The 108909-nt window shown below is 42.1% G+C and carries 110 protein-coding genes and 2 pseudogenes; 12 read left to right on the top strand and 100 right to left on the bottom strand.

Annotation, left to right across the window (positions count from 1 at the left end):
* Nucleotides 1-34: 34 nt before the first annotated feature.
* Complete coding sequence (locus tag O3646_RS08075) at nucleotides 35-673, bottom strand: hypothetical protein (protein WP_129299565.1); 639 nt, start codon at nucleotides 671-673, stop codon at nucleotides 35-37.
* Between the two features lie 101 nt (nucleotides 674-774).
* Between O3646_RS08075 and O3646_RS08070 the strand changes: the two are divergent.
* Nucleotides 775-867 (top strand): annotated as a pseudogene (locus O3646_RS08070) (VOC family protein); the annotation flags it as partial.
* Between the two features lie 205 nt (nucleotides 868-1072).
* Here the strand turns inward: O3646_RS08070 and O3646_RS08065 are convergent.
* The 35 genes and pseudogenes from O3646_RS08065 to O3646_RS07895 all read right to left on the bottom strand — a co-directional run bounded on the left by O3646_RS08065 (nucleotide 1073) and on the right by O3646_RS07895 (nucleotide 26701).
* Complete coding sequence (locus O3646_RS08065; protein WP_155167866.1) at nucleotides 1073-3040, bottom strand: peptide ABC transporter substrate-binding protein; 1968 nt, start codon at nucleotides 3038-3040, stop codon at nucleotides 1073-1075.
* Nucleotides 3041-3305: 265 nt separating this feature from the next.
* On the bottom strand, nucleotides 3306-3929 hold the full coding sequence (nth, locus tag O3646_RS08060) for an endonuclease III (RefSeq protein ID WP_003006251.1): 624 nt from the start codon (nucleotides 3927-3929) through the stop codon (nucleotides 3306-3308).
* Nucleotides 3930-4033: 104 nt separating this feature from the next.
* The gene (locus O3646_RS08055; protein ID WP_155167868.1) at nucleotides 4034-4342 is read right to left on the bottom strand and encodes a hypothetical protein; all 309 of its coding nucleotides are present in this window, start codon (nucleotides 4340-4342) and stop codon (nucleotides 4034-4036) included.
* A 23-nt stretch (nucleotides 4343-4365) separates the two neighbouring features.
* Nucleotides 4366-5058, bottom strand: a complete 693-nt coding sequence (locus O3646_RS08050) for a 5'-methylthioadenosine/adenosylhomocysteine nucleosidase (RefSeq protein ID WP_021152843.1) — start codon at nucleotides 5056-5058, stop codon at nucleotides 4366-4368.
* Nucleotides 5059-5082: 24 nt separating this feature from the next.
* On the bottom strand, nucleotides 5083-5418 hold the full coding sequence (macP, locus tag O3646_RS08045; RefSeq protein WP_021152842.1) for a cell wall synthase accessory phosphoprotein MacP: 336 nt from the start codon (nucleotides 5416-5418) through the stop codon (nucleotides 5083-5085).
* Nucleotides 5419-5429: 11 nt separating this feature from the next.
* On the bottom strand, nucleotides 5430-5975 hold the full coding sequence (locus O3646_RS08040; RefSeq protein ID WP_070589513.1) for an NUDIX hydrolase: 546 nt from the start codon (nucleotides 5973-5975) through the stop codon (nucleotides 5430-5432).
* Nucleotides 5976-5984: 9 nt separating this feature from the next.
* Nucleotides 5985-7364, bottom strand: coding sequence for a bifunctional UDP-N-acetylglucosamine diphosphorylase/glucosamine-1-phosphate N-acetyltransferase GlmU (gene glmU, locus O3646_RS08035; protein WP_214259743.1), 1380 nt, complete (start codon nucleotides 7362-7364; stop codon nucleotides 5985-5987).
* Between the two features lie 250 nt (nucleotides 7365-7614).
* Nucleotides 7615-8055, bottom strand: coding sequence for an ASCH domain-containing protein (locus O3646_RS08030; protein ID WP_371610759.1), 441 nt, complete (start codon nucleotides 8053-8055; stop codon nucleotides 7615-7617).
* The gene (locus O3646_RS08025; protein WP_371610758.1) at nucleotides 8000-8899 is read right to left on the bottom strand and encodes a putative PEP-binding protein; all 900 of its coding nucleotides are present in this window, start codon (nucleotides 8897-8899) and stop codon (nucleotides 8000-8002) included. Before O3646_RS08025 ends, O3646_RS08030 begins: the two co-directional genes overlap by 56 nt.
* A gap of 41 nt (nucleotides 8900-8940) precedes the next feature.
* A complete protein-coding gene (locus O3646_RS08020) occupies nucleotides 8941-9669 on the bottom strand; it encodes a GNAT family N-acetyltransferase (protein WP_037599263.1) in 729 nt (242 codons plus the stop codon).
* A gap of 7 nt (nucleotides 9670-9676) precedes the next feature.
* A complete protein-coding gene (locus O3646_RS08015) occupies nucleotides 9677-10156 on the bottom strand; it encodes an NUDIX hydrolase (protein WP_371610757.1) in 480 nt (159 codons plus the stop codon).
* Between the two features lie 40 nt (nucleotides 10157-10196).
* Nucleotides 10197-10802, bottom strand: coding sequence for a DUF6707 family protein (locus tag O3646_RS08010; protein ID WP_371610756.1), 606 nt, complete (start codon nucleotides 10800-10802; stop codon nucleotides 10197-10199).
* Nucleotides 10803-10867: 65 nt separating this feature from the next.
* Nucleotides 10868-11236 (bottom strand): hypothetical protein, encoded by a 369-nt coding sequence (locus tag O3646_RS08005; RefSeq protein ID WP_261674161.1) that lies wholly within the window; start codon nucleotides 11234-11236, stop codon nucleotides 10868-10870.
* 5 nt (nucleotides 11237-11241) lie between these two features.
* The gene (locus tag O3646_RS08000; protein ID WP_254727883.1) at nucleotides 11242-11421 is read right to left on the bottom strand and encodes a DUF4304 domain-containing protein; all 180 of its coding nucleotides are present in this window, start codon (nucleotides 11419-11421) and stop codon (nucleotides 11242-11244) included.
* 133 nt (nucleotides 11422-11554) lie between these two features.
* A complete protein-coding gene (locus O3646_RS07995) occupies nucleotides 11555-12001 on the bottom strand; it encodes a hypothetical protein (protein WP_371610755.1) in 447 nt (148 codons plus the stop codon).
* A gap of 36 nt (nucleotides 12002-12037) precedes the next feature.
* On the bottom strand, nucleotides 12038-12559 hold the full coding sequence (locus tag O3646_RS07990; RefSeq protein WP_371610754.1) for a hypothetical protein: 522 nt from the start codon (nucleotides 12557-12559) through the stop codon (nucleotides 12038-12040).
* A 332-nt stretch (nucleotides 12560-12891) separates the two neighbouring features.
* Complete coding sequence (locus tag O3646_RS07985; protein WP_003006202.1) at nucleotides 12892-13281, bottom strand: Imm50 family immunity protein; 390 nt, start codon at nucleotides 13279-13281, stop codon at nucleotides 12892-12894.
* Between the two features lie 98 nt (nucleotides 13282-13379).
* Nucleotides 13380-14006, bottom strand: a complete 627-nt coding sequence (locus O3646_RS07980) for a hypothetical protein (protein ID WP_371610753.1) — start codon at nucleotides 14004-14006, stop codon at nucleotides 13380-13382.
* 245 nt (nucleotides 14007-14251) lie between these two features.
* On the bottom strand, nucleotides 14252-14812 hold the full coding sequence (locus tag O3646_RS07975; RefSeq protein ID WP_371610752.1) for an SUKH-4 family immunity protein: 561 nt from the start codon (nucleotides 14810-14812) through the stop codon (nucleotides 14252-14254).
* A 72-nt stretch (nucleotides 14813-14884) separates the two neighbouring features.
* Complete coding sequence (locus tag O3646_RS07970) at nucleotides 14885-15694, bottom strand: pentapeptide repeat-containing protein (RefSeq protein WP_371610751.1); 810 nt, start codon at nucleotides 15692-15694, stop codon at nucleotides 14885-14887.
* Between the two features lie 334 nt (nucleotides 15695-16028).
* A complete protein-coding gene (locus O3646_RS07965) occupies nucleotides 16029-16739 on the bottom strand; it encodes a hypothetical protein (protein WP_371610750.1) in 711 nt (236 codons plus the stop codon).
* Between the two features lie 107 nt (nucleotides 16740-16846).
* Nucleotides 16847-17437, bottom strand: coding sequence for a hypothetical protein (locus tag O3646_RS07960; protein WP_371610749.1), 591 nt, complete (start codon nucleotides 17435-17437; stop codon nucleotides 16847-16849).
* Between the two features lie 43 nt (nucleotides 17438-17480).
* Nucleotides 17481-17867: a hypothetical protein gene (locus O3646_RS07955; protein WP_129824358.1), complete on the bottom strand. Its 387-nt coding sequence runs from the start codon at nucleotides 17865-17867 to the stop codon at nucleotides 17481-17483.
* Nucleotides 17868-17912: 45 nt separating this feature from the next.
* The gene (locus O3646_RS07950) at nucleotides 17913-18251 is read right to left on the bottom strand and encodes a hypothetical protein (protein WP_070673803.1); all 339 of its coding nucleotides are present in this window, start codon (nucleotides 18249-18251) and stop codon (nucleotides 17913-17915) included.
* Nucleotides 18252-18269: 18 nt separating this feature from the next.
* Nucleotides 18270-18689 (bottom strand): SMI1/KNR4 family protein, encoded by a 420-nt coding sequence (locus O3646_RS07945; RefSeq protein ID WP_371610748.1) that lies wholly within the window; start codon nucleotides 18687-18689, stop codon nucleotides 18270-18272.
* A gap of 202 nt (nucleotides 18690-18891) precedes the next feature.
* Nucleotides 18892-20250 carry a sensor histidine kinase gene (locus tag O3646_RS07940; protein ID WP_371610747.1) on the bottom strand — a complete coding sequence of 453 codons (1359 nt, stop codon included), beginning with the start codon at nucleotides 20248-20250 and terminating at the stop codon, nucleotides 18892-18894.
* Entirely contained in the window at nucleotides 20222-20896 is a 675-nt protein-coding gene (locus O3646_RS07935) for a response regulator transcription factor (RefSeq protein ID WP_003006182.1), read from the bottom strand. The genes O3646_RS07940 and O3646_RS07935 overlap by 29 nt, the downstream gene beginning before the upstream one ends.
* An 89-nt stretch (nucleotides 20897-20985) precedes the next feature.
* Nucleotides 20986-21555 carry a PepSY domain-containing protein gene (locus tag O3646_RS07930; RefSeq protein WP_006596735.1) on the bottom strand — a complete coding sequence of 190 codons (570 nt, stop codon included), beginning with the start codon at nucleotides 21553-21555 and terminating at the stop codon, nucleotides 20986-20988.
* A 177-nt stretch (nucleotides 21556-21732) separates the two neighbouring features.
* A pseudogene (locus O3646_RS07925) lies at nucleotides 21733-22062 on the bottom strand (hypothetical protein); the annotation flags it as partial.
* Nucleotides 22063-22092: 30 nt separating this feature from the next.
* The gene (locus O3646_RS07920; RefSeq protein WP_371610746.1) at nucleotides 22093-22791 is read right to left on the bottom strand and encodes a 3-oxoacyl-ACP reductase; all 699 of its coding nucleotides are present in this window, start codon (nucleotides 22789-22791) and stop codon (nucleotides 22093-22095) included.
* Nucleotides 22784-23020, bottom strand: a complete 237-nt coding sequence (locus O3646_RS07915) for a DUF2829 domain-containing protein (protein ID WP_000141913.1) — start codon at nucleotides 23018-23020, stop codon at nucleotides 22784-22786. The genes O3646_RS07920 and O3646_RS07915 overlap by 8 nt, the downstream gene beginning before the upstream one ends.
* Before the next feature lie 104 nt (nucleotides 23021-23124).
* A complete protein-coding gene (locus O3646_RS07910) occupies nucleotides 23125-24516 on the bottom strand; it encodes an APC family permease (RefSeq protein WP_371610745.1) in 1392 nt (463 codons plus the stop codon).
* Nucleotides 24517-24750: 234 nt separating this feature from the next.
* Nucleotides 24751-25581, bottom strand: a complete 831-nt coding sequence (locus O3646_RS07905) for a hypothetical protein (protein ID WP_371610744.1) — start codon at nucleotides 25579-25581, stop codon at nucleotides 24751-24753.
* Nucleotides 25578-26378 (bottom strand): hypothetical protein, encoded by an 801-nt coding sequence (locus tag O3646_RS07900; RefSeq protein WP_371610743.1) that lies wholly within the window; start codon nucleotides 26376-26378, stop codon nucleotides 25578-25580. Before O3646_RS07900 ends, O3646_RS07905 begins: the two co-directional genes overlap by 4 nt.
* The gene (locus O3646_RS07895; RefSeq protein ID WP_371610742.1) at nucleotides 26372-26701 is read right to left on the bottom strand and encodes a PadR family transcriptional regulator; all 330 of its coding nucleotides are present in this window, start codon (nucleotides 26699-26701) and stop codon (nucleotides 26372-26374) included. The genes O3646_RS07900 and O3646_RS07895 overlap by 7 nt, the downstream gene beginning before the upstream one ends.
* A 262-nt stretch (nucleotides 26702-26963) precedes the next feature.
* On the opposite strand from O3646_RS07895, the gene O3646_RS07890 reads away from it, so the two are divergent.
* Complete coding sequence (locus tag O3646_RS07890) at nucleotides 26964-28928, top strand: peptide ABC transporter substrate-binding protein (RefSeq protein WP_371610741.1); 1965 nt, start codon at nucleotides 26964-26966, stop codon at nucleotides 28926-28928.
* Between the two features lie 99 nt (nucleotides 28929-29027).
* Here the strand turns inward: O3646_RS07890 and O3646_RS07885 are convergent, their stop codons facing one another.
* From O3646_RS07885 to O3646_RS07860, 6 genes are all read right to left on the bottom strand, one after another.
* Nucleotides 29028-31031 carry an FtsX-like permease family protein gene (locus tag O3646_RS07885; RefSeq protein ID WP_371610740.1) on the bottom strand — a complete coding sequence of 668 codons (2004 nt, stop codon included), beginning with the start codon at nucleotides 31029-31031 and terminating at the stop codon, nucleotides 29028-29030.
* Nucleotides 31024-31791, bottom strand: coding sequence for an ABC transporter ATP-binding protein (locus tag O3646_RS07880; RefSeq protein WP_371610739.1), 768 nt, complete (start codon nucleotides 31789-31791; stop codon nucleotides 31024-31026). Before O3646_RS07880 ends, O3646_RS07885 begins: the two co-directional genes overlap by 8 nt.
* 176 nt (nucleotides 31792-31967) lie before the next feature.
* The gene (locus O3646_RS07875; protein ID WP_021152825.1) at nucleotides 31968-32531 is read right to left on the bottom strand and encodes a hypothetical protein; all 564 of its coding nucleotides are present in this window, start codon (nucleotides 32529-32531) and stop codon (nucleotides 31968-31970) included.
* Between the two features lie 213 nt (nucleotides 32532-32744).
* Nucleotides 32745-33863, bottom strand: coding sequence for a DUF4767 domain-containing protein (locus tag O3646_RS07870; RefSeq protein WP_371610738.1), 1119 nt, complete (start codon nucleotides 33861-33863; stop codon nucleotides 32745-32747).
* 83 nt (nucleotides 33864-33946) lie between these two features.
* On the bottom strand, nucleotides 33947-34804 hold the full coding sequence (locus O3646_RS07865; RefSeq protein WP_371610737.1) for an alpha/beta hydrolase: 858 nt from the start codon (nucleotides 34802-34804) through the stop codon (nucleotides 33947-33949).
* Entirely contained in the window at nucleotides 34791-36083 is a 1293-nt protein-coding gene (locus tag O3646_RS07860) for a PTS transporter subunit EIIC (protein ID WP_371610736.1), read from the bottom strand. Before O3646_RS07860 ends, O3646_RS07865 begins: the two co-directional genes overlap by 14 nt.
* A gap of 321 nt (nucleotides 36084-36404) precedes the next feature.
* Between O3646_RS07860 and O3646_RS07855 the strand changes: the two genes are divergently transcribed.
* Together O3646_RS07855 and O3646_RS07850 are read left to right on the top strand one after the other, a co-directional pair.
* A complete protein-coding gene (locus tag O3646_RS07855) occupies nucleotides 36405-37799 on the top strand; it encodes an MFS transporter (protein WP_347102231.1) in 1395 nt (464 codons plus the stop codon).
* 275 nt (nucleotides 37800-38074) lie between these two features.
* Nucleotides 38075-38770 (top strand): VIT family protein, encoded by a 696-nt coding sequence (locus tag O3646_RS07850; RefSeq protein ID WP_371610735.1) that lies wholly within the window; start codon nucleotides 38075-38077, stop codon nucleotides 38768-38770.
* A gap of 30 nt (nucleotides 38771-38800) precedes the next feature.
* On the opposite strand, the gene O3646_RS07845 is transcribed toward O3646_RS07850, so the two are convergent.
* The 14 genes from O3646_RS07845 to O3646_RS07780 form a co-directional block, all read right to left on the bottom strand.
* The gene (locus tag O3646_RS07845) at nucleotides 38801-39340 is read right to left on the bottom strand and encodes an NADPH-dependent FMN reductase (RefSeq protein WP_049489037.1); all 540 of its coding nucleotides are present in this window, start codon (nucleotides 39338-39340) and stop codon (nucleotides 38801-38803) included.
* Between the two features lie 314 nt (nucleotides 39341-39654).
* Nucleotides 39655-40671: an Rpn family recombination-promoting nuclease/putative transposase gene (locus O3646_RS07840; protein ID WP_371610734.1), complete on the bottom strand. Its 1017-nt coding sequence runs from the start codon at nucleotides 40669-40671 to the stop codon at nucleotides 39655-39657.
* Nucleotides 40672-40961: 290 nt separating this feature from the next.
* Entirely contained in the window at nucleotides 40962-41885 is a 924-nt protein-coding gene (locus tag O3646_RS07835) for an L-lactate dehydrogenase (RefSeq protein ID WP_156671534.1), read from the bottom strand.
* 152 nt (nucleotides 41886-42037) lie between these two features.
* Nucleotides 42038-42925 carry an Rpn family recombination-promoting nuclease/putative transposase gene (locus tag O3646_RS07830; protein ID WP_371610733.1) on the bottom strand — a complete coding sequence of 296 codons (888 nt, stop codon included), beginning with the start codon at nucleotides 42923-42925 and terminating at the stop codon, nucleotides 42038-42040.
* Nucleotides 42926-43040: 115 nt separating this feature from the next.
* Nucleotides 43041-44642: a type I restriction-modification system subunit M gene (locus tag O3646_RS07825; protein ID WP_371610732.1), complete on the bottom strand. Its 1602-nt coding sequence runs from the start codon at nucleotides 44640-44642 to the stop codon at nucleotides 43041-43043.
* Between the two features lie 21 nt (nucleotides 44643-44663).
* Nucleotides 44664-44957: a helix-turn-helix domain-containing protein gene (locus tag O3646_RS07820; protein ID WP_021144391.1), complete on the bottom strand. Its 294-nt coding sequence runs from the start codon at nucleotides 44955-44957 to the stop codon at nucleotides 44664-44666.
* Complete coding sequence (locus O3646_RS07815) at nucleotides 44947-45312, bottom strand: type II toxin-antitoxin system RelE/ParE family toxin (protein ID WP_371610731.1); 366 nt, start codon at nucleotides 45310-45312, stop codon at nucleotides 44947-44949. Before O3646_RS07815 ends, O3646_RS07820 begins: the two co-directional genes overlap by 11 nt.
* Nucleotides 45313-45476: 164 nt before the next feature.
* The gene (locus tag O3646_RS07810) at nucleotides 45477-46697 is read right to left on the bottom strand and encodes a restriction endonuclease subunit S (protein WP_371610730.1); all 1221 of its coding nucleotides are present in this window, start codon (nucleotides 46695-46697) and stop codon (nucleotides 45477-45479) included.
* Nucleotides 46698-46704: 7 nt separating this feature from the next.
* On the bottom strand, nucleotides 46705-49182 hold the full coding sequence (locus O3646_RS07805; RefSeq protein ID WP_371610729.1) for a DEAD/DEAH box helicase: 2478 nt from the start codon (nucleotides 49180-49182) through the stop codon (nucleotides 46705-46707).
* Nucleotides 49124-49975, bottom strand: coding sequence for a Hachiman antiphage defense system protein HamA (locus O3646_RS07800; protein WP_371610728.1), 852 nt, complete (start codon nucleotides 49973-49975; stop codon nucleotides 49124-49126). The genes O3646_RS07805 and O3646_RS07800 overlap by 59 nt, the downstream gene beginning before the upstream one ends.
* A gap of 9 nt (nucleotides 49976-49984) precedes the next feature.
* Entirely contained in the window at nucleotides 49985-52978 is a 2994-nt protein-coding gene (locus O3646_RS07795) for a type I restriction endonuclease subunit R (RefSeq protein ID WP_371610727.1), read from the bottom strand.
* Nucleotides 52979-53104: 126 nt separating this feature from the next.
* Entirely contained in the window at nucleotides 53105-53470 is a 366-nt protein-coding gene (locus tag O3646_RS07790) for a TIGR02328 family protein (protein WP_371605281.1), read from the bottom strand.
* Complete coding sequence (locus tag O3646_RS07785) at nucleotides 53471-53848, bottom strand: YbgA family protein (protein WP_049483405.1); 378 nt, start codon at nucleotides 53846-53848, stop codon at nucleotides 53471-53473.
* 259 nt (nucleotides 53849-54107) lie between these two features.
* The gene (locus O3646_RS07780; RefSeq protein WP_003006102.1) at nucleotides 54108-54365 is read right to left on the bottom strand and encodes a SemiSWEET family transporter; all 258 of its coding nucleotides are present in this window, start codon (nucleotides 54363-54365) and stop codon (nucleotides 54108-54110) included.
* A 288-nt stretch (nucleotides 54366-54653) separates the two neighbouring features.
* On the opposite strand from O3646_RS07780, the gene O3646_RS07775 reads away from it, so the two are divergent.
* A complete protein-coding gene (locus O3646_RS07775) occupies nucleotides 54654-54917 on the top strand; it encodes a SemiSWEET family transporter (RefSeq protein WP_003012241.1) in 264 nt (87 codons plus the stop codon).
* A 367-nt stretch (nucleotides 54918-55284) separates the two neighbouring features.
* On the opposite strand, the gene O3646_RS07770 is transcribed toward O3646_RS07775, so the two are convergent.
* From O3646_RS07770 to O3646_RS07750, 5 genes are all read right to left on the bottom strand, one after another.
* Nucleotides 55285-57270 (bottom strand): FtsX-like permease family protein, encoded by a 1986-nt coding sequence (locus tag O3646_RS07770; protein WP_049486586.1) that lies wholly within the window; start codon nucleotides 57268-57270, stop codon nucleotides 55285-55287.
* A complete protein-coding gene (locus O3646_RS07765; protein WP_049486585.1) occupies nucleotides 57271-58029 on the bottom strand; it encodes an ABC transporter ATP-binding protein in 759 nt (252 codons plus the stop codon). It abuts the gene before it with no gap.
* A gap of 15 nt (nucleotides 58030-58044) precedes the next feature.
* A complete protein-coding gene (locus O3646_RS07760) occupies nucleotides 58045-58173 on the bottom strand; it encodes a hypothetical protein (protein ID WP_256263012.1) in 129 nt (42 codons plus the stop codon).
* A gap of 115 nt (nucleotides 58174-58288) precedes the next feature.
* Nucleotides 58289-59263, bottom strand: coding sequence for a sensor histidine kinase (locus O3646_RS07755; protein WP_371610726.1), 975 nt, complete (start codon nucleotides 59261-59263; stop codon nucleotides 58289-58291).
* Nucleotides 59256-59933, bottom strand: a complete 678-nt coding sequence (locus O3646_RS07750; protein WP_024056182.1) for a response regulator transcription factor — start codon at nucleotides 59931-59933, stop codon at nucleotides 59256-59258. The genes O3646_RS07755 and O3646_RS07750 overlap by 8 nt, the downstream gene beginning before the upstream one ends.
* A 168-nt stretch (nucleotides 59934-60101) precedes the next feature.
* Between O3646_RS07750 and O3646_RS07745 the strand changes: the two genes are divergently transcribed.
* Nucleotides 60102-61286, top strand: a complete 1185-nt coding sequence (locus O3646_RS07745; protein ID WP_371610725.1) for a DUF2974 domain-containing protein — start codon at nucleotides 60102-60104, stop codon at nucleotides 61284-61286.
* An 88-nt stretch (nucleotides 61287-61374) separates the two neighbouring features.
* On the opposite strand, the gene O3646_RS07740 is transcribed toward O3646_RS07745, so the two are convergent.
* The 3 genes from O3646_RS07740 to O3646_RS07730 all read right to left on the bottom strand — a co-directional run bounded on the left by O3646_RS07740 (nucleotide 61375) and on the right by O3646_RS07730 (nucleotide 66997).
* Nucleotides 61375-64599 (bottom strand): pneumococcal-type histidine triad protein, encoded by a 3225-nt coding sequence (locus O3646_RS07740; protein WP_371610724.1) that lies wholly within the window; start codon nucleotides 64597-64599, stop codon nucleotides 61375-61377.
* Nucleotides 64600-64606: 7 nt separating this feature from the next.
* Nucleotides 64607-65539 carry a metal ABC transporter solute-binding protein, Zn/Mn family gene (locus tag O3646_RS07735; RefSeq protein ID WP_155168850.1) on the bottom strand — a complete coding sequence of 311 codons (933 nt, stop codon included), beginning with the start codon at nucleotides 65537-65539 and terminating at the stop codon, nucleotides 64607-64609.
* 195 nt (nucleotides 65540-65734) lie between these two features.
* Nucleotides 65735-66997, bottom strand: coding sequence for a DUF6287 domain-containing protein (locus O3646_RS07730; RefSeq protein ID WP_303470585.1), 1263 nt, complete (start codon nucleotides 66995-66997; stop codon nucleotides 65735-65737).
* Nucleotides 66998-67245: 248 nt separating this feature from the next.
* On the opposite strand from O3646_RS07730, the gene O3646_RS07725 reads away from it, so the two are divergent.
* Both O3646_RS07725 and O3646_RS07720 read left to right on the top strand, forming a co-directional pair.
* Nucleotides 67246-67767: a DUF2975 domain-containing protein gene (locus O3646_RS07725; protein ID WP_155168846.1), complete on the top strand. Its 522-nt coding sequence runs from the start codon at nucleotides 67246-67248 to the stop codon at nucleotides 67765-67767.
* Nucleotides 67768-67777: 10 nt separating this feature from the next.
* A complete protein-coding gene (locus O3646_RS07720) occupies nucleotides 67778-67984 on the top strand; it encodes a helix-turn-helix transcriptional regulator (RefSeq protein WP_003006064.1) in 207 nt (68 codons plus the stop codon).
* A 505-nt stretch (nucleotides 67985-68489) separates the two neighbouring features.
* Here O3646_RS07720 and metG read toward each other — a convergent pair.
* From metG to O3646_RS07610, 22 genes are all read right to left on the bottom strand, one after another.
* The gene (gene metG, locus O3646_RS07715; protein WP_195326860.1) at nucleotides 68490-70481 is read right to left on the bottom strand and encodes a methionine--tRNA ligase; all 1992 of its coding nucleotides are present in this window, start codon (nucleotides 70479-70481) and stop codon (nucleotides 68490-68492) included.
* 161 nt (nucleotides 70482-70642) lie between these two features.
* Nucleotides 70643-71335: a phosphoglycerate mutase gene (locus tag O3646_RS07710; protein WP_003012031.1), complete on the bottom strand. Its 693-nt coding sequence runs from the start codon at nucleotides 71333-71335 to the stop codon at nucleotides 70643-70645.
* Nucleotides 71336-71479: 144 nt separating this feature from the next.
* Nucleotides 71480-71926, bottom strand: a complete 447-nt coding sequence (locus O3646_RS07705) for a Fur family transcriptional regulator (protein WP_003006041.1) — start codon at nucleotides 71924-71926, stop codon at nucleotides 71480-71482.
* A 603-nt stretch (nucleotides 71927-72529) separates the two neighbouring features.
* A complete protein-coding gene (locus O3646_RS07700) occupies nucleotides 72530-72805 on the bottom strand; it encodes an HU family DNA-binding protein (RefSeq protein ID WP_003006038.1) in 276 nt (91 codons plus the stop codon).
* A gap of 110 nt (nucleotides 72806-72915) precedes the next feature.
* Nucleotides 72916-73749, bottom strand: coding sequence for a DegV family protein (locus O3646_RS07695; RefSeq protein WP_371610723.1), 834 nt, complete (start codon nucleotides 73747-73749; stop codon nucleotides 72916-72918).
* An 89-nt stretch (nucleotides 73750-73838) separates the two neighbouring features.
* Nucleotides 73839-74567 (bottom strand): metallophosphoesterase, encoded by a 729-nt coding sequence (locus tag O3646_RS07690; protein ID WP_257738539.1) that lies wholly within the window; start codon nucleotides 74565-74567, stop codon nucleotides 73839-73841.
* A 20-nt stretch (nucleotides 74568-74587) separates the two neighbouring features.
* The gene (recN, locus tag O3646_RS07685; RefSeq protein ID WP_371610722.1) at nucleotides 74588-76246 is read right to left on the bottom strand and encodes a DNA repair protein RecN; all 1659 of its coding nucleotides are present in this window, start codon (nucleotides 76244-76246) and stop codon (nucleotides 74588-74590) included.
* A 6-nt stretch (nucleotides 76247-76252) separates the two neighbouring features.
* Nucleotides 76253-76687: an arginine repressor gene (locus O3646_RS07680; protein WP_003006022.1), complete on the bottom strand. Its 435-nt coding sequence runs from the start codon at nucleotides 76685-76687 to the stop codon at nucleotides 76253-76255.
* Nucleotides 76677-77495, bottom strand: a complete 819-nt coding sequence (locus O3646_RS07675; protein ID WP_195424454.1) for a TlyA family RNA methyltransferase — start codon at nucleotides 77493-77495, stop codon at nucleotides 76677-76679. Before O3646_RS07675 ends, O3646_RS07680 begins: the two co-directional genes overlap by 11 nt.
* Nucleotides 77488-78363 carry a polyprenyl synthetase family protein gene (locus O3646_RS07670; protein WP_349977263.1) on the bottom strand — a complete coding sequence of 292 codons (876 nt, stop codon included), beginning with the start codon at nucleotides 78361-78363 and terminating at the stop codon, nucleotides 77488-77490. Before O3646_RS07670 ends, O3646_RS07675 begins: the two co-directional genes overlap by 8 nt.
* On the bottom strand, nucleotides 78360-78572 hold the full coding sequence (locus tag O3646_RS07665; protein WP_003006013.1) for an exodeoxyribonuclease VII small subunit: 213 nt from the start codon (nucleotides 78570-78572) through the stop codon (nucleotides 78360-78362). The genes O3646_RS07670 and O3646_RS07665 overlap by 4 nt, the downstream gene beginning before the upstream one ends.
* Entirely contained in the window at nucleotides 78550-79890 is a 1341-nt protein-coding gene (gene xseA / locus O3646_RS07660) for an exodeoxyribonuclease VII large subunit (RefSeq protein WP_371610721.1), read from the bottom strand. The genes O3646_RS07665 and xseA overlap by 23 nt, the downstream gene beginning before the upstream one ends.
* A 152-nt stretch (nucleotides 79891-80042) precedes the next feature.
* Nucleotides 80043-80240, bottom strand: coding sequence for a hypothetical protein (locus O3646_RS07655; protein WP_049486562.1), 198 nt, complete (start codon nucleotides 80238-80240; stop codon nucleotides 80043-80045).
* A gap of 74 nt (nucleotides 80241-80314) precedes the next feature.
* Entirely contained in the window at nucleotides 80315-81769 is a 1455-nt protein-coding gene (locus O3646_RS07650) for a glycoside hydrolase family 32 protein (protein ID WP_070845312.1), read from the bottom strand.
* 9 nt (nucleotides 81770-81778) lie between these two features.
* Nucleotides 81779-82624 (bottom strand): carbohydrate ABC transporter permease, encoded by an 846-nt coding sequence (locus tag O3646_RS07645; RefSeq protein WP_176745622.1) that lies wholly within the window; start codon nucleotides 82622-82624, stop codon nucleotides 81779-81781.
* A gap of 1 nt (nucleotide 82625) precedes the next feature.
* The gene (locus O3646_RS07640) at nucleotides 82626-83528 is read right to left on the bottom strand and encodes a carbohydrate ABC transporter permease (protein ID WP_014712989.1); all 903 of its coding nucleotides are present in this window, start codon (nucleotides 83526-83528) and stop codon (nucleotides 82626-82628) included.
* A gap of 85 nt (nucleotides 83529-83613) precedes the next feature.
* Nucleotides 83614-84927: a sugar ABC transporter substrate-binding protein gene (locus O3646_RS07635; protein ID WP_041826251.1), complete on the bottom strand. Its 1314-nt coding sequence runs from the start codon at nucleotides 84925-84927 to the stop codon at nucleotides 83614-83616.
* Between the two features lie 132 nt (nucleotides 84928-85059).
* Complete coding sequence (locus O3646_RS07630) at nucleotides 85060-86055, bottom strand: LacI family DNA-binding transcriptional regulator (RefSeq protein WP_070845308.1); 996 nt, start codon at nucleotides 86053-86055, stop codon at nucleotides 85060-85062.
* A 26-nt stretch (nucleotides 86056-86081) separates the two neighbouring features.
* Nucleotides 86082-86960, bottom strand: coding sequence for an NAD(P)H-hydrate dehydratase (locus O3646_RS07625; RefSeq protein ID WP_070845306.1), 879 nt, complete (start codon nucleotides 86958-86960; stop codon nucleotides 86082-86084).
* 52 nt (nucleotides 86961-87012) lie between these two features.
* Entirely contained in the window at nucleotides 87013-87786 is a 774-nt protein-coding gene (locus O3646_RS07620) for an HAD-IIB family hydrolase (RefSeq protein ID WP_371610720.1), read from the bottom strand.
* A 13-nt stretch (nucleotides 87787-87799) separates the two neighbouring features.
* The gene (locus O3646_RS07615) at nucleotides 87800-88654 is read right to left on the bottom strand and encodes a bifunctional methylenetetrahydrofolate dehydrogenase/methenyltetrahydrofolate cyclohydrolase (protein ID WP_368385233.1); all 855 of its coding nucleotides are present in this window, start codon (nucleotides 88652-88654) and stop codon (nucleotides 87800-87802) included.
* Nucleotides 88655-88819: 165 nt separating this feature from the next.
* Nucleotides 88820-89050, bottom strand: a complete 231-nt coding sequence (locus O3646_RS07610; protein WP_003005989.1) for a DUF1797 family protein — start codon at nucleotides 89048-89050, stop codon at nucleotides 88820-88822.
* 248 nt (nucleotides 89051-89298) lie between these two features.
* Here O3646_RS07610 and O3646_RS07605 point away from each other — a divergent pair, with 248 nt between their 5' ends.
* The 3 genes from O3646_RS07605 to O3646_RS07595 all read left to right on the top strand — a co-directional run bounded on the left by O3646_RS07605 (nucleotide 89299) and on the right by O3646_RS07595 (nucleotide 92487).
* Nucleotides 89299-91557: an ATP-dependent Clp protease ATP-binding subunit gene (locus tag O3646_RS07605; protein ID WP_272107294.1), complete on the top strand. Its 2259-nt coding sequence runs from the start codon at nucleotides 89299-89301 to the stop codon at nucleotides 91555-91557.
* A 110-nt stretch (nucleotides 91558-91667) separates the two neighbouring features.
* Entirely contained in the window at nucleotides 91668-92117 is a 450-nt protein-coding gene (locus tag O3646_RS07600) for an NUDIX hydrolase (RefSeq protein WP_155168827.1), read from the top strand.
* Nucleotides 92118-92184: 67 nt separating this feature from the next.
* Nucleotides 92185-92487, top strand: coding sequence for a DUF1827 family protein (locus O3646_RS07595; RefSeq protein WP_155168825.1), 303 nt, complete (start codon nucleotides 92185-92187; stop codon nucleotides 92485-92487).
* A gap of 80 nt (nucleotides 92488-92567) precedes the next feature.
* Here the strand turns inward: O3646_RS07595 and O3646_RS07590 are convergent, their stop codons facing one another.
* From O3646_RS07590 to typA, 14 genes are all read right to left on the bottom strand, one after another.
* Entirely contained in the window at nucleotides 92568-93002 is a 435-nt protein-coding gene (locus tag O3646_RS07590) for a GNAT family N-acetyltransferase (RefSeq protein WP_155168823.1), read from the bottom strand.
* A 60-nt stretch (nucleotides 93003-93062) separates the two neighbouring features.
* Complete coding sequence (gene ileS / locus O3646_RS07585; protein ID WP_371610719.1) at nucleotides 93063-95855, bottom strand: isoleucine--tRNA ligase; 2793 nt, start codon at nucleotides 95853-95855, stop codon at nucleotides 93063-93065.
* 254 nt (nucleotides 95856-96109) lie between these two features.
* Nucleotides 96110-96937 carry a DivIVA domain-containing protein gene (locus O3646_RS07580; RefSeq protein ID WP_070589611.1) on the bottom strand — a complete coding sequence of 276 codons (828 nt, stop codon included), beginning with the start codon at nucleotides 96935-96937 and terminating at the stop codon, nucleotides 96110-96112.
* A 9-nt stretch (nucleotides 96938-96946) separates the two neighbouring features.
* Nucleotides 96947-97738 carry an RNA-binding protein gene (locus O3646_RS07575; protein ID WP_324737837.1) on the bottom strand — a complete coding sequence of 264 codons (792 nt, stop codon included), beginning with the start codon at nucleotides 97736-97738 and terminating at the stop codon, nucleotides 96947-96949.
* Between the two features lie 6 nt (nucleotides 97739-97744).
* Complete coding sequence (locus O3646_RS07570; RefSeq protein ID WP_324737838.1) at nucleotides 97745-98008, bottom strand: YggT family protein; 264 nt, start codon at nucleotides 98006-98008, stop codon at nucleotides 97745-97747.
* Between the two features lies 1 nt (nucleotide 98009).
* The gene (locus tag O3646_RS07565; RefSeq protein WP_155168817.1) at nucleotides 98010-98645 is read right to left on the bottom strand and encodes a cell division protein SepF; all 636 of its coding nucleotides are present in this window, start codon (nucleotides 98643-98645) and stop codon (nucleotides 98010-98012) included.
* 9 nt (nucleotides 98646-98654) lie between these two features.
* The gene (locus O3646_RS07560; RefSeq protein ID WP_155168815.1) at nucleotides 98655-99323 is read right to left on the bottom strand and encodes a YggS family pyridoxal phosphate-dependent enzyme; all 669 of its coding nucleotides are present in this window, start codon (nucleotides 99321-99323) and stop codon (nucleotides 98655-98657) included.
* 2 nt (nucleotides 99324-99325) lie between these two features.
* Nucleotides 99326-100591: a cell division protein FtsZ gene (gene ftsZ, locus O3646_RS07555; protein WP_003005955.1), complete on the bottom strand. Its 1266-nt coding sequence runs from the start codon at nucleotides 100589-100591 to the stop codon at nucleotides 99326-99328.
* 15 nt (nucleotides 100592-100606) lie between these two features.
* Nucleotides 100607-101995, bottom strand: coding sequence for a cell division protein FtsA (gene ftsA / locus O3646_RS07550; RefSeq protein WP_003005953.1), 1389 nt, complete (start codon nucleotides 101993-101995; stop codon nucleotides 100607-100609).
* A 142-nt stretch (nucleotides 101996-102137) separates the two neighbouring features.
* The gene (locus O3646_RS07545) at nucleotides 102138-103361 is read right to left on the bottom strand and encodes a cell division protein FtsQ/DivIB (protein WP_125826170.1); all 1224 of its coding nucleotides are present in this window, start codon (nucleotides 103359-103361) and stop codon (nucleotides 102138-102140) included.
* Nucleotides 103345-104427, bottom strand: a complete 1083-nt coding sequence (locus tag O3646_RS07540; protein WP_070465413.1) for a UDP-N-acetylglucosamine--N-acetylmuramyl-(pentapeptide) pyrophosphoryl-undecaprenol N-acetylglucosamine transferase — start codon at nucleotides 104425-104427, stop codon at nucleotides 103345-103347. Before O3646_RS07540 ends, O3646_RS07545 begins: the two co-directional genes overlap by 17 nt.
* Before the next feature lies 1 nt (nucleotide 104428).
* On the bottom strand, nucleotides 104429-105778 hold the full coding sequence (murD, locus tag O3646_RS07535; RefSeq protein ID WP_155168812.1) for a UDP-N-acetylmuramoyl-L-alanine--D-glutamate ligase: 1350 nt from the start codon (nucleotides 105776-105778) through the stop codon (nucleotides 104429-104431).
* A 90-nt stretch (nucleotides 105779-105868) separates the two neighbouring features.
* Nucleotides 105869-106117 (bottom strand): DUF3165 family protein, encoded by a 249-nt coding sequence (locus tag O3646_RS07530; protein ID WP_004219693.1) that lies wholly within the window; start codon nucleotides 106115-106117, stop codon nucleotides 105869-105871.
* Nucleotides 106118-106140: 23 nt separating this feature from the next.
* On the bottom strand, nucleotides 106141-107988 hold the full coding sequence (typA, locus tag O3646_RS07525) for a translational GTPase TypA (RefSeq protein ID WP_155168810.1): 1848 nt from the start codon (nucleotides 107986-107988) through the stop codon (nucleotides 106141-106143).
* Nucleotides 107989-108165: 177 nt separating this feature from the next.
* On the opposite strand from typA, the gene O3646_RS07520 reads away from it, so the two are divergent.
* The gene (locus O3646_RS07520; RefSeq protein ID WP_031575919.1) at nucleotides 108166-108891 is read left to right on the top strand and encodes a 16S rRNA pseudouridine(516) synthase; all 726 of its coding nucleotides are present in this window, start codon (nucleotides 108166-108168) and stop codon (nucleotides 108889-108891) included.
* The last annotated feature ends 18 nt before the right edge of the window (nucleotides 108892-108909 follow it).

Raw genomic sequence — 108909 nt, 5'->3', positions numbered from 1 at the left:
ATTTCTGTCCCACTCTCTTTTAGTCTTTTGGGGATTATTTCCCAGGAATATTTGGATCTAAGCCCCAAGATTGCTCGAGAACAGGTCTTAAGGCTTTAATCATATCTTCTGAACCTACGATTGTGATATTGTATACTTTATCGCCTTTTTGGAATACCCATTCGTACAAAATGTTCCCATTTTTAAATGTTACTTTTATTAAGAAAGCGTCCTCACTGGCAAAAATAGCTTTTACACCTTCTAAACTAGTTTGATTTTTGGCTTTTCCCCAGAAGCTATATAAACGGTCCGCAAGTAACTGTGCGTCAAAGGTTTCGTTGGGGCCAAGTTCAACAGTATCTTTAGTGTTTGATTCCATTAACAACATATTGTGTTTGTCTGGTGATGAATATTTGAGCGTTTTGCTACTTTGAGTTTTGCTACTTTGAGCTTTGAAATTATATACGACCCAATCTTTAGGGATATTGATATAACCAAAATTTTCATTTCCGATACGTTGAGTATCTGCAAGGGATATTTCTTTTGCCCTAGAAGAAGACCCAGGAGTTGTTGTTTGAGCTTTTGTCGTTGATGCAGTCGTAGTTTCTGTTGCTTTCTTCTCTCCGTTTCCGCATGCTGCTAGTATAAATGCAGATAGAAGCGTTACAGAGCTTAATATTATTTTGTTTTTCATCAGGATTGTTCTCCTTAAAGTGGTTGACTTACAAATATTTTATCATTTTTTAGAGTTTATTTAAATAGGAAACGTTTTCGCTAAAAAGCATAGGGTACAACAAAAGAGAATTTCTTGTTGGCGACCATTATATCTATCCTCATGAATTTGCAGTTTTAGATCCAGATGGCTATTTTTTAAGATTTAGTGAATAGAATGATGATCACCCGTCTATAGTTAAGAGGCTGGGCCAAAAGTCCTAGCCTCTTAACTGTTTTTGGATTGCCGAGCAAGATGCAGTGGTTGATCTATCTTTCATCTAAAAGAACGAGATGGACTAACATTCGATACCTAAAAAACCGGAACCCTCACATGAAGGTTCCGACTTTTTTTATCCTCATTGATGGAACAATGATTGATTTATTTTTTCTTTTCGATGTGATCTTTGAGATCTTCTTGAGCTTTTTTATTGGATTCTGCTTTTTTCTTCAACCATTCTTCTTTGGCCTTGTTAAAGTCTTTTGTGGTGACAACATCTTTGGACATTTCAAGGTATTTGTAGAAGGTTCCTGTTCCTTTTGTACCAACCCATGAAGCAGCACGGCTGTATGGTACGGTCCGTTGAAGCATTGGAGCACCACCATTTGAAACAGTTGGAAGCGTAATCGAGCTATCTGTCAACCATGCTTGCGCTGCTGCATATTTTTCATAGCGTTTTGCTTGATCCAACAATTCAGCATCGGCATCTTTCAACATGTTAGCGTATTGATCCAAACCAACTGTTGCAATGGCTGGATTATTTGAACCTGCATCAATACCAAGATAGTAGAAGACAGAACCATTTACTGGGCTGATACTTTCGAGGTAAGTCGATGGGTCTTGGTAGTCAGGAGCCCAACCACCGCCTGAGATATCGTAATCTCTCGCAGCCGCTGTATCGCTGAAGTAGGTGATATTTTGGAAATCATCATCCGATACCTTTTGAAGGTCCACAACGACATTGTCTGCACCAAGCGCTGACTCTACAGATTGTTTGAAGGAGCTAGCTTGTTGGACCATGCTGTTGTCCACTTGGCTAACAATGTAGTCCAAATGAATTGGGAATTGAACGCCTTGTTTTTGCAATTCAGCTTTGGCTTTCGCAAAGGAAGCTTTGGCTTTTTCTGGGCTGTAAAGGCTCGTTTGACCATCGTCCAGGCTCACACCCTTCCATTGATCCCCATAGGTAACCAATTGTTTTTCAACGACCTTACCAAAATCTTCTCCATTGACTTGGACATAAGTTGGTGGCACCAAAGTGCTACGAAGGGTATTTTCAGCCGCATCAGATCCAGATACTTGTGCCGCATATGATTTGCGGTCAAAACCAAAGTTCACCGCTTGACGGAAGTCCTTGTTCAGGATTGCTTTCTTGGTAGAAGCTTTTTGTTCATCCGTTGTTTTGGCTGTGTGGTCATACTTTTGACGGTCCAAGTTGAATCCAAGATAGTAGGATGTTCCCAATTGCAAACCGTAGACAATGTTGTCACCAAAGTTTTTCTTGACACTCTTGTAAGTCGAGCTGTTTGGCATAACAGATGCAAAGGAATATTGACCTTTTTCAAAGTTCTTAATGATAGAATCTGGGTTTGATCCATCGTTAAAGGTCAATTTGACATTGTCGATATGAACATTTTTCGCATCGTAATAGTCTTTGTTCTTGACCAATTCAATCTCAGATTTCGAAGTCAAAGATTTCAAGTAATATGGACCATTGTATAAGATGCTGCTAGGTTTCAACGAACCAAAATCTTTCCCTTGAGATTTCAAGAAATCCGCATTGACTGGGAAAAGAACACCTGAGGTTGTTTTTGAGTTCCAGAAGCTTTCTGGACGAACCAAAGTATATTGGATGGTGTGGTCGTCTAAGGCTTTGACTCCAACTGTGTTAAAGTCTTTGGTTTCCCCTTTTACGTAGGCATCCAAACCTTTGATCGAATTTTGAATCAAGAAGAGACCTTCTGATTTAGACTCAACCGCGTGTTTGATCCCTGTAACAAAGTCTTGAGCCGTTACAGCACCATATTCTTCTCCTTCACTCGTATACCATTTGGCATCCTTACGAAGTTTGTAAGTATAGGTTAATCCATCTTCAGAGACAGTCCAATCTTCTGCTAGACTTGGCACAAAGTTTCCGTATCGGTCGTTTTCAAGAAGACCATCTACAAGGTTACTTGTGACATCTGAAGTCGTTGTACGAGTTGCAGCGATGTAATCCAAGGTATTTGGATCTGCTGAATAGACGAATGAGTATGTTGCTTGATTGCTACTACCACCGCCACATGCTGCTAAAAGAAAGGCACCTGCAACAGAAACTCCTGCAAGAGCTAACAGTTTTTTTGCTTTCATCACTATCTCCTTATGTTAGATTTTCTACCATTATACACTATTTCTTAAAAAAAACCAAATTTATTTTAAAAAAGTTCGTTTTTTCTGAATGAATATAATAAGATATAAAGAAAAAGCATCTTGAAATCGATCTCAAAGAAGCTGAATAGGCGAGTCTAGACACCTAGTACCACAACTTTGCAAAAGTTCACTTTTCAATCCTTTTAATAAATATACGTTCAGCCTAAAAAAGAACCTCTGCTCTTTCGAGCAGAGGAACTGATTCCTAATCAAAATGATAGAGTTGTGGGTACTGATCGCATTCAGGATTTTTGGGATGGCAGATGGCCCGTCCAAAATAAATCATGGCTTGATGGGCCGCTAGCCATTCGCTCTTTGGCAGAACATCCATGACCCGCTTTTCAACTTCCAATGGCGTAGCTGATTTCTTGACAATATCATGGTGCTTACAGATCCGCTCCACATGGGTATCGACAGCAAAAGCTGGAATACCAAAACCTACACTCATGACAACATTTGCTGTCTTGCGCCCTACTCCTGCTAGGCTTTCTAACTCTTCACGAGTCTGAGGCACTTGCCCATCAAAGTTGTCTAGCAATTGTTGGGCACATTTTTTGAGAAATTTGGCCTTATTTCGATAGAGGCCTAATTTAGAAATATGCTTGGCAATATCAGCTTCACTGGCTGCTGCCATGGCTTGCGGGGTTGGAAAAGCCGCAAACAAACCTGGTGTCGCTTTGTTAACAGCCGCATCAGTCGTCTGAGCCGAGAGCATAACCGCTACTAACAATTCAAAATGATTACGAAAATCCAGACTTGGCTTGGCATCTGGAAAAAGGGCGATAATTTCTTCGATCACATGACGTGCCCGTTTCTTTGATAAAACCATATTCTCTCCTTTACATTACTAGTCTTTATTATAGCATGAAAGTTCCCTATTTCTGAAAGAATCGGCTTCAAAAAAGGACTAGTCCGTAGACGAGTCCTTTTCAATTAGTCTATAAAATGAGTATGCTTGGTAATCCATTGAGTGACCTTGATATTTAACCAGAACACATAGATCCCAAATGTAATGATGGTAAAGAACCACCATTTGATCCAATTTCCAAATAACTGCATAGCCGTGCCGTCAAAATACTGACGACGACCATCAATCACGGTATGCTTGACCTTCCAGTTATACATAATGCACATGCCCCAAGGAGCACAAATCCCAAAAGTAAATACTGTAATGAAGGTTGCTAATAAAACATGGCCAATATATGAAAATAGGCCTCCATCAAAATACGATTCACGATACATGTTCAATTTCCCTATATTTTTTTCTACACCAATCTCTTCAAGAAAGTAATCAGGGTTTGAGCAGAGCGTTCGCCAGCCTCTACGATAAATTCATCAAAAGAGATATTAGCTGCGTGATCTGCCGTATCACTCATAGCTCGAATGACCATGAAAGGACGTCCAGCTGCATGAGCGGCTTGGGCGATAGCTGCCCCTTCCATCTCTACTGCCAAGACTTCTGGGAAATGCTCTCGAATTGCTGCGACTTTTTCTTCACTCGCGATAAAGCTATCTCCTGTTGTAATCAAGCCCACATGCGTGGTTGCAGCTTCTTCTTCCAGAACTTTTTTCATTTCTGATACAAAATAGCGACTGGATTCAAAGTAAAGCGGTTGGCCTGCCATTTGACCGTACTTGTAGCCAAAGGCTGTTACATCCACATCATGATAGGCCAATTTGTCGGCAAGAACGATATCTCCAACAGCCATCCCTGGGGCAACGGCACCTGCAGAACCCGTGTTGATAATGGCTTCCACCTTAAAATCATTGGCCAAGACTGCTACACTCATAGCAGACATGACTTTTCCGATGCCACTTTCAACCAAAACGACCTCATGGCGTCCAATCGATCCTGTATAGTAGACTTTTCCAAGACGCAGATGCTTTTCCCCATTTTCAAGGGCTTCAACCAAGATCTTCAACTCCTGGGGCATGGCTGCGATAATTCCAATTTTCATGTCATTTCTCTCCTTGTGACGACCTTATAGACGCCAAATAGCAATGATCAAGGCAATGAGGAGCACAATGATCCAGAACAAAATCTTATTGAGTTTGGATTGGACCACACTTTGTTTGCGCTCTTCAATACGACGACTCTTGGTCACTGTGGGCTCCACTTGGATCTGCACAGTATCCTGAGAATAACGCTCTTGCGGACGCTCCATACGACTCTCTCTCATAGGACGTTCATAGCCAAATCCCCTGTGGTCTGTCCGAATAATTTTCGTCTCTTCAGCATCGACCATTTTAGGACTCGAAATGTCCTCACCTCGCCTCGCTCGTTCAATCATTTCATCGGTTAATAAAGGTTTTCCCATCGGATCCTCCTCTATTTATTGATTAAGTCCCAGTATTGGATCGCCATGATGGTCTTGGCATCACAGATTTCACCAGCTTGGATCAAATCTTTGGCTTCCTTCAAGGTTACTTCTAATAACTCTAAGGTCTCATCCGCATCTTGTGGACGTGGATTTTCCACCTTTTTCAAGTTGGTCGCACCATAAAGTTTGATCCGCTCATTACAAAATCCAATGGCAGAATAAAAATCATACAACAACTCTAGATCCGCTGTGTAGCCAATTTCTTCTTCCAATTCGCGCAGAGCAGCCGCTTTAGGATCTGCATTTTCTCCCTTTTCTAACTTCCCTGCTGGGATCTCTACAGAAGTCCTCTCGATCGCCTTGCGGTACTGCTTGACCAAGATCGTCTTTCCATCTTCTGTGATCGGCAAAACCGCTACTGCTCCGTTGTGGAAGATTAAATCACGCTGCGCTTGGCCTTTTCCAGCGGGTAGTTCTACTTGATCAGTGACCACTTGGAAAATCGGTCCCTGATAAATCTCCTTGCGCTCAATGGTTTTTTCTTCAAATTGCATGAGAATCTCCTATTTATTTTTAGGATGGTGTGGCAAGCGAAGAGCATACTCTTCTTTATTTACTTGACGGCCACGACCAATCGCAATCGCATCAGCTGGTACATCCTTGGTGATGGTTGATCCAGCACCGACTAAGGAATTGTCGCCTAATTCAACTGGCGCAATGATCGTCGAATTAGATCCGACAAAGACATTATTTCCAATCGTTGTTTTAAACTTGTGTTGGCCATCATAATTCACTGTGATGGTTCCTGCACCAAAGTTGACGTTGCTGCCAACTTGGCAGTTGCCAATGTAAGTCAAATGACCAGCTTTGGTATTTTCGCCAATAGACGAACCTTTGACTTCGACAAAGTTTCCAATATGGACATCTTTAGCGAGGCTAGAACCTGGGCGAATATGAGCATATGGTCCTACCGTTACGCCATCGGCTACCGTGCTCTCTTCAATCATAGAGTTGGTGATGACAGCACCTGCACCAATTTCACTGTCCACGATATAGGTGCCATTGGTTAAAACGGTCTCAGCCCCAATTTTTGTGTGCCCTTTGAGGGTAACATTGGCCTCGATTTGCACTTCTGGTGCGATCTCAACATCGACATCGATATAGGCCGCATCTGGATTGACAAAGCTCACCCCATTGACCATGTGGGCTTGGTTAATGCGACGACGCATGATGCCTTCTGCTGTTGCAAGGGCCACGCGGTCGTTAACCCCGAGACTTTCATCAAAATCTTTGAGCGTATAGGCCCCGACTTTTTCACCAGCCTCACGGAAAATACCGATGACATCCGTGATATAGTATTCACCTTGGGCATTGTTAGTGTTGATATTTTTCAAAGCTTCAAAGAGGCGCGCATTGTCAAAGACATAAGTCCCTGTATTGATTTCTTTAATTTGTTTTTCAAAATCTGTCGCATCTTTTTGCTCAACAATTCGAAGCACTTCCGCATTATCATTGCGGACAATCCGACCATAGCCAAATGGATTGGCTGCTTCTGCTGTCAGAATCGTTGCCACATTCTTGTGGTTGATATGGAAGTCGATCAAGTGTTTGAGGCTTTCACCCGTAATCAAAGGAGTATCTCCTGCAATGACAAGGGTGTGCCCTTCAAGGCCTTCCAAGACTGGCTCTGCCATCATGACCGCATGACCAGTTCCCAATTGCTCGGTTTGTTTGACAAACTCTGTTTGACCTTCTAATACCTTTTCTACCAATTCCGCCTTGTGCCCCACAACCGTTACGGTCTTTTCAGGTGAGATGGCTCCAACACTACGGAAGACATGCTCCAACATAGAAATCCCTGCAACCTTGTGGAGAACCTTAGGCAGATCTGATTTCATACGGGTACCTTTCCCCGCTGCTAAAATAATGGCATAATTTGGCATAACATTTCTCTTTTCTGTACAATATCGTACTTATTATACCATTTTTCACCCCTTTTGGAAAATAAGACCCAAATCAAAGGGAGTGGGAAAGAACTTCGACTAATTAAAAAGAGTTCGTTTTCCCACCCCCGCACAGTTGATTAGGTCATCTTTGGAGCTAAATAGCGAACAAAGATGCCAATCAACCACTGCGTCATACAGTTATTCCTATTAAACATCGAAGGCTGGACAGTTTTTGCCCAGCCTCGTTCTATAATGGATAAACCTTGCGAAATTCTTCTAAAACCACCTTGCTGTCAGGTGTAAAAGTCAGTCCTGCTTCTCCTAAGCAATCTTTGAAAAAGTCTTCATGAACCTGACGCCAATAAGCCAGAGATTTGTCTCCTTCGCCTTCTTTATAGGCATGGTCGGCTGACACTTGATGGAAAGGCTGAACAGAAACTTTTGTAACTTCGATGATGCAGACAGCTTGATCTTGGCTATCTAAAATGATATCAAAGGTTCCTTCTTGGGGAAGGGGTTCGTCCTCTACTGTGTAAAGATCGTAAGCTGAGGCAGTTGCTGTTTTTTCGCCTCTTAGAACCAAGTCAGCCAAGAGATCTGCCTCTACTCCAAAAGCCCAGGCGTCTATCTCATCACCGATAGAGGGATTGATTTGCTTGTAGGCATTCCACATTTCTTGCGGTGTCATGGATTCTCCTTTGTAATTTTTTACTTTCTTCTTTTATATGTTTAAGATGGTCTGGATGGTCAATTTCTAAATCAAAAATCTCTGGAATAGAGCTGTAATGGAGAATACATTCGATACCCATCTGATTCATTTTTTTTATGAAAAAAGTATTCAGATAGCCTGCTACAGCAAAATCAATCTTGTTCTTCCTTGCTTTATCCTGCATCTGTTTCAACATATCTAACATAATTGGACTTTCCATATCATGCCATTGACTGTTTCTCACAGTCGCAAAAATAAAAGAAGTTAAATCATTCATTCCAACTACAATCTTTGAAATACCAGTTTCCAGTATCCTGTCCAAGTCGAAATAAGCTGATGGTAATTCAATCATCGTGCCAACTTTCCCGGTAAAACCATACTGACGCAATACTGTAATAGCTTGTTTTAATTGTTCGGCATCATTGACAAAAGGAAAAATAACAGACAGATTGGGATTGGTTTGAAAAACTTCGGTAACAACATTTATCTCAGCCTGAAATTCATCTGGACACGCCAACAAACGCCTGATACCTCTGTATCCAAATAAGGGGTGGCGTTCGTCAAAATACTCTTTAGTCCCGTCTAGAATATTTGCTTCTGCATTTGTTAACTCTGAAAAGCGATACCAGACTTCTTCATCTGAGTACAAATGACAAATAGTGTCTAGATAATCTTTCACAAATTGCTGACAATTTGGTAATAGTATGTTTTGGTTTAGTTCTCTCAACAAGTATTCCCCACGGATCAAGCCGACGTGGTGCAATAAATGGGGATAAACTTTTTCAACAATTTTTTCGCCACTAAGACCTAGTTGATTTTGCATGTTCATTCACCTCGTCTTAAAAGATACAATATCAGATATCATTATATGATACTTTCCTCTAGTTCAAAAGCTTCATAAGGTTCAACTAACTCGTATCCTAAAAATTCTGCTACTTTTTTGGAAGCCTCGTTATGAGCATCCCAAAGTGGAAACATATCTCTATTTAAACTTTCTAGAATCATTGCAGCACCAAGCTTTTTAGCAAATCCATTTCCTTGTTCGTTTGGTCTAGTTGCAACTTCCACTTCAACTGCTCCATGGTAAACTAAACCTGAGGAAATCCCAGCAATCAGTTCATTATTTTTAAGAATAACAAAGCCAAATCCACCTTTTAAAGTAAAATCCTGGTAGGACTCAAAATCCCCCTGTAAATCTTGTGACCATTCTTCCTCAGAAAGATAGTTATAAATACGATTATCAATAGGTACAATATTGTAACCTTCCTCTAAATGAGTAACTATATCATTTAGAAATTCAACTTGAAAATTTGCCTTATCCTTAAAAGAATAGCGAGTAAAAGAAATTAACCCCACTTGCTGATGCAGAAAATCTTGCCACTTAGTGTCTTCTGAAATAATAATCTTATAATCTAAACCATATTGCCTAACAAAGTCTTCCCAAAATCTAGAATTTAATTTCCCTGCTAGATATAGAAAATTCCCAATATCATAAAAGCTCGTTGTCCTATCACTGTTTCGATAAACAGTTCCAATTTGAGATTTAAGACCATAGAGAACCATATATTTCTTCCATGTTTTAAATAGTTCCATTCTCCCTCTATTTTACCTTCCAATTTCTGTAGCTTGTCAGTTCTAATTCTGGAAATCCTCGTAACTCCGCCTTTACCTTCAATACTAAAGGAGAAGCATTGTCTGCAGTAATTTCTTCCACATTCAACCAAACTGCATTTGCTGAATCATTGCTTCCATCAAGAACCTCCTGAGGAAGGGATTGTTGAGAGCTCTCGAAATCGAGTACGATATCATAAAAGGCCATGATATGATGTACAGCAAAATCTTTCCCCTCTTCTTGAACCAGCACGTCATACATCCTAGGATTAGCGTATCTGCTAATCGTATAGCCCGTCTCTTCCAGAACTTCTCGCTTGAGGGTTTCAGTCAGCCCTTCTCCTAGTTCCTGGCTACCACCCGGTAGATCAAAACGATGCTGATAAGGGCCTCTTGTTTTTTCAATGCAGAGCAGTTTCCCCTCTTGAAGACAGACTCCATAGACGCCAAAGTGATTTTTGATTTCCATATTCTACTCTTTTCTAAAAGTCAAAGATTGTCAGCTCATCTTATCCCTTAAAAGGAAAGAGGCTATAGATTTCATGTTCCTTGATATACTTCTTCAGTATCTCCATATTCTCTTCAATTTTTGCCTGGATATCTGTCTCTTTACAAGTTGACTCAGTAATAAAGAGGTGAATCTTCAATAAATCTGTCAGATACAGCAGACGGCGTTCCATTTCCGATTCAGGACTTGAAGCTTGCTCGATTTTTACAAGCTTTTGCTCCAAGCTATCACCATTCAAAAATCTCTGATGAACTCTCCTTCTTATGTTTTGAGTGGATTCCTCTCCTTGTTCTAATGGGGATAAAAGGAGTTTTTTATAGACAAATACCTGATTTTCTGCCTCTCTTTCCAGATAGGCCAATAAAACCAGAGAGCTAGCAACAAAGGTCCAAGTGTTATAATTCCCTTCAAATGGAACTTGTATGATCCTATCTAATAATTTCTTAGCCATTTCCTCTTGACCATCCAGATAAAGTAAATAGGCCAGATGATTCAGCGATTCGAGATAGCTAGCTTGGGTTTTCTTATTCTTTTTGGGAACCTGGTTTAAATACGAGACGAACTCAGCATCATTTTCAATCTCTTCGATTAGTTCTTTCACTTTCATTTCTTTTCTCCTACCGGTTTCTTTCGTCAGGATATTGACCAGTAAATCCGCACTTTCACTCCGCCCTAATAAGTCGTTTTGACTATTTCTCCCGAACAAATATAGGTTTTAAAGAAGTTTTTAGGAATAGAGGCAATCTTAGGTGTAATGGATAAGCCATAGTTTGCAAAATCTAAAGCCAGCTTTTTAGAATCGATCGAATCATAATACTCAACATACAATCTGCATAAGTTCACTTTGGTGATAGAGAATTGTTCTAACAACCAATCCTTATCAAGATCCTTCTCGGGATCTATGCTCGAAAATACGGTAGGATACGACGCATACTGAGCAGTAAAATCGATGGCCTCTTGGACAGCTTTTTCCAATTCAGCTTGATCCGGCCCATTTTTATGATTGATAGAACCTAATCGAGTCCGTAAAGCACAATCCACTTCTTCTAACAGTCCCGACTCCAGAAAGAGGGGATGAAGGCAACATTCACAAAATAGGCACTACCATCTGATTTTCGTTGAAAATAGATGACTGTGTAAAAATCATGATCGACTTTATAATAGTTATGGGTTCGCTTTAGTCGCGAAAAGCCATTTTTTACGAAGAGTTCTTTGGCCTCTTTCATTTCTTTACCTCTCTTCTAACAGGATGTGGAGAGTTCCTCATTGCACTTTACTAGGAATCTAAATGGATATAGGTTATCCCTACAACTTCCCCGTTCTCAATCGCATATTGCTTAACAGAATGAATGGAACTGATCAAACCTTCCTTTTCTTAGCCTTATTCTCCAAGACTCTCACTTCTACTTTATCCTCCGCTAAATGGAGATCCAGTACTTTTTCATGATTTCGAAAGAAAAGCGTCAGGTCCTTAGTAGAAAATTCACTAAAATAAGAGGGCAAAAAGTCATCCAGAGACTCCATTTGAAACAAGACGTAAACTGGTGAAAACTCCCAAAAAACTAGGATAAACTGACTACTATTGCCAACCAGACTTTGAATTGACCTACTTAGACCTTTAGTCGCAAGGTCAACAGGAACCTCATAAAGGCAAGGAAGCGGAGAGTCTATAGGATTCAACTCCCCAGCATACCATATAATTTCTTTAGGTTTATCGGTCAGAAAATGGACATCCTTTATTCCCATCAACTGATTGATTCGTTTTTCTACTTTTAATAAAGATAATCTCTTTTTTAAGCCACTCATTGTTTGTGCTCCACCATTCTGAAACAGAAATTTTGCTCACAACCTCATTCTCTTTATCCAACAGATATAGGAAGTTACCTTTTGCTTCCAGTTTACCAAGCTTAGCCCCATAGTCCATCTCATGAGCAGAGCAGGGTAGGATTGAATCAACTGACGGATGCTCTTATCCTTTTGCTCTATCTTCCAAAACAAATCCACCTTATCCAGCTGATGCTCCACTTGAATGGAAAAGATCGTGGATTGGATCTTCTTCCTTTTCCACTCCCAGCTATTTTCATAATCGTTTTTCTCTATTTCATTGACTACATCCTCTATCAAGGAGTATGGAATAGAGAGCTCCTGAAACACGCGCTTTACCCCTTTTAGCAAGGCCCCTAAGAGCATCTTTTTCTGTTCCAATGGACTCGAGCTTTCATAGCTAGAAAAATCAAATAAGACCTGAACAGTATAGACACCAAGTAGATTCATGATAGCTGGATTGCCAATCGTATCTACACATTCTACGATGATTTTCCAACAATCCTGGGTTATAACTGGTTTGAAAAGCCGTTCTACCATAGAGGTCATACATTTGGATTCATATGTGAACACTCTTCGCAGACCTTTCCAATTCTGTCGGTAGTCCTCAATTCTAGCTTCCTCGTAAGTTAACGCAGCTGAGTCCATCAGCTCCTCAATCCTCTGTTGATTTTCTACATAGGGCTTATCTAATTCAAAATACTGTAACTTCATATTCGTGGTCTCGCAGTGTTTTTCTTGTATAAAGGTTTAGGTCAAAGTCTAATGTTTGTGCTCTTCCTTCACTTTTTTCCATAGTCGTGGTGTACCTCCTAATAATGGAGGATTGTTTGATCATCCTGAATCTCCGCAAATAAGCTAGGAATACATCTTTAAGTATCAATCTTCACAGGAGCAATCTCAGCAATTCTAACAAAATCAGAAGATCCCGATAACATCACATCATTTTGGTTTATAAAATTGAAATCAACCTTATTCTCTAAAAAGAGCAGCTCCAGTTGTCCATTCACCTTATGAATCCCCTTAGAATAAAAATGGATTTCATCTAAATTAAAAAACTCTAAATTAATTTTTATGGCATTGAATGCACTTTTCTGCCACTTTTCAGGAAAATTAGTTGGGAAATCAAATACATAAAGGACAAGATCTAATTTGTAATCGTAACATAATACAGTATCAAGAAATACATTATTCAATTCCAATTCACCATCAAACAAATGAATAATCTTTTCCTTCCCCACTGCTTTTTCAAACCATTTCACAAGATGAACTCCTTTTTAAAAAATGAATAAAAGACTTATTTTTAAGAGTTATATTATCGCTCTTTAAGGAAGTGACAGCTTCTCTCTTTAAGTAGGTTTTAGAATAGACTAACTCTTCTGCCGTCCTTTCCTTTTGTAACATCATTGATTAAGTCCTTGACGATAGATATATCGAACTGACGAGAAAAGTCAACAATTTTCTGGCGATTCTCTTCTGGATATAAATAAGATGCAGCTAAAATAAATAAAAATGGATTTATGACTTGACCAATATGCTCAAGATTTTTAGGCTGAGTCACATAAGACATAATTTTGTTAAAATCGTCATCTTTCAGCACAATCTTTCTCTGATATATCGCTGCACAGGCACCTGCAGCTTGAGATGAGTTATTCGATTCTAAGGACTCATAAACAAAAGACAAGTTCTCTGTTTCTAAATTTTCTAGATAAGCAATCGCTACTGCTAGAGAGCGATAGGTTACAGGTGTTGGGATGTCTCTCAGCAGTAATGACTTGAGATAGGGAATTTCTTCTGCGCAATCCGTTGCAGCCATGGCGTAGAGCAAATACATTTGTGATTCCCACGATCTAGGTTTTTCCATTTCCCCTTCCAAGGCTTGATGCAAAAATGGTCCATATCCTTTTAGTGTACCCTTTAAAATTTTTTTCGCTGCCTTTTTTACCAAGGGCGTACGTCCTGAAGTCAACTCATCTACATAGTCCATCTCAAACTCCTTTTTTTCCTCTGCTTGCCAGTTCTTCTTCCAGTATTCTGTTATAAACTATACTTCCGACACAGGCTTCCCAGTCTAGGTCGTCAACTTCTTCCCTAGAAAAAATCTTAGGTTCTGTCCTACCATCTATCCAGACCTTCCCAAAGTGAGGACCATTTGGATCTCCCCATTTAAAGGCTAAATCCTTAAAAGGGCTTGGATCAAAATCCTCTTGGTGACCAATTATCTGCCAAGACTTACTGACCTCTATTCACCAGATGAAAGAGATCATCTCTTAGAACAATTCCATCATCTTCTATCAAATAAGCCATATGCTCCCAGAAGGGCCATTCTTGTTCAGGAGCTTCTTCCAAGGCAAGTATTTGATCCTTCAAGTTTGCTGCAATTTCTTCGACTTCATCTTGCTCAATCTCATAAAACTTTGCTTTCAAAAGAAAGATGCTTGATAGAAAGAGCGAATAAGAAGAAATAAAAGCTTGCAAGGAAGAATTGACAAAAACTCTTTCTTCTTGAAAAACTTCCCTACCTTCTTGATTGCAAAGTAAGAAGACTTGCTCCTCTTCTCCTATTACAAAGGCACCTAAAAAACACTGACCAAAAAGTCTATAGCTCTCTTGCTCTTTCCTTAGTTTTACTAGATCAGTAGCTACTTTGACAAAAGAAAATCCCATTTTAGAATAATCCTCTAAATATGCCAAAAGGTTAAAACGGACCTCATCCAGACAAAATGGTTTCTCCTCTGTAGATACCACACAAAAACCTTGCTCCTTCACTAATTCATTGATATTGACTGTCATTTCTCTATCCGATCTCCCTTTTCTTGCTTACCTATTTGCAACTATCTCAGTCATTTTTCAAACAAGAGCTAGTTACTTCCATTCAAGTCCCAAACACCTAGACACATCCTCAAAATAATCATCCCAGGCCCATTTGTAATCTTTGCGACTCATCAAGTAATCCACATACTTTTCATTCATCCAACTTTCTGTATAAATAGAAAGGGCCTGCCTTTTTCTATCATCTTGGATTGTCGCAATTTTTTCCTGAGCCTTCTTTGACCGTTCACTCAGATTTTTTATATAGAGAATATCTGGATCCGAGGGACAAATGGTCTCTGTCAAATCACACCTTGTAAACTCGACAAAACTGAGATGAGCCTCTGATAGATCTGCATATAACTTTTCTACTTTCTTTGTTTTCGACCCAAAGGTACATTCAAACAGTTTTCCAACAATTTTATTCTGCTGAAATTCTGGTAGAGGAAAGAAAATATCGTTCATCCTACACTTTTTAAAGAGACAATCTCTCATCTCGCTGACATTCTCTAAAAGAGGACGCTTCAACTGACAAGAAAGGAAGGTAGACGATATTATGTGACTGTCATAAAATAATGTTCCTTTTAAATTGCAGCTTTTGAAAGTACAGTTTCGAATAACTGTACGATTTTTAAAGCCGATATCCCTTAAATCGCAGTTTTCAAAAACGACATTCTCAAAGATACAGTTTTCAAATATGACTCGTGAACTCTCTAGTATACTGATGCTTGTATCCTTAAAGTGCTGATTACTAATGAAACGAATCCTACTCGCTTCCTCTATTAGATTTTCAATCGATAGCTTCTCACCACTGTTTAGGATGACCTGGCCATCCTTTATGATAATCCCATCTTTCTCAACCATATCCTGCTCCATCTTCTAGTGCTTCTCTTGTCATCGACTACACCTAATAGTATGCCACTTCGCCTATACCATATTCTAAAATTTCAAAACTATTGAGGGAGAATTTAAGTCCTCTACCATGCTCCGAATCCTCTCTCAGTCCAAATTCCAAGCCGAAAATTAAGTCAACGTCACTTTGTTCAGACAAGATAAAAATGGAAAGGATTCTTGCATGTGATAGATCTGTAAATTCCTCCTGAATTTTTTCCAAAGCTTTTGGATACCATACTGATGATTGATCCAGTAGATGATCGAGAATATCATAAAATAGAAAAAACTGTTCTTATTGAATTCCTCATGTAGCATAATATTCAAACTCCTCAAACAACTCAAGCATATTTATTTTATCTATTGTTCGATACTTCTTCAGAATTTTTTTACAGTTTGTCTCAAACCATTCAAAATAAGCATTTTTCCATCTAGTAAACTGTTCCATTGCAACACGGCCTTTAGCCTTTTCTGGCACTTCCATTGCCCAAGACACATAGAGATCAAGATAAGCTGGTATTGTCATTCTATCTGGTTGCCAATCACTCAATCCTGCCTCATCTTCAAAAGCGATTTCAATGTATTCAAGCAAAGCTTCAAAATATACATCGATTGCTAGTGCAATATAGATTTTTCTTTCTGGGAAATCTAAATAGGCTAGCTGTTTAAAACCTATCTCATAACCCTTCGGAGTATTTCTAAAAAAGAAATACTTCAAAATAACATCTAAAGTTTTTGCAAGTATTTCTGACTGAATAGTATGACCATCAACATAGTTTCTTAATAGTTCTTGCCACTCATCATTCATTTCTTGCGTAAATTTATGTTGCTCTGTGGGGAAACGTGCTAAATCAATAGCCAGAATAAACATATGTCCCAACATCTCTTCCTCTAGCAGATTTGTTAGAGCCAATTCTTCCATTTGTTTACTTATGGTTTTCAATGCTCTTGAGTAAATACAATTATGAGCAAAAGTTGCACTATCATTATCAAAAGGGGATATTCCGTATTTTGCCATTTTTATTTTCCTTGAATTTCAGCTAAGACTTCTCAATAGTCTTAATACTTCTATACTTCTTTTCTATTGAATTGATTTCCACAATCAGATTATCATTACAATAGAAATCAATCATCCAAACGTGTTTTGACATTTGCCTCCATCCAATCTAATACTCTAGGATCGGACTCTTTATATTTTTTTCCATAGATAAGAGCAAAAACTTCTAGCGAATCATAAACTGGCTGTAAAGGATATTCCTCCTTATACTTCTTGCTTGGCATTTGTCTGCAATTCTCATCTCGATACATTAGGTTATAGTTTCCAACATTTCGAAGTAATAGCTGATCCTCCTCCTCAAGGATAGACCTATTCCCTAATTTTTTCCATAATCCCCATTTCATAAAATAAGTACTTGAATAAATCGCTTTTTTGGTGTCAAATTCAATACTATCTATATCTATATCTTCAAGATTTACTACTTCCTTTGATAACACATAAGCGCACAATCCTTTAGTTTCGTAACTTAAATAGATTAAATGACAAGCAAAACATGGATCCGATTGATAAGGAGGTGTTAATAGGAAAACCTCTCCTTCAGTTAATTTGATTCTTTCTTTCATCAAAGGCTCCTCTCTCGGATTTTCAATCGATAGCTTCTCACCGCTGTTTAGGCTAATCTGGCCATCCTTTATGACAATCCCATCTTTCCCAACCATATCCTGCTCCATCTTCTAGTGCTTCTCTTGTTATCGACTAGACCTAGTAGTAAGTGACTTCCCCTAAACCATATTCTAAAATTTCAAAACTATCGAGGGAGAATTTAAGTCCTCTACCATGCTCCGAGTCCTCTCTTAGTCCAAATTCCAAACCAAAAATCAGGTCTATGTCCGTCTGTTCAGACAAGATAAAAATGGATAGGAGTCTGGTGTGCGCTAGTTCTGGAAATTTCTCCTGAATTTTTTCCAAAGCTTTTGGATACCATACTGATGATTGATCCAGTAGATGATCGAGTTTTGCTTTATAAGACGGAGTCAACTCATCATTGATAACCTCTAAAGAATCACTTAAAGCAAGGCAGACTTTTTCCTTTTCCTCTGGAATTGCTACATACATCTCGTTATGGATATCAAATTTATATTCTCTCATCACTATCTTTCCTCCTTTTGTATACCATTTCTCTAATCGGCCTAGCTAATCATCAAAAGGCATAAAACTATCATGCTGCTGATAATAATTCAAAGCCTCGACCAAGTCTTGGAGACTTGCATTTGGTTTTTCTTCAAGTGCGACTGCAAGAACATCAATCAACTGCTCTCCATAGTAGACTAGTTGCAGATCTTGCTCCGTCACTTCTGTCGGGTAGATATCACGGTCTTCCACGACATCCGGATAATCGGACACCCAATAGAGCCTAGCTAGTGCCAGTTCTCCATCCTCCTTGCCATAGAGGCAAAAATCATCTGATACTAATTGATCTACGCGCACCTGCTCAATTATCTGCTCTAGTGAAAGTTCTTGGTGTTTTCGCATCCCTTCTCCTTTTTCGTCTCACTCTTCAACAAAAGAGTTCAAAAATTCCTCAAAAGAAGCCCATTGACCGTAGATCTCAGCTGTTTCTTCTAGAACATAGAAGTACACCTTGCCATAATCTTCTGCCCTTAAAGAAAGAGCATAGTTACCCGATCCAGGATCATAGGCAAAATGGAGAAGGTCTGTAGCCTTAAATCCAGCGGGCACAGCCTCATCGTCAAACCATTTCATAGACTTCCTCATCTCTTCAAGTGAATCAAAGGAATTGAAAGGAAAGAGATGATAATCATCGTGAACACCCCTTACTTGGGGCTGGCCACCGTTGTACTGGAGATAAAAATCCTTCATGGCTTCCGGCAATTTCTTTCCAAGAAACTCCTCAAATTGTAAAAGATCTTCTCTTGAAATAGCTGGATCTGTGTCTATCAATACGAGCATCCCGTCTCCTTTTTGAGTCTCTCTTTCCATAGTTTGACCTCCATATTACAGGTCCCTTTTAGGCTATCATACCATAAGATTCCCTTTCCATAAAGCTAAAACAGAAAATGAGCCTAGCGGTTTTACTAGACTCATTTTATCCTTATTATTTCACTTTATTATTTTCCCTTTTCAACCCATACTGATCGCTCAATCAACCGTCTTAGACAGAAGTCTTGTCCTGGATCTGTGGGAAAGTCACACGAAAGAGACTTCCTTTTCCTTCTTCAGAGATGATTTTCACCTCTGCTCGATGGAGGTCTGCAATGTCCTTAATAAAGGACAACCCAAGTCCGATACCACTATTGAGGCCCTTGTTCCGAGAATCCTCCACCTGATAGAAGCGATCCCAAATCTTGCTCAAATGGTCTGGCGCTATCCCAATACCATCATCCGCTACCTTGAGAACAGCACCAGCTGGACTAGCCACCAAGTGGATGGCAACCTTGGTCTTGGTAAATTTCACTGCATTACTCAATAGATTATCCAGCATCCGAGTGACCAAAACAGCATCCCCCTGAATCCAGAGGTCCGGCTGAATGCTCACTTCAAAGGCTATGGGGCTTTCGCCCCACTTTCTTTCCTGTCCCTGACAATAATCTGACACCAGGGTTGATAGACAAACGGGTTTTAAATCCGACCACTGCAGGTGTTGGGTCTTGGATATTTCCAAGATCTGCTCGGTCATCGATTTCATTAATTTAGCCTGCCGATGAATGACCGTCAAAGATTCCTTGGTCTCCTCTAGGTTATCTGCATATTTGGAGCCAAACTCACTCTCCGAAACGATGACTGACAGAGGGGTCCGCAACTCATGGGATACATTTTGGTTGAAATGCTTTTCTTTCTCAAAAGTCGACTGAACAGAAGAAATCAAATTATTAAAGACCTTGGTAAGACGAGACGTTTCTACATAATCCTTCTGATGCTCGGTCGACACGCGCTTACTGTAGTCTCCGCTCTCTGCAATTTCCTCTGCCATTTGGGTCACCTCTCTGATCGGCAGAAAGGCCTTACGAAGGATCCGACGTCCACCCCAGGCCATCCCAAGGATGGACAGAGGAGCTAGAATGGCCAAGGAAAGAAGAAAGATACTTAATTCTCTTCCTAGACCAGAAGCAAGGCGCACGCCCCGTATCCATTTGCCCTCACTTTCATTATAGACATCAAAATAATAATAGGTTGCTTGGGAAGAGGTATACGTCGACAATTTCCCAGACTCAAAGCCAGCATTGATATCAAAGCCACTTGGCAGAGCACCCTGCTCCAACTTCATGTTTTGATTGTAGAGTGCAAAATAATTGCCGTCATCAAAGGGCTCAAATTCCTCAAGGTCTGAAGCTACTTCCATGGTCTTCTGCTCCAGTTCCCCACGTGAGCTATAGCTGGACCAGGCTCCGGAAATGATAAAAGAAGCACAAAACATAAGAACAAAGAGAAAAGAAACAAAGAGGGTATACCACAATGTCACCTTAGAAACGATGGAGGGAGACTTAGAGTCCTTCTTCATTTTTGAAAACATAGCCCATCCCCCTTTTTGTCTGAATAATCGATGGATTACCTAATTTTTTGCGGATATTCTTGACTAAAACATCAATGATATTAGACTCTCCAACATAATCAAAATCCCAAATATGCTCACGAATCTGTTCCCGACTTAAAACCACATTGGGATGGCGCACCAGACACTCTAGTAACTCATACTCCTTGGAAGTCAGGTCAACCAAAACACCCTTGTGTTGGATGGTCTTTTTTGCCAGGTCTAAGGAATAGTCACCAAATTGGACCAGGTTGGTCAAGTTTTCTCGATTATTTCGTCTCAGCATGACGCGAATCCGAGCCAGTAATTCATCAAATTCAAAGGGTTTGACCAAGTAGTCGTCTGCACCAGCATCCAGTCCTGTTACCTTGTCTTCTAGGCTATCTTTAGCCGTTAGCATCAGAACTGGGGTCTTAATCTGATGATTTCTCAAGTAGCTCAATACCCCCAAACCATCTAGCTGCGGCATCATAATATCTGAAATAATCACGTCATACTGGGACACACGAATGTAGTCCAAGGCCTCCTGACCATCATAGGCCGCATCAACACTATACTGCTGGGTTTTCAGTAATTTAACGATGCTACGATTCAAATCTACTTCGTCTTCAATCACTAATACTTTCATAGCCACTTACTCCAAATTTCTTCCCTTATTATACCATGCTTCCATAAAAAATCTCGGCTAGGAAAAGCCTAGTCGAGATCTTACTCTAGTTAATCGTGATCCAGCTCCACATCTTCTTCCAATACGGTACCTGTATTGGCATCTAACTCTAACTCAATTTTTTGATTGCCTTCTCGCAAGCTAACGCTATAGACAAGTTTACCATCTTCTACATCTAACTCTACTTTTTCGATACTAGCATTCGAGTATTTTGATTTCAGCTGGCTCTCTACCTTAGCCAAGTCCAACTGAACACTTGCTCCGATTAATTGCTGATCTTCACGATCCTGACTCAGATCCTTAGTTTTTGACTTCAAGATAGCACCAGACTGGCCATCGATCTTATATTCTTTTTCATTTTTTCCATCCAAGATGGTCACTTCATACACTGCTTTTCCATGTTTTTCTTCTTGCTCGTAGCCAATCACTTTTCCACCCTTAGCTTCTTTCAGAGCTTTTTCTTGAGCTTGTGCAAGGGTGACAGATGCAGTCACTGTTGAAGAAGTAGTCTTTTTACTTGTTCCAGTATCGGCAAAGGCTACTACAGAGCCTAGAGCGGCAGTTGATAGAGAGAAGATTGCGAGACTTGCAACGGCTTTTTGTTTAATTGATTTTTTCATGTTAGTTACCAACTTTCTTTTTTTCTTATCAAGTTCTTCTTGATGATTCTATTTTATCTAAGAAAGATGAATCCAAAATGAATGAGAAAAGATTTTTTAAAAAATTTTTTAAAAAAGACTGAGTAAATCGACGAGCTTTTTGCAGCTATCTTTCTCAGTCCCCTTTCTATTTCTATCTTACTCCTCCTGCAAGATCTGATTAATAAAGTCTGTAATTGATTCAGCTACCTTTTGCATTTCGAGAGAACCTAGCGCACCTAGATCATTTTCATAAATGCTATCGTCCCCATTCTTTTTGAGGAAATAGGCCAGATCCCCATCTTGACCGATCATAAAGAAATCTGGTTCATCCTCATCAATCTGGTAGGTTTGATTGCGTTCGGTAAGATCTTCTTTAGCATAGAGACAAATACCTGTCTCACCAATGTCATAACCTGGCTGATCCCCTAAGTCATCAAGAAATACCTGATATCCTTTCGGTAAGGAAAAACCAAAATCATATTCGTGCGTGCTTTAACCTCCTGCTTTCTCAGTTCTCTATTTCAAACTCCAACCACCATCAATGGTCAGGATTTGTCCCTGCATGGCAGAGGCCTTCCCACTGGCCAAAAAGAGACTGATTTCTGCCACTTCCTCTGGCTCAATCCAGCGTTTGATAGGTGTTTCACTGGCTACCCAATCTGCCAGACCACCTGGTTCAAAGTCAGCAGCGGTCATACCAGTCTTAACTGCACCAGGAGCAATGCCAAAGACCTGAATCCCAGCTTCAGCATAGTCTAGAGCTAATTGCTTGGTAAATCCTGCTAAGGCATGTTTAGAAGAGGTATAGGCGTGCCCACCTCCGCCTGCAAGGCTAGAAGCAATGGAGCACATATTGATGATGATCCCTTGCTTCTTCTCCAACATTTGAGTCAGATAATGTCGTGTCAGCTCTACCGGAGTAACATAGTTGATCTCAAAAATCTCCTGAATCTCCTGAGCGTTTTGCTCAAGAAGCGGTTTGTAATCGTCCAATACTCCCGCTGTATTGCACAAGACATCTACCTCAGGACACCAGTCGAAGATTGGTGTCAAATCCAAGGTTAAGTCTCGCTGTAAGAAGTGAAAATCGCCTGGCAACTGAGGATCTGCTCCTTGGTCCACTCCATAAACCTGATAGCCCTTTTCTAAAAACAAACGAGCTTGCGCCAGACCAATCCCGGTGCTCACGCCTGTAATCAAGACCCGTTTAGTCATGTACTTCCACCCAATCTGTCGCTAGAACATCACAGGGAGTTGGACTCCACATGGAAAAGCCTTCGCCTTCACCAGACACGTTAATGAGGAAATAAGGTGTCACTTCCAGAGCCACTCCATTTTGCTCGATGGTATCAAACAATTGGACATAGTTTTCTGCCCCACCCCATCCTGTTCGTACATATTTTTTCTTGGCTTTTAATCCTGGTAAAATCTCTTCAAATGTCATGGTGTTCTCCTTTGTTATCTATTTAACTTTCTCCCTTTATTATACCAAAAAAAGAGCTTTCCCTATACAAAAAGCCAGAGTTCTTCTACTCTAGCTTTCATCTTTTATTTATGTTCTTCTGAATGGCGATACCCATAGCCAAAATAAATTCCACCCCCAATCAGGAGAGCAACTCCAAAGGCCAGCCAGGTCGATAGAGAATACTGGGTCATAAAGGACACACAGACCACAATCGATAGGATTGGCAAGACCGGAACCAAAGGTGTTTTAAATTCACCAGGTCCAGGAGCCCCGTGTTCCTTGCGCAATTTCAAGAGAGCGAAGGCTAACATAACCAGGTAAGCCAAGGTACAGATATTTAAAAAGGAAGCGATACTAGCTAGCGGAAAAACTCCACCAGCAATGGTAGCCATCAATCCAGCGACCAGGGTCGAATTTTTTGGGATTCTGGTTTTAGGATCGAGCTGTTTCATAGCTTTTGGCAAAAGGCCATCTCGCGCCAAACTGTAAATCATCCGTGAGAGGGCAAAGGTCATCGAAATGCAGACGGTAATCAGGGTCAAAATAGCGACCAGGGATACATAATTCCCTGCCCAGCCGGCTCCTACCTGACGAAGGGCAAAGGCAACCGCATCATCTACATTTAAGTTCTTAAAAGGAACCATGCCGGTCAAAACCAGGGTAACCAAGATATAAAGAACCGTTGTGATCAAAAGACTAAGGACAATGCCGCGAGGAACGTTCTTTTGTGGTTCCTTGATTTCATCGACCGCCATTGAAATGGACTCAAAACCAAGAAAGGCAAAGAACATGAGCGAAGCGCCAGCCATAATTCCTGTTTGACCACCATAAATTTCGCCAAAGCCATAAGGGGCAAAGTTTCCCCAGTTGCCAGGATTTAGGTGAAAAATCCCGACAAGAATAAACAAGGTAAGAGCTGAGAACTTGAGTAAGACCAGCAAGGAATTGAAGCGTAAAACGGCTTTTGCATTCATAAGGACCAAGGCTGTGACTAGGACCATGACCAAAATAGGTAAGAGATCCACATAAGTTCCCGCAGCTGGATCAAAAGTCCCATTTAAAGCCGTCGGCAGACGCCAGCCAAGATTGGCCAACAACCCCTTGAAATAAGCAGCCCAACCTGAGGCTACACCTGATACGGCTGTCATGAATTCCATCACGGTCAACCAACCTGCAATCCAGGCTGGAAACTCTCCAAAAATGGCATAGAGGTAACTATAGGCTCCACCAGTTGAAGGGATGCGAGAGGCAAATTCTGCAAAAAAGAGGGCAGATAAGCCGACGCAAAACGCCGCAATCACAATCGAAAGGATGAGGGCTGGACCAGCTAAATTCGCCGTTGCAGTCCCCGTAATCGTGAAGATCCCTGTTCCCACCATGGCACCGATTCCTAAAATAATCAAATCCCACAACCGTAAATGGCGGTTTAACCCTGGGTGAACCTGTCCCAAAGCCTTTTTTCGAAATAGATTCATGTATATTCTCCCATCTATTGAGTTTATTCTATCATACTTGGATAAGAAAGAGAGTGAGACAGAAATCGGTAATTCGTTAGAATTCGATTTCGTCGTCCCACTTCCGCACAGTTGAGTAGGGCTGTAAAAGCTGATGAAATCAGCCTAGTAGAGCCCACTCAACCACTGCGTCTTGCTCGACAATTCAAAAACAATTGAGAGGCTAGGACTTTTGTCCAAGCCCTCCTTTTCTTTCTATTTATCACTTTCCGTCCTATTCTTTTTCAAAGAACGAATCGTAAACCAATAATAAATAACCAGCCCAAAGATGATGATCACTGTGGGCAGAAGAACTGTCATACCAAGATTCTGAACTCCTTGTGCCAAGGTCCAGCGATGTAAGAATCCAACCACTAAAAAGGCGACGATAGGAAAGATGAAGGCTCTGCCAAGCTCTTCTTTCCATTGCCAAAGAATGAGAGCGCCACTAGCTCCTGTCATAAGGAGAGTATCCCATGGATTCGGCACTGTCAACCAAGCAAGTGCTGGTAAGAAGCGAACTCCCACTATTTCACTGATAAAATAGACTCCTAAAACCAAAACAATTGCCACATGGATTGCTTTTTTTGACTTCTCTTCTGCAAAAATGAGGCGACGAAGGAGATAGAAGAGTAGCCCAATTGCTAGGAGTCCCAAAATGATGTCGGTTAAATAGACTAGTGGCTTGAGCACAAGGACCGCTTGAGAAGCAAAATCACTTAGGAGACGATAAAAAATCACAATACCTGAAAAGATAGCCCCATATTTCAAAACAGACCGCGTCGATTCTTTAGGCATATTTTCGATGATTTGGTCTGCCATTCCCTTTGGATCGAGACCAAAATAGTCCTTGGCCGTCCATCCATCCGCTCCTGCTTGCGAAAAATCTAGTGCTAAATTATAGACCTGCTCTCTCAAAGCCTTCTCCTCATATAAGAAGCCGGCGAAATTGAAATAATCCCAGAGATCTTGGAAATAAGCTTGGTCCTCCTGGCTAAAGGTTTGAACCAAAGCCTGCGTTTCTTCATAATAAATAACTGATGTCATCTTTCTTCCCCCTTTCTTTGGAGACGAAATACAACGAAGGTCAGGACTAGTCCTATGAGAGGAAGTAGCCAGCCTAATAAGTGAGCAGTTTCCTGATTCACAAGACGAATCCAGCATCCAGTAACTAGGAAAGCCAGGCCCATGACTAGTAGACTCATCATCAAACGCTCCCTGCTTCTATAAGCCATAACCGCAAACCCAAATAGGTCTAGGACAGCAAGAACAACCGCCCAACCATCTGATAAGAAGAGACTCCCAATGTGGCCAAAATAAATCGAAAATAGTCGTACGATGTTTAGAAATACCATCAGGCAGATCACACTGATAAAAATAGCCCAAGGCCACTTCATTTCACCATAGCTCTGTTTGGACCATAGCCACGTGATGAACTGGCTAAACACCAAGAAATTGAATAAAATAACAACATAGGTCAGGGGTTCGATTTTCAGTGGTGTCATCCAGGTAAAATCCATTAAATAACGCATGCCAACTAAGATCACTCCAAGTAGAAAGACGAGTCCCACATAAGATCCTAAAGAGCGTTTAGGCAAGTCTGAAAGAATTTGATCCACCATTGCCCGTGGATCCTTTCCAAAATAATCCACTGCACGAATGCCTTCTTTCTCAGCAACTTTTAGGTCGCAAACCATATTGTAGAGTTGTTCACCGAGTGCTTCATCATCATAAAAATAGGACTTAGCCCCAATATAGGCCACCATTTTTTTCACATAGGCTTGATCCTCTTTATTTAAATGAATCAATTCATCTGACATTTTTTCTGTATAACTTTCTACCATTCGTCCCCCTCCTTCTTGATACGTTCTACTTTTGTGACTAGCTCCTGCCACTGGTCCCAAAATTCCTCTAAGCGCTCTCTTCCAGCATCACTGAGTGAAAAATACTTGCGATCGGGACCATCTGGAGACGGCCTCATTTCCCCATGAATAATTCCTTGTTTTTCTAATTTTTGAAGCAGGGGATAAATGGTCCCAGCGACAATCTTATCAAATCCCATCTCTTTGAGACTTTGGATCAATTCATAGCCATAGATAGCCTTTTTAGAAATAATCTCCAGCACACAGCCCTCCAAGACTCCCTTTAGTAATTGGGACTCTTTCATCCTTCTCACCTCTTTCTTCACATTTTTCACTAGTTTGTTTTACATACTAGTTTGCTCACTATCAGTATACTCTTTCTCAACTAGTATGTAAAGCATAATAGTAATTTTTTTTTAAAAAAATTTTTATTCCTTAAAAATCCCATAAAATCAAGGGTTTCACTGTATACTGGTGTGTAAATATACAAAAAAAGTTCAAAAAACACTTTATTTTATAGATTGATTGGAGTATAATAATTAAAATTATTCAAAAGGAGACACGAATATGAAAAAATCGAAGCTTGCTCTTTTAGCAGGTGTCGCCGCGGCTTCAACGCTTTTCCTTGCTGCATGTGGCTCATCTTCTAATGCGTCAAAAGGGACTACCTACAACTACGTGTATGGTACAGACCCTGATTCCTTGAACTATTTGACTTCAAATCGTTCAACTACAAGCGACATTACAACCAACTTGGTCGATGGTTTGTTTGAAAACGATCAATACGGTAACTTAGTGCCTGCTCTTGCTGAGGACTGGTCCGTTTCAAAAGACGGTCTCACTTATACCTACAAGCTTCGAAAAGACGCGAAGTGGTATGATTCAGAAGGAAATGAATACGCTGACGTCACTGCACAAGATTTCGTGACATCTCTAAAATACGTAGCAGATAAAAAATCGGATGCTCTTTACTTGGTTCAAAACTCAGTCAAAGGCTTGGATGACTATGTAAACGGGAAAACCAAAGACTTCTCAACTGTTGGGGTAAAAGCTGTTGATGATCACACTCTTCAATACACTTTGAACCAACCTGAATCTTTCTGGAATTCTAAATTGACCACTGCTACCATGATGCCAGTTAATGAAAAATTCTTGGAATCAGCTGGGAAAGACTTTGGTAGCGTGAAACCAAATGGTATCCTCTACAATGGTCCATACATTTTGAAATCCTTCACTTCAAAATCACAAATCGAGTTGGATAAAAACCCTGATTACTACGACAAGAAAAATGTTCACATCGATACGGTTAAATTGACTTACTTCGATGGATCTGACCAAGACTATCTTGCTCGTAACTTCTCAGATGGGAACCTATCTACTGCTCGTCTCTTCCCAACAAGCTCAACTTACAGTACGATTGAGAAGAAATTCAAGGATAACATCGTTTATTCCCCACAAGATTCTACTGTTTACTACGCTTACTTCAACGTCAACCGTCAAAATTACGGCCATACGAAGAAGACATCTGATGAGCAAAAGAACAACACGAAGACAGCCCTTCAAAACAAAAACTTCCGTCAAGCTTTGAACTTCGCTTTGGATAGAACTTCCTACAGCGCTCAAGTTAACGGGAAAGACGGAGCATCAAAAACTCTACGTACCCTTCTAGTTCCACCGACATTTGTGCAAGCGGACGGGAAAGACTTCGGTACGCTCGTTGAAGAAAAACTTGCCGCAACAGGAGATGAGTGGAAAGGTGTTAGCTTTGCTGACGCGCAAGATAGCTTGCATAATGCGGATAAAGCCAAAGCGGAACTTGAAAAAGCGAAATCTGAATTGCAATCACAAGGTGTTCAATTCCCAATCCATATCGACTATGTTGTAGACCAATCTTCTAATGCTCTTGTCCAACAAGCAGACTCTATGAAGAGTTCTATTGAAACAGCGCTTGGTAAAGACAATGTCGTGATCGATGTACAAAAATTGTCTACAGACGATGCAGATAACGCTACTTATTTTGCCCAATCACCAGAGCAAAAAGACTTTGATATGGATATCACTGGTTGGGGACCTGACTTCCAAGACCCATCTACTTACTTGGATATCTTAAACTCAACAGATGGTTCAACCTTGACTGGTATGGGACTTGATCCTAAGAAAGACCAAGCACTCATCGAGAAAATTGGTTTGAACGAATACCAAGCATTGCTAGATGCTGCCAATGCTGAAAAATTGGATACCAATGCACGTTATGAAAAATACGCTGCTGCCCAAGCTTGGTTGACAGAAAATGCCATGGTTCTTCCAATCTACTCTAAGGGTGGAGTTCCATCTATCACGAAGGTAACACCATTCTCAAGAGCAAATTCTGCAATTGGTATTAAAGGTGAAACAACCTTCTTCAAATACCAAAAGGTTCAAGACAAGACAGTCACAACTGCTGACTACGAAAAAGCTTATAAGAATTGGTTGAAGGAAAAAGAAGAATCAAACAAAAAAGCGCAAGAAGAACTTGTAAAACACGTGAAATAATCACGAAAGAAAACACCGAGGATATAATCCCCGGTGTTTTTTGTGCTAACAAAATGTTGTATGTTTCATCTTATTTCTAATCTTTTATAGACTCGAACGCTATCTCACGACAATCTTTCGATAACTTCTAGAAGTCAGAAGAAAGACGAGAACGTAAGAGATGAAAAAGACAGCACAGATAGAAAGAGTCGTTTGAAGGACCAAGCCCGCATTGGTTGCTCCTAAGATAGCAACGATTTTTGCGATCATCTTGTAGGCTACTCCTAGGTACAGGAAGGAGAAGAATAATGGAAGAAAAAAGACAGTGAGTATCTGTTTGCGAATGGTGGTGCCGGTTTGCTTTTGGTCCAATCCTACTTGTTGCAAGATCACAAAATTTTCCCGATCCTCATGACCCTCTGAAATCTGTTTGTAGTAAATGACGAGAACTGTAGCTAATAGAAAGATCACCGATAGAAAAATCCCGATAAATAGAAGAGTCCCTGCTGTTTCACGCCAATCTTTCTCTATACTGTATCGATCAAATCCACCAAAATAAGTCGCACCATATTGACTGATTTTGTCTGTCGAATACAGCTCTTTGATCAAACCAGAGATAAAATCTTGGTTATCTTTATCTTTTGCGTTAATAGAAAATTCCAAATTTTTATCAACTTTTAGTCCCAGTTGGTTCAAGTCAGGAAGAACCAGGTACAAGCCCATTTGGTGTTGAAACAGGTCGGATTGAGGGAGTTTCCCTTGGATAAAATTGGAATCTAATTTTTGTTTAATCGTGAAAGTTTTCCCATTGATTTCTAATTGTGCGTCTAATCTTCCAGGATACTGATACCCATAAGCCAAGATTTCATTTTCCCCAAGCTCAACTTTTTGCCCCGTCAGTTGCTCATAAGTCGCCTGATCAAAAAAGTAGACTGTTCCTTCTGACTTCAACTCCTGACCAGTTGATGGAGTGGACTGGTCATTCACCTCTAAGCTCCTTCCATCAATCTTTCGAATTTCAGCCGACCAATATGTTGTCTGTACCACCTGATAATCTGACAGATGTGTTGCATCGGCTGTTTTCTTAATTTGAGCTTGAACATCCTTGATAACCGGTTCTGTCTCAGCATCTGAAGGCATATGCCCCACACTAATCATGTAATCAGAAGGGTAAACCGTATCTAGGTAATTCTGCCCTCCAATAAAGATATTGAGCGACCCGGTTAAGGTGACCAAGACCATGGTGGAAAGAATACTAATGGTCGCGAGGCCCGCTGCATTTTTTCGCATCCGAGCTATTAAGTTAGAGACAGATATAAAATTCTCTGGCTTGTAATAATAGGATTTCCGACCTTTGAGAAATCTTAAGAAGGTAATAGAGCCTGCGTTGAATAAGAGATAAGTCGCTAGAATGACCAAGATGACGGCAATAAAGAATCCTTGGACAGCCGCCACCGGACGCTCTGCGGTTAGCGCTATATAAAACGCAATTCCTAAGAGCCCAATTCCTAAAAGAGTTTGGACTAGCAAGAAGCGTCCCTTCTTCTCTCCTGCCTTTTTCTGTTGCATGAGGTGGAGGGAACTGTAGCGCAAGAGGCGGAAAGAATTCAACAAGAGAATGAGGCCAAAAGCTAAGGCTAACCCAAGTAAAGTGTTAAGAACAGCCCCTATCTGGAAGGTTGATTGAATGACGACTGGTAAACCCATACATTTTAGAAGCAAGGCGAAAATCAAGCGATCAAACAAGAGTCCCAAACCCAGTCCTACTCCAACTGTGAGGATATAGAAATAAAGTAATTCCCAAAAGGTCATGACGAGGAGGTGCTTCTTCTCCATTCCCAGAACACTGTACAGGCCCAGTTCTTTGGAACGATTTTTCATGACATAGCCATTGGCATAAGCCACTAAAATGATGACGACCAGCTGGACGACGAAACTGCCAAAACCAAGAACAGTTCTCGCCGATCCCCCTCCGTAAGAATCCTCTAAATGAGGGGTCAATGACAAGGCGATAAAACTATAAAGGATCATGGTCGTTAAAATAACAGCCAAGGCAAAGGGATAATAGAGATTGCGATTTTGTTTGAGGTTGGAAAGAGCCAATTTACTTGTTAATTTAAACATCACGATCCTCCTTTCCCGCCATGATCGTCAAGGTATCCGAGATTTCTTGGAACATCTGACGCTCTGTCTTTTCCCCGCGGAAGATCTGGTTGTAAAGAATCCCGTCCTTGATAAAGAGCACGCGCTTGGCCCGTGCTGCCGCTGCAGTCGAGTGAGTCACCATGAGAATGGTTTGGCCCATGCTATTGATATCCTCAAAGACATCGAGCAACGCAGCCGAAGATTTGGAATCCAGCGCCCCTGTTGGCTCATCCGCAAGGAGAATTTCAGGTGAGGTGATGATGGCCCGTGCTACGGCTACCCTTTGCTTTTGCCCACCAGAGATTTCGTAGGGATATTTTTCTAAAAGCTGGTGAATGCCCAACTCCCGACTCACGCTATCGACCTTACTCATCATTTCCTTGACCGGTCTGCGAGAGAGGACCAGTGGAAGGAGGATATTGTCCTTGACCGACAAGGTATCGAGCAGGTTGAAGTCTTGAAAAACGAAGCCTAGTTTTTCCCGGCGGAAGCTGGAGGCATCCTTGTTTTTGATGGTTGAGGTATCTGTGCCATTGAGGTAAACCCGCCCTTCCGTCGGCTGATCCAGCATGGCCAGGATGTTGAGGAGGGTTGATTTCCCGGATCCTGATTCCCCCATAATGGCGACATACTCACCCTTTTCCACGGTGAAGTGAATATCCTTTAAGGCTTCAACCTGCGTTCCTTGAAAGCGGGTTTTGTAGATTTTTTTGATATGTTGAACGTCTAGTAGGATCATGGTCCATTCCTTTCTAGCTCGATAAAAGCTTCAATCTTTTTTTACAAGTCTATTGTACTAAAGCTGAAACGCTTTCACCATAACATAACCTTACATTTTACCCTTTATTTCTTACATTTTTGTAAGAAAGCAAAAATAGGCTAGGACTTGAGGTCCTACCCTATTTTTTTCATTGATTATTCAGCTGATGAAGAGAGCAATGGCGCAATTGATTTATATGCACTTTCAAGAGCTTGTTTCATAGTGTCACGTCCAGATTTCAATTGTTGTACAAAAACAGTACGCCCTTGTTCAGGAACAACCGTATCATCTGAACCACCAGTTGAAAGTGCTGTATCAAATTGAGTTTTTGATTCGTCCAATGTCTTGAGAGCTGGTTCCACTTGTTGAGTATATTTAGATCTCAGTGATTCGGGAATTTGATCGCCAATATCTTGAGCATATTTTTTATAGTTATCCACTAATTTACTATAAAGAGTTTTCATATCACCAATTGTTTTGGCATTATCGATTTCATCATCAGTCAACAAGACAATTTCTGGAATTTTAACAGAAGAGGTTGCTGATTTAGATGATTTTGATGAACTGCTTGATTTGCTTTCTGAAGTAGATGATTTTTCTACTTTGCTAGAAGAAGCTTTTGCATCTTTGCTTGATGATTCTGAAGCAGTTTTACCAGAACAAGCTGCTAACGTTGCAACTGACAAGAGAGCCACACCGGCTGTAAGAAGTTTTTTCATATTTTTTCTCCTATAAATAAAGAATGAATATATTTTAAATGATTTTCCTTTAATTGTCAAACATTTTCTGTTTTTAAACACTTGTATACCGCTAATTATCACTAGTTTTTAACATATTTTCTATCCTGAAAAATATCGTTTATTTTGTATTTTTATTCATTATTTGAATAAACAAAACCAGAAAAACAGTCTTTTTCTGGTTTATTCTTCTTTTTATTGATGAAGTAACTGTGTAAATTCTTCTTGTAGTTCCTTGTTGTCCGTTGGTTTTAGATACATCTTTCCACCATTGGTCGTTGGAGAATGAAAGACAATGCCTTCTCCTGTATCTGTAATGGCAAAGAAATAACTATGCACATCTGGATACTTGTCCCAATTGCTATAGCGTTCCACGATGCGGTATTTTGCATTTCCTTGACCAGTATCCGTATAAATGGCATCCATCTTGCTATTTTCCCCTAGAGTATAGAGGTTGTCTGGTCCTACATCACCGCCAGCGATGCCTTTTTGATAGTTGGGTTGGCCCATCTTTTCGCCCCAGGTCTTCATAAATTCTGCCAATTTTGCTGATTTCTCAGCATTCCAAGGCGTTTTTTCCTGGCTTTGGCTATTTCCCGCTGATGGTGTGCTGTCAAAAGTTTGCCAATCGAAACTCTTGAGATCCAATTTTTCCTCATCCGATTTTCCAAAGAGGCTATTCAGATCTGACCCAGGTACTTGGACTTCTTCTTCCTGGACTTTGGTCGCAGCTTGAGGCGTCTTTTCTATCCGTGAAAGCACAGCTACCCCACGGCCAGTTCCTGACATCCAGCTGACTTCTAAGACTTCTCCTCCCTGATAGAGGGTCGTCGCATTGCGCGCTCCACCGTGTCCAGCGACGAAACCTTCAGCTAGCAGAGTCGGTTTTTGGTCCTTGAGGTAATAAACTCCTGTCACAAAGTAGCTTCCATCGGTCTGCTGATTGGCGATGATCATCTCATCTACCCCATCGTTATTTAAGTCCTTAAAGGCATAGCGAACGGCTTCTGGCTGATTGATCACGGTCTCGATCACCCAACTATTGATCATCCGATCTTCTTTGGCTAATGCATCATTCAATTTGGAAATGGCATCTAACTCTTTTGAAGTGGCAAAAATCTTTTGGTAGTCTGAAAAAACAGACTGGTATAATTGTTTGTTATCTGCTTTTTTCGCTTGTTTTTTAGTGCTTGTCTGGCTCGTTGCAACCTCTTTTTTAGGACTGGACTGGCGCTGGTATCTTTGGTAACATCCTGTCAACAAGAGCGTACTTGAAGCCACTAAGCTCAACTGCATCCAATGTTTTCTTTTCATCTTATTTCCTATAGTCTCCCTTATTTTCATACTAAACTTTATTATACTAAAAAAAGCATGAGGAAGAAATCCCTTCGTCACACTTAGTTTATTTTATTCGGTTTGGCTCGACGATCCGTTTGACTTTCAATATGCTCTTTCACCAAGGCAACCACCTCATCATTGGTTGGAAGGTCCGAGTGCTGGGCATCTTCCCCCGTCACCGTAATCTCCGTATAGCTAGCTGCTTGGTTTTGGTAGATATACTTCCCAGCAGAAACACTGGCATCTGGGACCAACTCATCTGAATCATAGGTGATGGTCCCTGCTACTGAATACATATGAAGGGTTGTGGGGATAGCTTCTTTTCCCTTGATAAAATCGGCCAACATCTCAGATTTATTTTTGATATTGGTCTCCGTGAAATTGTAGGGAGTTCCGATGGTCATGAGGGTCTTGAGATCCACATCATAATCCCCTAGATAATTTTCAATAAAGGCTGTATAAATCAAGCCACCGTTGGAATGACCCAAGCCTTTAAAATTATTAAAATTGTATTTTTCTTGAAGGGCTTCGAAGGCTTGATTAAATAGTTTGGCTTGCTTTTTAATGTTGCTATAACCATCTTTGTTGTTTTCAAAACCAACCACAATTACCGGCTCATTGTCCTTGGCATCCATACTTCCACTATAGGTGATATGCCCATCATTCCAAACCTTAACCTTAAGTAGACTGTGTTTGGTTCCTTGGCGGTCTTGGTTGAGCCTGGTCACCAAGCCATCAAAGCGGTTCTCTGTCGCAGAGCTTCCCGGGATCATGATGATGGGAGACAATTTTGAATTATAAAATTTCTCGATTCTTGAAACATTGGTCCGAGTCCAGCTATAAGAAGGAATGGCTAAAGCGATCAAGAAAAGACTGACCAAAGTAAGGACGATGGCTGTTTTTTTAGATGGCTTCATCGCTTTCTCCTTTCACTTTTAAATCTTTTCGGATACGATTTCCCATGCGGACAAATGGTAGATAAAGGAGCACATCGACGGCAAAACAAAGTATACTGACAGCTAAGGCTCTCAAACTTCCTCCGGTTCCAATAAAAGCATAGAGAAGGCTAGGAGTCCCATCTGGCACCGGATAGACGGCTGCTGGCATCAGTTTGAGGCACAAAGCTACAGCTGCTATCGCCATATTCACCAAGGGGATCAATAAGAAGGGAATCACATATAGGAGGTTGAGAAGGACCGGTATCCCTACCATGAAAGAAGCCCCATTGTTAAAGAGACTTGGAAACAGACTGAGGAGGCTGACTTTCTTGTCCTTTTGACTTCGTGAAACCAGCAGGATCGCTACCAATAAGGCTAGAACTGCACCAATTCCACCTACCAGACCAAAACTGCGGTACAAATTGGTCAAGGTATAGAGATGAGGAATGCCTGTCGTTGAATGATGGGTCACAGCGTAGGTGAGATTTTCCAAAGCAAAGTTATCATCCGCAATTGAGTTCAAGGCAAAGGCTTGACTATTACCAAACCAAGCAGATAGCCCACTAAATAGTCCCATGACAAAGGTGGACAAGAGATGATGACTGCTTACCGTGAGAGAACTAAAGAACTGACCGATCGTTTGAAAAACACGGTATTGATTCCCCAGAAGGAGAAGAAGATTGAGGCTAATTCCAAGGAGTAAGGATAAGAAAATGGGACGCACCGTCTTGGGTTGATAGATGAAATCCTTGTCTACAATCTGGTCGTCACTGGCCTTGGATAGACGAAAGATCTGCCCAATTAGATAGCCTAAAAAAATCGCTAAGACAATATTGGTCGTCGCAGGTAAGGTGATACGCGTCAGTAGCCCATCATGGAGGGGGCCCACCAACAATTCCTGAGACCCCACTATTAGACTGACCAAAAGAGCAGTCACGCCGGCTGTCCCTGTACTTCTACCATAGTGCCCAGCTGTATATTTTCCAGCGAAGTAAGTCGCTAAAGGTCCTGCTAGACCTCCTAAAAAATTGGAAAAATTGATAAGGACTTGGCTAATAGCTTGATCCCACGGCAACCAGCTTTCCATCGAAAAGAGCTGATGGATATAGCCTCGATCGGAAAAGACTGATAGAGCGATCACCCGAATGATCCCTGAAAATAGGAAAAAAGGAAATAAGGAAACCAGGGTCTTCTGGGAAATTTGAATCAAACTTTTTTCTCGTAACCAGAAAAACTTCTGGACTAAATACTTGGTCATGGGGCCTCCTGTTCGAGTTGATTGACTTATTCACGTTGCTTACTTTCTTCTTATTATACCATACTGGCGAGCCTTTCCTTTCGTTTGGAAAGACGTCATCAGTTGAGAATGCTGTTAAAATTTTCAAAACTTTTCAAAAACTCTTTGACAGGGGTCTTCATTTCCTCTATACTATTTGTTAGCTAACAAAACGATGAATCATGTTAACGTCAGCCTGCTATGCTCATAGCAATTGGAATTGATGGGAAATGAGAGAGATAGGATGGATTTTCAGACCATTTTTACAACATTATAGAAAGATTTAGGAGGAATCAGACGTCCATGTCACAAGAAAAAATTTCAGCCAAGGTCCTGTACGCTATTTTTGCAACAGGGATCCTTTCCTTTTGCGGGGTGGCTGGGGAAACCGCTATGAATATCACCTTCCCAATATTGATGAAGGAATTTGAAATCAATACTGCAACCGTCCAGTGGGTTACGACCATCTATCTTCTAGTGGTTGCCTGTGTGGTCCCCTTGTCTGCCTACCTCAAACGCTCTTTTAAAATGAAGTCCATCTTTTTAGTTGGAAATCTTCTCTCTGTTTTAGGTGTTCTTATCGACTTCCTTGCCCCAAGTTTTGGCTTTGTGGTCCTGGGGCGATTGGTCCAAGGAATGGGGGTTGGTTTTGCCCTTCCTCTAATGTTTAATATCATTTTAGAGCAGGTCCCAAAACGCAAGATCGGTCTCATGATGGGAGTGGGTACCCTAATTACAGCCATTGCACCAGCCATTGGGCCTACTGTCGGTGGTCTCTTGACGGCTAACTTCGGTTGGCGGTCCATCTTTTTGGTTCAATTCCCGATCCTTCTAGCTTCGCTAGTTGCAGGACTTCGCTCCATTGAACAAATCAGTAAAGTCAAACGAGAAACCCTTGATATCATGAGTCTCCTTGCTATCATTGCCCTTTTCTTAGGGTTGATTCTAGGCATTCACGGTCTCTCTGACCATGCTTTCTTTAGTTTTTCTGTCCTTGGTTGGCTAGTGATTGGGTTCTTGGGACTGGTTCTCTTGGTCTGGCGGTCCAATCAGTTAGAGACTCCCATTATCAACCTTGCCATCTTAAAGAACCATCTCCTCACTGGCCATGTTCTTGCCTTTTTCACCTTCCAATTAGGTTCTCTGGCCATGAGTTTCCTCTTGCCCAATTATGTCCAATTAGTCAACCACTCGAGTACCACGCTTGCAGCCTTGATGCTGCTTCCAGGAGCCATCATTGGGGCTGGTTTTGCTCCCTTCTCTGGTCTCATTCTAGATAAGTTGGGTGCCCGCAAACCGATTCTCCTTGGAGCTACTTTAATTCTTCTGGCCCATTTCCACTTTACCCTCTTTGGACTGAAGCTGACAAATGGCTTGATTCTCATCTTTTACATGATCTTCATGACCGGTATGGGACTGTCCTTTGGCAATATTATGACCAACGGACAAAAACAACTCTCTCTGGAAGAGCAACCTGATGCGAACGCGATCTTTAACACCCTGCAACAATTTGCAGGTGCTGTCGGAACAACACTGGCTTCGCTGATTGTTGCCATGAGCCAAGCTAATCAAAAGATGGACTTTACTCAAGCCACTGCTAAAGGAAGTCGCAACGGTTTTATGGTCTTATTTGCCTTGGGCATCTTCCAACTCCTTCTCTTATTTTGGGTTGTTGGGAAAGAACAAGATACGAATTAATTTTTCTCATCATAAAACAGCAATTTGCTGTTTTTTTGTTATCCTTTTCTGACCCGTGTGACAATGCCATCAGGATCCTCAAAGGTAAAGTCACTTCTGCTAAATAAATCTTGCTAGAATAGGCGTATGACCTATTCTTTCTTTTTGCTTGCAGTGCCAAAGATTATAACTTAAATTTCATTAAATTGTCGAACTTTTATCATTTGAGTTAAAATCCTTGCTTTCTTTTTGTACTTTATTTATAATCATTCTAAACAAGATAAAGGAGACATTGTATGAATGAAATGAAACATGGAGTAGATGAATCATTTAACGACCGATTGAATATCTTGAGAGCCGCTGTTCTCGGGGCCAATGATGGGATTATTTCTATTGCTGGGGTGGTGATTGGGGTAGCCAGTGCCACCTCAAACATCTGGATCATTTTCCTTTCTGGCTTATCAGCGATTCTGGCAGGTGCCTTTTCGATGGCGGGCGGTGAGTATGTCTCTGTTTCCACTCAAAAAGACACGGAAGAAGCCGCTGTTAACCGCGAACAAGCCTTGTTGGATCGCGATCCAAAGTTAGCTAGAGAATCTCTCTACCACGCTTATCTTCAAAATGGAGAATGCGAAACTTCCGCAAAGATTTTGACAGAACGGGCCTTTCTGAAACATCCCCTCAAAGCCCTAGTCGAAGAGAAATATGGTATCGAATATGAGGAGTTTACTAATCCTTGGCATGCTGCTGCATCTAGCTTCCTTGCTTTTTCGGTTGGTTCCCTTCCTCCAATGCTCTCTATCATTCTCTTTCCAGCTACCTATCGCATTCCGGTGACAGTCTTCGTTGTTGGACTATCCTTAATCTTCACTGGCTATACCAGTGCAAAACTGGGAAAAGCACCAACCAAGCAAGCCATGCTTCGCAACCTGATCATTGGCCTTCTCACCATGGGTGTGACTTACTTCTTCGGACAACTCTTTAGTATCTAAAAAAGCTGAGACTTTTGTCTCAGCTTTTTCTTATGCTTCTAATAGATCTTGTGCTTGTTTTTTCAGTCCTTCCACTGCTTCGTCCGTCAAGATTAATTCACCTGTTCCCCAAGCTTCTGGGTTAACAGTTGTTCCAGTGAACTCTCCAACTACTTGAGTTCGAACGAATGGCAAAAGCGCTTGGTATGCCTCAAACATTGGTTCGTGTCCGGCATTGGCTACTGAAGAAACCGTTACGATCTTATCTTGAAGGGCAGATGGACCACGAGTTTCTGACAGGTCAAGGGCACGGCTAAGCCAGTCGATCAGGTTTTTCACTACACCTGGAATAGCAAAGTTATAGACTGGCGAGAAGATCCAGATGGCATCCGCAGCAAGAACCGCATCACGCGCTGCCTGCACAGCAGGCAGGGTTGGTGTTTCCAAATCTTGGTTCATCATTGGAATGTCCTTGTAGTCCAAGTAAGTCACCGTTGCTTTTCCTTCCAGAAGGCTTTCTGCTTTCTTAGCCATTTGGTGGTTAAAAGATCCTTGACGAAGAGATCCGACGATAAATAAAATGTTTTTCATTGTTGTCTCCTCTTTCTGTTGTAAGATTTTTTGTTACAATAGCTATTATACACGATCATAATGTAATGTCAAGGATTACAACTCGGACATTTTAAACTTTTATTCCATTTCACTAAGGATGGGCCAAGAAGAATGAGAAAAAAGGTTGGACAAAAGTCTCCAACCTTCAATAAATCACAACCGTATAAATCTGTAGAGGATCAACATCCAAGAAAAACGACTCCCAGAGATCTTTACAATCCATTCTAGAACTACTTTTTTCTAAGCAAGATAATTCTCAAAGTTTCTTTGTTCCACAAATTCTGTTCGCGCTACTACTCCTCGTTAGACGAATCAGTAGCCAACATTTTTTTGATGGATTCCCTGGATAAATCCGTCATTTCAGCAATCATCTCGATACTCATTCCCTTCAAAGCCAGCTTCTGAATCAGAGACTGCTGACCAGCTTGAACTCCCAGTTCCATGCCTTCTTGTCTGCCTTGTTCTAATCCCTGCTCTAATCCCTGTTCGAGACCTTGTTCAAGACCCTGTTCGAGGCCTTGTTCGAGACCACGCTCGAGTCCTTGTTCGAGTCCCTGTTCAAGACCTTTTTTCAACCCTTTCTGAAAACCGGCTTCCAGTTGTTCTTTCCGAAAGGTATCCATGCTCATTTCCCAATTTTCTCTGATACGAATCCGTTCATCAATCATTTCTTTTTCCTCCCTTGTCCAATTTGATGGGATCAGGAGTGATTCTGCCTGCTCGATCACTTGATCTGGTTGATGACTGAATGGGCGATTGCCAAAAAATTCAAGCCATTGTCTCCAGTGAGCATTCAACTCCGTATCTCTACTTTCATTATACTTATCCAACTCTAAAAAGGCAACCTTTAACATATTGTGCGCTACTCCATTCTTTCGAGAGCTATAAAGAGGTGTCCCGTCTACTGTATGGCGCATTTCATAGACATTGACGGGTGAATCTAAATGAGGAAAAATACTTCGCTTCAGGATAGCGATCCCATAGACCGGCTCCAGCTCCTGGTACATAGAATGGGTCGCTCCTTTCTTTCGCTTGCGTTGGACATTTTCTACCAGTTGATTGGCTAAATAATAGTGGAAACGATTCAAGAAATACTCTTGCTTCAAAACTTGAATCTCAATGATCACTTCAAGCCCACTATCTAGTCTTGCTCTCACATCAACGGATGTTTCAAAAGGAAGATCCCCTAAAAACCCCTGCTCATGGATTTGGTCTCCTTCTAAAATCTCAACGGACTCTACTGGCAGATCCAATACTTCGCGGATGAATTTGGCTGTCACATCCGGCAGACTAAAAATCTTTTTTGCCATTAAATCCAAGGTGGGCGATACTTACTCGTGTCGTTTCTTCATAGCAACCTCCAATGATTTCGTGTAGGGAATCCCCTCACTTATACCATTCGAAAAAATTGCAGAAAATGAGAGTGGGACAGAAATCGGTAATTCGTTAGAATTTGATTTCGTCGTCCCACCTCCGCACAGTTGAGTAGAGCTGTAAAAGCTGATGAAATCAGCGTAGTAGAGCCCACTCAACCACTGCGTCTTGCTCGACAATCCAAAAATAATTGAGAGGCTAGGACTTTTGTCCCAGCCTCTTGCTTTTATGCATGCTCCAATCCTTTTCGTGTATTTTCCTTGATGGTTTCAGCTGAATGGAGTAATTTTTCTTTTTCTTCTTCTGTCAAATGCAAGTCCAATCGTTCAAGAATTCCTTTTCGACCTACGATCGCTGGATAGCCAAGATAGGTTCCATATTCTGGACGATAGTTAGACACTGGCATTTCCTCGTGGCTATCATTGATCACAGCTTCTGCCAGGCGTTGGGCTGCTGCTGCAATCCCAAAGTTAGTATAGAATTTACCAAAGAAGACCGTGTGACCACCGCGCAAGGACTCGTAGTTGATGGCGTCAAGCTCTTCTTGAGAGAAGAGATCGGTAATAGCGTGTCCCTTGACACGGACCTGACTCCAAGCAACAAATTGAGAATTTCCGTGCTCACCGAGGTTGTAACCTGATACACTAGCAGGAGAAACCTGCAAACGATCAGCGACTGCACGCTTCATCCGAGCTGTATCCAGTAACGTCCCTGTCCCAATCACCTGCTCTTTTGGAAGGCCAGTATATTGTTGATAGAGTTGAGTGACGGCATCGACCGGATTGGTCACTACCAATAAGACCCCGCTAAAACCAGAAGCCTTCAAATCACGCGATACTTGCACTACTTGCTTGCTAGTAAAAGGAAGCTCCGCAAAACGGTCATCAGTGTTATTAGCCTGCAACTCGATATTTCCAAGAGTCGACACCACGACATCCGCATCTTTTAAAGCCGCGTAGTCATTGACCGTGATATGCACCGGATAACCTGTATTGGCAACCGTATCACAGAAATCCAAGGCATCAGCCTTGACCTTTTTCTCATTGGTATCAATCAAGACCAAATGATCACAGGTGTGTTTCAAAATCATGCTGTGTGCCAAGGTCGCACCCACATGCCCCAAACCAATAATACCAATTTTTCTTGTCATCAGAATCCTCTTTTCTAGTATCGATCACACTGTTGGTGAGGATAGCTCTTTGTTGACTCTATTCTACCACAATTCTAGAAAGGCGGATTGAAAAAATGGGAAAATTTTCAAGTTTTTTCAAAAAGAAAAGAGGCACTACCTCTTTTAACGACTCAAGAAAGAAGAGTCTCAATCTCTTCAAGCGACAAACCTGTCATCTCTGATATCAGATCAGGCGTCATTCCTCGTGAGACCATCTCGCATACCAACTGTAAACGAGCTTCATTCCGACCTTGTTCCAGACCTTCTTCACGCGCTTCATCAATCGCCGTCTCCAGGGTCATATCATAATTTTCTTGAATACGAATACGCGCGTCTATCATGGTCTTTTCCTCCTTGGTCCAGCTAGATGAATCTAATAATGAATCTGCGTGGGCGACAGCCTGACTGGGAGCTTTTGTGAAGGGAAGATTCCCAAAAAACTCTAGCCACTGTCTGCCTGCATCTGTCAGGTTCTCATCTTTATTATACTTGTCTAGCTCTAAAAAGGCAACCTGCAGAAGATTTTGGTGCTTGCCATTTTTATAATAGGCCTTAAGTTGCTTGCCGGACTGGCTATTGGTCAGCCAGTATTTATTGATGGCAGCCTCTTCATCCAGTAAGAGCGACTTCTCCAAAATCGCAATCCCATAGACGGGCTCCATCTGCTCATACATCTTATGTGTCTGACCTTGCTGGCGCAGTTTTTGCACATTTTCCACCAGCTGATTGGCCAAATAGTAATGGAACCGATTCAAGAAATACTGCTGCTTGCGAATCTGGATCTCGATGATCACCTCGGTCCCGTCGTGGAGCTTGGCTCTCACATCCACCGCAGTGGAGAACAGGTCATCCTCCTCATAGGCCATGCTGTGGGGCTGGCTTCCTTCCACAATCTGAGCATCCGCTACATCCAGCTCCAAAATGTCCCGAATAAATGCTGCCGTCACCTCCGGTAAACTAAAAATCTTCTTGGCCATGATATCCAAGGTCGGCGATACATGCGCGTGTCTCTTTTGCATCCCTGCTCCTTTTCGATAAAAAATAGAGGGAAGGTCCCTCTACTTCTATCATTCGAAAAAAATTTGGGAAATAGCGAATAGAGTACCCTTTACCTAATCCCTATCTCCTCGCACCCTAGCCCTTAAACTCTTGGACAAATTTCTTGAGTTCGGCATCGGCTTCTGGTGTCGTTCCATGAAGTTGGCTGAGCATGTCTAGGAGAGAAGCAGTCTGGGTCTCGATGGTAGCGTTGGTTTGGTTGATCTTAGCCACGATCTCTGTCAGTGGCTCCACTTCTTCTTCCACAAAGGTGTCCACATAGCGAGGGATATTGAGGTTGTAGTCATTCTCGACGATCTCCTCAAAACTAGCCAGATGAGCAAACTTATCCATGTCCTCTCTGCTCTTATAGGCCTTGAGGATCTTCTCGATATGGGCATCCGTCATGATGTTCTGGTTCTTGCCCTTGTCAAATTCCTTAGAGGCATCGATAAAGTAGACATCACGATTAGTACGGTTCTTTTTGAGAATGATGACCGTCGTTGGGATGCTGGTATTGAAGAAGATATTGGCAGGAAGACCAATCACCGTATCAATGGCCCCTTCTTCCAGCAAGGCCTTGCGAATGGTTCCTTCAGCATTGCCGCGGAAAAGGACCCCGTGAGGAAGGACGATCGCCATGACACCCTTGTCCTGCTTGAGGTGGTAATAACCGTGCAAGAGAAAGGCGAAGTCTGCCTTGGACTGAGGCGCGAGCTTGCCAAATGGGGAGAAACGAGGATCTTGGAGGAAGCCGGAGCTTGCAGACCACTTAGCGGAGTAGGGTGGGTTCATGAGGACCCCATCAAAGTTGGTCGGCTCTTGGGTCGGCCAGTCTTCATCTAGCGTATCCGCATTGTGCAAGAACTGGTTTTCCACCGGAACCCCGTGTAGGATCATGTTCATCCGAGCCAGGTTATAGGTAGAGGTATTGAGCTCCTGACCAAAGTATTGAACCGTTTCAGGCTGGTGAGAATATTTCTTGGCATTGAGCAAGAGGGAGCCCGATCCCATGGTGGCATCGTAGATGGTAAAGCCCTGCTGGTCTTCACGCCCTAAAAAGGCAATCTGGGTCATGAGCTTGGCTACAGGCTGGGGCGTATAGAACTCTCCAGCTTTCTTACCCGAGTCGGTCGCAAACTGACCAATCAAGTACTCGTAAGCATCCCCAAGCATGTCTCCTGCATGACCCGCCACATCCAGCACTGCCAGCTCTTTCATAACGGCAGCCACTAGCTGGTTTTGCTTTTGAGGAGTTGCCCCTAGCTTCTTGGAATAGAGATCAATGTCCTCAAAGAGGTTTTCATAGAGGTCATCACTTTGCTCGATGTCTCGGAAACCCTGAGCCAGATCTTCCAGCTGGAAGGTCCCTTCATTGACCCGGTCTACCAAGGCCGTAAAGGTCAAGTCGGGCTTGATGACATAGTTGAGCTCATCGGTGATGACGGAGATCAAGTCCTCTTGAGAATCGGGATCCTCATAGTAAGATCGGTAAATCGCCAAGGCTTCATCCAAGCTCTCTGTCTCCTCCTCCATGGTCTCCGCCACGAAGAAGAGCAACTTATCTGAGAGGTACTTGTAAAAGATCATCCCCAAAAGGTAAGACTTATAGTCATTGGCATCCATCTTAGAGCGGAGCACATCTGCTGAGTTCCACAGGGCTTGGTAGAGCGACTGGGAGGTTTGTGTTGTTTCCATAGTAATTCTTTCTGATTCCTTTTAGACCTTTTCTTGTTCCAGTGGGACTACGGCGAGGGTCTTGCCCAGACTGGCTAAGACTTTCAAGACCGTGTCTAATTGAGGACTGGTCTTTCCCGTCTCCATCCGAGCGATGACCGGTTGGCTGACCCCACTGAGTTCTTCTAGTTTCTTTTGGCTAATGCCTTTTTCATGCCGGGCTTCGATCAGCTCTGTCATAATCGCGACCCGCAGATCACTTTCCAGGATTTCTTCCTTGGTGAAGAGCTCTGCTCTCACATCTTTCCAATTGCTGCCAATGGCGCTATTCTTCATCTCTTAGCCCTCTTTCCTTCAAATCTTGCAACTCCCGCTTGGCTTTCTCGATCTCTCGTCTAGGTGTCTTTTGCGTCTTTTTGACAAAATGATGCAATAAGACAAAGCTCCCATCCAGCCAAGCCACGAATAAAATCCGATCCCGTAAGGGTCTCAACTCCCAGATCTCCGCATCCAGATGCTTGATGTAGGGGTGGCCAGCACGTGTTCCATGCTGGCTCAAAAGCTCGATGTAGTCGTTGAGCTTGTTTAGTTTGATCCGGCTGTCCTTATTATCGCGACGAGCTAGCTCCCTCATGTAGTCCAGGACCGGTTGGTTCCCCTGTTTGTCCTTATAAAAATAAATAGCGTGCACAAAGCAACCTCTTTTCGAATTTATTATAACTCTAAAGTTATTAAAAGTAAATACTTTTAAGTTATTAAATACTAAGGAGCGCCCTTTGAAGAATCAAAGGGGCTCACTTATACTATTCGAAAAATGATGGACTTGTATATGATTATAAGGTTAATTTTTGAAGGTTAGATAAACATATCTTGTAAGAGTTTCTTTTTGAGTGCTTCTAACTGAGAAATTTTTTCTTGGTGAGAAGCAATGAGGTTATCGATGTTTGAGAAGTAGGAACCGATGGCTTGTTGTTCAGCAACTGTTGGAATAATAATTGCAATATTCATAAAATCATCAAAACTAATATTTAACAATCCATCCATTCTCGCCCCTGATGAAACGAGTTTTCCTAGTTCCCGATCTGGGATTTTTGTTGAAAACATAATTTCAATAAATTTAGCATCAGCTAGTTGATTAACTCTAAAACTATGATAAACCTTTGGAACGAGTGCTTCTTCATATTCCTGTAGTTCAAAAACAACTCCATATTTTGCTAGTTTTGAATTACCATGGTTATATGATAGTTCCCCTTTTTTTAAAAGGGTATAATTCTTTTGTTCTTTTCCAGCAATATTAGCAGAAAATCGATCAATTTGATTCATCCAACCGCCAGATGCAGAAATTGTTAAAGTTGGTAAATCCATTCTTCCATCATTACCCTGTACACGATGAGCGACATCTTTTAATTTAGACTTTTCCCACTCTCCTTCAAATCCATCTAAACGAATCTCAGGAACAGTCTGTCCAGCTTTGGGAAACATCTTGGTGAGCATGGTCGTCTTGAGAGATTGGTAGTTAGCAAGATTGTCCTTGTAGCTAGCCAGAAGGTCGTCGAGGGTGCGGAAAAGAGAGCCAATGGCGGATTGTTCGTCTAGAGATGGAAAAGATATTTTAAATTTTTCTACATCATTTTTTGTAATGTTGGGATCTTTTCTACTACTCGCTGCGACATTTCTCCAGCTTTCCTTTTTAAAATTTAAAAAATTTAGTAGAAAATTTGGATTAATCTCATTGACCGGCATCAAAGCTGCTAGGGCTTGATTAATCGTAGCAGGATAAGCTAGTAACCCTGTTCTTCCAATTTGATTAAATCCACCGTACATTGCTATCAAAACAGATTTTTCAGGTAAAACTTTTAATTTTGTTGCTCCATATACTGAGATATTTTCCTCATTAGAACATATTATAGAATTATTTAAATCTGTTGTTTTTATCCATGGAATTTCTCCATTTTGATAATTCCTATCATCAGATCGTGACGGAGTGTTCCCGGAATAAACTTCGTATAATTCTCCTAATTTCGATTTAGTCCAAATATTTTCAAATTCATTGAATCTTATTTTAGGTTTATTCATTTTCCTATCACTCTCTCATGTTTAATTTCACTTCAGAAATCAAAATTCCATTTTCTTTATTTTCATTCATTTTATCAATTATTATTGGATCAAAAAAAATCGAACACTGTTTTAAATCTACACTATAATAATCTTTATATTTTTCTTCTAGAAGGTCACAAATTATGCCACTTACACCACAGTTAAGCATGGCTATACGCGTCTCATCTGTAGTTCCGAATTTAATTTTATTATACAGATTGGCAGAAATGAGGTTCAATTTAAAAAGTACATCTATAAATTTCATAATTTCATTATCAATAAAATCATACTCTTCCTTCAATCTAACAATTGCTAAGTTTACTCTTTCTATATGATTCTTTTGGTTTAAGTCAGTCCAAAGCTTTCTGAAACCTCCACCACGTGTCTTATCTCCCCATTTTCCAACGAAAACACTTTCCTTTTCCTTAGTAGACAAATCATCCCAATAATTTAGGACATCAGTTACCATTGCTGTCATTTTTTTAGACCTCATCCTCCAACTAATCAACATAATGTAAAATAATTGAGCTTTATGAGATTTTAATCGTCTTAAATTCTCTTCATTACTGTTTTCATCAATTCTTGAGAAAAATAGAAAATTTAACAATTCGAAAACACTATCTAGATTTTCAGCCATAGATAAATTAGATAAATGTGATTGAATTTCCATCTCTATTGTAAAAATATTAAAAATAGTTACATTATTTTGATATAAAAGTTTTCCTACTTCTGTTTTAGCTATATTAACAGTTTCTTGAATTTCAATATCATCATCTGAAATGTTTGCTAATAATTCTTCTGCTTTACCTTTCTCATCGTCTGAAGATGAAGTGTAGGTTAATAAAGGATTTTCTGGATTATCTTGGGAACTATTTTCATCTTGTATAAGTAACTTTCTACCTTTAACAAAAATATCAAAATTCATATTAGTCGGAGCATATTTGCCTTTTATAATATGTATTTCTGGTAATAAATAGTCAAGTTTCCCTGTCTTAGGGTTAAATATTTCACTAAATCTACAAATTCGCCCAATCAAATTTTTAAATCCTGATGGAGTTAAATAACTATTCCCTCTTTTAGGATTTAAAATAAACATTCGAGTCGCAGGTAAATTAACACCTTCAAGTAGTGTAGAATTTGCTACTAAATATTTAATCTCATCTATCTCAGAATATAACTCCTCAATATAAAAACGGACTGACTCTGGCATCGAGCCATGATGGTATATAACACCCTTACGAATACACTCTATCAATTTATAATCTTTATGGATAAATTCCTCAAGATCGTTGGTAATTTTTTTAATAATTGGATGCTCAATTGGTTTAAGATTACTCGACAATTCAATTGCAAAACTTTCAATATCTACAGGTTTATTTAAATAAATAATATTTTTCCTTTCTGCTTCATTAATTACAACCTGACAATCATTTGTGATGCTTTGCTTTTGAATTTGAATAAACCTTTGACTTTTTGGAGAAAATTGATCCAATAGTTCCTTTGTATTTCTATTTAAATCATGAAAGAAAAACATTTCTGATTTAACTTGTTCAGTTACCTTGTGCCATTCATTCAAATCATTACCCAAATACTTAATTTCTAAACTCTTTTTATCAATCAAGAATGGAGTTAAATATTTATATACTGAGGCAGGATTTCTCTTCTTGTTTATTATTAATACTGATGTTAAAAGTACACTCCTTGCATTATCAGGTGTAAATCTATCTAATAAATTATGCGCCTCATCAACTATTATGAAATCAAAAGATAATTCTGGATGTTCTTGAAGTAGTTTAAGTAATCTCTCTTGCGTTAATACAGCTAAAATATGTAAATCAATTTCTGAATACATATCTGGCTGAGTGACGATTTTTCTATAACCAAATTGGTTAACGATTCTCTTTTTAGTCTGAGTTAAAAAAGATTTAGTAGGTGTAATAATACAAATGTTTTTGTCTTGAAATTTTTCAACAAAAGATAAAATTAACTCTGTTTTACCATATGAGGTTGGTGCAACAATGATTTGTGATCTATTAAGATTTAAGTCAACGGATTTATTAAGTTCAAGTTGCCCTATCGTTCTATATATATTGTTAGTAATATATAACTTACTTTCTAAATTATTAAAGAACGTATATGAATTGCCGTATTTTATGTCATATTCAAGAACATCACTGATAAAATGAGAAATAGGAATTAAACCTTTATTTAAACTAACTTCATACAATGGTTTATAATCATATGTGTACTGGCTGTATAAAATAAACAGTCTGTATCCTAACTTAATTAGCTCTTTATTATCCAAACAAACAAAATAAATAGCTAAAGACAAAATTTTCTCTAAATCTGACTCATCTGTTATCTCTTGTTTTAAAAACTTATAATACAGATCGGGAAAGCCTGTATTATATAGTTTTTTTAAAGTGAGTAAATTTACCTTTTGAGACTGTTTTTCTTCTCCCATTATTTATCCTCTTTAAAAACATCAATCCACATAAAAATATTATTATTTTTTTATACGTCTCTTTTTGAATTGCAATTATTTTTATTTGGTTGTAGATATTTTTTTCTAGAAACTTATTGTAAATATCTTCAACATCAATACTAGAAATCTGCGAAATTTTCAAAGATGAAAAAACTATACCCGCAAAAACCACATTTTTATCATTGCTTTCATGAGTATTACTTGATTTTTCAAGCAAATCTATAACATTTTGTTTTTCATCACTACTTTTTACGGAAGAACGAACAGATTTAATTGCATTTAACCACAATTGTGAATTTTCCATATTTAATCGACTATTCAAATCTCGTTGAGCAGTATTCAAGCGTTCACGAATTTTACTAGAAGCATTCTGTTGAACATTGGGAACCCCTGCTTTGGATTCAATTACCCAGACATCTTCATCAGTATCATGTGCGATAATATCAAATCCCTTCTTCACATTTCTTTCTTCCATGTTAAAAAAAGGAGAAATAATTTCTAAATCGGTATATTCTCTGATTAAAAGGTTTAAAAGAAACTCCCCAATAGCTCCTATTTTTTGATTTTTAGCATAAGGTAATCGATAATTTAGAAATTCTTCTAGTGATTGCTCAGTTGAGAAATGTACACTATTTGATATGAGAGCATATTCTCCGTGACAGATTACTCTAAATTCACTCTCTATTCTTTCTTTCAATTCCTTAGTAAAAGAAGTAACCTCTAAAATGTGAATATTCTGATTAACAAATCGCTCATTTATTCCAGGAATCATCTTTCCTCCTTACCTTCCCACTCTCAGCGGTTCAATCACCTCTTCAATTAGTTGGGTATAGGCTTCTTTGATCTGTTTTTTGTAGCTGAGTGGGTTGAGGGCATCTGCTACTTCTGCCTTGTAGTCTTTGTAGCGTTGGCTCTTAGTGAGCTGGCTTTCGCCTGCTTGTTTTTTGGCACCTTTGCGGTAGTGTTGGATATAGTAGCGGAGTTCGTCGGCTCCGATATACCAGTTTTTGGCAAAGCTTTCGATATGGCTTTCAATGACGGATTCGATCATCTGGTCCAAGACTCCGGTGATGGATTGTCCTCGGTAGCGTTCAGGCTCTTCTTGGACTTGGGTCCAGAGGTTTTGGATGATCTCAGCTAGGCTTGGATTGGTCCGGTTCAGACTCTCGATATAGCTATCCACGGTTGCGATATCCTTATCACTCAGGGTCTGCTCCTCATTTTCCTCCTGCTGGATCATACTCTGGATCAGCATCAGGATATAGGCATAGTTGATCTCGTCGACTTGGACGGACTCCAGCTCATAGTGGATGTCCAGCTCATCTTGGCTGTCCACTTCTGGATCCCTGCTCTTGATCTCCGCCAGGATATTTTGATAGAGTCCCAGATAAGCTTCGAGCTGACTGTCGCTGAGGCCTGTTTCCCGATAGATCTCTTCCTTATCATACTCAGAGTATACGCGGATCGAAGCTTGGTACTTATCAAAGACCTGATAGGCTTTGGCGACCTTGCGGAGCTGGGCTGTTGGGGCCTGCTCGAGGGCGACTCCTTCTTCTTCGAAGTCTGTGACTTGGCCTTTAAACTCTGCCCAGGCTTTTAAGAAGTTGCGCTTCTCTTCTTCCCAACTTGGTGCCAGGACCTCATTTTCTCCCCCATTGGAGTAGAGCTTGAGGGCATTGTCGACGGCTTCCTTAAAGGCTTGAGGGCGCTGGAAGGTGATGATATGGCCGAAGTGCTTCTTGTCATCAAAGATCCGATTGGTCCGGCTGAAGGCCTGGATCAAGTCCTGTGGGCGCATAGGCTTGCGATCGATAAAGAGTGTAGAAAGACAAGGTGCATCAAAACCCGTCAATAGACGGTCGACTACGATGACCAAGTCCAACTGCTCATTGCGGTAGAGATACTTGTCCTGCTTTCTGGCCAGGCGATTGTTGACATCGGTGTTAAAGCCCCGCAGATCCGCTAGATTAAAATGCGTACCAAACTCTTGGTTGTAGTCCTCCATGACCTGCTTCATGTGGTCTTGGTAGCCGATAGACTCTTCCTCATTTTCAGACACTGAGTAGGTGATGGTAAACTTTGGAAAATCAGGCAAATGGCGTTTGACCCGCTCGGAGACTTTGACCCGCTCCTTGCCAGCAAGTATGCTCTTGAGCAGATTATAATAGGCCTGTGCTCGTGGGATGGACTTGACCGTCAAAATAGCTTCATAGGTCTTTCCCACCCCTTTAGGGATATTGAGCTGTTGCTGGCTCTTATTGAGGATGGCATCGAGGACCTCTAGCATGTGCTCCTTGTCCTCATAGGCCTGGTCTGGGATCTCTTCTTCTAGGAGATCCGAGATGATGGTATTGCGGTAGTCTACCTTAAAACCTAGAACCGCCCCATCATGGATGGCTTCCTTGACCGTGTATTCATGTAGGCGATCGCCATACTGTTGGTGGGTGGTCTGAGCCAGATCTCCCACTTGTTTGCGTTTATTTTCCTTGAAGATCGGAGTCCCTGTAAAGCCGTACCAGAGAGAATTCTTGAAGTAGGCCTTGATGTCTTTTTGCGTCTGTGGCGTGACCGCCCGGTGGCACTCATCCACGACAAAGGCCACGCGCAGATCCTTGATCTTCCCAGCATCCCGCTGGTACTTCCCTTCTTCAAACTTGCGCATCATGGTAGTGATTTTCTGAATGGTCGTGACCACCACGCGCTTGTCATTGCCCCCTAGGCGCTTGACCAGTTCATGGGTATTGTCCGTCTCGTCGATGTCGATGACATCATTGGCCGCATAAGAGAGGAAGGACGAGGTCGTCTGCTGGTCCAAGTCTCTGCGGTCGACGACAAATATGGTCTTTTGGATCGCTGGGATCTGCAAGAGATTGCGCGCCACCTTGTAAGAGGTCAGGGTCTTGCCTGATCCAGTCGTATGCCAGATATAGCCCGACTCTTGGCGACGAGAGGCTTCCTGTACAGCCTCGATGGCATGGATCTGGTAGGGACGCAGGAGGATGAGGGCCTTCTTGCTATCGTCGATGACCGAGTACTGCATGACCATCTGGTGGGCCCGAGGGATAGAGAGGACCTCATGAGCAAAGCTGTTGAGATCGATCATAGGCTGGTTGTCCTTATCCACCCACTTGGTCAGAAACTGCTTGTTTAGCTTGCTTTCACGCGCTGCCGCGATATAGCGTGTATCGACCTTATTGGTCACGACAAACATCTGCAAGCTCGAGTAAATGCCCCGGAACTTGCCTTCACGGTCGTACTTTTTGATCTGGTGAAAGGCATCTAGAAAGGCTACTCGTGGGCTCTTGAGTTCGATATGGATGAGGGGCAGGCCATTGATCAAAAGGGTCGTATCGAGCCGTCGATCCTGGTCTAGCGGATAGGCCTTGTCGCGTTCGACTTGGTTGACCACTTCGTAGCTCGACTTCCCAGCCGCGATATTGTCCCGCCAGATGACTGCCAAGCGGATCGTCCCTAGACTGGCATCCTCACGTTGGACTTCTACCTTGGCGATACCATTTTCACCCGCAAGCCACTTAGCTGCTTCATAATAGCTGACAAAGTTGAGCTGGTTCTTGATCTGGCGCTTTTCCTGGTCAGTCAAGGGATGGTCCGCCAGCACGGCGACATTGTTTTGCGCTAGCTTATCAAAAAAATTGTCCCATAACTGGTCTTCATTCTTGAGATCCTCGCGGTAGGTCCACTGACTCTCTCCTGATGTCAATTGTTGGATCAACTGTCTTTCAATCTCAAGTTCTGGAGTTGCTACTGCCTTCATCCGTCTATCCTTTTCCTGTACATAATCTCCTATTATTATAGCATGTTTGGGAAAGAAATTAACGCTTTCAAAGCATTTTGTTGGTTTTTCGGGCAAAAAAACGAACCTGGTCTGGTTCGTTTTTTCTTAGTCTAAATGAATCCCCTTTTCTGCTAGATTGTCTAAGCATTCTTGAAGGTAAGTGTCCTGGTGCTCGGGATAGATGGGGAGGCTCAAGGCTTCCTCTTCCAGTTCTGGGTAGGCTGGGCAGGTCTTTCCTCTGTAGGTCGACTCCCACCACTCTGGGCTGACCTTATAGCCACGAGCGGTCATCTCCTCCATGATCAGACGATGATAGGCATAGAGGCGATAGGGCGAGTAGTCAAAGACATAGTTGACCGTCGCGTGCTTCTTGCCCCAGCCATTACCTCGAAGGGCGCAACATTCCCGGTGTTGACCCAGGAGCTGGGGACGAGGGAGTTTGGGAATCAAGTCTTGGTGCCAGAGTCTCATCTATTGACCTCCTAGTAGCGTTGAATCTTGTAAGTAGCGATTCGGGTAGCGCTCAAGGAGAGTCTGGATTCCCTTGATCAGATCTTCTTGCTGGGCTTGGCCATGCTGGTATTTCTCAAGTAGTAGCATAAAGTCCGCCTTTTCCTCTGCAGTCGCCTGCTTTTTGAAATAGCCCCAGATATGCTGAAAGGCATTGGAGACCTGGCCACGATTTTCTGGCAAGGCCAGCGCTTGCTGGATCAGGTCCTCGACGTGGCTGACCTCCACCTGGTCTCGCTTGAGGTATTCCCGGATTTCCTTGTAGATATTACTCGAACGACTGAGCACCAGGTATTTATTTTTCGCCCATAGGACTTGACAGTGATGTTTTTGCTCCACTTTTGTCTCCTTTTGATCTTCTCTATGAATAGTCCTCCCATTATACCATGGAAATGATTCATTCCATCAAAAAAAGGCTGGGACAAAAGTCCTGGCCTCTTAATTGTTTTTGAATTGTAGAGCAAGACGCAGTGGTTGAGCGGGCACTACTACGCTGATTTCATCAGCTTTTATAGCCCTACTCAACTGTGCAGAGGTGGGACGACGAAATCGAATTCTAACGAATTACCGATTTCTGTCCTACTCTCTCTTTCATTGATTACAAGGCTGTGATGGCTGTGATCAAACCAAAGATGATCCCTGGTGCATTGGCTGCAGCAAGTGGAATATCGCGTTCTTTTTTGAAGAGTCCGTAGTAAACCCAAAGGCTACAGTTGATGGCTGCGACAAGGGGTTGAACAAAGTTCCCTTTGTGACCTGCGAGGTTATCCATGATTTGTGGGAAGTAAGACACATACATCATAACAGACATAAAGGTCGCAACCCAACCAAGAATTTTCATTTGTTTTTCATTCATTTTGAAACTACCATTTCCTTTTCTTTTTTTAAAGTATGCACTATTCTACCTTTTGTCCTTTACAAATTCAAGTCTTTTTTTCAAATGTTACCGAACTGTAAAGTGTCACAATCTTGTGATTTTGCAGGAAGATGGATTTCTTTTCGAGAGAGTCTTCTCTCTAGTTGCTATTTTTTTGACACATTGTCTAATTTTGTGCGAATGTAATCATTTTCATCTTGCATAGCATGCAAATTAATTGCATTTTCTTCCTACTTATGCTATTTTGATACACAGAGGTAAAATTTTATGAATAAACAAAAAATCAACCAAATCGTTGGCTCGATCGGTGCCTTTATTGGGATTATCGTTTTCATTGCCTACATCCCACAAATTATTGCTAATTTACAGGGAAATAAGGCCCAACCTTTCCAACCCTTGTCAGCTGCTATTTCTTGCTTGATTTGGGTCATTTATGGTTGGACAAAGGAACCTAAAAAAGACTGGATTTTGATCATTCCGAATTCGGCAGGTGTCATCCTAGGGGGATTGACTTTCCTTACATCACTTTAATAGAAAGTGAACAAAGACTGAACTCTACGGGTTCAGTCTTTTTTGTGTATCCCTTTGAAAAACAAAAACAATCGCAGTCGGTTTTCGTACAAAAAAGCCCGCTATGAGCAAGCTAAAAAAATTGACAATTCTTTTCTTTGAATAACCTATGCTGGATTATTGTGCAAAAATATCCAAATAATATCTGATTATTATTAGAGTATATTGAAACTTTCCGCTGTGAGAAAAGTGCCTGAAATAATTATGTTTCAGGCACTCGGAATTATTGAGACCTTAGGCTCAATAATTAGTCATGGAACTTCTTCGAAGTTCGCTGACGTCCGTACTCACCTAAGGAAAGTTTCTAATTTAATTTGAGTTTCTTTTCCTAAATCTGCACAATCTTACGATAGCTCCGAGAGGTGATCCAAAAGACGATTAGGTAGGTGATGAGAAAGACAGCACAGACACTGAGGGTCACGATGAGGACTTGGCCACTATTGATGACACCGAGCACTTTGAGAATGAGGCGGATCATATGGTAGGCAAAGGCCAGGTGGACAAAGGCAAAGATGAGGGGGAGGAAGAAGACAGTCCGCACTTGACGGTTGATGGTCCGTTTGACCTCATCTTCATCAAGCCCTACCTTTTGGAGGATGACGAAGCGGTCACGGTCTTCATAGCCTTCTGAGATTTGCTTGTAGTAGATAACGATGACGGTTCCGACCATAAAGATCAATGACAAGAAAATACCGATAAAGAAGATGCCGCCAAAGAGGCTATTCAACTCTGCCACATCATTGGCTCGGTTGCCTCCATAGATAAATGTTCCTTGGGCCTGTTGGCTACTCAATTCATCGATCATCTTGTCATAGCTGGCTGCCAGCTTGAGTTGCTGGTCTTCGTCAACATTGACATTGAAGCCACCGTAAATATTGGTATTGATGGCAAGATCCGGAAACTGAGCGACAAAGGCTGAAAGGTCTGGCACGATCAGGTAATTGAAATCCTCCGTCAGCATATTGAACTGATTTGGCACATGATCCGTGATAAAATCCTTGCTCACTTCTTCCTTGACTTGGAAGTCTTGCCCATTGATAGTGAACTGCTTTTGCCCTGTCAGAGCCTTGTTATGAGCAAAGAGGATGACTTGGTTACCGGTCAGATCGACCTTTTCTCCGGTCATTTGTTCATAGCTAGCTGCATCAAAGACCATAAAGACAGTTTTGGGAGTGACGTTGCGTTCATCAGCTGGATAGACGGTGAAATCCGTACCCTTTTGTGATTTAACTCCAAAGTTGGCATAGGTCATCAGGTCACGATTTTTGATCTCAAGATGATGCTCAGAGGCAAATTCATCAAATTTCTGGTTGATTTGCTCTAGGTCTACCCCTTTTCCTTGGACAGAGAAATCATGAGGAGACATGATCTTCTTGATCGTTTCACCACCGATATAGATGTTGGTCGCAGCAGAAATGGTTACCAATACCATGGTCGAGAGGATGGCAATGGTCGCAAGCCCCACTGCATTTTTCTTCATACGATAGATGAGATTAGAGACCGAGATCATGTTGTTGGGTTGGTAATAATAACTCTTCTTTTTCTTAAGCAGATGCAAGAAGACGGTGATCCCAGCATTAAAGAGCAGATAGGTCCCGATCATGACCAAGATAACGGCTAGAAAGAAGGTCACAAGCGCAATGATAGGGTCTTTGACAGACACAGCTAGGTAGTAGCCAAAACCGAGAGAGGCTAAGCCAAGGATGGTTTGGGGCCACAAGAAGCGGGCTTTCTTTTCACCACTAGCCTTCTCACGCGTCAACTGCAGGGCATTCAAACGGAGAATGCGCCAAGCATTGAGAAAAACCAGGAGGCCAAAGATGAGACCAAAGGTGACAAAGACCAAAACCACAATCCCAGGTTGGAAGGTGGATACTAGCTGGACCTTCATCTTCATGAGTTTCAAGAGAAAGGCAAAGATCAACTTGTCAAAGAGAGCTCCGATCAAGACTCCGGCTGAGATGGTTAGAAAGCCAAAAAGCAAGAGTTCCTTGAAAATCATGCTGATGAGATGGCGTTTCTCAAGGCCCAGCATGCTGTAGATTCCCAGCTCCTTGGAGCGGTTTTTCATGACGAAGCTATTGGCATAAAGCACGATGATGGCCCCCGCGACATTGACCACGAAGAATCCCAAGCTGAGGGTGAACACTATAGAAGAGCCCCCTCGAAGCTCGGAAATGCGAGGATTAAAGGTCAGGGAGTCAAAGAGATAGGCGATGGTCACTGCGAGAATGACCGCAATAGCAAAGGGATAATAGAGCTTGCGGTTCTTGATCAGATTAGAGCAAGCTAATTTAGTGGTTAATCGTAACATCTACTCCACCTCACTTGCCATGACCGTCAAGGTATCCGAGATTTCTTGGAACATCTGACGCTCTGTCTTTTCCCCGCGGAAGATCTGGTTGTAGAGAATTCCGTCTTTGATAAAGAGCACGCGCTTGGCCCGAGCTGCCGCTGCAGTTGAGTGGGTCACCATGAGGATGGTTTGGCCCATGCTATTAATATCTTCAAAGACATCTAGCAAAGCAGCTGATGACTTGGAATCCAGCGCCCCTGTTGGCTCATCAGCAAGGAGAATTTCAGGTGAGGTGATGATGGCCCGTGTTACAGCCACCCGTTGCTTTTGCCCACCAGAAATTTCGTAGGGATATTTCTCAAGGAGTTGGTGAATGCCCAATTCCCGACTCACGCTATCGACCTTGCTCATCATTTCCTTGACCGGTCTGCGTGAGAGGACTAGAGGCAGGAGGATATTGTCCTTGACAGACAAGGTATCCAGCAGGTTGAAATCTTGAAACACGAAGCCTAGTTTTTCCCGACGAAAGCTCGAGGCATCCTTGTTCTTGATGGTCGAGGTATCGGTACCGTTGAGGTAGACCCGTCCTTCGGTCGGCTGGTCCAGCATGGCTAGGATATTGAGGAGGGTCGATTTCCCGGACCCTGATTCCCCCATGATGGCGACGTATTCACCCTTTTCCACAGTGAAGTGAATATCCTTTAAGGCTTCGACCTGCGTCCCTTGAAAGCGGGTTTTGTAGATTTTTTTGATGTGTTGAACGTCTAGCAATGACATACTTTTCTCCTTTTCCTAGTAGATCAAGAAAAATTCTTGGGTTTGGTGTAGGACTTGGAGACCAAATTCCGTCTTTTCCAGATCGGTTTGCTCATTTGGTTTCTTAATCTTTTTGGGTTGTTTCATCCATTTCAAGAGTTTCATTTTCTTGACCTCCTTCATTTGATGAGACTATTGTATAAAAAATAAAAGGCGGCTACCATAACCTAACCTTTCATTTTACCGTTTATTTCTTACATTTTTGTAAGATGGAAAAAAACTAATCCATGACCAGCTTCTTCTCTTCAAAGTGAATAGCGACGGTTGTGCCTTGGCCAACCTCTGAGTGGAGGCTAATCTTATGGCCCAATTGCTCTGCAATTTTCTTAGACAGATAAAGCCCCAGCCCTGAGGACTGCTGGGTCATGTGGCCATTGTAACCGGAGAAGCCCCGCTCAAATACGCGGAGGACATCGCTATTTTTGATTCCAATCCCGCTGTCTTTTATATAGAGGGTCTGGTCTTTGAAATAGATCTCAATTCCACCTGTACTGGTGTACTTGAGACTATTGGACAAGAGCTGCTCGATGATGACCAAGAGCCACTTGCGGTCTGTGATGACAGCGACATCCAAATCATGCAGGTCCACTGTCAAGTTCTTTTGGATAAAAAAGAGGGCATATTTGCGGACCACTTCTTTGACCAAGTCCTCTAGCGACACGCGCTTTAGGACCAGATCGTCATGAAAACTCTCCAGTCGCAGGTACTGCAGAACCAGATTGGCATAGGAGTCAATCTTGAAAAGTTCCTGCTCCATCTGCTGCTTGACAAGAGGTGTCTCGACATCTTGGACCAAGAGCTGGCTAGCTGCAATGGGCGTCTTAATCTGGTGAACCCAGAGGGTATAGTAATCCATCAGGTCATTGAACTTGGCCTGGGCGGTCTTCCCTTCCTGCAAGCGTGCCTGCTGTTCTTCCGTGTATTTTTCATAAAGGAGGTGTTCTAGTGGTGAGGCAACCTCAACTTCCTCATATAGTGCGGCTTTGCGGTAGTCTTGAAAGGTCATAGCGAAATCCCAGATCAAGACACAAAGGGCAAAAAAGCCTAGCACTAGGGTCGCATAGAGGAAAACCGTCCCCGTCTCTGGAAAGAGAAAGGCAAAGACCAAATCGACCATCAAAAAGATGACCACTAGATAGAGCAGGCGCCTGCGGGATACCACATACTGCCAAAAGATATTTCCATATTTATTCATGAACCAACCCGTAACCGATGCCTTTCTTGGTTTCGATGAAGTTTGACAAGCCAGCCTCTTCTAGTTTCTTGCGAAGGCGGGCCACATTGACAGACAAGGTATTGTCATCAATGAAGAAGTCGCTATTCCAGAGCTCTTTCATCATATCATCGCGCGCCACGATACTGCCTGCATGCTCAAACAGGACCCGCAAAATCTGAAATTCATTCTTGGTCAGCTTGATGACTTCCCCTTCATACACCAAGTCCGTGGACTTGAGATTGAGGATGGCGCCACGGTGCTCCAGCAGATTTTGATCCGTGCCAAATTCGTAAGAGCGACGCAAGAGCCCTTGGACCTTGGCAAGGAGCACATTTTGATCAAAAGGCTTGGTGACAAAGTCGTCTCCACCCATATTGATGGCCATAACAATATCCATGGCTTGATCCCGTGAGGAAAGAAACATAATCGGAACCTTTGAAACCTTGCGAATCTCCTGGCACCAGTGGTAACCATTGTAGAGTGGAAGGCCAATATCCATGAGGATCAAGTGGGGGTCGGTTTCGACAAAGATCCCAAGGACATCCATAAAATCCTCTACTGCGACCACTTCATAGCCCCATTGTTCCAATAATTGTTTGACCTGTTGGCGGATAATGTTATCATCTTCGACTAAGAGAATTTTATGCATGGCTTTCTTTCCTTCTTTTTTCTTCTTCCTATTATAACAGATTAAGAAGCAGAGAAAAAGACTGTTTCAGAGGGAAAGAAGATCTCATTCCTACTGTCTTGATGGAGGGCGCTTTTTCTCCATCCATTTTTGTGCTATACTGAAAGAAATAAGACACGGGAGGCACAGATGTCAACTATTTTTGATTACCTAAAAGAAGTGACCTACGATTCCATATACGACCGTCCTTTCAATGAACTGGATGTCCTGGCACTGACAGAGCTGACCTATCTTCCTTTTGATCGGATCGTGCCCCAAGGGGATACGACCAATATTGAAGTCCGCTTATCTGATGCAGCAGAGCTAGTCGATCGAACCACCGATTTCATCGTGACAGACCAACACCTGCAATTAGTCGATGACTTAGCTAGTTCAAAGCGTTTTAAAAACATCAAACTCCTTAACTATGTCAACGAATATGACCCCGATGTTCAGAAGCAGTTTGCGGCTATGACCTATCGTCTTACCATGGATGTTTATTTAGTTGTCTTCAGAGGGACGGATGACACCTTGATCGGCTGGAAGGAAGACTTCCACATGACCTATATGGACCATGTCCCAGCTCAGAGGCGCGCAGCCAGCTATCTACAAAACGTCATGAAGGAATTTCCTAAAGGGCGCTTCTTAGTAGCCGGTCACTCCAAAGGGGGCAATCTCGCAACCTATGCCTGCACTTACCTGCCGGATTCCTTATTTGAACGAGTCGATGCCATATACAGCTACGATGCTCCTGGCCTCAACAGGGCCATTATCGAGACCGAAGGCTACCAGCGGACGTCCCCAAATATTCTTCGCTTTGTCCCCCAAGGATCCATCGTCGGCATGATGCTAGAAGTCCCTGAGCCTGCTACGATTGTCAAAAGCCGAGCTTTTGGTGGCTTTGTCCAGCATGACGCTTTTACTTGGATGATTGAGAAAGATAAATTTGTGACCCTGGATCAAACCAGTCCTGATAGCCAGCAAACCAACGAGACCCTGAAGCAGTGGGTTCGCGAAACATCGGCGGATGAGCGCAAGAAGTTCTTTGATACCTTTTTTGGCATTTTTCTGGACGCAGGCATCACTTCGATTAATGATTTGATGAACTTGAAAAATTTCTCCAAGATCAAAGAGATCTTTCAAAATGCTCAAGACCTAGATCCTACAGAAAGGGAAATGCTGGAACGTCTAGCCAAGCAACTCCTCGATACCCGTGTCCAAGCTTGGAAAAAATGGCAGACGGTTCCCCGTATTCTGGTTCAAATGACTGCATTTTTCAAGCGAAAAAAAGCAGTCGAGTCCTCCTCACCTCTGCTCCTTGAGCACAAGGAGTGAGACTCAACAACTGAAAAAAGAGACCACCTCTTCTATTCACTAGAACACAAAAATCATCTGAAATGTCTTTCAGATGATTTTCTATTTTCTATTGGTCCTGAGAAGATGGAGCATCTGGCGTGCCTGCTTCTATTACAGCTGCGCTTGCAGGCTCTGTTTCTTTCTCAGTTGTGGCAGGCTTGCTTCCTTCTGAAGCGGCTGCTTCTGTTTCCACTGGAGTCTCTGCAGTGACAGGCGTTTCGACCGTGCTAGCTGGTTTCCCCGCTTCGCTTGCAGATGGCATTGCTGCTAACTCTGCCTGAAAGGCTTGGATAGCCTGTAGTAAGGCTGACTTGTCACTCTTTGGATTAGCCAATTGGTCAAAGAGAGCTTCTAAGCGGTCAAATACAGCATCACTAGCCCCCTTGTCCTGCAATTGTTGGTGCAGGGCCATCAATTGGTTATAGAGCTGTTGATAAAGGGCGACATCCCCAATCTGAGGCTCTTCTGTTTGCTTTTGTTTTTGCTTTTCAATGGTGTCACTGATTTCGCGTAACAGAGCTTGTCTACTTGCAATAGCCTTGTCTGGATCCGTCTCATTTCCAAGTTGAGCCAAACTTGCTTCAAAGGCAGTTCGTTTGGCCTGGTCTTCGACTTGTGGCAAGAGCGACTGGATTTGCTCTGATAGTGCTGTCAGGATGTTGGTTCGTTGACGGGATTCTGTCGCCTTGTCCAACTCTCCATACAAACCTTTGAGGAAATCATAAACCGCTACGTTGTAGGATGGGGTTTGACTTCCTTTTTGATCCAAAACTGTTTTTTCAATAGGATAGGTTTGGCCTTTTTCTTGGGAGAAGAGCTGGTCAATAGCTTGCTTAGTTTGGTAGAGCTCCATAAAGTGAGACTTGGAATCCCAAGCTTCTTCAAAGGCTTGAGCTCGGTAGAGCTTCAAGGCTAGATCTGCTGCCTTGGTGCGGAGTTCTGGTGTCAAGCGCGCATCGCTCAAGCTTTGGTAGAAATACTTGAGGTAGTCGACCGATGTCACACCCGTCCGATCTTGCATCTCCTGAACAGCTTCTAATAGCTTCCCTTCCTGCTCTAGACGCTTACTGTCCTTGGCAGCATAGGCTTCCTGCAGTTGAGAGACCAACTCTTCCTTCTTCAATTGGAAGGCTTCTGTGTCTAGCAAGCGCACTTGTTCCAGCAATTCTTGGTAACGACGATCTAGGGCTGTCTCTTCTTTTGGTTTGACCGCTTGGGTCGCATGAATGTACTGCTCATCAACCTGTTTGAGACTGGCTAGATAGCCCTCTGTTGAGTTACTTGGGAAGCTCTTGACATTTTCCAAGAAGTGGCCCAAGATCAGCTCAATCCGTCGTTGTTGCAATGGATCAGAAGCATAGAGACTGCGGCTTTCTGCTAAGAGCTGGTTGACCCTGTCCTCTACAACTTTCTTGTCCAAGTCTCCTTTTTTGTAAGGAGATTGGATGGTTGGAAGACGGTGGGCTAAGTAGTCTGCTAGTCCTGCTGAACGCACCTTGATGTAGTGGTTGTGATCGCCGTGCGGGATGACAAACTGACCATTTTCAATCTGGAGGCTATAAGGAGAAATCCCCGAACGAAGCGCTGTTGCATAGAGTTCATTGATAAAGTCTAGTTCAGGATTGCCAGTTTCAAGTGGGATGCGGACATGTTCCTTCCGAACGGCATAAGGATGGATGTGGGTCGGATCGTATTCTTGGTCTGGATTATTAAAGACAAAGAAACCATTGGAAATTTTAATGGCCTCGCGAGGGACACCGTAGGTCTTACTGATGTACTGGATCTTTTCCTCATCTGAGGCATCACGAGAATAGGTCGCAACATCATCTGTCAGGGGCTGACCCTTGTCTTCTTCTTTCTTACCAGTTAGAGTTGCCTCCGCTGCTGCAATCTCTTGAGGAGAGAGGTCCTTTTTATAGAAATAATGGGCATGGTTGCCATGAGCGACCATATAGCCTTCCTCGTCCTTGCTGATGACCTTGTCTGCGTGGAAGCTATGGTCGTGCTCCTCTTTGTGATCGTGACTGTCGCCATGCTCATGATCAGGATCAACTGGTTTTGTGCTTGGATTTGAAGGCAAGCTTGGACTTACTTCTGTTGGACTACTAGATCCTTGAGCACGAAGCAATTGGAATTGCCGCGCCAACTCACGCTCTAAAGGAGTTAGGGAGCTGTAAGGGATAAAGTGGAAATGATCCCCATGAGGGTAGACAATCCCTTGATCGGTCCACTTGGTAATCTTGCTTGGATCAAAGACAGAACCGTCAGACTCCACATGACGAGAAGATAGAGGAGTTTTCTGCAATTCTTCGATCAAGTTGGTCAGGGTTGGACTCGGTTTAGAGGTAGCTGGTTTAGACGTCGTTGGGGTTGTCTGTGTATTGGTTGGACTGGATGACGGCTGGTTGCTCGCTTGCTTCCCAAGGCTTGGAGAGACTTGATCTGGAGTACCTTGCTCTGTGCTTGCTCCAGCTAGGCGTGAGTTCCCAGCCTGATGGCCGGCTTGACCACCTAAGACGGAGAGGGCTGCTGCTAACTCTCCAGCAGATAAGGCACTCTTTGGAATATAATGGAAATGGCCTCCATGGGGCACAATAAAGCCGTCCCCTGTATCTGAAATAACATCTCCAGGGCTAAAGACATAACCATCGTCCGTACGGTAGCCACCACCTGTATGGTTCTTAGCCGTCAACATCTCAAGAGTCTTACCTTCTTTCAGCGCTTGACTCGGTTGACGGAAGTCACGGGTCTTGCCTGCCTTGTGCGAGGAGCTAGCTTGCACCGATCCCGTCTCTCCTTCTTCTTTGGTGCCTCCCTTTTGTTGTTGGGCGATCTCTTCGATCGAGCGCACATTAACTGTATGTTGGGCATCCTTTAAGTAGAGATAGTATTTCCCAGCGCGTTTGATGATATAGCCATCCTTGACCTTGCTCACGATATCTGCTTCTTGCAGCTGATAAGTTGGATCCCGCAAAATCAACTCTTCACTAAAGATGGCATCAAATGGGACCTTGCCGCTGTAGTAATGAAAATGATCCCCATGAGAAGTGACAAAGCCTTCATCTGTAATCTTGATGACAATCTGCTCTGCCTGGGTCTTTTCCTTGGCATTGACCGCTTCGATGCTGTCTTCCTTTTTACTGGAGGCAGACGATGACGATTTCTTGTCCGCTTGCAAATACTGAATCTGATTCTTTTTCTCTTCCTTGACTTGTGGTTGCTGACTGAGCGCATAGGCACAGAGTCCTAGCCCCAAAGTCGCTACAATTCCAATCGTTCCCTTTTTCTTCATTCTTGATTTACTCCTCTAATTCCTTGGCTAAAGTCGCCATATTTTCTTCTAAATTTTCTAATAGATCCTTATCATTTTGTGGATCAGCTTCCAGTGGATCCAGAACCTTAACACGCGCCCCTGTTGCCTTGGCGATACTATCTGCCACCTTTGACGACGTGTGCTTTTCCACAAAGATCGTTTTCACCTTGTAGTCTTTGACAAACTGCTGGATCTCGGCCAATTGCCGAGCGGTCGGTTCTTGCTCTGGGGATATCCCTGCAATCCCTAACTGCTTGAGACCAAAGCGTTTGGCCAGATAAGAAAAGGCCGTATGCTGGGTCACAAAAGTCTTTTGCTTGGCCTTGTCAAAGAGAGGCTGGTAGTGGGCTACTAGGTCCTCACAGCGCTTTTCAAGCTTTTGAGCATTGGCCTGATAGAGCTCCTTGTTCTTTGGATCGATCTCTCCCAAACGCTGGGCGATAACCTTTCCTTCCTCTGCAATTTTTACAGGATCCAACCAAGTATGCGGATCATACAAGTGCTTGGATTCTTTTCCCTGACCAGCATCGACATCCTCTAATCCAGCCACCTTATCAAGGGTCATTCCTTGGCTGCCTTCGATCACTCGCAACTTGGAACCTTGAAGATTGGGATCTAAGCGACCGGCCCAAGATTCCAGGGTCTGAGAATGATAGACAAATACATCCGCATCATAGATCTGGGCCACTTCCTTGGTTGAGGGTTCATAATCATGGATCCCTGCACCTGACTGAACCATCCAGATATCATTTTGATCGCCAGAGATTTCCTTGACCAGGGCATAGATGGGATAAAAACTCGTGACAATTTTAAGACCTTTTTTAGAAGGGGGCTTTGCATTTCCTTGACTAGCACAAGCTGTCAGCAGAAAGAAACTGAGGAACATGAGTCCCAGAACCTTCATTTTTCTCCTAATCATTCTTCACCTCTTTTTCATTTTTGTTAACTAGTTTATTAATCAGTTAATTAACTAGTTAATCATACTGCGAATCATTTGCTTTGTCAAGCTTTTTTTACATTTTTTCCCTTTTAATGTTAGAGACTAACAGTTGCCTAGATTCCACAAGCCTTCCTTGCAGTAAAAAAAGCTTGAGACAAACATGTCTCAAACTTTTTATTGACGGTAAAAATATTGATCAGCCGGATAGTTGCCTGCAGATTGAGTGACCACTAGACGTGGCTTGCTGGTATCAGACTGGTCTCCATCCGGATTTTGGAAACCGATTTTCAGAAGTCCAATCGCAGCACCAGTCTCACCCATCTTCATCTCAACATAAGGGATCTTGCTCTTCTTATCCGAGTCCGCAACAGCCTTGAGGCTACCTTGGCCCTTGACTTTTCCGTCTGCTTGGATGACGATTTCAGCACCCTTGCCATTGCGCCAGGTTCCAGCTAAGCTAGAGAAGTCGCCTCCGTTAATGGCCGCAATATCCAAGTCTTTCTCTTTTTTCGGTTGTGGGTATGCTTTCCACCACTCTAGATGATAATCCCGGTAGGCCGCATCCCCAAAGAGAATCCGACGTTCTTGGGAAGCTACTCCATCAGGACCTGTCACACCCGCTGGGATTAAGTACAAGGTTTGCTCTTGCCCTTGGATCGCAGTCCCATTTGCCCCAGTGAAATAAACTTCATAATAGCCTTTTCGCTTCTTGGGCTCTTTTTCTTTATTGAACAAGTAACTTGCCCGAGTGCCTCCACTCCAGAAAGTCCAGCCAGTCTCCCCATTTACAATACTTGGAAAGGCATTGGTCTTGTTTTGGTAATATTCTTCTGGAGTATAGCCATAAAGTTTAAAACCGGAATCGGCGATTTCCTTTTCATAGGTATCATTGGAATAAGCACCTTCAAACGGTGAGAGATTGCCATCAAGGACGACATCATTTGGATCTGTCGATTTGAAAAAATCCTCTCGATTGGCAAAGACCATCTCGTGGTAGGGATTTTTATCAGACATGGTGACCGTGATCAAAGGCTTCTTATCTGTCTTGTATTTGAAGACACGAACAGTGACTGTAAAGTCTGTATTGCCATCGGACTTTTTCATCTTGCCTGTCGAAACTTTGTTAGACCCTTCGACCTTCCAATCCGTACTAAATTCAGCGGATACCTTGCCGTCAGCCGTTTGGTAATCGATCTTCCAGGCCTTGCCCTTTTTCTCGATTTTGGCTTCATCCCGTTCATTAGAGACATAGTCACCACTCAAGTCAATGGCTTTTTCCTTTGGCTTGGTGACCTTCTTGCTGGTCTGCTTAAATTCCTTTTGATGGTCTGGTTGGATGTTGGAACTAGAGTAGAGATAGACTCCACCGATCAGAACAGCTGCTCCGACCAGCCCCAGAATCGGTACCAGGTATTTTTTCTTCCACTTAAGATTCATTTTACTACCTCCATGGAATAAGATCTTTACACTAGTATACCCTAAATCGAAAGTATAGTAAAATTCCCCTCTATGTAGTGGTTTTCCAGGCTTGAACTGACTAGTTTGAGCAGAGAATACCTGTTTCTCAAAAATTATATTTTGTTTATCATTATTTTTTTATCGTTTTTCGATACTTTTTTATTGACTAATTTTTTATAAGGAGTATACTATAAGTGAAAAATAAATAAACTTCAAGGAGGCTTGCGATGAAAAACTCAAAAACCTTAAAAAATGTCATTGAAGTCTTAACGGCTTTCATTTACTTCTGTGGCTTTATGACCCTGGCTGCACTGGTCGTCCACCTGCTTTCCCGCATGGGGCTTTTCAAAGATCTCATTCAATCAGGTCGCTTGTCCTTTGATGCGAATGGCATCCAGCTCTTTCCCAAACATCCACAACCTCTCTGGCAGCTGCTCTTCCCACTAGCCTCAAGCGCTATCTATATTTACCTTCTCATCACCATTCGCAACTTCCTCCAAAATCTCTACCAAGAAAAGATCTTTTCTCACTCTAACATTGATCTTTGCAACCGAGCTTGGAAGATTCTCTTGGTCTTGTCCTTTATGTCTGGCACACTTGAAACCAGTGGAAATGCTTATCTCCTTCCCTTCACTTTCCAATTTACCTTTAACACAGGGCTTCTCCTTGCCGTTCCAATCGTCTGGGTCTCTGGCAAGATTCTGGAGAGAGGTATTGAGATTGCTGAAGAAAATGAGCTAACCATTTAAGGAGGGTGCCATGATTATCGTCAATCTAGATGTCATGCTAGCCAAGCGAAAGATGAAATCCAACGAGCTAGCCGACAAAATCGGCATCACCACAGCCAACCTCTCCATCCTCAAAACCGGCAAGGCCAAAGCCATCCGCTTCACCACCCTTGAAGCCATCTGCAAAGAACTCGACTGCCAGCCAGGAGATATCCTAGAATACCGGCCGGATGAATAGGAAAATATAATTTGAGACCTTCCTTGGGTGAGGACGGACGGTAGCGAATCCCTTTGGGATTCCATACCTAAGATTTGAGCCTACTGTCTCAAATCTCCCGAAAGTCTGAAATGATACCGTTTCAGACTCTTTTCTCACTGCGGAAGTCTCCATTAATATCCATTACTAATAGGACTCAAATACCATCCTTGTAAAACTCAATGATGGGAACTATATCAATACAAGAAAAGCACTCCCGCGGGAGTGCTTGAGAGCGTATACAATTTGTTTTTCCTTACAAATCAAATTAATTTTATAAAAATCAAAAAATTTATTCGTTAGAATTATTCAATCATCTACTGAAACTTTCCGCCGTGAGAAAAGTGCTAGAAACAATTGTGTTTCTAGCACTCGGGAGTTTTGGAACCTAGGGTCCAAAACTAAGTCATGGAACTTCTTCGAAGTTCGCTGACGTCCGTACTCACCTAAGGAAAGTTTTTTAGATGATTTTTTCTTTTTCTATCGTTTAGCCGATGATGCTTCCATTTGGAACAGATGGATCAACTGTTAAGACTGTTAATTGATCTCCGTGTTCTGCGGAAAGAATCATGCCTTGGCTGACATATTTCTTCATCATCTTACGTGGTTTAAGGTTGGCCACGATTTGAAGTTTTTTACCGACCAATTCTTGTTCATTTGGATAGAATTTCGCGATACCAGAGAGGATTTGACGGTCTTCGCCATCTCCTGCGTCTAGGCGGAAGCGAAGCAGTTTGTCTGATCCTTCGACGCGTTCCACTTCTTTGACTTCTGCTACACGGATTTCAACCTTGTCAAAGTCTTCAAATTTGATCTCGTCTTTTTCAGACTTGAGTTCCACTTCTTCTGGAATCCATTCTTTTTCTTTTGGTTTTCCAGCAGTCATTTGAGATTGGATGTAGGCAATTTCTTCTTCCATGTCGAGACGTGGGAAGATTGGAGTTCCTTTGGCAACCACTGTGACATTTTCAGGGAAACCTGCTAGGGTCAAGTTTTCAAGATCGAAGTCCAAGCCCAAGCCAAGTTGTTCCATGATGGCATTTGAGGTGTTCATCATGAATGGTTGGATCAAGTGAGCCACAACACGAAGGCTAGCCGCTAAGTGAGCCATGACCGCTGCCAATTGTTCCTTGTCCCCATCTTCTTTAGCGAGGACCCAAGGAGCAGTCTCATCGATGTACTTATTGGTCCGAGAGATGATGTTCCATACGGCTTCCAAAGCGCGTGGGTAATCAACCGCGTTCATTTGCTTGTGGTATTCTGCGATGTTTTCTTCAACTACCTTAGCCAAATCTGCATCAAATGCAGTGACATTTTCCACATAAGCTGGAACTTGACCACCAAAGTATTTGTTAATCATGGCTACCGTCCGGTTAAGGAGGTTTCCAAGGTCATTGGCCAATTCATAGTTGATACGAGCCACGTAGTCTTCTGGTGTGAAGGTCCCATCAGAACCAACTGGAAGGCTACGCATGAGGTAGTAACGGAGTGGATCCAAGCCGAAGCGTTCCACCAACATTTCTGGATAGATGACATTCCCTTTAGACTTCGACATCTTGCCGTCTTTCATGACAAACCAACCATGGGCAATCAAGCGTTCTGGCAATTTGATATCCAACATCATTAGAAGGATTGGCCAGTAGATCGAGTGGAAACGAAGGATGTCTTTTCCAACCATGTGGAAGACGGTTCCGTTCCAGAATTTATCAAAGTTTTCATGATCTTCTTGACCGTAACCAAGAGCCGTCACATAGTTGAGAAGGGCATCAATCCATACATAGACCACGTGTTTTGGATTAGATGGAACTGGGACTCCCCAAGTAAAGGTAGTCCGAGATACTGCCAAATCTTCCAAGCCTGGCTCGATGAAGTTTTTCAACATTTCATTGAGACGACCATCTGGCGTGATGAAATCTGGTTGGGATTTGAAAAATTCAACCAAGCGGTCTTGGTATTTGCTGAGACGAAGGAAATAAGATTCTTCAGAAACCCATTCTACTTCGTGGCCTGATGGGGCTACCCCACCGATGACCTTGCCATTCTCATCACGGTAAACCTCAGCCAATTGGCTTTCTGTAAAGAACTCCTCATCAGAGACTGAATACCAGCCAGAGTACTCACCCAAGTAGATGTCATCTTGTGCCAGCAAGCGTTCAAAGACCTGGGCCACCACTTTTTCATGGTAGTCGTCTGTCGTACGGATGAATTTATCATATGAGATATCGAGTAATTGCCAGAGTTCTTTCACTCCAACGGCCATCCCATCTACATAAGCTTGCGGCGTGATCCCAGCTTCTTCTGCTTTCTGCTGGATCTTTTGACCGTGCTCATCAAGACCAGTCAGGTAGAACACATCGTAGTTCATCATACGTTTGTAACGCGCCAAGACGTCACAGGCGATCGTTGTGTATGCTGAACCAATATGCAATTTACCAGATGGGTAATAGATAGGGGTTGTGATGTAGAATGATTTTGTCATGTTTCTTTTCCTTTCAGGGCTAATGGAACCCAATTTAGTAACACTCTATTATAACATTTTTAGGAGACCCTGAAAACCCAAAACCAGCTAGGAGCTTGGAAAGACAAGCAAAAAAGCTGACCGAAGTCAGCTTTCTATGATTGATAACGAATCACGCTATCTTACTTTCCAAGATAGTATTCTTTTACAACGTTCAATTTTTCGTCAAATTCGAATACCAATGGTGGGAAGTTAGGGATTTCCACATCCATGATTTCGTCGTCTGACAATTGTTTGATATGTTTTACAAGAGCACGGATTGAGTTACCGTGTGCTCCTACGAATACGTTTTTACCGTCTTTAAGAGCTGGAGCGATTTTATCTTCCCAGAATGGAAGGGCGCGTTCCAAAGTCACTTTCAAGTTTTCAGCATCTGGAATCACTGAATCGTCAAGTGAAGCATAACGACGGTCAGTGTGTGCTGAGTGTTCATCATCACGGTCCATTGCAGGAGGCAATACATCGTATGAACGACGCCAGATGTGAACTTGTTCATCACCAAATTGTTCAGCAGCTTCTGCTTTGTTTTTACCAGTCAAACCACCGTAGTGACGTTCGTTCAAGCGCCATGATTTTTCAACTGGGACCCACAATTGGTCAGAAGCTTCAAGCGCAAGGTTTGTTGTTTTGATCGCACGTTTCAATACTGAAGTGTATGCTTGGTCAAATTCGATACCAGCTTCTTTGATCAATTTACCAGCGTCGATCGCTTGTTGTGTACCTTTTTCAGACAAATCAACATCAGCCCAACCAGTGAAAAGGTTAGCTTTGTTCCATTCAGACTCACCGTGGCGAGCAAAAACCAATTTTACCATTAGATGGATCTCCTTTTTATTCTCCGAGGTTTCCCCCGTTTATCTATTTTATTCTACTAGATTTTCAGTAAAAAATCTAGTGGCGACCATAGAAAAGTGCAATTTCTCACAAAAAAGAGCCTGACAGCTCTGATTTCTCTCACATTAATTTTTCTGACAGTCAGGGCAAATGCCATAGACGGTCATCTGGGTCTTGGTGATCTGGTAGCCACTTTGACTGGCTGCTTCTTCGCGCAGATCTGGGACTTCAATGTCCACATCTGCGATACGGCCACATTTTTCACACACCACATTCAAATGGTCATGCCCCATGAAATCAAAATAGGTCGTGGTATCATTGCGAACCTTGATCTCAGAAACAACACCCTCATCAATTAAAACCTTGATATTGTTGTAGACAGTTGCTAGACTCATGCTTGGAAACTGAGGCAATAAATCACGATAGATCTTCTCAGCGCTTGGATGTTCATGACTCGCCACTAAATAGGAAAGAACTGCTCTGCGGGTATCGGTAATCCGAATGCCCTTAGCACGCAAATTTTGCAAGACTTCTTCCACACGCTCTTCTTCATGACGATGCAATGCGTTCACTATGATCCCCCCTTTCCAATATGATTTAATCGATTCGTTACCCTTATTATATCATGTTTCAAAACAAATCACTATTTAGAATGCTTTTAATTAAAAAAAATGTCCGGGGGACATTTTTTTCATGAGCCTGAAAATGGAAAAGCGAGTTTATGTCCGGTGGACATTTTTTTCATGAGCCTGAAAACCGAAAAGCGAGTTTTTGTCCGGGGGACATTGATTCATGAGCCTGAAAACCGAAAAGCGAGTTTTTGTCCGGGGGACATTTTTTTCATGAGCCTGAAAACCGAAAAGCGAGTTTATGTCCAGGGGACATTGATTCACGAGCCTGAAATAGATTCATCTACTCTCAACCGATCCAACTGGTCATCCAGCGCACGGTTCCTAGGATCATTTTTACCACGAGGATCATAAAGCAAAATTCCAGTACGAACCACAGCCCTTTCAATAGATACAAAATAGGTCGGATAAACAACAAGGCAAAGAGGCCTAAAATGAATCGCATGGTCTTTTCTCTCTTTCTTTTTTCCTATTATACCCTTATCCTATAGAGCTGTCCAACAAAAAAACCATCCTAGAAATCTAGGATGGCTTTTCAAAATGCAATTATTTAACTGCTTCTTTAAGAGCTTTACCAGCTTTGAATGCTGGAACTTTAGAAGCTGCGATTTTGATTTCTTTACCAGTTTGTGGGTTGCGACCTTTACGAGCTGCACGTTCACGAACTTCGAAGTTACCGAAACCGATCAATTGAACTTTTTCACCTTTTGAAAGGTATTCTGAAACTGCTGCGAATACAGCGTCAACAGCTGCTGCTGAATCTTTTTTAGTCAATTCTGTAGCTTCTGCCACTTTTGCGATCAAATCTTGTTTGTTAGCCATTTAACAAATCCTCCAAATTTTTTTAGGCTTTACGCCTTAACAGTACTATAATATCTAAAAAAAGCCTTTAGGTCAAGTACTAAACCTGTTTTTTCAAACATTTATTCAGCTTATTCGTAGCGCACCAAAACTGCAAATGCATTCTCACCTGTATGAGTTTGAATAATCGATCCAGTTTCGAGAACAGGGATTGCTTTTTCAACGAGATATTGCAACTGAGCCTTCATTTCATTGGCCCATTCTGGTGTCCCTGCGTAAGAAATCCCGATCTCAGCCACCTTACTATGGGAAAGTTTCTCTACCAATTCATCCAACCATTTCTTAAAGGTCTTGTTTCCACGGCCCTTGACGATTGGTTCCAACTGATGGTCCTTCATTTCCATCACCACACGGATGTTAAGAAGCGAGCTCAAAAGTCCGGTAACACGGCCAATGCGGCCACCTTTAACCAGATTTTCCAAGGTAGAAACGCCGATATACAACTCTGTCTTTTCTTTAACTTCTTCAATGCGGGCCAAGACAGTGTCTAAATCAGCTCCTTCTTTGGCCAACTTGGCTGCTTCAACGACTTGGAACTTCATGGCTTGGTCTGTAAAGCCACTATCAATCACAGTCACTTCTGCTCCTGACAACGTTGCTCCTTGACGTGCCGCCTCTACTGTTCCTGACAAGGCATGAGACATATGAATCGAAACGATATGAGCTCCGTCTGCTGCTAACTTTTCATACACCTCCGCAAAGACTCCAACGGGTGGTTGGCTGGTCTTTGGAAGATTTTTGCTAGACTGCATTAAGCGCAAGAAGTCCCCTTCGCCCAACTCACTGTCGGAATAAAGGACTCCATCCACCATAACAGAAAGTGGCACAATCGTAATGCCATATGCTTCAACCACTTCAGGCTCAATTGTAATAGATGAGTCTGTAACTATTTTAATATTTGCCATATATTTCTATACTCTTCCTAAGAATGTTCTGCTTTCATTATATCAAAAAACACGGGGTTTTGCAGTGAAAGATATCCATTCCTGATTCCTCAGTCGTCTGCGGCAGAAAAACCTGTATTATGAAGGACATGGTCATGGACAATGCCTTGATCATCCAAGAGCAATCCATGGAGGACTCCACCAAAGACAGCGCCCCCATCGACACCCATCTTCTGATCTGAAATCCAAAGATTTTCAGTACCGACTGGCTCATTGAGCAGTCCATAGACTGGTGTATGGCCAAAGACGATCCATTTGCCTGTATGATTCTCCGCTTCATGGAATGGTTTTCGGATCCAGACCTTTTGGTAATCACTGGTTTCCCGCCAATTTTCAAGGGTTAGATCCACACCAGCATGGACAAAGTAATAGGTTTCTGTCTCGTAGTCAAAGGGCAAACTACGGATGAAGGCCACCAAGTCAGGAACGGCATTTTCTACTGCTTGCGCATCCGCAATGCCATCTACAGGAGCATCGAGTGGCCGGCCTAACAGAGAGTTGATGGTCGTATCGCCACCATTTCTTCGGTAGTGGTCATAACGCTCTTCTGGATTGTCCAACCAGGCTAAAAACATGTACTCGTGATTCCCGGAAAGGCAAACCGCTCCGTGGTGGTCTACGTAGTCCTTTACGATTTCAATTGATCGTTTGCTGTTTTCGCCTCGATCTATCAAATCCCCTAAAAAGACCAATTGAGCTTTTCCATCCCACTCTGTCATGATCTCTTCTAGCATTTGTGCTTTTCCGTGAATATCTCCGACTACAAAGTATCTTGACATTGTTTCAAACCTTCTTTCTCTTAACGCTTGAGAAGTTGCTCTGCTTGTTGACGGGCAGCTTCCGTTAGATCCTCTCCTGCCAGCATCTTGGCAATTTCTTCGATTCGTTCTTCTCTATTGAGCAAACGCACAGTAGATACAGTTGAGTGTTCATCACTGATTTTCTCAATATAGAATTGATAATCTGCTGCAGCGATGACTTGAGGCAGGTGAGAAATGGCAAGCACTTGGCCATTTTGACCAATCTTATGAATTTTCGCTGCGATGGCTTGGGCCACGCGCCCAGAGACTCCTGTATCCACCTCGTCAAAGACAATACTGGTTTTTCCTTCTTTTCGAGAAAAAGCCGACTTAATGGCCAACATCAAGCGTGACAATTCTCCGCCGGATGCTACCTTGACAAGAGGTTTAAAGTCCTCACCTGGGTTGGTCGAAATGTAAAATTCGACAGCTTCATTTCCCTCACGATTAAACTTAGCCTTGCTAAAACGCACTTGGAAGCGCGCCTTGTCCATGTAGAGATCTGCCAATTCTTGCTGGATTTCATTTTCCAAAGCTTGAGCCAGAGTATGCCGCTGATCACTCAAATCTTGAGCCAAGGTGACCAAACTCTTTTCCAAACGTTTGAGTTCTTTTTCCAAGTCCTCAGACGAGAGGTCACTTCCGGTGAGGAGGCTATATTCTTTGGTGATTTGCGCCAGGTATTCCAAGACGTCCTTGACTTGGCCACCATACTTTCGCGTGATGGAGTGAATCAAATCCAAACGCGATTCCACCTGCATGAGGCGATTGCCATCAAACTCCAGACCATCGACCACATCTTCTAAGCGCTTGGTAATATCCTCAAGGGCATAGAAGGTTTCAGATAGCTGACTTGAGAGCTCTTTGTAGCTGGGATCATATTCTTCAATACTTTCCAGATCATTCATAGCTGAGCGAACATTGGAGAGGCTCGAAAATTCTTCTGCATCCAGCATGGTATAGGCATTGGTTAGGGTATCTGCAATCATCTTGTGATTGAGCAGGCGTTGGCGTTCTTGCTCCAGACGCAGGTCCTCATCCACTTCCAAGGCAGCTGCCTCAATCTCTGCAATTTGAAACTCCAACATCTCAATACGGGCCTTGTTTTCCTGCTGGTTGCGCTGAAGTTCCACTACTTGTTTGCGCAGACGTTTGTAATCTTCAAAGGTTTGACGATAAGCGTCTTTGGTTTGGAAAAAGGCTGCATCCCCAAATTCATCCAGCATAGCGATATGCAATTGGGGGCGCATAAGTTCTTCCTGATCATGCTGGCCATGGATGTCCACCAAATGTTGACCGACTGCCTTTAAGACAGATAAATTCACCATCTGACCATTGATCCGGCTGACACTTCGTCCATTTTGCAGGATCTCTCGGCGAATGATCAATTCATCGGTCCACTCTAGTCCTTGCTCTTCAAAGAGAGCCGTCAGATGGCGATTGCTCTCAACAGTGAAGAGACCTTCGATTTCCGCTTTTGGGGCTCCGTGTCGAATGACATCCGTCGTTGCGCGGCTTCCCAGCATCATGTTCATGGCATCGATAATGATGGATTTCCCTGCACCTGTTTCCCCTGTCAGTACCGTCATTCCCTTTTCAAAATTTAAGGAAATCTCTTCGATAATGGCAAAGTTCTTAATCGACATTTCTAATAGCATAGGCTCTTACCACCCAAAGATTGATTTGAGGATATTCTCTGCTTCTGGAGCTGAATAGGCGATCAGCAAGATCGTATCATCATCTGCAACAATACTAAAGATATGCTCCTTATAAATCTCCCGCAAGCGACGTTTGACTAAAGGAGCCGTCCCTGGAACCATGGTGAAATTGACATATTCTCCCATGCGGCGATGAGACAAGATATTGCTTTCGATCATCCCGATCCCCTGGTGGTGCTTACGTGGCAATTCATAGACATAGGTCATGTCTTTTAGAGGGCGTTTTACGATGCCCAATTCTTTGATATCCCGTGACACTGTAGCTTGGGTTGCTGAGATGCCTTCTTCTTTCAAATGTTCGACGATCTCTTCTTGCGTCCCCACTTCATGATCGCGAATGAAGCGACGAATTTTTTCTAATCTGATATTCTTACTCTTCATGTTTAAATTCCTTGTGTGCCAGCTCCACAACAGCCTCCAGCTGCTCTGTCGTTGGCTTTGTTTTCTCTTCTTTTTTTTCTAGATACATCAAAAATTCGATGTTGCCATGGCCTCCTTGAATAGGGGAATAATCCACTCCCATTACCGCAAAGCCATGTGTCCCTGCAAAAGCAGCGACCTTTTCAAGAACGGCTAAATGAATCTTAGGATCCTTAATAATCCCATTTTTCCCGATCTGTTCGCGTCCTGCCTCAAACTGAGGTTTCACCAGCGCCACGACTTGTCCATTTTCTGCCAAAATCCGGTGAAGGGCTGGCAGAATCAAGTCTAAGGAAATAAAGCTGACATCGATGCTCGCAAAGCTCGGTGTCGCTTCAAAATCATCTGGCTCGGCATAGCGGAAATTGAACTGTTCCATCGAGACCACTCGAGGATCATTGCGCAATTTCCAGGCCAACTGATTGGTCCCGACATCCACCGAAAAGACCTGGCTAGCTCCGTTTTGCAGCATGACATCCGTAAAGCCACCTGTAGAAGCTCCAATATCGATGGCAATCTTGTCCTCTACAGACAAACCAAATTGGTTCAGGGCTTTTTCTAATTTAAGACCGCCCCGGCTGACATATTTGAGCTTTTCACCCTTTAATTTCAACTCGGTTGCTTCATCAATTTTTTCACCCGGTTTATCGAAGCGCTCACCATTGATGACGGCAACGACAAGACCTGCCATCACCCCTCTTTTGGCTTGTTCGCGGGTATCAAATAGGCCTTGTTTATAGGCTAATACATCCACTCTTTCCTTAGCCATCTATTCGTAATCCTTCTATTAATTTCTTGATCGCTCGCGGATCAAAGTCGCAAGCAGTTGTAATCTGATCCAACAAGTCCTCGCAAGCGTCTAATTCACTTGTCAGCAAAGCTTTTGATTCTTCCAATCCCAACAGGGCTGGATAGGTCGATTTTTCAGCTACTAAGTCTTTTTGAGGGGTCTTACCCAAAGCTTCAAAATCAGCGACCAAATCCAAAATGTCATCCCGCACTTGAAAAGCCAGGCCTAATTTTTTCCCGATTTGTTCTAAGAGCTGACCAATGTCCGCTTGCAACTCTAAAATCAAACCTGCTGCGATGAAAGGATAGGCAAGGAGGCGTCCTGTCTTATTAGCATGGATGGTCTGCAACTCTGCTAGCGTGAGCTGTCTGTGTTCCCCTTCCATATCAAGGACTTGGCCAGCTACCATTCCACGACTACCGGAAGCATCTGACAATTCAAGAATCAAAGCGACCTTGACCTCATTAGGAAGGGCACTCGCAGCTATCATTCCAAAGGGATCGAGAAAAAGCGCATCCCCTGCTAAAATCGCCAGGTCTTCTCCGAATTTCTTATGATTGGTCAATTGTCCCCGACGGTAATCGTCATTGTCCATGGCAGGCAGATCATCGTGAATAAGGCTTCCTGTATGGATCATCTCCAAAGCTCCTGCCACTTGAAAGTGAGCCTCCGTCAATTCCAGTCCAAAGGCTTCTAACAATTCTAGAAGAAGCATTGGGCGCAGGCGTTTTCCACCTGCCTGGATCGAATACAGGACCGAGTCCACTAAATGGGGAGCGATGGATTTTTCCTCATAAAAAGAGCGAATTGCTTGCTCTACTCTATTTCGTTTTTCTTCTTGTCTCATGCTAGATCCGCTTCAGTACCATCTGCTTGCATGACCTTGACCAAGGTTTTCTCTGCTTGATCCAAGGTATCTTGCAATTCTTTTGACAACTTCATTCCTTTTTGGAATTCTGTAATCGCTTCTTCAAGAGCCACATCCCCACTCTCCAATTTTTGGACGATGGCTTCCAAATCTGCTAAATTTTCTTCAAATTTCTTTTCTTTCGACATGTTTTACCTCTACTTCTAACTGGCCATCTCTCATGATGAGGGACAGCGGGTCTCCTTCTTTTACTTTCGCAACCGAATCCAAGACCTGACCGTCTTGCTTGACCATGGCATAGCCACGCGCAATAATCCGGCTAGTATCCAGCATCAAGAGGGCTTCTGATAAGCCTTGCACCTTGATCTTTTGCTCTTTAAGGACTTGTTCCATTCGGTTGGTTAAGATTCTCTTATCTTGGAGCAGGCGGTCCTGGTAGCGATCAATACGATGCAAAGGAGACGTGGCTTCTAAGCGATGACGCAGACCTTGCAGCTGATTGGCCCCTTGTCCATAAGCATCGCGCATTCCTTGTTTCAAGCGCAATTGCAACTGGTCAATCTTTTGCAGGTAGCCATCATAGAGTCTTTCAGGCTGTCTAAAAATAACCGATTGACTTAATTTGGCCAAGCGTTCACGATTATAGGCCAAGCGATTGGACATCGCTGTTGCCATGCGATTTTCCTGCTTTTGTAAATGGGACAAGAGATCCAACTTAGTTACTGGAGTGGCCAATTCAGCGGCGGCTGTCGGAGTAGCGGCTCGTCGGTCTGCTACAAAATCGGCTAGAGTCGTATCTGTCTCATGTCCAACACTGGAGATAATAGGAATCCGCGATTCAAAAATGGCTCGCACCACTGCTTCTTCATTAAAGGCCCAGAGATCTTCAATTGAACCACCCCCACGACCGATAATCAAGACATCCAAATCATCCCGTTGGTTGGCTCTTTGAATATTAGCAACCACCTCACTAGATGCTCCTTCACCCTGAACCTTGGTCGGGTAGAGCACAATCTCTACACCAGGGAAGCGTCGGCTCACCGTTGTGATAATATCGCGAATCACGGCCCCACTTTGACTGGTGATGACCCCGATCTTTCTAGGAAATTGTGGCAGAGCTTGCTTCCACCGATCCTGAAAGAGCCCTTCTTCGGTCAACTTTTTCTTGAGTTGCTCAAATTGGATGGCCAAGGCCCCTACCCCATCTGGCTCAGCCTTTTCAATGACGATGGAATAACTCCCACTTGGCTCGTAGAGCTGAATGCGACCGATGACGTTGATCTTCATGCCTTCTTCTAGCTCAAAACCAAAGCTTCGATAAACCCCAGCCCAGACCGTCGCCTGAATAACCGCTTTTTCATCCTTTAATGAAAAATACTGGTGGTTGGGACGTTTTCGGAAATTGGAGACCTGCCCTGTCAGATAAACCCTTTCCAAATAGGGATCCTTATCAAATTTTAATTTCAAATATTTGGTCAAACTTGATACGGATAAATAGTTGGACATAGGAACTCCTTTCTGCAGAATATGATCAAGTTTAATTATACCAAAAATCACCAAAAAAGGTTGGCAGACAAAGCGAAATCATGAATTTCCTTTCTCTACAAGCCTCATTTTATTCAAGACACTTTCTACTGGTCTATTTTAAACCAGCTTCCTTATTTTTCACACTTCTCTAACCGTTCAATAAAGGAGCTAAGACGTGCTTGGGGTTCCCCTTCATTTGGATAGGCATAACTAATATAGAAGACTGTTTTTTCCTCTTCAACCAGCGGAATTTTGACAAGATTTGGATATTCTGGAAAGAGAGTCAGATCCGTCATGAGACCAATTCCCAAATTTTCTTCGATGAACACAAATCCTATTTAGGATACAACAAAAAGACAAGTCATAGAACTTGTCTTTTATTCTTTAGGAGGCTATTGCTTTCCTATTCTTGATAGGTTTTCAAGACCCAATCGACCCCTTCATCTGCCGTGAGGGTATAGACGGGATTCTGACTCGTTTCATAAAAGGTCATGGAGAGAGTTTTACCATCCACGAATACTTCAATTGAGTTGGTATCGCGAATGATCGAAAAATGATGATCTTTTTCAGCATCCAACTGAATCCATCTCGATTGAAATGCTGGATTTTCTTTTCCAGAAATGGGGTGCCCAAATTGGTCTCGACTTAAGCTAAAGCGTTTTTGAGAGGCATCATAAACCAATTGCAAGACACTATCAGGATCAGTTTCATCACCATATCCAAGGATAAAGGAGCGACCCGGTTTGGTATCTAGCTCAAACAAGGTTTGTTTCCCTTTCGCTGGGATCGTGATCTGATTGCCCTTAACAATGGTTTCTGACGCATGCTCTACAAGAAAGTGTTCGTTCACTGACTCAGGTAACTCCTGAACCAATCGTCCGTCTTTCAGAGACAATTTTCTTGGAAGAGTCATACTACCTGCCCACCCATGAGCTAAATCATGACTGGGGATAGACCGGTGCCACATTTGCATCCAGGCAACCATGTATCGTTCGCCATTTGGTCCTTGACAAGTTTGAGGGGCATAGAAATCCAAACCACCATCCATTTCATCATAGGAATCGACATGAAAGCGCCCTGTTTCCCAATTCATGTCACCGATAAAGGCAACCGTCGAATTTAAGTTCCAGTATTTTTCTTGCTGTCTTTCCATTTCAATGGGTGACAGGATCAAGACCCATTTGCCATCTAAAGGGAAGAAATCGGGACACTCCCACATAATCCCTTGCCCTTTTTCACCTTCTAAAAGAACTGATGTAAAGGCCCAATCTACTAGATTACTTGATGCAAATAGGAGAATTTGACCTCTATCATCTGGCGTCTTAGAAGCAACGACAGCGTAATAGCTTCCTTGGTATTCAAATACTTTAGGATCACGAAAATCTGCAATATCTGCGATCCCCTCAATATGTTGAGCATGGATCACTGGATTAGTAGGCAACTTTTCAAAGGTAATGCCATCTGTCGAAACCGCAAGACACTGCGTCTCTTCTCGCTTTTCCTCATCGTCTACATGACCCGTATACAGCAAATAAAGCTTGTCATCTTTCACAATAGCACTACCCGAGAAACAACCATCCTTGTCATAGCTTTCACTTGGTGCTAAAGCTACTGGCAATTCTTCCCAATGGAGGAGATCTTTTGATTTGGCATGCCCCCAATGCATGGGTCCCCAAACACTATCATAGGGATAGAATTGGTAAAACAAATGGTATTCCCCACGGAAATAAACAAAGCCATTTGGATCGTTCATCCAGCCGATTGGAGGGAGCAAATGAAATGCCCCTCTATATTGCTGGTCAACCTTCTCCCTGTTTTCATCGATATACTGATTTGCCTTCCGAATGCTTTCCTTCATACTGATCACCTACTTAATACCTGTACCAGATCCACCTAGACCTTGAATAATATATTTTTGTGCTACGATATATACTAGAATAAGTGGAATTGTAGAAATTGTCAAAACAGCCATTACTTGATTGATATAAACTGGTTGAGTTGTATTAATGGTTGTAATTGCCACCTGCATTGAAAATTTTGACGAATCGGTTAAAACCATCAACGGCCAGATATAATCATTCCAACTAGAAATAAAGGAAAGAACACCTACTGTTGCAACCGCTGGTTTCGACATCGGCAACATAATCTTGAAAAAGATCCGTAAGATACTTGCACCATCTATTTTTGCAGATTCGATAATTTCTTCTGGAATGGCAATAAAGAAGTTTCGGAAAAGATAAATATTAAAGACACTAGCTAATCCAGGGATAATAACCGCTAAACGATTATTAACTAAGCCAAGTGAATTAATAATTGTAAATTGTGGAATCAACACTGTTTCCATCGGAATGATTAACAAGGCCAATAAAAAGCCAAACAGAATTTTTTTACCTGTAAAATTAATTTTTGCAAATGCAAATCCCGCTAAGGCGTTTACTATAATAGACCCAAGTGCAAATGTTCCTGCATAAAAAATACTGTTCCCTAGATATGTTAGAATACTAAAACGGGCAAGAACCTCTTGGTAGGGTTTAAACCAATCAGCTGGATTAAAACTAGGTAAGAACGCTTTCCAACTTGTTAAATTCTTATACACATCTGCTTCTGGCTTCATTGCTGAAACCACCATCCAGATCATAGGAAATAGAAAGAGGCCTGCTAATAGAATTAATAAAACATATTCTAAAATAATAGTCGGTTTTAAACGTTTCATCCTAATCATCCTCCTTCAAAACTCGCCGTTGTACAAGACTAATCATACCAATCAATGTTGTAAATACTAAGGCAATCGAACTTGAGTAACCAACAAGACGGTCAGTGAAACCTTGTTGATAAATGTAATATACCATAGTGATTGTTGAGTTCAATGGACCACCTTGAGTCATGACCATTGGTTGCACAATCAATTTAAATGCTGAAATCAATGTTGTCAAGAGTACAAACAAGGCAGTTGGTTTCAATAAAGGCATCGTGATATATCTAAATTGAGCCCATTTTGAAAATCCATCCAACTCTGCCGCCTCATAAATATCTTGTGGAATATTTTGCATTCCTCCAAGGAATAACAACATTTGATAACCTGCACCCTGCCATGCAGAAACAAATACAATGGCATACATGGCTTGTTTTGGACTTGTCAAGAATGGTTGTGAAGAAATACCAATTTTATTCAGTAGAGCATTGAGCAAACCATTATTTGGATTTAACAAGTATAACCAGAGGATAGAGATAACGACAAGAGACATCACAACAGGAGCAAAAAATGCTACCTTAAAGAACATATTTCCTTTACGTTTCTTATTAACAATTAAGGCCATCCCGAGAGCCGCACCAAGTTGCACTGGAATAATCCAAACTACAAATTTCAAGGTATTCAAGAAGCTTTTTATAAAGATTGGATCTTGTGCTAAGCGCATAAAATTTTGTAGTCCTACAAATTTTCTATCCTCAGGCGTTAATAGGTAATAATCTGTAAAGGCATAATAGATCACCATACCAACAGGTATCACTAAAAAGATGAAAAGTAATATTAAAGCTGGAGCTAAAAAGCTATAGCCCATAATATTTTCTTTAAGGCGTTCTTTCTTTTTTGTTTCGACTTTATTTTTTTCGCTCATTGTTCGTCTCCTAAGATGAAACTATTAAATAAAATAAGGTGGAAGGTACATTCCATAACTTACCTTCCACCTTTTTGAATGTCAACTATTTATTTAAAGATTGGTCGATTGCTGTTTGCATTTCTTTCGCACGAGCATCTAATACTTTTTGTACATCTGGATTATCTTTATAATAGCTGATATCTTGCATTGCTTGTTGGAAAGCGCGTGAAACTTGTGGATAAGCTACTACAACTGGACGAGCATGAGCCGTTTTAGCATTTTGTTCCATCAAGAAACGCATTGGCTCAGATACTTTGTCCTTAATATTTTTAATTGTTGATTTTCTGATTGGAAGAACACTGTTACCTAAGCTTAGAATTTCACTAGATTCAGTATTTGTAGCAAACTTAACAAATTCAGCGGCTGCTTCTTTTTTATCAGATTTTGTTGTAACGGCTAATTGCCAACTACCTGAAGGTGATACCAATTTCTTCGTTTTATCTGAAACTGGATAAGGAAGAATACCAAAATCAATATCTTTGTAATTTGTTTGTAGGTCTGCAATCGTCCAAGAACCGCTCAGAACCATAGGATATTCACCGGTTTCAAAACCTTTTTCAACAGGACTAACTGTCGTATATCCATCCTTCACAAGATCTTGAATAAATTGAACAGCTTCAACACTTTCTTTGCTATTGAAGTAGCCTTCCGCTTTTGTTCCTTTAGAATTCACAACAGATCCACCATTTGACCAAATAAGAGGCATGTAAGCATATGGCAACATCTCATCGTTTGAATTCAAACGGAAATCAATTGCTGGTTTGTTAAAATGATCTTTTAATTTCTTAGCAATGGCATTAAACTCAGACCATGTCCATGGTTTTTCTAGGGTTGGCAAACTAGCTTCATCAATCCCTGCTTCCTTAAACATTTTCTTATTATAGTAAACACCTACATTGGATTCTGAATAACCAAATGCATAAAATTTACCATCATAAGTTCCCTGTTGTTTAATACTGTCCAGTACATCATCCATATTATCGTCTTTTAGATAATCATCCAAAGGAGCAATCACCTTTGATTTTGCATAGGCTGCAGTATTAGGACCATCTAGTGTAATGACATCTGGTAAACTATTTGTCGTAACAGCGGCGTTAACCTTATCTTCATATCCACCACCACTACCGCTACGTGGAATAAATTCTGTCACAACCTTATATTTTGTTTTCTTTGATTTGTTGAAATTATCAACAACTTGTTGCCAAGCTTTTCCCTCAGCTGTTTCATCTGAGAACTGAACCCAGACTTTAATCTCATTTGAAGAACTTGCAGTTTTGGATTTTGATCCCCCACCACATCCTGCAAGCAATCCTAATGATAGTGCTGCAACTACAGATAACTTAATACCTTTACGCATAGCGTCCTCCTTTTTGAAACGTTTCATTTTTTTGGTTATATTTTCAACTCAAGCTAAAATAGTTGAGTTTTTTGAAACGTTTCATTTTATAGCTAAATTATAACAGCGCTTTCATAATTTGTCAAGCACTTTTTATAATTTTTTTGTAGTGTTCCCTTCAAAGAAATGTACGGGTAAACTAATCACATTCTTTTCTATTTTTTCTTTACGAATCAATTTAAGTAATAATTCTACTGCCGCTTGGGCCATCTGAGCTATTTCTTGAACAATGGTCGAAAGTAAGTACGGTTGATCAAAAGCAGGTCTTAACCCATCAAAACCAATAATTTGATAGTCCTCTAGAGGAGTTTTTCCCATCTCCGTCAAAACTTTTATAACACGTAGAGCCATAAAATCATTTACTGTAAAAATCCCATCAATCTGAGGATGAGCTTCAAAAAAGGACTTAATTTGTCTTTCTGCTTGATCTAACGGTTCTGGCATTTCAAGACTACAGAGTTTTGTATTTTGCTGCTTAGCTTCATCTTTAAACCCCCTTCCCCGTTCCGTTGTTTCATTCAAATGTTTGTTCACACCGCTGATATAAGCTAAATTTTGGCAACCTCGTTTGACTAACTCTCGGCAAGCTAGTTGACCACCATGATAATTTTCAGAGGTTACGTAATAGACATTTTCAGAAAAATGACGGTCAATACTAACAAAAGGTAAATTAGAGGAGATATACTTATCGATATCTGAATAGGTGATCCCAATGATCCCATCTACCTTATTTTTTTCAAGTAATTTTATGTACTCTATCTCGTTTTGAGCATCTTTATCTGCATTACAAATCAATAATTTACATTGATTTTTCAACAATTCCTTTTCTACATGATATGCAAACTCAGAAAAGAATGGATGCCAAATGGTTGGAATAAGTAAAGCGATAATATTACTACGATTCGTTTTTAATCCTCTCGCATATTCATCTGGCACATAAGACAATTTTTCAATCGCTTGTTGAACTTTTTTTAATGTCACCTCTTTAATGCCTTTTTCGTTATTGATAACACGAGAGACTGTCCCAACACTAACCCCAGCTTCTGCTGCAACATCTTTCATCGTAATCGATTTTTTTTGCTCATTCATTTTCTCACCTCCTTTCATCCATACTATCATGAAAACGTTTCATTTTCAACATTTTCGTTTGAATTGTCACTCCACTTCTTCATCCATTTGGGGATTTCTTGGCTAATGGTCGTCGGTAGAACCACATAAGCCTCCTTGCTCAAGTCTTCTGCAATGGCTGAATGGAGATAGGTCGCAACCACCACGCGCTCATAGAGACTGACCTGTGGAAATTGACCCGCAAATCCTGCGATCATCCCTGCCAAGGTATCTCCCATACCCCCTGTTGCCTGATAGGGACCACCAACATCTAGCTGATAGCCCTCATCTTGCCCACTTGTCCAAATGCGGGTGTGTGGCCCTTTTTCTACAATGACAGTCCCTTTAGGAAAACTTTGAACCGCTTCTCGACTTCTATCTTCAGTCTGGCTTGTTAGATCAAGCCCTGACAGTTTTTCCCATTCCTTTTGATGAGGGGTAAAGACCAACTGAGCCTCTGGCAGGTCAAACTGAGAAGCTGCAAAAAGACTAATAGCTCCGCCATCTAATATCAAGACCTGCTGGCTAGAGACATGCTCAAAAATCATGTGTAAGATCGCTTGGCTTTCTCTTGCTTCCTTTAAGCCCGGTCCTACGAGAATCACACCGGCTTTTTGGAGCTGCTCACAAAGGAGTTCGTGATCGGCTAGATCAAAGCCCATGGCTTCAGGAAGATGGCTATGAAGGGCTGTCAGATTATCAGGATCTGTTGCGACAGTAACCAGCCCCGCACCACTATGAACCGCAGCAAGGGCTGCCATAATAATAGCTCCTCCATAGGGGTAAGTTCCCCCAATCAAGAGCAGGCGACCAAAATCGCCCTTATAAGAATTCTCCTCTCGCTTCACAATAACACGCTGGATCTCTTCTTTCTGAACTGTTCTCATACCTTCCTCATTTCTAGTGAAAAAGGAGAAGCCACGACTCCCCCTCCATCTTTTATTTTCCTCTGAATTCTGCAAAGACTTGCAAGATCTTAGCAGCCACAGCTTGTGGTTGATTTTGTTTGGCTACCAATTGATCATCCGCATAAGGCTGAAGGGCTGGAAAATCACCAATCTGAACTGCATAAAGAGCTTTTTCAAAGAGCTCGATATCATTTTGATCATTGCCAAAAGCCACGAAATTCTCTCCACAGAGTTCTTCTACGGTTGTCGCTTTATGCGTGTCTGCTGGATTGAGATAGATGCATTTTTCATGCGCATGATAGCGGATATGGACCTTATCTGTCTTTTCGATCCGCTCGATGATCTCATCCACGAGCTCCTCATGGCCACCCATATAGATCACGACCTTAATCGGATCTGTCAGCTCCTCTAATGAACGATACTGGGCTTTCTTGAGGGGATCTACATTAGCAACAAAAGGAATCTTTTCCAAAATCTGTCCGCTATAATCAAAGGTATCATCCACAAAAAATGGTAGATTGTAATGGCGGCAAAAGCCAAGGACTTCCCGATACACATCCTTGTCCAATTGTTCCTCATATACCAATTGCCCCTGGCGATAGGCCAATCCACCATTTAAGCCTATCACGAGTTGCTGACTCAATGGGTCCCCTAAAAGACCCAAGCAGTCCCGGTAAGAACGTGCAGAAGCAAAGGCAACTTCATGGCCAAATTCTTCTGCTCTCAATAAGACCTGTTTGATTTCATCATCGATTGTGACACCATCGAATGACAGGGTTCCATCTAAATCAAATACAAACTTCATCTTGTTCACACTTTCATTTTTTTAACGCACGAACAGCTGCTTCGTAGGTCTGCTCCATCAGCATGGTGACGGTCATAGGCCCAACCCCTCCTGGTACCGGGGTAATATGACTGGCCAAAGGTGCAACAGAGTCAAAATCGACATCCCCACACAATTTGCCATTTTCATCGCGATTCATTCCGACGTCAATGACGACGGCACCTTCTTTCACGAAGTCTGCTGTTACAAATTTCGCACGACCGATCGCAACAACCAAGATATCTGCTCTTCTAGCAATTTTAGGCAAATGATGGGTCCGAGAATGGGTCAAGGTTACCGTCGCATTTTTGGCGAGGAGCAACTGCGCCATTGGTTTTCCAACGATATTGGAACGACCAATCACGACTGCTCGCTTCCCTTCTAGATCAATCCCGTACTCTTTGAACATCTCCATGATGCCAGCGGGAGTTGAAGGCACCATAATCGGATTTCCAGCCCACAAGCGCCCCATATTCAATGGATGAAAGCCATCCACATCTTTTGTCGGAGCAATCGCTAAAAGGACTGCATCCGCATCGATATGCTTAGGCAGTGGCAACTGTACCAAAATCCCATGCCAAAGGGGATCCTGATTGTAGTGTTCGATCACTTCTAATAATTCAGCTTGGCTGATGCTTTCAGGAAGTCGTCTCACTTCACTCCGAAAGCCTGCCGCAATAGCAGAACGCTCTTTATTTCTTACATAGATTTTGCTAGCTGGATTATCTCCTACCACGATGACAACGAGACCAGGCACAACTCCTGTCTCTTCTTTTAATCGTGCTGTTTTCTCCGCAATCTCACCCTGTAATTTTGTAGCGAGCGCCTTCCCATCAATGAGTGTCGTCATGTCAATTCTCTTTCTAGTCAAGTAATGAAAATAGTCCTCTCTATTATAGCAGATTTCAACTCTCAAACCTAACTGTTCCTAATTAGAATTTCTTATAGACGAAAACTATAGCCAGATGGACAAAAAATGAGCTTGAGACCACCCCAAACTCATCCACACAGCTGCTTAGTAAAGCAATTCATAAATTTCCATTGCAATTAAATCAATGCTATCAAATGTATAGGTTTCACGCGCTTCAACATCACGAAGTGTAAAGGTTGAACCTTCTTCTTCATTGTGGTTGTATGCTACTTCAGCGACAACAACACCGTCACGTTCAAAATTACGTTTCAAGTTTCCACCGTCTTTTGTCATCGTCTCCAAACGGTTGATAATCCGTACCAAATGTGATTCCATTTTATTTCTCCTCTTTACTTTCTACTCTCCTATTTTATCATAAAAGAGAAAGCTCTTCCAATAAAAATTCACATTTTTCCGTTGATTTGCTCTCTTCTTCACTCCTTAGCGACATTCCGTAGCAAATTCTTGCAAACTTCTAGAATACTGATATAATGAAACTATAAATCTTTGACTATTTTTGACCTTTTAAAAATAGGCTCGTCTCTTGATGGAAAACCATCAAAAACCTACTGTGAGGTATGTATATGCTTTGTCAAAATTGTAAAATAAATGAATCAACCATCCATTTATATACAAATGTAAATGGACGTCAGCAGCAAGTAGACCTCTGTCAAAATTGCTATAAAATTATGAAAACAGACCCTAATAACAGCTTCTTGAAAGGCATGACCCAACGGAGCCAACTCACTGGAGATCCTTTTGAAGATTTCTTCAATAACCTTGGAAACTTCCAAAGTCCGCAAGAACCTCAAACTCCTCCAACTCAATCCGGAGGCAGTTATGGAGGTGGCGGCTACGGCCAAAACAATAACCGTGGTGGTGGTCAAGACCCTCGTCAAGCACGCCCTCAAAAGCCAAAAGGTCTTTTAGAAGAGTTCGGCATCAATGTCACAGAGATTGCCCGCAAAGGGGATATTGACCCTGTCATTGGCCGTGATGAGGAGATTATCCGTGTCATCGAAATCCTCAACCGTCGAACCAAGAACAATCCGGTTCTGATTGGAGAGCCTGGGGTCGGAAAGACTGCCGTTGTGGAAGGCCTGGCTCAAAAAATCGTTGATGGCGACGTTCCACATAAATTGCAAGGAAAAGAAGTCATCCGCTTAGACGTCGTGAGCCTCGTTCAGGGCACAGGCATTCGTGGTCAATTCGAAGAACGCATGCAAAAATTAATGGATGAAATTCGTCAACGAGAAGATGTTATTCTGTTCATCGACGAAATCCATGAAATTGTTGGTGCAGGATCAGCTGGCGAAGGCAATATGGACGCTGGAAATATCCTCAAACCAGCCTTGGCGCGTGGAGAACTCCAATTAGTCGGTGCTACTACCCTCAATGAATACCGTATCATTGAAAAAGATGCGGCCTTGGAACGTCGGATGCAGCCCGTTAAAGTCGATGAACCAACGGTTGAAGAAACCATCACCATCCTCAAGGGAATCCAGAAAAAATACGAAGACTACCACCACGTCCACTATACAGACGGGGCCATCGAAGCGGCGGCTATTCTGTCAAACCGCTATATCCAAGATCGCTTCCTGCCAGACAAGGCCATTGATTTGTTGGATGAAGCGGGGTCTAAGATGAACCTGACCCTAAACTTTGTGGATCCAAAAGTGATCGACCAGCGCTTGATTGAAGCGGAAAACCTCAAAGCTCAAGCAACCCGCGAAGAAGACTTTGAAAAAGCAGCCTACTTCCGCGACCAAATCGCGAAATACAAGGAAATGCAAGGTCAACATGTCACCGATCAAGAGACCCCTGTCATCAGCGAAAAAACGATTGAACACATCGTTGAACAAAAGACCAATATTCCTGTTGGTGATTTGAAAGAAAAAGAACAATCTCAATTGATCAATCTGGCTTCTGATTTGAAAGCCCATGTGATCGGTCAAGATGATGCAGTAGATAAAATCGCGAAAGCCATTAGACGCAATCGTGTTGGCCTAGGATCACCTAACCGTCCGATCGGAAGCTTCCTCTTTGTCGGACCAACTGGTGTCGGAAAGACCGAATTGTCTAAACAATTGGCGATCGAGCTCTTTGGTTCTGCAGACAATATGATCCGCTTTGATATGAGCGAATACATGGAAAAACATAGCGTAGCGAAACTAGTCGGAGCTCCTCCGGGCTATGTTGGCTACGATGAAGCTGGACAACTAACGGAAAAGGTCCGCCGCAATCCATACTCTCTCGTTTTGCTAGATGAAGTTGAAAAAGCCCATCCAGACGTCATGCACATGTTCCTCCAAGTCTTGGATGATGGCCGTCTGACAGATGGTCAAGGCCGCACCGTCAGCTTTAAAGATACCATTATCATCATGACCTCTAATGCTGGAACCGGCAAAGCTGAGGCCAATGTTGGTTTTGGAGCGGCTCGCGAAGGACGCACCAACTCTGTACTTGGAGAACTCGGTAACTTCTTTAGCCCCGAATTCATGAACCGTTTTGATGGCATCATTGAATTCCAACCTCTATCAAAAGAAAACCTGCTTCAAATCGTTACCCTCATGCTCGATGAAGTCAATCAACGTCTCGCACAAAATGAGATTCATCTGGACGTCACAGAGAAGGTGAAAGAAAAATTGGTCGATCTGGGATACGATCCAAAAATGGGGGCCCGCCCACTCCGTCGTACCATCCAAGACTATATCGAAGATGCTATTACTGATTATTACCTGGAACATCCAAGTGAAAAACAACTCAAAGCCGTCATGACCAGCAATGGGAAAATCTCTATCAAGTCTGCTCACAAACCAGTTGAACAGACTTCAGAATCATAATCAGTAAATGTACATTCAGAGACTGGAAAATCCAGTCTCTTTCTTTTTTTCCTCCAGATTTTTGCTAAAAAATATGATATAATGATGAAAAAATAAGAAAAGAGAAAACCATGACCATTCCAAGTTTTGGTGAAAAGAAACAAGATGTTGCGTATGTGAACCGATACGGTGTCTACGCTGTTATTCCCAATAAGGATCAGGATCAGATCATCCTCGTTCAAGCTCCAAATGGGGCTTGGTTCTTACCTGGCGGGGAAATCGAGGCGGGTGAAGATCACTTGCAAGCTCTGAAACGGGAACTGATCGAAGAATTAGGCTTTACTGCTATTTTAGGGCGATACTATGGCCAAGCAGACGAGTATTTTTATTCTAGCCACCGGGATACCTACTACTACAATCCTGCCTATATTTATGAAGTCGTCGACTACACAGAAACTCAAAAACCACTGGAAGATTTTAACAATCTCTCTTGGTTCCCAGTAGAGGAAGCGATTGAAAAACTGAAACGAGGCAGCCATAAATGGGGCATTGAACAGTGGAAAATTGCCCATAAAAACTAAAGGACTTCTTTCACAAAATAAAAAAAAGTGCTATAATAAATGAAGATAGAGGTCAGGAGGAACTCATATGAAGCTCATTAATACCACCAATAGTCATGCTACCTTGGTTAAAAATCAACTTGCTAGTACTGACGCCTTGCTTGTCGAGGTTTATTCCGCGGGCAATACTGATGTTATTTTTACACAAGCCCCAACCCACTACGAATTGTTGATCAGCAACAAACACCGAGCTATTCGTGAAACTGAAGTAGAATTAATTCGTGAGTTCTTTTTAAAACGTAAGATTGATCTTCAAAACATTGACCAATCCGCTATTAAAACCCTCTACTCTGATAAACTAATTGAAATTTCCTTTCCAATTACTAAGTAAGGCCAATTTGCCTTACTTTTTTTTTGGTATCTTTTTCCAAAAAAAATCCTTTCACCTCGATTATGAGATGAAAGGATTCTTTATTTCTGAAAGATCATTTTTACGTGAGGGGAAGAAGCCAAGATAAAGGGCTCGCTCACCGTTTGAAAACCTAATTTTTCATACAAGCCGACCACCTGTTCTTGAGCCTCAATTTCAATGGTCCGTCCAGGAAATCTCTGTTCACACAGGTCCAAAATTTGCTCTACCATAGCTTTTCCTAGTCCTTGACCACGGCTACCTTTGGAAACAGCCACTCTGCCAAAATGAATCGTCAGTCCCGTTGCGAATATGCGAGCATAAGCATCCACACGTCCTTCCCTATTTTGATGAAAAAGATGGATAGATCGATAATCAATATCATCGAGATCATTGTAGGTCCTAGTTTGTTCCACGACAAAGGTCTCTAATCGCAGCTGAACGATCTCGTAAAACTCTTTCAGTTCTAGTTCCTTAAATTCTTTCTGGTACCACATAACTTCCTCTTTATTGAAAAGTCGCAAGGAGACTCTCTCCCTGCGATTTTTCACTTCTTATTATTTTGCTTCAAATCCTTCTGCGACTGCGTCCGCAAAGTTCTCTTCGACAATGCTTGCACAGTGATCACAGATGGTTGCGTGGTAGTGGCGTTCTGCAGTTGTTGGATCGATACGACGGCAACGGTCACAAACTTCACCAGCTGCACGTTCAACCGTGAAGGCTACATCTTCAAAGGTCACTGCACCTTCTGGTGCTGGGCCTTCTGCAATGGTCAACTCAGAAACAATCAAGAGTTGAGCGACATTGTTATCAACAGCTCCAAGAAGTGTTTTCACCACTTCATTTGGATAAACTGTCAAGTGAGCTTCTAGTGATTTACCAATCACTTTTTCATTACGTGCTTCTTCCAAGGCTTTTTGAGCTTGACCACGGAAGTCCATGAAGGCTGACCAAGTATCCAAGATTTCTTCTTGGTTGGCAAACGTTTCTGCTTCTGGCAATTCTGATAATTGAACAAAATCCTCTGCTTCAAACTCAAGGTATGACCAGATTTCTTCAGCAGTGTGAGGAAGAATTGGCGTCAAGAGTTTAGTGATTTTCACCAAAATATCATAGAAGACAGTTTGCATTTGACGGCGTTCAAGAGATTTCGCTCCTTCGATGTAGACAACATCTTTGGCAAAATCAAGGTAGAAGGCTGACAGATCAACATTGATAAAGTTAACCAAAGTCTTATAAATCCTCAAGAATTCGAAGTTTGCATAAGCGTCACGAATCGTCTTAACAAGTTGGTTAAAGCGGATGGTCATGTACTTATCAACAGAACGAAGTTCTTCATAAGCGACTGCATCCTCAGCTGGGTTAAAGTCAGATGTGTTAGCAATCAAGAAACGAAGGGTATTACGGATCTTACGGTAAGTCTCAGAGACTTGGCTCAAGATATCCATAGAGATCCGCACGTCGTTGCTTGAGTCTACACTTGTTACCCAGAGACGCAAGATTTCAGCACCAAATTGCTTTTCAACATCGCTTGGAGCAATGGTATTCCCAAGAGATTTAGACATCTTCTCACCTTTACCATCCAAGGCGAAACCTTGGGACAAGATTTGTTTATAAGGCGCTACACCATGGTTCGCCACAGATGTGATGAGTGATGAGTTGAACCAACCACGGTATTGGTCTGAACCTTCTAGGTAAAGATCTGCTGGGTATTTGAGTTCTGGACGGTTAACCACGACCCCATTCCATGATGAACCTGAGTCAAACCAGACATCCATGATATCTGTTTCTTTTTTGAACTCACCATTTGGTGAACCTGGATGGGTAAATCCTTCTGGCAAGAGGTCTTTGGCATCACGTTGCCACCAAACGATTGATCCGTGCTCTTCAAAGAGTTGAGCTACATGTTCGATGGTTTCAGCTGTCATGATTGGTGTGCCATCTTCAGCGTAGAAGATTGGAAGTGGAACTCCCCATGCACGTTGACGAGAGATCACCCAGTCACCACGGTCACGAATCATGTTGTAAAGACGGACTTTCCCCCATTCTGAGTGGAATTTTACTTTTTCAATTTCATCCAAGATTTCTTGGCGGAATTTTGAAACAGAAGCAAACCATTGTGGCACGGCACGCCAGATGATTGGTTTTTTCGTCCGCCAGTCAAATGGGTAGGAGTGAGAGATTTCTTCTTGAGCAAGAAGTAAATCGCCAAGTTTCTCAATAACCGTTGGTACAACCTTGTCGTAGAACTGACCTGCAAAATCAGGACCAGCATTCTCCATCATAATACCGCATTCGTTAACCGTAACGGCTACTTCGAGGCCATTTGCAATCCCTACATTGTAGTCATCCTCACCAAAACCAGGAGCCGTATGGACAATACCAGTACCTGAATCAAGGGTTACATGCTCACCAAGGATCACCAATTCATCAACTTCCGTATCCCATGGGTGTTCTGTAACGATATGGTTCAATTCTTTCCCTTGGTAAGTAGCAAGGACTTCAACATTCTCCCAACCGAATTTTTCAGAAAGGCTTGGCAAAAGCTCAGACGCTACGACATACTTACGATCAGATCCAGCAGGTTTCACTACGACATAATCAAAGTCTGCACCTACTGTCAATCCACGAGAAGCTGTAACCGTAAATGGAGTTGTTGTCCAAACAACGATGTAGGTATCTGTATCTAGGACACCCTTACCATCTTTAACTTTGTTAGCATAGTAAAGAGAAGTTGATACCAAATCATGGTATTCAATCTCTGCTTCAGCAAGGGCTGATTCAGAAGACCAAGACCAGTAAACTGGTTTAGCTCCGCGGTAGATATAGCCTTTATTAGCCATTTCACCAAAGACGCGGATTTGCGCTGCTTCATAGTCAGGCGTCAAGGTGACATATGGATTTTCCCAGTCCCCAGAAACACCCAAGCGTTTGAAGTCTTCACGTTGTTTATCTACTTGAGAAAGAGCATATTCACGGCAGAGTTTCAAGTACTCAACCAAGTCCATTTCCTTACGTTTCACGCCTTGTTTAGCCAAGACTTGCTCAATTGGCAAACCATGGGTATCCCAACCTGGGATATAAGGGGCATAAAAGCCTGACATAGACTTAGAACGAACAATGATATCTTTTGAAATCTTGTTCATAGCATGTCCTACGTGAATGTTTCCATTGGCATACGGAGGTCCATCATGAAGTGTAAAATGCGGTTTTCCTTCATTCAACTCTTGACGGCGTTGATACAATTTTGCATCTTCCCATTCTTTTTGCCAAACTGGTTCTTTCGTTGGAAGACCAGCCCGCATTGGAAAGGCTGTTTTCCCAAGGTTCAATGTTTCTTTAAGTTTCATTGTGTCTCCTTATTGATTTAAAAAGCTATAAAAAAACACGAGCATCCTAAAAAGGACGATTGCTCGTGGTACCACCTTTGTTCGAGAAGTCGCAAGAGACTTTCTCCTCTCATCCCGTAACGAGGGAAACGTCCGTTCTTACTCAATAATTCAGAACGAATACTGTAAAAGGATCATCCATTAAGAGGGAGTGCAGATCTTCCACCATCATCTGCTCGCTAGACCTATCATTAATGGATCTGTTTTTACAAAAATTATAAAATATTGACAGATTCACGATTTGCATCATCTTCAGGTTGAACAGCTTCTTCAACCGCAACAACCTCCTCATTTTCATGACGAGCGTGCTCTGCTTCTTCTAAAGCGGATTGAACTTTTTCATTCAAACCTTCAAACGCTTGTGTCGCACCCAATTCTAAGTTAGCTGCTTCAATGCGTTTTTGCAATTCTTCGATTTCAGCTGGAGAGAATTGACGAGTCAAATCAATGTTCTCATCTTCTGCATGATGATGGTGAACAGATTCACCCAAAGCTTTCTCAACAATTTCACGGAAAGCTTCATCACTTGTTTGAATATACATAGCTGTTGGGCGAAGAATTTCATCCCATTCAGGCGTATCGATAATGCTCAATTGGCTCTCGATTGTTGATTTCAAACGTTGATGGAAGACGCGTGTCTTGTTCTTCAACTCCTCTGTTTCAACGGCAACCTTCTTGGCGTTATCCGTTGCATGACGAAGGATTTCATTTGCTTTTTGTTTTGCTTCATCTACTAAATGTTGTGCATCTTGTTCAGCTTGACGAACAATATTTTCAGAACGTTCGTTAGCTGCTTGTTTTACACGTTCAGCAGTATCTTGTGCAATCAAAACAGATTGACTCAATGAATCTTTCATTTCATCAAAATAGTTTAAGCGTTCTTCAAGAGCTTGAATTTTTGCTTCTTGATCATGATTTAAACGAACAAGATCTTCATAATCGCGAACAACGATATCTAGAAATTCTTCTACTTCGTTCGCATCATATCCTCTAAATTTAACGCCAAAAGTTTTATCTTTAATTTCTAAAGCAGTAAGAGCCATAACTCCTCCTCATTTTTTACTCAAGAGTACTTCAACAGTTACTTTATATTTTCCACTCTTTGAAATACCATTTTCAGAAACAATTTTAAGACGCCCAAAGCGTCGAACACTGACTAAATCATTCAAACCTACAGTATAGCTAACATTGGAAGTTGTCGCATAATTAACTTTCACCAAGCCAGAACTAATCAACTGACTGGCTTGTGAGCGTGAAAGCTTGAAAGTCCCAGCAATCACCTTGTCTAACCGAAAACTCGACACGAGAATATCTCGCTGTTGGCTTTCTTCCTCTACAACAATCTGTTCAGATAGAGAAACTTCCCTAAGCTTAACAGGTACCCGAGAAATTTTCTGGATGTGATCCATGAAATAGGGAACAAAACGCTGTTCAACAAATACTTGGATCTTTCCATCACTTGTCAGAATATCTCCAAAGGACTTGCGCTCCACTCCTAATTGGTGAACAATGGTCCCCAGAACCTGGGAATGGGTCAAGTGATGAAATTTGGAAGCATAGACCATCTCTATTAATGCCAGATCAAAGTCACTTGGATCCAATTGATAATAATCCGGAGCCACAATGACCTTGGCATACTCCATTTTCTGCTCATCACTGGAAGCAAAGACCTGTAATTGATAGCTTGCCGCAACATTTCGTAAAATAGCGACCTGATGAGGATTTAAAAACCCCGTCACTTCAACAGAATAGCGTTCAATTACTCTTTCTGACAATTCAATACAACGATCAATAAATTCGTGATTTTCGCGATTGAAATGTTGGTAAATCTCTTTCTGTCCCATCGTATTCTAACCAATCAAAAATAGAAACAACCGAGCTAATAGCTGATTCATTAGGTTCAAGACAAAAAGTGCTACAAGTACCGTAAAATCCAAGCCTCCAACCTGCAAAGGTAACTTTCTAAAAAGGCTCAAAAATGGTTCAACTAGGCGGTGAACCATTTGTCCAAGAGTACTCTGAGGTGCCCCAGGGAACCAAGAAAGTAAGGCATAGATGACAAGAATGATGGAATAGATTTGAATGATATTTGAAAGATATTGAAAGATAATCATCTTAGCGATTACGTTTCATATCATAGTCGAATTCTGTCACTTCCACATCATTTGGAAGGCGAATATCTTCCACATTAACGACTACATTAATTGGAGTCAACAAGTACATGGTGCTTGCAACACGGCGAAGATTTCCTGCCAAAACATAACGAGCTCCATCCAAATAATCCAAACAACGACGGGCTTGTACCTCTGTCATATATTGGAAATCAATCAAGATACTCTCATTAGATAGTAATAGATCGACAATTTCAGTCGCTTCCTCGTATTTACGGGGATAGCGTACATCAATGGTAATCTTTTCATCTGTATTTGCACGATTAGCAGCCAATTCACGTTGACGTTCATGCAAGCGAGTGATATTTTCAGATGTATTTTTCGTTGTAGGCACAGATTCCTTCACAGCTGCTGTAGATACAGGAGTTGTAACAGGTGCGACAGGAGTCGGTTTTGGTTTTGGTTTTACCGGTTCTTTTTGACTAATCTGTGGACGTGGAGAAGTCACTTGAGGAGTTGGCTGTGGCTGTGGAACTGGTTGTGTTTCCGCACCAGCTGCTTTTGCCTCGCTAACTTCTACTTCTTCACCGTCTTCTGTGAAGTAGTCAATAAAGTTGTTAAATTTATCTTTTAATGACATAGTTCTTTCCTATTTAAAAAATGATGTCCCAATTCTAACATAAGTCGCTCCGTTCGCAACGGCTACTTCAAAGTCACGACTCATACCCATACTTAGTTCTGAAAAAGGCATATTTTTTAATTGTTTCTTTTCTAGTTGTTTCTGAAGTTGGTGAGTTTTTGAAAAAATATCCTGCAACTCTTCTTGACTAGCCTCAAAGGGAGCCATCGTCATTAAACCAACAATTTCAATTTTGTCCAGCTGTGCGATTTCCGCTAAAACATCATCCAGTTCATCGGGTGCAAATCCGTGCTTACTTTCTTCACCAGAAATGTTCACTTGGAGGAAACACTTGATCGGGTGTTCTGCTCGCTTTTGAATTTCTTGAGCCAGTTTCACCGAATCCAAGGCATGAAAGTAATCGACGAGATTAATCACGTCTTTTACTTTCCGCCGTTGGAGGCTCCCAATCAAGTGCCAAGTGAGATCATACCCTTTTAGAGCTTGATACTTTTCTAGGAATTTATCGACACGATTTTCACCGATATGTTGGATACCTGTTTTCACCATTGCTTCTGTTGTAACAACATCCACATACTTGGTGACAGCTATCACATTAACTTGATCTTGACGGTTAGCTTTGTTTCTTGCTGTTTCTACTTGTTGCCGAACAAGATCAGCATTCTCTACCAGATTCATGATTAACGATTCCGGAAGAATGGTGGTGTTTCCAATTCATCATCATCTGAAGATGAATCTACGTAACGATCAACTTGATGTGTTGATGTTGGTTCAGTTTGGCGAACGATATTCTCACGACGAATATCCCAATCACCAAAGGCTGAGCCACGGTTTGGTTCTACCGCTGGACGACTTGGAGTTGTTGGCAATTCAACATCTTGTTTCAAATCAAATTCACGGTCAAATGGTGCAGCTTGTGGGCGTTGTTCACGTGGTCCTGTTTTATAAGGACGTTGTGAGGAAGCAATTCCGCTAACACGTTCTACCTTGTCTTGACGGACACCAGTTGCAACAACCGTCACGCGGATCTCATCTTTAAGAGATTCATCAATAGATGTACCCAACCAGATGTTTACTCCGTGACCTGCAGCTTGGTTCACAATTTCTGAAGCTTCTTCAGCTTCGATCAATGTCATATCCAAACCACCTGTTACGTTGACGATCACGTCTTCTGCACCATCAATTGTAGTTTCAAGAAGTGGAGAGTAAATAGCTTTACGAGCCGCTTCGATCACACGTTCTTCACCGCTACCAACACCAATACCCATGAGGGCATTCCCTTTGTTTTCCATAACAGTCTTCACGTCGGCAAAGTCAAGGTTGATCAATCCAGGACTTGTGATCAAGTCGGTGATCCCTTGAACACCTTGACGAAGAACGTTATCTGCTTCACTCAAAGCTTCAAGAAGCGGTGTCTTCTTGTCTACAATTTCAAGCAAGTTGTTATTAGAAATAATCAACAATGTATCTACATGTTCGCGAAGTTCGTTGATCCCTTCAATAGCGAAGTTGCCACGTTTTGAACCTTCAAACCCGAATGGACGAGTTACAACTGCTACTGTCAAAGCACCTACAGCTTTGGCAATACGAGCGATGACTGGTGCAGCACCTGTACCAGATCCTCCACCCATCCCTGCAGTGATGAAGACCATGTCTGCACCTTGCAAAGCTTCTGTTAACACTTCTTCGCTTTCTTCAGCTGCCTTACGACCAACTTCAGGTTGACCTCCAGCACCCAATCCACGAGTCAATTTTGGACCCAATTGGATAACTGTTTCAGCTTTTGCACTTGAAAGTGCTTGAACATCTGTATTAGCTGCGATGAATTCTACACCGGCAACGCCTTCGTCAATCATACGATTGATGGCGTTACCGCCACCGCCACCGACACCGATTACTTTAATTACTGCACCTTGTGCCGCTGCTGTGTCAAATGAAAATGTCATAAATACTTACACTCCTTAATCAAACATATTACCGATCAAATTTTTCATTCGGTCTGTGAATGTAGTTTTTGGTTCTTGTTTGCTATCATTGCTTGCTGCTGGAATTTCTTGAGCATCTACTGGAGATTCAATCTTCTCAGCATTGTATGCAGGTACTACCGGTTGTGCTGGAGCAGCAGGTTGTGGTTGTACTTGTGGTTGCACTGGACGATCAAATTGAATCGGTTGTTGACGCAAGACTTCGTCTCCATGAACCGCAGCTTGAGCAATAATATCCACATCTGTCAAATTGCCTGCATATTCAGACAAGCTAATCACATGGGCAAAAGCTGGATTGCGAATTCCAATTTGATTTGGAACAAACAATTTCACATTTACACCAAAGACTTCTTGAGCCAATTCTTCAACACCAGGAAGGATCGCACCTCCACCGATAATCACAATACCACCAGGAAGATCCAACAAATGTCTTCTCTCAAGGTCTTGTTTGATTTGCTCAAAGATGTGTTTGATACGTGCTGAAATGATTTCAGCTAAGTACTTCTCAGTCACTTCAACTGGCTCTACTTCACCGATGACTTCTACATGGAAGACTTCGTTTCCAGCAGATGGTACATAGGCTTCACCATAGTTGAACTTCAAGCCTTCCGCCAATTTTTGAGAAGTTTTCAATACTTTAGAAATATCTTTGGTAACATAATCGCCACCTTCTTGATAGATATTTGTAAATTGAAGTTCTTGGCTACGAACAGATGCTACCGTTGTTTGGCCACCACCCATATCGATCACTGTAGCTCCGAATTCACGTTCGCCTTCATTCAAGACTGTTTTGATCATCGCAAGCGGTGAAATGATGATGTTTTCAACTTGTAAGCCTGCACGTTCAACGGTTTTACGCAAATTGTGCAAGATTGTACGAGGTCCTGTATAAAGAAGGCCACGCATTTCAAGTCGGATCCCCATCATTCCGCGTGGATCGCGGATTCCTTGGAAACCATCAACTGTGAATTCCTCAGGAATGAAGGTGATTACTTCACGATCCGGTGTCATACTTTTTGTGAGTGCAGATTTGACAACATTTTCAACATCTGCATCTGTGATTTCTTTTGAATCACTTGTGACTGGAATCATTCCTTGAGTTGCTTCGATTTGTAGTAAATTTGCAGGCAACCCAACATTGACTAGATTGATTGAAATCCCTGCTTTTTCTTCAGCTTGGCTGATTGCATTTTTAATTGCATTTGAAGCAGCTTCGATATCTACTATAATTCCATCTTTGACGCCAGCACTTTTTGCATTGCTGACTCCAATTACATTCATTTCTCCATTGACATGTTCTGCCACCAATACTTTTATTGAACTAGTACCGATATCTAAACCTGTAAAAAAGCCGTCTCTAGCCATTACACCAGTCCTCTCTCTTTATTTGTTTTCACTTTACATCTATTTATAGCCCTTTTAGTTGGAACTATCCAAACTTCATTATATCACAAAGAAGCCTAAAATGGACATTTTTTCTTCAATTATTTGAGATAATTTATGGGCTTTACTCATTCCCAGAAGAATTCTCCCCTTCTGGATTCTGTTCTTGATTCTGTTCTTGGCTTGTTTCCTCAGAATGTTCATTCTGATTTTCTGTACTTTCAGCCTTTTCTTTCTCAGCTTGCTCTTTGGCATCTGCGATGGATTGTTCACTATAACTGAAGACTCCAGCCTCCATATCGATAGTCGAATCATCGTCTAATTTCTTACTGATCGCCTTATAGTAAGGAAGCTTGCGGGTAATTTGGGAAACAGGCACCAAGATTTTATTATCGTTTTTCATGGTGATGGTCACCAGATCCTTGGTGACCTTGCTCGGTGTCAGATCAACCGAAACAATTTTATCCGTAATGGAAGAAGAAATAGACTTCATTTCTTGGACAAATTGTCTAACTAATTCTCGATCTGAGAATTTTAAACTAATATAGGAGGACGGCAATTCCGAAGCTGGAGTTACTGTCTCAACGACTTCTCCATTTTCCAATACTGGATAGTGGTCTTCTCCGGTCACATAATAGGCAACCACTTTGTGTTCCACGATATTGACTTTAAAGGTCACCGGGAATTGATAATGCATGTGAACCTCTTTGATCCATGGACTAGCCGTTTTCATATTTTGTTCATAGACCGATTTATGAAGGAAAGTCGTCAGAGTATAATCTTCTTCTTTGATGCGACTTTTTTCATACAAGAGTTGCTGGTCAACCGCCTTGTTCCCTGAAAATTCAATCACTTTCTGTGTGGACAAGGGACTTAAAAAATAGATGGAGAGAAGGGCGACAAGCGAGCTGATTCCGATAACCGGAAGGGCACGATAGATATGGCGTTTTGCCACTGTCGGTTCCTTCTTTGGCTTTTTCGTCTTTAAGCCTTTAAAGAATGAAGGCTTTTTCTCTTGTTTCTCTGAAGGATCTAGCTCCTCTTTAGCCGGATCAACTTCTTCTCCTTCTGAACTTTCTCCATCCGCATCTGGATCCTCTTCGGCCTCAGATTCATCTTCCTCTTCAGACTCTTCTATTTCTTCAGATTCTTCCTCTGAGACGGAAGCTGTCTCTTTTTCTGAAAGGTCTTCGTCTTCTTGTGCTTCTTCGCTTTCAGTTTCCTCTGTTTCAGCTTCTTCCGCTTTTTCAAGCGCTTTTTTTTCTAAATATTCTTTGTTTCTTTTTTGCCAGGCTGACAATTCTGTAATTTTGTCATCCGTTGGCGTTTTTTTATTGTCGTCCGTCATCTTTTCCCTTACTGATATCTTTTTGAAGCAGGCCATAAAAATCGTCTAGTGAAAGGAGTTCTGTCGATTTTTCCATTGCTTGGTGGTAGACTTGGCTTTGCTTCAACATTTCTTGAATGGTTTCATTAAAGGTTTCGAGGGTCAATTGATCTTCCTGCAATTGCTCTGCATAACCTTTATCCACAAAATATTGGGCATTTTCAATCTGATCGCCACGGCTAGCTTCTTTTCCTAGCGGTACGATCAGGTGGAGTTTGTTCATGGCCAAGAGTTCAAACAAGGTATTGGCCCCACCTCTAGTCACCACTAAATCAGCCTTCTGGAGCATTGGCAAATACTGATCGGTTACATAATCCACTCGATACAAACCACCCTCAGCCTGATTCAATGTTGAATCGCCCGTCAAATTGATGATATTGTAGTGCTGCAAGAGCTCTGCTTGATGCTCTGTCACAAATTCATTAAAGACACGCGCACCAGCAGATCCTCCGACAAAGAGAAGGATCGGCAAATCTTTTCGGAAACCTTTTGTTTTTTCGTCTAATTCTTCAGAAGTTGTCGGAATATGATCTGTAACCTTGGTTACCGCACCGATATGCGCACTCTTTGTTAAACCATGAGCTTGCTCAAAAGTCGTGTACATCTTGGTAGCGAATTTATAAGCAATTTTATTGGCCAATCCCATCGAGAGATCGGACTCATGGATATAGACAGGAACACGCGTGAGTCGGGCCGCAATCACTGGTGGCACAGAGACAAATCCCCCTTTTGAGAAGAGAACTTGTGGGCGCACACGAAGCAGGATTGCAATGGACTGGAGCGTTCCCCAAGCTACCTTGAACACATCCATCATATTTTGGAAAGAGAAATAGCGGCGCAATTTCCCCGTTGCAATTGAATGGAAGCGTACGTCTAAGCCAGACTTTTTGATCTCTTGGTATTCGATTCCTTTTTTGTCTCCAATATAATGGACTTCCCATCCATCTTCGATAAATTTTGGAATCAAGAGGAGATTAAGGGTCACATGTCCCACGGTTCCCCCACCAGTAAACATTATTTTTTTCATCTTATTTCAACCCTTTTACTGTAGCAAGGAATTCATCCCCACGCACTTCAAAATTCGGATACATATCCCAGCTGGCATTGGCAGGACTTAGTAGTACAACATCGCCAGGGCTAGCCAAGTCGAAGGCTTTCTTTGTAGCATCTGCTACATCTGTCGCATCGACATAAGGGACGCCTGCTTTATCGGCTGCGCGTTTCACTCGAGGAGCTGATTCCCCTAGAATCACCATTTCCTTTAAGCCAGTAATGTGAGGCACCAATTCATCAAATTCATTGCCACGATCGAGCCCCCCTGCAATCAAGATCACCTTGTTGTTATCAAAACCAGAAAGGGCTTTTTGTGTTGCTAAAATATTGGTCGATTTACTGTCATTGTAGAATTTGACACCTTGAATTTCATCCACATATTGAAGGCGGTGTTTGACACCTCCAAAGGCTGACAAGGTTTCTTTAATGACCTCATTCTCCACACCCCGGACTTTTGCAACCGCAATCGTTGCCAAGGCATTCTCTACATTGTGACTACCTGGAACGCCCAGTTCATCTGCACGCATAACAACTTCTCCCTTAAACTTTAGAAGTTCATCTTCCAAATAAGCCCCGTCCACTTTTTCAACCGTTGAAAATGGAAGGACCCTTGCCTTGGTTTTTGTAGCCAGTTCCTTGGTCAGGTCTTGGTTGAAGTTCAAGACAATGACATCTTTTTCTGTCATATTCTTTTGAAGATTCCATTTGGCAGCTACATAATTTTCAAAAGAACCATGATAGTCGATATGGGTTGGCATGAGGTTGGTAATCACTGCAATCTCTGGATGGAAGGTTTCAATTCCCATCAATTGGAAAGAAGACAATTCCATGACCAGAACATCCTTTTCTGTTGCTGTTTGTGCAACTTGACTAGCTGGAAAACCGATATTCCCAGACAATAAACCACCTTGGCCGGCAGCCGTCAAGACTTCCCCGATCATGGTTGTTGTCGTCGTTTTTCCGTTTGATCCTGTAATCCCAATAATTGGCGCATCCGAAATCAGATAAGCCAATTCCACTTCAGTGAGGACGGGAATGCCTTTTTCAAGCGCTTTTTCAACCATTGGATTGGAATAAGGGATTCCTGGATTTTTGACCATGACGGCAAAGTCTTCATCCAACAATTCCAGAGGGTGGCCTCCTGTCACAACTTTAATCCCTTCTTCCAGTAAACTTTGTGCTGCTGGATTTTCTTCAAAAGGTTTGCCATCATTGACGGTCACAATCGCTCCTAAGCGATCCAACAAACGGGCAGCTGACTCGCCTGACTTAGCCAAACCTAATACAAGAACCTTTTTATTTTCAAATTGTTTCACAAATTTCATGATTTCTTCGCTCCATTTTTATCACTCTCTATTTTACCTTTTTTTAGCAAAATTAAAAAGCCCAAAGGGCTTTAAAAATCAGGTCAGCGTTTATTTTTTCTGTTTGGTCGTCATTTTGGAAATATCTACCAAAGCCAGGTAGCCAACAAAGGCGAGAAAGGCACCGACAAAAAACTCAGACGGTAATTGGAATATCTGAAAAATGGCGAGACAAGTCAGTACGATAATGGAGACGATCAAGACCACCATTGTGACACTGTTCAAGGTACCACGAATACTTTTTGGGGTCATAAAAAGGTAAAAAAGGAGAATCAAAATCCCTAAGATAAAATAGACCATTTTGTTTCTCCTTTCTTTCCGTATTATTCAGCAGCTGCTGATTTTTTCTTTTTATTTGCTTTTTCGCGTTCTGCTTTGTTCAAGATTTGTTTCCGCAAGCGGATAGATTCCGGTGTTACTTCCATGTACTCATCGTCGTTCAAGAACTCAAGAGATTCTTCCAAGGTCAAGATACGAGGAGTCTTGATAACCGCTGTTTGGTCCTTAGTAGCTGAACGAACGTTGGTCATTTGTTTTGCTTTCGTAATGTTTACGGTCAAGTCGTTCTCACGAGAGTTTTCCCCGATGATCATTCCTTCGTAAACTTCTGTACCTGGATTGACAAAGATCGTACCACGTTCTTCGATAGACATAATAGAGTAAGTGGTTGCTTTTCCGTTATCGATTGAAACAAGAGCACCACGGTGGCGTCCACCGATTTCTCCTGGAATCACTGGCAAGTATTGATCAAAGGTGTGGTTCATGATTCCGTAACCACGTGTCATTGACAAGAACTCAGTTGAGTACCCAATCAACCCACGCGCTGGAACAAGGAAGACCAAACGAGTTTGACCGTTACCAGTTGAGATCATATCCAACATTTCACCTTTACGTTCAGAAAGACTTTGGATAACAGATCCTTGGTATTCTTCTGGTGTATCGATTTGCACGCGTTCAAACGGTTCGCATTTGACACCATCAATTTCTTTGATGATAACTTCTGGACGAGATACTTGCAATTCGTATCCTTCACGACGCATGGTTTCGATCAAGATAGACAAGTGCAATTCCCCACGTCCTGAAACTGTCCATTTGTCAGGCGAATCAGTTGGGTCAACACGAAGAGAGACGTCTGTTTGCAATTCCGCTTCCAAGCGTTCTTCAACTTTACGAGAGGTTACCCATTTTCCTTCGCGACCAGCAAATGGTGAGTTGTTAACCAAGAAGGTCATTTGAAGCGTTGGTTCATCGATGTGAAGGATTGGAAGAGCTTCAACTGCGTCTGTCGGTGTGATGGTTTCTCCAACGAAGATATCCTCCATACCAGAAATAGCGATCAAGTCACCCGCTTTAGCTTCTTGAATTTCACGACGTTCCAAACCAAAGAAACCAAAGAGTTTGGTAACACGGAAGTTCTTAGTCGTTCCATCCAATTTAGAAAGGGTTACTTGGTCCCCAACTTTTACAGTACCACGGAAGACACGTCCGATACCGATACGTCCAACGAAGTCGTTGTAATCAAGCAGGGATACTTGGAATTGAAGAGGCTCATCTGAGTTATCAACTGGAGCTGGGATATGATCAATGATGGTATCAAAGATCGGTGCCATTGTGTGCTCTTGATCAGCTGGATCATCTGAAAGTGAAGATGTTCCGTTGATCGCTGATGCATAAACAACTGGGAATTCCAATTGGTCATCATCCGCACCTAATTCGATGAACAGTTCAAGAACTTCATCTACAACTTCTTCTGGACGAGCAGATGGTTTATCGATTTTGTTAACTACAACGATCGGAACAAGATCTTGTTCCAAGGCTTTTTTCAATACGAAACGAGTCTGAGGCATGGTTCCTTCGTAAGCATCTACGACCAATACAACCCCATCGACCATTTTCATGATCCGTTCCACTTCTCCACCGAAGTCCGCATGTCCTGGTGTGTCCATGATATTGATTCGAGTTCCGTTATAAGCAACAGCTGTATTTTTAGCAAGGATCGTGATCCCACGTTCTTTTTCAAGGTCGTTTGAGTCCATTGCACGTTCTTGCAATTCTTTACGTTCATCCAAGGTGTGCGATTGTTTCAACAATTCGTCTACCAAGGTTGTTTTACCATGGTCAACGTGGGCAATGATCGCAACGTTACGAATATCTTCTCTTAATTTTGTCATGATTTCCTCTATAAAATTTTAAATAATATTTCTAACTGAACAATTATACCACAGTCCTATCTAAAAAACACAGTTCAGCTAGTTGTAAATGTTTTCATCTTCGTTTCTTTTCTCCGACTCGATTTCCTTTTCTTTTCATGATACACTGATAATAAGAATTTCAGAAAAAGAGGTCCCATGAGATTAGATCAATTGATGGCAGACCATCAGTACGCTCGCAAAGACATCAAACAACTTCTGGCCCGAAGGCAAATCTTGGTCGATCACCTACCAGCTAAAAAGCTATCCCAAAACATCGACCCTGGACTTCAACAGATTCAAATCGGGGAACGAATCATTCAAGAACCGCGTCACCACTACTATATGCTCCATAAACCAATCGGGGCCGTGACCGCCAAAAGAGACGCCCACCATCCAACGGTGATCGAGCTAGTGGACCCTCAGCAAGAGTACCCCGACCTCTATCCGCTTGGTCGCCTCGATCGCGACACCAGTGGTCTGCTCCTCATCACAGATAATGGTCCCTTAGGCTTTCAACTGCTCCATCCTCAATACCATGTGGAGAAGGTCTATGAGGTAGAAGTCAATGGTCCGCTCTGTGCAGCCCACATCGAGCAATTTCAGAATGGGATTTCATTCACGGACGGCCCTATCTGTAAGCCTGCCTCCTTGACCATTCTAGAAAGCCACCCCAGCTACAGCAAGGCCCAGGTCCGAATCTCAGAAGGAAAATACCACCAAGTGAAAAAGATGTTTTTGGCCATTGGGGTCAAAGTAATGACCTTAAAACGCTTGTCTTTTGGTCCCTTCACCTTGGATCCTCAGTTAGCCCCTGGAGAAAGCCGGCCTTTGAATGAGGTAGAGCTCACATGGGTCAAAGACTACCTTGAAAAAACGAGATAAAAAAGCTCTAACCACACA

Source organism: Streptococcus sp. 27098_8_148, from assembly GCF_041432105.1.
Taxonomy (GTDB): domain Bacteria; phylum Bacillota; class Bacilli; order Lactobacillales; family Streptococcaceae; genus Streptococcus; species Streptococcus parasanguinis_AE.
The sequence above is the reverse complement of the archived record's forward strand: the minus strand, read 5'-3'. Positions and strand labels throughout refer to the sequence as shown.

Bases quoted from the DNA above. Each gene is read 5' to 3' on its own strand.
- O3646_RS07920 (WP_371610746.1), bottom strand. From the start codon at position 22,791: ATGACTAAACGGGTCTTGATTACAGGCGTGAGCACCGGGATTGGTCTG.
- O3646_RS07830 (WP_371610733.1), bottom strand. From the start codon at position 42,925: ATGCAAAAGAGACACGCGCATGTATCGCCGACCTTGGATATCATGGCC.
- O3646_RS08030 (WP_371610759.1), bottom strand. From the start codon at position 8,055: ATGACACCGCAAGAAATGTGGAATGCCTACAAGCAAATCAATCCCTCT.
- O3646_RS07560 (WP_155168815.1), bottom strand. From the start codon at position 99,323: ATGAATCTGGTAGAGAATGCTGATCTTGTTCGGCAACAAGTAGAAACA.
- O3646_RS07930 (WP_006596735.1), bottom strand. From the start codon at position 21,555: ATGAAAAAATCAATTAAACAAAAAGCCGTTGCAAGTCTCGCAATCTTC.
- O3646_RS07700 (WP_003006038.1), bottom strand. From the start codon at position 72,805: ATGGCTAACAAACAAGATTTGATCGCAAAAGTGGCAGAAGCTACAGAA.
- O3646_RS07795 (WP_371610727.1), bottom strand. From the start codon at position 52,978: ATGAAGGCAGTAGCAACTCCAGAACTTGAGATTGAAAGACAGTTGATC.
- O3646_RS08000 (WP_254727883.1), bottom strand. From the start codon at position 11,421: ATGAAAGAGGCCAAAGAACTCTTCGTAAAAAATGGCTTTTCGCGACTA.
- O3646_RS07885 (WP_371610740.1), bottom strand. From the start codon at position 31,031: ATGTTTAAATTAACAAGTAAATTGGCTCTTTCCAACCTCAAACAAAAT.
- O3646_RS07745 (WP_371610725.1), top strand. From the start codon at position 60,102: ATGTCAACTATTTTTGATTACCTAAAAGAAGTGACCTACGATTCCATA.
- O3646_RS08055 (WP_155167868.1), bottom strand. From the start codon at position 4,342: ATGTATCGTGAATCGTATTTTGATGGAGGCCTATTTTCATATATTGGC.
- O3646_RS07915 (WP_000141913.1), bottom strand. From the start codon at position 23,020: ATGACATTTGAAGAGATTTTACCAGGATTAAAAGCCAAGAAAAAATAT.
- O3646_RS07590 (WP_155168823.1), bottom strand. From the start codon at position 93,002: ATGTGGTACCAGAAAGAATTTAAGGAACTAGAACTGAAAGAGTTTTAC.
- O3646_RS07965 (WP_371610750.1), bottom strand. From the start codon at position 16,739: ATGGCAAAATACGGAATATCCCCTTTTGATAATGATAGTGCAACTTTT.
- O3646_RS07695 (WP_371610723.1), bottom strand. From the start codon at position 73,749: ATGGCAAATATTAAAATAGTTACAGACTCATCTATTACAATTGAGCCT.
- O3646_RS07680 (WP_003006022.1), bottom strand. From the start codon at position 76,687: ATGAAGAGTAAGAATATCAGATTAGAAAAAATTCGTCGCTTCATTCGC.
- O3646_RS07945 (WP_371610748.1), bottom strand. From the start codon at position 18,689: ATGCTCGTATTGATAGACACAGATCCAGCTATTTCAAGAGAAGATCTT.
- glmU (WP_214259743.1), bottom strand. From the start codon at position 7,364: ATGCCAAATTATGCCATTATTTTAGCAGCGGGGAAAGGTACCCGTATG.
- recN (WP_371610722.1), bottom strand. From the start codon at position 76,246: ATGCTATTAGAAATGTCGATTAAGAACTTTGCCATTATCGAAGAGATT.
- O3646_RS07760 (WP_256263012.1), bottom strand. From the start codon at position 58,173: ATGAAACTCTTGAAATGGATGAAACAACCCAAAAAGATTAAGAAACCA.
- O3646_RS07670 (WP_349977263.1), bottom strand. From the start codon at position 78,363: ATGAGACAAGAAGAAAAACGAAATAGAGTAGAGCAAGCAATTCGCTCT.
- O3646_RS07995 (WP_371610755.1), bottom strand. From the start codon at position 12,001: ATGAGTGGCTTAAAAAAGAGATTATCTTTATTAAAAGTAGAAAAACGA.
- O3646_RS07790 (WP_371605281.1), bottom strand. From the start codon at position 53,470: ATGAGACTCTGGCACCAAGACTTGATTCCCAAACTCCCTCGTCCCCAG.
- O3646_RS07650 (WP_070845312.1), bottom strand. From the start codon at position 81,769: ATGAAGGAAAGCATTCGGAAGGCAAATCAGTATATCGATGAAAACAGG.
- O3646_RS07690 (WP_257738539.1), bottom strand. From the start codon at position 74,567: ATGTCAAGATACTTTGTAGTCGGAGATATTCACGGAAAAGCACAAATG.
- O3646_RS07740 (WP_371610724.1), bottom strand. From the start codon at position 64,599: ATGAAGAAAAAGGGAACGATTGGAATTGTAGCGACTTTGGGGCTAGGA.
- O3646_RS07665 (WP_003006013.1), bottom strand. From the start codon at position 78,572: ATGTCGAAAGAAAAGAAATTTGAAGAAAATTTAGCAGATTTGGAAGCC.
- O3646_RS07820 (WP_021144391.1), bottom strand. From the start codon at position 44,957: ATGAAGAATAGCGCCATTGGCAGCAATTGGAAAGATGTGAGAGCAGAG.
- metG (WP_195326860.1), bottom strand. From the start codon at position 70,481: ATGACAAAATCATTCTACATCACAACCCCTATCTATTACCCATCTGGT.
- nth (WP_003006251.1), bottom strand. From the start codon at position 3,929: ATGGTTTTATCAAAGAAACGGGCACGTCATGTGATCGAAGAAATTATC.
- O3646_RS07610 (WP_003005989.1), bottom strand. From the start codon at position 89,050: ATGGAATCACATTTGGTACGGATTATCAACCGTTTGGAGACGATGACA.
- O3646_RS08065 (WP_155167866.1), bottom strand. From the start codon at position 3,040: ATGAAAGCAAAAAAACTGTTAGCTCTTGCAGGAGTTTCTGTTGCAGGT.
- ftsZ (WP_003005955.1), bottom strand. From the start codon at position 100,591: ATGACATTTTCATTTGACACAGCAGCGGCACAAGGTGCAGTAATTAAA.
- O3646_RS08020 (WP_037599263.1), bottom strand. From the start codon at position 9,669: ATGGAACTATTTAAAACATGGAAGAAATATATGGTTCTCTATGGTCTT.
- murD (WP_155168812.1), bottom strand. From the start codon at position 105,778: ATGAAATTTGTGAAACAATTTGAAAATAAAAAGGTTCTTGTATTAGGT.
- O3646_RS07595 (WP_155168825.1), top strand. From the start codon at position 92,185: ATGAAGCTCATTAATACCACCAATAGTCATGCTACCTTGGTTAAAAAT.
- O3646_RS07575 (WP_324737837.1), bottom strand. From the start codon at position 97,738: ATGGGACAGAAAGAGATTTACCAACATTTCAATCGCGAAAATCACGAA.
- typA (WP_155168810.1), bottom strand. From the start codon at position 107,988: ATGACAAAATTAAGAGAAGATATTCGTAACGTTGCGATCATTGCCCAC.
- O3646_RS07990 (WP_371610754.1), bottom strand. From the start codon at position 12,559: ATGGTAGAACGGCTTTTCAAACCAGTTATAACCCAGGATTGTTGGAAA.
- O3646_RS07545 (WP_125826170.1), bottom strand. From the start codon at position 103,361: ATGACGGACGACAATAAAAAAACGCCAACGGATGACAAAATTACAGAA.
- O3646_RS07775 (WP_003012241.1), top strand. From the start codon at position 54,654: ATGAATAAACAAAAAATCAACCAAATCGTTGGCTCGATCGGTGCCTTT.
- O3646_RS07710 (WP_003012031.1), bottom strand. From the start codon at position 71,335: ATGGTAAAATTGGTTTTTGCTCGCCACGGTGAGTCTGAATGGAACAAA.
- macP (WP_021152842.1), bottom strand. From the start codon at position 5,418: ATGGGAAAACCTTTATTAACCGATGAAATGATTGAACGAGCGAGGCGA.
- O3646_RS07850 (WP_371610735.1), top strand. From the start codon at position 38,075: ATGAATGAAATGAAACATGGAGTAGATGAATCATTTAACGACCGATTG.
- O3646_RS07530 (WP_004219693.1), bottom strand. From the start codon at position 106,117: ATGGTCTATTTTATCTTAGGGATTTTGATTCTCCTTTTTTACCTTTTT.
- O3646_RS08025 (WP_371610758.1), bottom strand. From the start codon at position 8,899: ATGCAAAATCAACTAGGTCTTAGTGGCGAAAAAATTGTTGAAAAAGTT.
- O3646_RS07900 (WP_371610743.1), bottom strand. From the start codon at position 26,378: ATGGTAGAAAGTTATACAGAAAAAATGTCAGATGAATTGATTCATTTA.
- O3646_RS07780 (WP_003006102.1), bottom strand. From the start codon at position 54,365: ATGAATGAAAAACAAATGAAAATTCTTGGTTGGGTTGCGACCTTTATG.
- O3646_RS07950 (WP_070673803.1), bottom strand. From the start codon at position 18,251: ATGCGAAAACACCAAGAACTTTCACTAGAGCAGATAATTGAGCAGGTG.
- O3646_RS07615 (WP_368385233.1), bottom strand. From the start codon at position 88,654: ATGACGACACTCATTGATGGGAAGGCGCTCGCTACAAAATTACAGGGT.
- O3646_RS07635 (WP_041826251.1), bottom strand. From the start codon at position 84,927: ATGCGTAAAGGTATTAAGTTATCTGTAGTTGCAGCACTATCATTAGGA.
- O3646_RS07865 (WP_371610737.1), bottom strand. From the start codon at position 34,804: ATGAAGCCATCTAAAAAAACAGCCATCGTCCTTACTTTGGTCAGTCTT.
- O3646_RS07605 (WP_272107294.1), top strand. From the start codon at position 89,299: ATGCTTTGTCAAAATTGTAAAATAAATGAATCAACCATCCATTTATAT.
- O3646_RS08040 (WP_070589513.1), bottom strand. From the start codon at position 5,975: ATGCAATTTGAAGAAAAAACCATTGAGCGCAAGGAGATTTATCAGGGA.
- O3646_RS07580 (WP_070589611.1), bottom strand. From the start codon at position 96,937: ATGGCTCTTACTGCTTTAGAAATTAAAGATAAAACTTTTGGCGTTAAA.
- O3646_RS07890 (WP_371610741.1), top strand. From the start codon at position 26,964: ATGAAAAAATCGAAGCTTGCTCTTTTAGCAGGTGTCGCCGCGGCTTCA.
- O3646_RS07725 (WP_155168846.1), top strand. From the start codon at position 67,246: ATGAAAAACTCAAAAACCTTAAAAAATGTCATTGAAGTCTTAACGGCT.
- O3646_RS07905 (WP_371610744.1), bottom strand. From the start codon at position 25,581: ATGACATCAGTTATTTATTATGAAGAAACGCAGGCTTTGGTTCAAACC.
- O3646_RS07840 (WP_371610734.1), bottom strand. From the start codon at position 40,671: ATGGCAAAAAAGATTTTTAGTCTGCCGGATGTGACAGCCAAATTCATC.
- O3646_RS08015 (WP_371610757.1), bottom strand. From the start codon at position 10,156: ATGGAAATCAAAAATCACTTTGGCGTCTATGGAGTCTGTCTTCAAGAG.
- O3646_RS07940 (WP_371610747.1), bottom strand. From the start codon at position 20,250: ATGTTTTCAAAAATGAAGAAGGACTCTAAGTCTCCCTCCATCGTTTCT.
- O3646_RS07825 (WP_371610732.1), bottom strand. From the start codon at position 44,642: ATGGAAACAACACAAACCTCCCAGTCGCTCTACCAAGCCCTGTGGAAC.
- O3646_RS07720 (WP_003006064.1), top strand. From the start codon at position 67,778: ATGATTATCGTCAATCTAGATGTCATGCTAGCCAAGCGAAAGATGAAA.
- O3646_RS07955 (WP_129824358.1), bottom strand. From the start codon at position 17,867: ATGAGAGAATATAAATTTGATATCCATAACGAGATGTATGTAGCAATT.
- O3646_RS07625 (WP_070845306.1), bottom strand. From the start codon at position 86,960: ATGAGAACAGTTCAGAAAGAAGAGATCCAGCGTGTTATTGTGAAGCGA.
- O3646_RS07675 (WP_195424454.1), bottom strand. From the start codon at position 77,495: ATGGCTAAGGAAAGAGTGGATGTATTAGCCTATAAACAAGGCCTATTT.
- O3646_RS07980 (WP_371610753.1), bottom strand. From the start codon at position 14,006: ATGGACTATGTAGATGAGTTGACTTCAGGACGTACGCCCTTGGTAAAA.
- O3646_RS07730 (WP_303470585.1), bottom strand. From the start codon at position 66,997: ATGAATCTTAAGTGGAAGAAAAAATACCTGGTACCGATTCTGGGGCTG.
- O3646_RS07540 (WP_070465413.1), bottom strand. From the start codon at position 104,427: ATGAAAAAAATAATGTTTACTGGTGGGGGAACCGTGGGACATGTGACC.
- O3646_RS07935 (WP_003006182.1), bottom strand. From the start codon at position 20,896: ATGAAAGTATTAGTGATTGAAGACGAAGTAGATTTGAATCGTAGCATC.
- O3646_RS07835 (WP_156671534.1), bottom strand. From the start codon at position 41,885: ATGACAAGAAAAATTGGTATTATTGGTTTGGGGCATGTGGGTGCGACC.
- xseA (WP_371610721.1), bottom strand. From the start codon at position 79,890: ATGTCCAACTATTTATCCGTATCAAGTTTGACCAAATATTTGAAATTA.
- O3646_RS07565 (WP_155168817.1), bottom strand. From the start codon at position 98,645: ATGTCATTAAAAGATAAATTTAACAACTTTATTGACTACTTCACAGAA.
- O3646_RS07975 (WP_371610752.1), bottom strand. From the start codon at position 14,812: ATGACAGTCAATATCAATGAATTAGTGAAGGAGCAAGGTTTTTGTGTG.
- O3646_RS07895 (WP_371610742.1), bottom strand. From the start codon at position 26,701: ATGAAAGAGTCCCAATTACTAAAGGGAGTCTTGGAGGGCTGTGTGCTG.
- ftsA (WP_003005953.1), bottom strand. From the start codon at position 101,995: ATGGCTAGAGACGGCTTTTTTACAGGTTTAGATATCGGTACTAGTTCA.
- O3646_RS07640 (WP_014712989.1), bottom strand. From the start codon at position 83,528: ATGAGCGAAAAAAATAAAGTCGAAACAAAAAAGAAAGAACGCCTTAAA.
- O3646_RS07570 (WP_324737838.1), bottom strand. From the start codon at position 98,008: ATGATTATCTTTCAATATCTTTCAAATATCATTCAAATCTATTCCATC.
- O3646_RS08010 (WP_371610756.1), bottom strand. From the start codon at position 10,802: ATGAAAGTGAAAGAACTAATCGAAGAGATTGAAAATGATGCTGAGTTC.
- ileS (WP_371610719.1), bottom strand. From the start codon at position 95,855: ATGAAACTTAAAGAAACATTGAACCTTGGGAAAACAGCCTTTCCAATG.
- O3646_RS07600 (WP_155168827.1), top strand. From the start codon at position 91,668: ATGACCATTCCAAGTTTTGGTGAAAAGAAACAAGATGTTGCGTATGTG.
- O3646_RS07810 (WP_371610730.1), bottom strand. From the start codon at position 46,697: ATGAATAAACCTAAAATAAGATTCAATGAATTTGAAAATATTTGGACT.
- O3646_RS07805 (WP_371610729.1), bottom strand. From the start codon at position 49,182: ATGGGAGAAGAAAAACAGTCTCAAAAGGTAAATTTACTCACTTTAAAA.
- O3646_RS07910 (WP_371610745.1), bottom strand. From the start codon at position 24,516: ATGAATCTATTTCGAAAAAAGGCTTTGGGACAGGTTCACCCAGGGTTA.
- O3646_RS07755 (WP_371610726.1), bottom strand. From the start codon at position 59,263: ATGAATAAATATGGAAATATCTTTTGGCAGTATGTGGTATCCCGCAGG.
- O3646_RS07970 (WP_371610751.1), bottom strand. From the start codon at position 15,694: ATGGTTGAGAAAGATGGGATTATCATAAAGGATGGCCAGGTCATCCTA.
- O3646_RS07960 (WP_371610749.1), bottom strand. From the start codon at position 17,437: ATGGTTGGGAAAGATGGGATTGTCATAAAGGATGGCCAGATTAGCCTA.
- O3646_RS07750 (WP_024056182.1), bottom strand. From the start codon at position 59,933: ATGCATAAAATTCTCTTAGTCGAAGATGATAACATTATCCGCCAACAG.
- O3646_RS07770 (WP_049486586.1), bottom strand. From the start codon at position 57,270: ATGTTACGATTAACCACTAAATTAGCTTGCTCTAATCTGATCAAGAAC.
- O3646_RS08050 (WP_021152843.1), bottom strand. From the start codon at position 5,058: ATGAAAATTGGAATTATCGCAGCCATGCCCCAGGAGTTGAAGATCTTG.
- O3646_RS07620 (WP_371610720.1), bottom strand. From the start codon at position 87,786: ATGAAGTTTGTATTTGATTTAGATGGAACCCTGTCATTCGATGGTGTC.
- O3646_RS07520 (WP_031575919.1), top strand. From the start codon at position 108,166: ATGAGATTAGATCAATTGATGGCAGACCATCAGTACGCTCGCAAAGAC.
- O3646_RS07855 (WP_347102231.1), top strand. From the start codon at position 36,405: ATGTCACAAGAAAAAATTTCAGCCAAGGTCCTGTACGCTATTTTTGCA.
- O3646_RS07735 (WP_155168850.1), bottom strand. From the start codon at position 65,539: ATGATTAGGAGAAAAATGAAGGTTCTGGGACTCATGTTCCTCAGTTTC.
- O3646_RS07870 (WP_371610738.1), bottom strand. From the start codon at position 33,863: ATGAAAAGAAAACATTGGATGCAGTTGAGCTTAGTGGCTTCAAGTACG.
- O3646_RS07845 (WP_049489037.1), bottom strand. From the start codon at position 39,340: ATGAAAAACATTTTATTTATCGTCGGATCTCTTCGTCAAGGATCTTTT.
- O3646_RS07860 (WP_371610736.1), bottom strand. From the start codon at position 36,083: ATGACCAAGTATTTAGTCCAGAAGTTTTTCTGGTTACGAGAAAAAAGT.
- O3646_RS07630 (WP_070845308.1), bottom strand. From the start codon at position 86,055: ATGAATGAGCAAAAAAAATCGATTACGATGAAAGATGTTGCAGCAGAA.
- O3646_RS07880 (WP_371610739.1), bottom strand. From the start codon at position 31,791: ATGATCCTACTAGACGTTCAACATATCAAAAAAATCTACAAAACCCGC.
- O3646_RS07765 (WP_049486585.1), bottom strand. From the start codon at position 58,029: ATGTCATTGCTAGACGTTCAACACATCAAAAAAATCTACAAAACCCGC.
- O3646_RS07875 (WP_021152825.1), bottom strand. From the start codon at position 32,531: ATGAAAAAACTTCTTACAGCCGGTGTGGCTCTCTTGTCAGTTGCAACG.
- O3646_RS08075 (WP_129299565.1), bottom strand. From the start codon at position 673: ATGAAAAACAAAATAATATTAAGCTCTGTAACGCTTCTATCTGCATTT.
- O3646_RS07800 (WP_371610728.1), bottom strand. From the start codon at position 49,975: ATGATTCCTGGAATAAATGAGCGATTTGTTAATCAGAATATTCACATT.
- O3646_RS07645 (WP_176745622.1), bottom strand. From the start codon at position 82,624: ATGAAACGTTTAAAACCGACTATTATTTTAGAATATGTTTTATTAATT.